111 protein-coding genes, 2 tRNA genes and 3 pseudogenes (1 of these 116 only partly in view) are annotated in these 109,954 nt (G+C 68.9%); 62 read left to right on the top strand and 54 right to left on the bottom strand.

Annotated elements, in window-relative coordinates:
* The 3 genes from FGL94_RS10685 to FGL94_RS10675 all read right to left on the bottom strand — a co-directional run.
* Positions 1-681: the 5' portion of a ribonuclease catalytic domain-containing protein gene (locus tag FGL94_RS10685; protein ID WP_144924646.1), read on the bottom strand. 621 nt of this gene lie to the left of the window's left edge; only the first 681 of its 1,302 coding nucleotides appear in the window; its start codon is at positions 679-681; its stop codon lies beyond the left edge, outside the window.
* Between the two features lie 91 nt (positions 682-772).
* Entirely contained in the window at positions 773-1,669 is an 897-nt protein-coding gene (locus FGL94_RS10680) for a hypothetical protein (protein ID WP_144924643.1), read from the bottom strand.
* Between the two features lie 46 nt (positions 1,670-1,715).
* The gene (locus FGL94_RS10675; protein ID WP_144924640.1) at positions 1,716-2,024 is read right to left on the bottom strand and encodes a DUF7562 family protein; all 309 of its coding nucleotides are present in this window, start codon (positions 2,022-2,024) and stop codon (positions 1,716-1,718) included.
* Between the two features lie 140 nt (positions 2,025-2,164).
* On the opposite strand from FGL94_RS10675, the gene FGL94_RS10670 reads away from it, so the two are divergent.
* Both FGL94_RS10670 and FGL94_RS10665 read left to right on the top strand, forming a co-directional pair.
* The gene (locus FGL94_RS10670) at positions 2,165-2,644 is read left to right on the top strand and encodes a cation:proton antiporter regulatory subunit (protein ID WP_144924637.1); all 480 of its coding nucleotides are present in this window, start codon (positions 2,165-2,167) and stop codon (positions 2,642-2,644) included.
* Positions 2,645-2,722: 78 nt separating this feature from the next.
* Positions 2,723-3,934 (top strand): cation:proton antiporter, encoded by a 1,212-nt coding sequence (locus FGL94_RS10665; RefSeq protein WP_144925052.1) that lies wholly within the window; start codon positions 2,723-2,725, stop codon positions 3,932-3,934.
* A gap of 264 nt (positions 3,935-4,198) precedes the next feature.
* On the opposite strand, the gene FGL94_RS10660 is transcribed toward FGL94_RS10665, so the two are convergent.
* Positions 4,199-4,495 carry a DUF5789 family protein gene (locus tag FGL94_RS10660; protein WP_144924634.1) on the bottom strand — a complete coding sequence of 99 codons (297 nt, stop codon included), beginning with the start codon at positions 4,493-4,495 and terminating at the stop codon, positions 4,199-4,201.
* A 243-nt stretch (positions 4,496-4,738) separates the two neighbouring features.
* Complete coding sequence (locus tag FGL94_RS10655) at positions 4,739-5,875, bottom strand: M24 family metallopeptidase (protein ID WP_144924631.1); 1,137 nt, start codon at positions 5,873-5,875, stop codon at positions 4,739-4,741.
* A 95-nt stretch (positions 5,876-5,970) separates the two neighbouring features.
* Here FGL94_RS10655 and FGL94_RS18325 point away from each other — a divergent pair, with 95 nt between their 5' ends.
* The 3 genes from FGL94_RS18325 to FGL94_RS10645 all read left to right on the top strand — a co-directional run bounded on the left by FGL94_RS18325 (position 5,971) and on the right by FGL94_RS10645 (position 7,830).
* Positions 5,971-6,114 carry a hypothetical protein gene (locus FGL94_RS18325; RefSeq protein ID WP_186313392.1) on the top strand — a complete coding sequence of 48 codons (144 nt, stop codon included), beginning with the start codon at positions 5,971-5,973 and terminating at the stop codon, positions 6,112-6,114.
* Between the two features lie 70 nt (positions 6,115-6,184).
* On the top strand, positions 6,185-6,415 hold the full coding sequence (locus FGL94_RS10650) for a DUF7543 family protein (RefSeq protein WP_144924628.1): 231 nt from the start codon (positions 6,185-6,187) through the stop codon (positions 6,413-6,415).
* 77 nt (positions 6,416-6,492) lie between these two features.
* A complete protein-coding gene (locus FGL94_RS10645) occupies positions 6,493-7,830 on the top strand; it encodes an outer membrane protein assembly factor BamB family protein (RefSeq protein ID WP_144924624.1) in 1,338 nt (445 codons plus the stop codon).
* Positions 7,831-7,874: 44 nt separating this feature from the next.
* Here FGL94_RS10645 and FGL94_RS10640 read toward each other — a convergent pair whose 3' ends face one another.
* Positions 7,875-9,323 carry a tRNA(Ile)(2)-agmatinylcytidine synthase gene (locus FGL94_RS10640; protein WP_144924621.1) on the bottom strand — a complete coding sequence of 483 codons (1,449 nt, stop codon included), beginning with the start codon at positions 9,321-9,323 and terminating at the stop codon, positions 7,875-7,877.
* Between the two features lie 187 nt (positions 9,324-9,510).
* Here FGL94_RS10640 and FGL94_RS10635 point away from each other — a divergent pair, with 187 nt between their 5' ends.
* Complete coding sequence (locus FGL94_RS10635; protein ID WP_144924617.1) at positions 9,511-10,482, top strand: transcriptional regulator; 972 nt, start codon at positions 9,511-9,513, stop codon at positions 10,480-10,482.
* Between the two features lie 60 nt (positions 10,483-10,542).
* Here FGL94_RS10635 and FGL94_RS10630 read toward each other — a convergent pair whose 3' ends face one another.
* Positions 10,543-12,114, bottom strand: a complete 1,572-nt coding sequence (locus FGL94_RS10630; RefSeq protein ID WP_144924614.1) for a nucleotide-binding protein — start codon at positions 12,112-12,114, stop codon at positions 10,543-10,545.
* 156 nt (positions 12,115-12,270) lie between these two features.
* On the opposite strand from FGL94_RS10630, the gene ahaH reads away from it, so the two are divergent.
* The 10 genes from ahaH (at position 12,271) to FGL94_RS10580 (ending at position 21,681) form a co-directional block, all read left to right on the top strand.
* The gene (gene ahaH / locus FGL94_RS10625) at positions 12,271-12,627 is read left to right on the top strand and encodes an ATP synthase archaeal subunit H (RefSeq protein WP_008005198.1); all 357 of its coding nucleotides are present in this window, start codon (positions 12,271-12,273) and stop codon (positions 12,625-12,627) included.
* A gap of 4 nt (positions 12,628-12,631) precedes the next feature.
* The gene (locus tag FGL94_RS10620) at positions 12,632-14,818 is read left to right on the top strand and encodes a V-type ATP synthase subunit I (RefSeq protein ID WP_144925049.1); all 2,187 of its coding nucleotides are present in this window, start codon (positions 12,632-12,634) and stop codon (positions 14,816-14,818) included.
* 180 nt (positions 14,819-14,998) lie between these two features.
* Positions 14,999-15,250, top strand: a complete 252-nt coding sequence (locus FGL94_RS10615; RefSeq protein ID WP_004049078.1) for a hypothetical protein — start codon at positions 14,999-15,001, stop codon at positions 15,248-15,250.
* A gap of 22 nt (positions 15,251-15,272) precedes the next feature.
* Entirely contained in the window at positions 15,273-15,848 is a 576-nt protein-coding gene (locus tag FGL94_RS10610) for a V-type ATP synthase subunit E (protein ID WP_144924611.1), read from the top strand.
* Entirely contained in the window at positions 15,845-16,891 is a 1,047-nt protein-coding gene (locus FGL94_RS10605; protein WP_144924608.1) for a V-type ATP synthase subunit C, read from the top strand. Before FGL94_RS10610 ends, FGL94_RS10605 begins: the two co-directional genes overlap by 4 nt.
* On the top strand, positions 16,888-17,217 hold the full coding sequence (locus tag FGL94_RS10600; protein ID WP_144924605.1) for a V-type ATP synthase subunit F: 330 nt from the start codon (positions 16,888-16,890) through the stop codon (positions 17,215-17,217). Before FGL94_RS10605 ends, FGL94_RS10600 begins: the two co-directional genes overlap by 4 nt.
* Position 17,218: 1 nt before the next feature.
* The gene (locus tag FGL94_RS10595; protein ID WP_144924602.1) at positions 17,219-18,997 is read left to right on the top strand and encodes an ATP synthase subunit A; all 1,779 of its coding nucleotides are present in this window, start codon (positions 17,219-17,221) and stop codon (positions 18,995-18,997) included.
* Between the two features lies 1 nt (position 18,998).
* A complete protein-coding gene (locus FGL94_RS10590) occupies positions 18,999-20,420 on the top strand; it encodes a V-type ATP synthase subunit B (RefSeq protein WP_144924599.1) in 1,422 nt (473 codons plus the stop codon).
* A 122-nt stretch (positions 20,421-20,542) separates the two neighbouring features.
* Positions 20,543-21,235 carry a V-type ATP synthase subunit D gene (locus FGL94_RS10585; RefSeq protein ID WP_144924596.1) on the top strand — a complete coding sequence of 231 codons (693 nt, stop codon included), beginning with the start codon at positions 20,543-20,545 and terminating at the stop codon, positions 21,233-21,235.
* Positions 21,236-21,285: 50 nt separating this feature from the next.
* A complete protein-coding gene (locus tag FGL94_RS10580; protein WP_144924593.1) occupies positions 21,286-21,681 on the top strand; it encodes a DUF6276 family protein in 396 nt (131 codons plus the stop codon).
* 36 nt (positions 21,682-21,717) lie between these two features.
* Here FGL94_RS10580 and FGL94_RS10575 read toward each other — a convergent pair whose 3' ends face one another.
* The gene (locus FGL94_RS10575; RefSeq protein ID WP_144924590.1) at positions 21,718-22,089 is read right to left on the bottom strand and encodes a PLD nuclease N-terminal domain-containing protein; all 372 of its coding nucleotides are present in this window, start codon (positions 22,087-22,089) and stop codon (positions 21,718-21,720) included.
* Between the two features lie 139 nt (positions 22,090-22,228).
* On the opposite strand from FGL94_RS10575, the gene ilvA (FGL94_RS10570) reads away from it, so the two are divergent.
* Complete coding sequence (gene ilvA / locus FGL94_RS10570) at positions 22,229-23,491, top strand: threonine ammonia-lyase (RefSeq protein ID WP_144924587.1); 1,263 nt, start codon at positions 22,229-22,231, stop codon at positions 23,489-23,491.
* A 157-nt stretch (positions 23,492-23,648) separates the two neighbouring features.
* Positions 23,649-26,567 carry a DEAD/DEAH box helicase gene (locus tag FGL94_RS10565; protein WP_186313391.1) on the top strand — a complete coding sequence of 973 codons (2,919 nt, stop codon included), beginning with the start codon at positions 23,649-23,651 and terminating at the stop codon, positions 26,565-26,567.
* A gap of 387 nt (positions 26,568-26,954) precedes the next feature.
* On the opposite strand, the gene FGL94_RS10560 is transcribed toward FGL94_RS10565, so the two are convergent.
* Genes FGL94_RS10560 through FGL94_RS10550 form a run of 3 tightly spaced genes read right to left on the bottom strand, consistent with a single transcriptional unit; the run spans position 26,955 to position 30,248 of the window.
* Complete coding sequence (locus FGL94_RS10560; RefSeq protein WP_144924584.1) at positions 26,955-27,599, bottom strand: dolichol kinase; 645 nt, start codon at positions 27,597-27,599, stop codon at positions 26,955-26,957.
* A gap of 3 nt (positions 27,600-27,602) precedes the next feature.
* A complete protein-coding gene (gene glyS, locus FGL94_RS10555; RefSeq protein ID WP_144924581.1) occupies positions 27,603-29,399 on the bottom strand; it encodes a glycine--tRNA ligase in 1,797 nt (598 codons plus the stop codon).
* Positions 29,400-30,248 (bottom strand): CBS domain-containing protein, encoded by an 849-nt coding sequence (locus FGL94_RS10550; RefSeq protein WP_144924578.1) that lies wholly within the window; start codon positions 30,246-30,248, stop codon positions 29,400-29,402. It abuts the gene before it with no gap.
* Between the two features lie 281 nt (positions 30,249-30,529).
* Here FGL94_RS10550 and FGL94_RS10545 point away from each other — a divergent pair, with 281 nt between their 5' ends.
* On the top strand, positions 30,530-30,751 hold the full coding sequence (locus FGL94_RS10545; RefSeq protein WP_099253767.1) for a DUF7556 family protein: 222 nt from the start codon (positions 30,530-30,532) through the stop codon (positions 30,749-30,751).
* Positions 30,752-30,798: 47 nt separating this feature from the next.
* Here the strand turns inward: FGL94_RS10545 and FGL94_RS10540 are convergent, their stop codons facing one another.
* The 3 genes from FGL94_RS10540 to FGL94_RS10530 all read right to left on the bottom strand — a co-directional run bounded on the left by FGL94_RS10540 (position 30,799) and on the right by FGL94_RS10530 (position 33,999).
* The gene (locus FGL94_RS10540) at positions 30,799-31,728 is read right to left on the bottom strand and encodes a ketopantoate reductase family protein (RefSeq protein ID WP_144924573.1); all 930 of its coding nucleotides are present in this window, start codon (positions 31,726-31,728) and stop codon (positions 30,799-30,801) included.
* A gap of 109 nt (positions 31,729-31,837) precedes the next feature.
* On the bottom strand, positions 31,838-33,043 hold the full coding sequence (locus FGL94_RS10535; protein WP_144924570.1) for a threonine synthase: 1,206 nt from the start codon (positions 33,041-33,043) through the stop codon (positions 31,838-31,840).
* A complete protein-coding gene (locus FGL94_RS10530; RefSeq protein ID WP_144924567.1) occupies positions 33,043-33,999 on the bottom strand; it encodes a succinylglutamate desuccinylase/aspartoacylase family protein in 957 nt (318 codons plus the stop codon). Before FGL94_RS10530 ends, FGL94_RS10535 begins: the two co-directional genes overlap by 1 nt.
* Before the next feature lie 166 nt (positions 34,000-34,165).
* Between FGL94_RS10530 and FGL94_RS10525 the strand changes: the two genes are divergently transcribed.
* Complete coding sequence (locus tag FGL94_RS10525; protein WP_144924564.1) at positions 34,166-36,319, top strand: caspase family protein; 2,154 nt, start codon at positions 34,166-34,168, stop codon at positions 36,317-36,319.
* Here FGL94_RS10525 and FGL94_RS18810 read toward each other — a convergent pair.
* Positions 36,302-36,433, bottom strand: a complete 132-nt coding sequence (locus tag FGL94_RS18810; protein ID WP_277752621.1) for a DUF7503 family protein — start codon at positions 36,431-36,433, stop codon at positions 36,302-36,304. The two genes, FGL94_RS10525 and FGL94_RS18810, sit on opposite strands and share 18 nt — an antisense overlap.
* A gap of 206 nt (positions 36,434-36,639) precedes the next feature.
* Here FGL94_RS18810 and FGL94_RS10520 point away from each other — a divergent pair, with 206 nt between their 5' ends.
* Positions 36,640-36,888: a hypothetical protein gene (locus FGL94_RS10520; RefSeq protein WP_144924561.1), complete on the top strand. Its 249-nt coding sequence runs from the start codon at positions 36,640-36,642 to the stop codon at positions 36,886-36,888.
* 125 nt (positions 36,889-37,013) lie between these two features.
* On the top strand, positions 37,014-37,811 hold the full coding sequence (locus tag FGL94_RS10515; protein ID WP_144924558.1) for a helix-turn-helix transcriptional regulator: 798 nt from the start codon (positions 37,014-37,016) through the stop codon (positions 37,809-37,811).
* A 5-nt stretch (positions 37,812-37,816) separates the two neighbouring features.
* Here the strand turns inward: FGL94_RS10515 and FGL94_RS18320 are convergent, their stop codons facing one another.
* Together FGL94_RS18320 and FGL94_RS10510 are read right to left on the bottom strand one after the other, a co-directional pair.
* A complete protein-coding gene (locus tag FGL94_RS18320) occupies positions 37,817-37,972 on the bottom strand; it encodes a hypothetical protein (protein ID WP_186313390.1) in 156 nt (51 codons plus the stop codon).
* A gap of 131 nt (positions 37,973-38,103) precedes the next feature.
* Positions 38,104-38,637, bottom strand: coding sequence for an inorganic diphosphatase (locus FGL94_RS10510; RefSeq protein WP_144924556.1), 534 nt, complete (start codon positions 38,635-38,637; stop codon positions 38,104-38,106).
* Between the two features lie 397 nt (positions 38,638-39,034).
* Between FGL94_RS10510 and FGL94_RS10505 the strand changes: the two genes are divergently transcribed.
* Positions 39,035-39,394: a PadR family transcriptional regulator gene (locus FGL94_RS10505; protein ID WP_144924553.1), complete on the top strand. Its 360-nt coding sequence runs from the start codon at positions 39,035-39,037 to the stop codon at positions 39,392-39,394.
* Between the two features lie 151 nt (positions 39,395-39,545).
* On the opposite strand, the gene FGL94_RS10500 is transcribed toward FGL94_RS10505, so the two are convergent.
* On the bottom strand, positions 39,546-40,238 hold the full coding sequence (locus tag FGL94_RS10500; protein ID WP_144924550.1) for a DUF7108 domain-containing protein: 693 nt from the start codon (positions 40,236-40,238) through the stop codon (positions 39,546-39,548).
* Complete coding sequence (gene rnhA, locus FGL94_RS10495) at positions 40,225-40,821, bottom strand: ribonuclease HI (RefSeq protein ID WP_144924547.1); 597 nt, start codon at positions 40,819-40,821, stop codon at positions 40,225-40,227. Before rnhA ends, FGL94_RS10500 begins: the two co-directional genes overlap by 14 nt.
* A gap of 196 nt (positions 40,822-41,017) precedes the next feature.
* Between rnhA and FGL94_RS10490 the strand changes: the two genes are divergently transcribed.
* From FGL94_RS10490 to FGL94_RS10480, 3 genes are all read left to right on the top strand, one after another.
* Positions 41,018-42,025 carry a transcription initiation factor IIB gene (locus FGL94_RS10490; RefSeq protein ID WP_144924544.1) on the top strand — a complete coding sequence of 336 codons (1,008 nt, stop codon included), beginning with the start codon at positions 41,018-41,020 and terminating at the stop codon, positions 42,023-42,025.
* Between the two features lie 129 nt (positions 42,026-42,154).
* The gene (gene nreA, locus FGL94_RS10485) at positions 42,155-43,480 is read left to right on the top strand and encodes a DNA repair protein NreA (protein ID WP_144924541.1); all 1,326 of its coding nucleotides are present in this window, start codon (positions 42,155-42,157) and stop codon (positions 43,478-43,480) included.
* A gap of 69 nt (positions 43,481-43,549) precedes the next feature.
* Positions 43,550-43,825 (top strand): preprotein translocase subunit TatA, encoded by a 276-nt coding sequence (locus tag FGL94_RS10480; protein ID WP_144924538.1) that lies wholly within the window; start codon positions 43,550-43,552, stop codon positions 43,823-43,825.
* A 74-nt stretch (positions 43,826-43,899) separates the two neighbouring features.
* Here the strand turns inward: FGL94_RS10480 and FGL94_RS10475 are convergent, their stop codons facing one another.
* Positions 43,900-44,196 (bottom strand): DUF7130 family rubredoxin-like protein, encoded by a 297-nt coding sequence (locus FGL94_RS10475; RefSeq protein WP_144924535.1) that lies wholly within the window; start codon positions 44,194-44,196, stop codon positions 43,900-43,902.
* 110 nt (positions 44,197-44,306) lie between these two features.
* On the bottom strand, positions 44,307-45,305 hold the full coding sequence (locus FGL94_RS10470; RefSeq protein ID WP_144924532.1) for a radical SAM protein: 999 nt from the start codon (positions 45,303-45,305) through the stop codon (positions 44,307-44,309).
* Positions 45,306-45,469: 164 nt separating this feature from the next.
* Between FGL94_RS10470 and FGL94_RS10465 the strand changes: the two genes are divergently transcribed.
* Complete coding sequence (locus tag FGL94_RS10465; RefSeq protein WP_144924529.1) at positions 45,470-46,180, top strand: DUF6517 family protein; 711 nt, start codon at positions 45,470-45,472, stop codon at positions 46,178-46,180.
* A 95-nt stretch (positions 46,181-46,275) separates the two neighbouring features.
* A complete protein-coding gene (locus FGL94_RS10460) occupies positions 46,276-47,385 on the top strand; it encodes a DUF373 family protein (RefSeq protein ID WP_144924526.1) in 1,110 nt (369 codons plus the stop codon).
* 32 nt (positions 47,386-47,417) lie between these two features.
* On the opposite strand, the gene FGL94_RS10455 is transcribed toward FGL94_RS10460, so the two are convergent.
* The 5 genes from FGL94_RS10455 to FGL94_RS10435 all read right to left on the bottom strand — a co-directional run bounded on the left by FGL94_RS10455 (position 47,418) and on the right by FGL94_RS10435 (position 54,157).
* A complete protein-coding gene (locus FGL94_RS10455; RefSeq protein ID WP_144924523.1) occupies positions 47,418-48,419 on the bottom strand; it encodes a DUF7139 domain-containing protein in 1,002 nt (333 codons plus the stop codon).
* Between the two features lie 99 nt (positions 48,420-48,518).
* Positions 48,519-49,580, bottom strand: a complete 1,062-nt coding sequence (locus FGL94_RS10450; RefSeq protein ID WP_144924520.1) for a phosphotransacetylase family protein — start codon at positions 49,578-49,580, stop codon at positions 48,519-48,521.
* Complete coding sequence (locus tag FGL94_RS10445) at positions 49,577-51,691, bottom strand: acetate--CoA ligase family protein (protein ID WP_144924517.1); 2,115 nt, start codon at positions 51,689-51,691, stop codon at positions 49,577-49,579. The genes FGL94_RS10450 and FGL94_RS10445 overlap by 4 nt, the downstream gene beginning before the upstream one ends.
* A 182-nt stretch (positions 51,692-51,873) precedes the next feature.
* Positions 51,874-53,646, bottom strand: coding sequence for a PAS domain-containing protein (locus FGL94_RS10440; RefSeq protein ID WP_144924514.1), 1,773 nt, complete (start codon positions 53,644-53,646; stop codon positions 51,874-51,876).
* 121 nt (positions 53,647-53,767) lie between these two features.
* On the bottom strand, positions 53,768-54,157 hold the full coding sequence (locus FGL94_RS10435; protein ID WP_144924511.1) for a winged helix-turn-helix domain-containing protein: 390 nt from the start codon (positions 54,155-54,157) through the stop codon (positions 53,768-53,770).
* A 183-nt stretch (positions 54,158-54,340) separates the two neighbouring features.
* On the opposite strand from FGL94_RS10435, the gene FGL94_RS10430 reads away from it, so the two are divergent.
* The 3 genes from FGL94_RS10430 (at position 54,341) to FGL94_RS10425 (ending at position 55,829) form a co-directional block, all read left to right on the top strand.
* Complete coding sequence (locus FGL94_RS10430) at positions 54,341-54,976, top strand: helix-turn-helix domain-containing protein (protein ID WP_144924508.1); 636 nt, start codon at positions 54,341-54,343, stop codon at positions 54,974-54,976.
* 107 nt (positions 54,977-55,083) lie between these two features.
* Positions 55,084-55,236, top strand: a complete 153-nt coding sequence (locus FGL94_RS18315; RefSeq protein WP_169332431.1) for a DUF7560 family zinc ribbon protein — start codon at positions 55,084-55,086, stop codon at positions 55,234-55,236.
* Positions 55,237-55,361: 125 nt separating this feature from the next.
* Positions 55,362-55,829, top strand: coding sequence for a pyridoxamine 5'-phosphate oxidase family protein (locus tag FGL94_RS10425; protein ID WP_144924504.1), 468 nt, complete (start codon positions 55,362-55,364; stop codon positions 55,827-55,829).
* A gap of 564 nt (positions 55,830-56,393) precedes the next feature.
* Here FGL94_RS10425 and FGL94_RS10420 read toward each other — a convergent pair.
* The 3 genes from FGL94_RS10420 to folP form a co-directional block, all read right to left on the bottom strand.
* Positions 56,394-57,464 carry an NAD(P)/FAD-dependent oxidoreductase gene (locus FGL94_RS10420; protein WP_144924501.1) on the bottom strand — a complete coding sequence of 357 codons (1,071 nt, stop codon included), beginning with the start codon at positions 57,462-57,464 and terminating at the stop codon, positions 56,394-56,396.
* Positions 57,465-57,631: 167 nt separating this feature from the next.
* A complete protein-coding gene (locus FGL94_RS10415; RefSeq protein ID WP_144924498.1) occupies positions 57,632-59,068 on the bottom strand; it encodes a DHH family phosphoesterase in 1,437 nt (478 codons plus the stop codon).
* A 36-nt stretch (positions 59,069-59,104) separates the two neighbouring features.
* A complete protein-coding gene (folP, locus tag FGL94_RS10410) occupies positions 59,105-61,750 on the bottom strand; it encodes a dihydropteroate synthase (protein WP_144924494.1) in 2,646 nt (881 codons plus the stop codon).
* 128 nt (positions 61,751-61,878) lie between these two features.
* On the opposite strand from folP, the gene FGL94_RS10405 reads away from it, so the two are divergent.
* The 3 genes from FGL94_RS10405 (at position 61,879) to FGL94_RS10395 (ending at position 64,000) form a co-directional block, all read left to right on the top strand.
* Positions 61,879-62,976, top strand: coding sequence for an ABC transporter ATP-binding protein (locus FGL94_RS10405; RefSeq protein WP_144924491.1), 1,098 nt, complete (start codon positions 61,879-61,881; stop codon positions 62,974-62,976).
* Positions 62,973-63,728 carry an ABC transporter permease gene (locus FGL94_RS10400; protein ID WP_144924461.1) on the top strand — a complete coding sequence of 252 codons (756 nt, stop codon included), beginning with the start codon at positions 62,973-62,975 and terminating at the stop codon, positions 63,726-63,728. Before FGL94_RS10405 ends, FGL94_RS10400 begins: the two co-directional genes overlap by 4 nt.
* 134 nt (positions 63,729-63,862) lie before the next feature.
* Positions 63,863-64,000 (top strand): DUF7560 family zinc ribbon protein, encoded by a 138-nt coding sequence (locus tag FGL94_RS10395; RefSeq protein WP_144924458.1) that lies wholly within the window; start codon positions 63,863-63,865, stop codon positions 63,998-64,000.
* Positions 64,001-64,208: 208 nt separating this feature from the next.
* Here the strand turns inward: FGL94_RS10395 and ilvA (FGL94_RS10390) are convergent, their stop codons facing one another.
* Together ilvA (FGL94_RS10390) and FGL94_RS10385 are read right to left on the bottom strand one after the other, a co-directional pair.
* Positions 64,209-65,420 (bottom strand): threonine ammonia-lyase, encoded by a 1,212-nt coding sequence (ilvA, locus tag FGL94_RS10390; protein ID WP_144924456.1) that lies wholly within the window; start codon positions 65,418-65,420, stop codon positions 64,209-64,211.
* A gap of 236 nt (positions 65,421-65,656) precedes the next feature.
* Positions 65,657-66,109, bottom strand: coding sequence for a gamma-glutamylcyclotransferase family protein (locus tag FGL94_RS10385; protein WP_144924454.1), 453 nt, complete (start codon positions 66,107-66,109; stop codon positions 65,657-65,659).
* A gap of 136 nt (positions 66,110-66,245) precedes the next feature.
* Here FGL94_RS10385 and FGL94_RS18310 point away from each other — a divergent pair, with 136 nt between their 5' ends.
* The 6 genes from FGL94_RS18310 to FGL94_RS10360 all read left to right on the top strand — a co-directional run bounded on the left by FGL94_RS18310 (position 66,246) and on the right by FGL94_RS10360 (position 70,703).
* Positions 66,246-66,392, top strand: coding sequence for a hypothetical protein (locus FGL94_RS18310; protein WP_186313398.1), 147 nt, complete (start codon positions 66,246-66,248; stop codon positions 66,390-66,392).
* Between the two features lie 25 nt (positions 66,393-66,417).
* On the top strand, positions 66,418-67,926 hold the full coding sequence (locus tag FGL94_RS10380; RefSeq protein WP_144924452.1) for a stage II sporulation protein M: 1,509 nt from the start codon (positions 66,418-66,420) through the stop codon (positions 67,924-67,926).
* Between the two features lie 95 nt (positions 67,927-68,021).
* A complete protein-coding gene (locus tag FGL94_RS10375) occupies positions 68,022-68,555 on the top strand; it encodes an Hsp20/alpha crystallin family protein (RefSeq protein WP_144924450.1) in 534 nt (177 codons plus the stop codon).
* 117 nt (positions 68,556-68,672) lie between these two features.
* A complete protein-coding gene (locus FGL94_RS10370) occupies positions 68,673-69,101 on the top strand; it encodes an Hsp20/alpha crystallin family protein (protein WP_144924448.1) in 429 nt (142 codons plus the stop codon).
* An 80-nt stretch (positions 69,102-69,181) separates the two neighbouring features.
* Complete coding sequence (locus FGL94_RS10365) at positions 69,182-69,814, top strand: protein-L-isoaspartate(D-aspartate) O-methyltransferase (protein ID WP_144924446.1); 633 nt, start codon at positions 69,182-69,184, stop codon at positions 69,812-69,814.
* Between the two features lie 85 nt (positions 69,815-69,899).
* Positions 69,900-70,703 (top strand): protein-L-isoaspartate O-methyltransferase family protein, encoded by an 804-nt coding sequence (locus tag FGL94_RS10360; RefSeq protein WP_144924444.1) that lies wholly within the window; start codon positions 69,900-69,902, stop codon positions 70,701-70,703.
* On the opposite strand, the gene FGL94_RS10355 is transcribed toward FGL94_RS10360, so the two are convergent.
* The gene (locus tag FGL94_RS10355; protein WP_144924442.1) at positions 70,704-71,180 is read right to left on the bottom strand and encodes a DUF7382 domain-containing protein; all 477 of its coding nucleotides are present in this window, start codon (positions 71,178-71,180) and stop codon (positions 70,704-70,706) included.
* Positions 71,181-71,282: 102 nt separating this feature from the next.
* Between FGL94_RS10355 and FGL94_RS10350 the strand changes: the two genes are divergently transcribed.
* From FGL94_RS10350 to FGL94_RS10330, 5 genes are all read left to right on the top strand, one after another.
* Positions 71,283-72,629 (top strand): FAD-dependent oxidoreductase, encoded by a 1,347-nt coding sequence (locus FGL94_RS10350; RefSeq protein WP_144924439.1) that lies wholly within the window; start codon positions 71,283-71,285, stop codon positions 72,627-72,629.
* A gap of 89 nt (positions 72,630-72,718) precedes the next feature.
* Positions 72,719-73,885: an ATP-binding protein gene (locus FGL94_RS10345; protein ID WP_144924436.1), complete on the top strand. Its 1,167-nt coding sequence runs from the start codon at positions 72,719-72,721 to the stop codon at positions 73,883-73,885.
* Positions 73,886-73,904: 19 nt separating this feature from the next.
* Positions 73,905-74,252, top strand: coding sequence for a fluoride efflux transporter FluC (locus tag FGL94_RS10340; RefSeq protein WP_144924433.1), 348 nt, complete (start codon positions 73,905-73,907; stop codon positions 74,250-74,252).
* Positions 74,249-74,605: a fluoride efflux transporter FluC gene (locus FGL94_RS10335; protein WP_144924430.1), complete on the top strand. Its 357-nt coding sequence runs from the start codon at positions 74,249-74,251 to the stop codon at positions 74,603-74,605. Before FGL94_RS10340 ends, FGL94_RS10335 begins: the two co-directional genes overlap by 4 nt.
* Before the next feature lie 52 nt (positions 74,606-74,657).
* The gene (locus FGL94_RS10330) at positions 74,658-74,972 is read left to right on the top strand and encodes a hypothetical protein (RefSeq protein WP_144924427.1); all 315 of its coding nucleotides are present in this window, start codon (positions 74,658-74,660) and stop codon (positions 74,970-74,972) included.
* Positions 74,973-75,009: 37 nt separating this feature from the next.
* Here the strand turns inward: FGL94_RS10330 and cca are convergent, their stop codons facing one another.
* Positions 75,010-76,398 carry a CCA tRNA nucleotidyltransferase gene (cca, locus tag FGL94_RS10325; protein WP_144924424.1) on the bottom strand — a complete coding sequence of 463 codons (1,389 nt, stop codon included), beginning with the start codon at positions 76,396-76,398 and terminating at the stop codon, positions 75,010-75,012.
* A 173-nt stretch (positions 76,399-76,571) separates the two neighbouring features.
* Here cca and FGL94_RS10320 point away from each other — a divergent pair.
* Both FGL94_RS10320 and FGL94_RS10315 read left to right on the top strand, forming a co-directional pair.
* Positions 76,572-76,681: transfer RNA gene (locus FGL94_RS10320), tRNA-Asn, on the top strand.
* Between the two features lie 139 nt (positions 76,682-76,820).
* Positions 76,821-76,896: transfer RNA gene (locus tag FGL94_RS10315), tRNA-Ile, on the top strand.
* A gap of 4 nt (positions 76,897-76,900) precedes the next feature.
* On the opposite strand, the gene FGL94_RS10310 is transcribed toward FGL94_RS10315, so the two are convergent.
* Positions 76,901-77,764, bottom strand: a complete 864-nt coding sequence (locus FGL94_RS10310) for a TIGR01548 family HAD-type hydrolase (RefSeq protein ID WP_144924421.1) — start codon at positions 77,762-77,764, stop codon at positions 76,901-76,903.
* Between the two features lie 74 nt (positions 77,765-77,838).
* Positions 77,839-78,339 carry a UPF0146 family protein gene (locus FGL94_RS10305; RefSeq protein WP_144924418.1) on the bottom strand — a complete coding sequence of 167 codons (501 nt, stop codon included), beginning with the start codon at positions 78,337-78,339 and terminating at the stop codon, positions 77,839-77,841.
* A 39-nt stretch (positions 78,340-78,378) separates the two neighbouring features.
* Between FGL94_RS10305 and FGL94_RS10300 the strand changes: the two genes are divergently transcribed.
* The 3 genes from FGL94_RS10300 (at position 78,379) to ygfZ (ending at position 80,527) form a co-directional block, all read left to right on the top strand.
* Positions 78,379-78,900, top strand: a complete 522-nt coding sequence (locus tag FGL94_RS10300) for an archaemetzincin family Zn-dependent metalloprotease (RefSeq protein ID WP_144924415.1) — start codon at positions 78,379-78,381, stop codon at positions 78,898-78,900.
* A gap of 70 nt (positions 78,901-78,970) precedes the next feature.
* Entirely contained in the window at positions 78,971-79,270 is a 300-nt protein-coding gene (locus tag FGL94_RS10295) for a DUF6432 family protein (protein ID WP_144924412.1), read from the top strand.
* A 96-nt stretch (positions 79,271-79,366) separates the two neighbouring features.
* Positions 79,367-80,527 carry a CAF17-like 4Fe-4S cluster assembly/insertion protein YgfZ gene (gene ygfZ / locus FGL94_RS10290; protein WP_144924407.1) on the top strand — a complete coding sequence of 387 codons (1,161 nt, stop codon included), beginning with the start codon at positions 79,367-79,369 and terminating at the stop codon, positions 80,525-80,527.
* 262 nt (positions 80,528-80,789) lie between these two features.
* Here the strand turns inward: ygfZ and FGL94_RS10285 are convergent, their stop codons facing one another.
* The 10 genes and pseudogenes from FGL94_RS10285 to FGL94_RS10255 form a co-directional block, all read right to left on the bottom strand.
* Positions 80,790-81,965, bottom strand: a complete 1,176-nt coding sequence (locus tag FGL94_RS10285; protein WP_144924404.1) for an inorganic phosphate transporter — start codon at positions 81,963-81,965, stop codon at positions 80,790-80,792.
* Between the two features lies 1 nt (position 81,966).
* Entirely contained in the window at positions 81,967-82,095 is a 129-nt protein-coding gene (locus FGL94_RS18805; RefSeq protein WP_277752620.1) for a DUF7859 family protein, read from the bottom strand.
* Between the two features lie 379 nt (positions 82,096-82,474).
* Positions 82,475-82,993, bottom strand: a complete 519-nt coding sequence (locus FGL94_RS10280; RefSeq protein WP_144924401.1) for a metallophosphoesterase — start codon at positions 82,991-82,993, stop codon at positions 82,475-82,477.
* A gap of 86 nt (positions 82,994-83,079) precedes the next feature.
* Positions 83,080-83,691, bottom strand: a pseudogene (locus FGL94_RS18580) (replication factor C small subunit); the annotation flags it as partial.
* A gap of 3 nt (positions 83,692-83,694) precedes the next feature.
* Positions 83,695-84,927, bottom strand: a pseudogene (locus tag FGL94_RS10275) (replication factor C small subunit); the annotation flags it as partial.
* Between the two features lie 69 nt (positions 84,928-84,996).
* Positions 84,997-85,368 (bottom strand): annotated as a pseudogene (locus FGL94_RS18880) (AAA family ATPase); the annotation flags it as partial.
* Between the two features lie 104 nt (positions 85,369-85,472).
* Entirely contained in the window at positions 85,473-85,727 is a 255-nt protein-coding gene (locus FGL94_RS10270; RefSeq protein WP_186313389.1) for a hypothetical protein, read from the bottom strand.
* Between the two features lie 95 nt (positions 85,728-85,822).
* Complete coding sequence (locus FGL94_RS10265; protein ID WP_144924396.1) at positions 85,823-86,770, bottom strand: electron transfer flavoprotein subunit alpha/FixB family protein; 948 nt, start codon at positions 86,768-86,770, stop codon at positions 85,823-85,825.
* Positions 86,770-87,558 carry an electron transfer flavoprotein subunit beta/FixA family protein gene (locus tag FGL94_RS10260; RefSeq protein WP_144924393.1) on the bottom strand — a complete coding sequence of 263 codons (789 nt, stop codon included), beginning with the start codon at positions 87,556-87,558 and terminating at the stop codon, positions 86,770-86,772. Before FGL94_RS10260 ends, FGL94_RS10265 begins: the two co-directional genes overlap by 1 nt.
* Positions 87,559-87,686: 128 nt before the next feature.
* Positions 87,687-88,943 carry a helix-turn-helix transcriptional regulator gene (locus tag FGL94_RS10255; protein WP_144924390.1) on the bottom strand — a complete coding sequence of 419 codons (1,257 nt, stop codon included), beginning with the start codon at positions 88,941-88,943 and terminating at the stop codon, positions 87,687-87,689.
* 154 nt (positions 88,944-89,097) lie between these two features.
* Between FGL94_RS10255 and FGL94_RS10250 the strand changes: the two genes are divergently transcribed.
* The gene (locus tag FGL94_RS10250; RefSeq protein WP_144924387.1) at positions 89,098-90,378 is read left to right on the top strand and encodes a DUF7094 domain-containing protein; all 1,281 of its coding nucleotides are present in this window, start codon (positions 89,098-89,100) and stop codon (positions 90,376-90,378) included.
* A 49-nt stretch (positions 90,379-90,427) separates the two neighbouring features.
* The gene (locus FGL94_RS10245) at positions 90,428-90,985 is read left to right on the top strand and encodes a type IV pilin N-terminal domain-containing protein (RefSeq protein ID WP_394348596.1); all 558 of its coding nucleotides are present in this window, start codon (positions 90,428-90,430) and stop codon (positions 90,983-90,985) included.
* A gap of 37 nt (positions 90,986-91,022) precedes the next feature.
* Here the strand turns inward: FGL94_RS10245 and FGL94_RS10240 are convergent, their stop codons facing one another.
* Complete coding sequence (locus FGL94_RS10240; protein WP_144924384.1) at positions 91,023-91,646, bottom strand: methyltransferase domain-containing protein; 624 nt, start codon at positions 91,644-91,646, stop codon at positions 91,023-91,025.
* A 123-nt stretch (positions 91,647-91,769) separates the two neighbouring features.
* Here FGL94_RS10240 and FGL94_RS10235 point away from each other — a divergent pair, with 123 nt between their 5' ends.
* On the top strand, positions 91,770-92,561 hold the full coding sequence (locus tag FGL94_RS10235) for a DUF6663 family protein (RefSeq protein ID WP_144924380.1): 792 nt from the start codon (positions 91,770-91,772) through the stop codon (positions 92,559-92,561).
* A gap of 24 nt (positions 92,562-92,585) precedes the next feature.
* On the opposite strand, the gene FGL94_RS10230 is transcribed toward FGL94_RS10235, so the two are convergent.
* On the bottom strand, positions 92,586-93,560 hold the full coding sequence (locus FGL94_RS10230; RefSeq protein WP_144924377.1) for a C-terminal binding protein: 975 nt from the start codon (positions 93,558-93,560) through the stop codon (positions 92,586-92,588).
* A 168-nt stretch (positions 93,561-93,728) separates the two neighbouring features.
* Between FGL94_RS10230 and FGL94_RS10225 the strand changes: the two genes are divergently transcribed.
* Positions 93,729-94,049: a DUF7536 family protein gene (locus FGL94_RS10225; protein WP_449405029.1), complete on the top strand. Its 321-nt coding sequence runs from the start codon at positions 93,729-93,731 to the stop codon at positions 94,047-94,049.
* Between the two features lie 20 nt (positions 94,050-94,069).
* Here the strand turns inward: FGL94_RS10225 and FGL94_RS10220 are convergent, their stop codons facing one another.
* A complete protein-coding gene (locus FGL94_RS10220) occupies positions 94,070-94,351 on the bottom strand; it encodes a MarR family transcriptional regulator (RefSeq protein ID WP_144924375.1) in 282 nt (93 codons plus the stop codon).
* Positions 94,352-94,712: 361 nt separating this feature from the next.
* Between FGL94_RS10220 and FGL94_RS10215 the strand changes: the two genes are divergently transcribed.
* The 3 genes from FGL94_RS10215 (at position 94,713) to FGL94_RS10205 (ending at position 97,203) form a co-directional block, all read left to right on the top strand.
* Positions 94,713-95,021 (top strand): EMC6-like membrane protein, encoded by a 309-nt coding sequence (locus tag FGL94_RS10215; RefSeq protein ID WP_144924372.1) that lies wholly within the window; start codon positions 94,713-94,715, stop codon positions 95,019-95,021.
* Between the two features lies 1 nt (position 95,022).
* The gene (locus FGL94_RS10210) at positions 95,023-96,843 is read left to right on the top strand and encodes a ribosome biogenesis/translation initiation ATPase RLI (protein ID WP_144924369.1); all 1,821 of its coding nucleotides are present in this window, start codon (positions 95,023-95,025) and stop codon (positions 96,841-96,843) included.
* Positions 96,844-96,936: 93 nt separating this feature from the next.
* Positions 96,937-97,203, top strand: coding sequence for an HAH_0734 family protein (locus tag FGL94_RS10205; RefSeq protein ID WP_004049300.1), 267 nt, complete (start codon positions 96,937-96,939; stop codon positions 97,201-97,203).
* Between the two features lie 33 nt (positions 97,204-97,236).
* On the opposite strand, the gene FGL94_RS10200 is transcribed toward FGL94_RS10205, so the two are convergent.
* From FGL94_RS10200 to FGL94_RS10190, 3 genes are all read right to left on the bottom strand, one after another.
* The gene (locus tag FGL94_RS10200) at positions 97,237-97,836 is read right to left on the bottom strand and encodes an L-threonylcarbamoyladenylate synthase (RefSeq protein ID WP_144924366.1); all 600 of its coding nucleotides are present in this window, start codon (positions 97,834-97,836) and stop codon (positions 97,237-97,239) included.
* An 88-nt stretch (positions 97,837-97,924) separates the two neighbouring features.
* Entirely contained in the window at positions 97,925-98,434 is a 510-nt protein-coding gene (locus FGL94_RS10195; protein ID WP_144924363.1) for a redoxin domain-containing protein, read from the bottom strand.
* A 1-nt stretch (position 98,435) separates the two neighbouring features.
* Positions 98,436-98,696, bottom strand: coding sequence for a glutathione S-transferase N-terminal domain-containing protein (locus tag FGL94_RS10190; RefSeq protein ID WP_144924361.1), 261 nt, complete (start codon positions 98,694-98,696; stop codon positions 98,436-98,438).
* A 188-nt stretch (positions 98,697-98,884) separates the two neighbouring features.
* On the opposite strand from FGL94_RS10190, the gene FGL94_RS10185 reads away from it, so the two are divergent.
* Positions 98,885-100,279: a hemolysin family protein gene (locus tag FGL94_RS10185; RefSeq protein ID WP_144924358.1), complete on the top strand. Its 1,395-nt coding sequence runs from the start codon at positions 98,885-98,887 to the stop codon at positions 100,277-100,279.
* Positions 100,280-100,712: 433 nt separating this feature from the next.
* Here FGL94_RS10185 and FGL94_RS10180 read toward each other — a convergent pair whose 3' ends face one another.
* Entirely contained in the window at positions 100,713-101,444 is a 732-nt protein-coding gene (locus tag FGL94_RS10180; RefSeq protein WP_144924356.1) for a DUF5781 family protein, read from the bottom strand.
* 81 nt (positions 101,445-101,525) lie between these two features.
* On the opposite strand from FGL94_RS10180, the gene FGL94_RS10175 reads away from it, so the two are divergent.
* The gene (locus tag FGL94_RS10175) at positions 101,526-102,557 is read left to right on the top strand and encodes a WD40/YVTN/BNR-like repeat-containing protein (RefSeq protein ID WP_144924353.1); all 1,032 of its coding nucleotides are present in this window, start codon (positions 101,526-101,528) and stop codon (positions 102,555-102,557) included.
* A gap of 35 nt (positions 102,558-102,592) precedes the next feature.
* Here FGL94_RS10175 and FGL94_RS10170 read toward each other — a convergent pair whose 3' ends face one another.
* Both FGL94_RS10170 and FGL94_RS10165 read right to left on the bottom strand, forming a co-directional pair.
* Entirely contained in the window at positions 102,593-103,315 is a 723-nt protein-coding gene (locus tag FGL94_RS10170) for a queuosine precursor transporter (protein WP_144924350.1), read from the bottom strand.
* Positions 103,308-103,532 (bottom strand): ribbon-helix-helix domain-containing protein, encoded by a 225-nt coding sequence (locus tag FGL94_RS10165; RefSeq protein ID WP_144924347.1) that lies wholly within the window; start codon positions 103,530-103,532, stop codon positions 103,308-103,310. Before FGL94_RS10165 ends, FGL94_RS10170 begins: the two co-directional genes overlap by 8 nt.
* Before the next feature lie 465 nt (positions 103,533-103,997).
* Between FGL94_RS10165 and FGL94_RS18800 the strand changes: the two genes are divergently transcribed.
* From FGL94_RS18800 to FGL94_RS18305, 3 genes are all read left to right on the top strand, one after another.
* On the top strand, positions 103,998-104,132 hold the full coding sequence (locus FGL94_RS18800) for a hypothetical protein (RefSeq protein WP_277752619.1): 135 nt from the start codon (positions 103,998-104,000) through the stop codon (positions 104,130-104,132).
* Positions 104,129-106,705 (top strand): BGTF surface domain-containing protein, encoded by a 2,577-nt coding sequence (locus tag FGL94_RS10160; RefSeq protein ID WP_144924343.1) that lies wholly within the window; start codon positions 104,129-104,131, stop codon positions 106,703-106,705. Before FGL94_RS18800 ends, FGL94_RS10160 begins: the two co-directional genes overlap by 4 nt.
* Positions 106,706-107,805: 1,100 nt before the next feature.
* Positions 107,806-109,954 (top strand): BGTF surface domain-containing protein (locus tag FGL94_RS18305; RefSeq protein WP_186313388.1); only part of this gene is annotated, 2,149 nt, incomplete at its 3' end.

The raw sequence follows: 109,954 nt of genomic DNA, 5'->3' as shown, positions 1-109,954 counted from the left end.
CTCCTTGCGCTGTTCGTGCATGCGGTCGGCGAGTTCGAACGCGAGCGCGTTCTCCTCGCCGAGGGGCAGGGAGGGGTCCTCCAGCCGCTCCTCGCACTCGTTGTAGGTGAGCCGCTCGTCGGAGTTGATGACGGACTTATAAATCTCGATGTCCTCGAACGAGAGCGTCTCGTCGTCGATCTCCATCTCGACGGTGTGCGCGAGCCGGTCCTCGTTCGGGACGAGCGAGCAGACGGTCTCCGCGAGCACCGGGGGAAGCATGTGGATCGTGTAGTCGGGCAGGTAGACGGTGTTGGCCCGCTCGACCGCCTCCTCCCACATCGCGGTGTCGGGGGTGACGTAGTGGGTCACGTCGGCGATGTGGACCCACAGCCGGTAGGCGCCCTCCTCCCGTTCGATCGAGATGGCGTCGTCGAAGTCCTGCGCGTCGACCGGGTCGGTGGTCCACGTCGTCAGGTCGCGGAGGTCCTCCCGCTCGTCGATCTCGGCCTCGATCTCCTCGTACACGTCCTCGGTCCGGGCCTCGGCCTCGCGGAGGACCTCGCTCGGGAACTCGTCGCGGATCTCGAACTCCTCGAACAGCTCCTCCCGCTTCTCGGCGAGGCGGTCGGCGAGCTCCGGCGTGATCGTCACGGGACCCTGGTCCTCCGCGGACCCCGGTTTCGGCTCGTCGTCTGACATACGGTGACCAACGCGTGTCCGTTAGAAAGGCCTGTCGGGGAGGGGAGACGACGTCAGTGCGGACCGCGCCGTCTCTCGTTCGGTCGATCGCTCACCCGCCGACCACACCGAGGACCGGCGAGAGCGCGAGCGCCGCGACCGTCAGGGAGACGAGCCCGAGGACGACCGGTACCGCCGACCGCCCCACCAGCCGGAGCGCGGTCCGGCGCGCGCCCGCGTCGCCGACGACGAACGGGGAGCCGCCGTCGATCCGCGCTTTCACCTCGCCGACCGGTGCGCCCGGGAAGGCGGTCGCGTCGCCGACGACCGTCACGTCGTCACCGGGGCGGAGGACCCGCTGGCGGTATCGGCGCTCGGGGTCGTTGCCGACGGTGAGCGGGCCGAGCGTCCACCCGGTCTCCGACTCGTCGACGGACTCCACCGCGTCCGTGAACCGGCGGACGCGCTCGGGCGGCGTCTCGTCGGCCGCGACCTCGACGTCCTCGTCGACGCCGAACGCGAAGTCGGCGGCCGCGGGGTCGACGCGGACGCCGACGCCGTCGGCGACGACGCGGAACGGGACCCCGGCCTCGCCGGAGTCGATCGACACCCACGACCGGCCCTTCCCCTGGCTGCGGTACTCCGACACGTCGTAGGTGCAACAGAGACAGTGCTCGTCGGTGAACGGGGCGGGGAGGGTCTCGGGGTCGTCGTTCTCCGCGTCACCGCCCTCCTCCCCGCCGTCTCCCCAGCCACCGGATTCCCCGTGAGCGTCCGGCGCGATCTCGGCGCGTCCGGTGATCCGGACCCGGCGATCGCCGGCCTGCAGCGATCGGGGATCGGTCGCGGTCGCGCGGGCGACGCGGAGCGCGTCGAGGGAGCCTCGCCCGCCGTGGACGAGGAACGCGAGGCCGACGAGCAGCGCGGCGACGCCGATCAGCGTCGGGAGGGGATCGATCGCGGTCTGGAGCGGAGCCGGATGGACGGCGGGCGTCGAGCGGAGGGGCATGCGTCACTCGGGTTTCGAACGCGGTGAGGAAGGCGTGTCGGTCGCGTTACCGGTCGCGTTCGGATCGCTCAGGCGATCCGCCGGCGTCGTCGACCGCGTCGGCGTAGCGGTCGAGGAACTCCTCGCGGGAGAGCCCGTCCGACTCGATCGAGAGGATCAGCGATTCGAGCCCGTCCCGCGGCTGGTGGCAGATCTCGTCGTCGCAGTCGGTACAGAGGTACTCGAACTCCTTGTCGCGCCGGTTCCAGCGGTCTCCCTCCTTGTCGTACTCGCGCGCGTCCTCGCGCAGCACGGAGTCGCCGCACGCGATGCAGATCACCGTCCGCCGGTCCCGGCTTTTCCGGGAGCGCCACATGTCCGACCCCTCGGACCGTGCGTACTTAGCGTTTGGTGCGCGGCAGACGCCCGTCGGACGGAGATTTGCGGGTCCGCCCGAACGCGATCGATCCGGGATCGAACTACACAACTATTAGCGTGGCCGCGTTTGCCTCCGGTATGCCGATCACGGAATCCGACCTCCCGGGCGTCGGGAAGAAGTTCGAGATCGAACTCGGCGACGGCGAGATGGTCGTCGTCATCCACAACACCGGGAAACGCGAGGTGTTCCGTCGACCCGACTCGGACGCCGACTCCGAGAAGGTGTTCGAGTTCGGCGACGACCTCGCCCGGAAGATCGGGTCGATCATCGAGGGGGCGTACTTCCAGCCGGTCGAGCCCGACACTCAAGAGACGACGCTTCCGGGCGGGATCCTCCTCGAGTGGTACGAGCTCCCTCCGGGGTCCCCACTCGTCGGCGAGACGCTCGAGAGCGCCGACATCGGGAACCGGACCGGCCTCGCGGTCGTCGCGATCCAGCGCGGCGAGGAGGTGATCGACAGCCCGGGCGCCGAGACCACCCTCCGCGAGGGCGACACGCTGATCGGGGTCGGGACGCCGGAGAACTGCGAGGCGTTCGAAGAGATCCTCACCGGATGAGCGGCCGACATGGCGTGAGTTCCTCGACCGGCGGCGAGGTGAGCGTCGGTGGCTGAGGCCCTCCTCGAACTGGGGATCATGTTCGCGGCGATCGCGGGCGTCGGCGCGCTCGCGGACCGGCTCGGCCAGTCGGTGATCCCCTTCTACATCGTGATCGGGATGGCGCTCGGCGAGTTCGTGCTCGGCCGGGTCGCGCTGCCGGTGCTCGGGACCGCGTACATCGCCGAGTCGGAGTTCATCGCGATCGGCGCGGAGCTCGGAATCGTCTTCCTCCTGTTTTTCCTCGGGTTGGAGTTCAACATCGACCGCCTGATCGCGCGGCGGCGCCAGATCGGAACGGCGGGGACGATCGACCTGGCGAACTTCGGAGTCGGGTTCGTCCTCGGCTGGCTCGTCTTCGGCGCGTTCCTGCCGGCGTTCCTGATCGCCGGTATCGTGTACATCTCCTCGTCGGCGGTGATCACGAAGTCGCTCATCGACCTCGGCTGGATCGCCAACGACGAGGCGGAGCCGATGCTCGGAACCCTCGTCTACGAGGACCTGTTCATCGCGGTGTATCTCGCGGTCGCGTCCGCGATCGCGCTCGGCGGCGGCGACGCCGGCGCGGCCGCCGTCGACATCGCGATCGCGATCGGGTTCATCCTCGGGCTCCTGGCCCTCGTCTGGTTCGGCACGCCCGCGTTCGCCAAGCTCGTCGAGACCGACAACCGGGAGTTCGTCGCGCTCCGTTCGATCGCGGCCGTGGTGTTAGTCGCGGGCGGGGCGCTCGCGCTCGGCGTCAGCGAGGCGGTCGCGGCCTTCTTCGTCGGGATGGCGTTCGCCTCGACGGAGTACGCCCACGAGATCGAGGCGCTGCTCGAACCCGTCCGCGACACGTTCGCGGCGGTGTTCTTCTTCTGGATCGGGCTCGTCACCGACCCGCTGCTGTTCGGCGGGGTGGCGGCGCTGGTCGCGCTCGCGGTGGTCGTGACGACCCCGACGAAGATCGTCACCGGCTTCCTCGCCGGGCGCGCGTTCGACCTGGACGCCCGTCGGTCGACGCGGGTCGCGCTCGGGATGACCACCCGCGGGGAGTTCTCGCTGATCATCGCGACGATCGCGGTGACCGCGGGCGAGGCCGGCGCGTTCGATCCGGCGCTCGCGGCGACGATCAACGCGTTCGCGGTCGGCTACGTGCTCGTGATGGCGATCCTCGGGACGACGCTGATGCAGTACTCCGGGCCGTTCGAGTCGATCGCGACCTCGTGGCTGGATCGAGACACGGGCGATGGCGGGGCCGATCGCTTATAAACCGCTGCCAGCAGATCGACGGCGGACACTTCCAAAGCCCCGGCCGTCGACGACTCGCGCGACTCGCTTCGCTCCTCACTCAGTCGCTAACGCCCCTTGCGGTGTCGCCGTCTCGGGGTGCAGGCGCCGAGGACGTCGTAGCGGTCGCGGCCCGCGTCGTCCGGACAACGGGCTCGCGACGGCAGCGAGGGGAACGGAGGAGAGAGGAACGGAAACGGAGGAGAGAGGAACGAAACCGAACCGACGGGAGCGAGAACCGGGCCGTTACTCGGTCGCGACCGGGCCGCGTCCGACGACCTCCTCGACCTCGGTCACGAACTCGCTCCGGCTCTCGAACAGCGGGACCTCCGACTCAGCGAGCACGTCGTCGAGGTCGCGGGGGCCCTCCGGGGTGCGGATCGTCGCGTCGCCCTCCTGGGCGCGCAGGTCGCTGCGCTTCGCGGGCCACGTGAGCCGGGACGCGACGCGGGCGATCGGCTCGCCCGCCACGTCCGGCCCCTCGCCCAGCTCGACGGCCGGCTCCTCCGCCTCCTCCGCCTCGGCCTCGTCGTTGTCGCTCATGCCCCGCGCTTTCGCACCGGCGACACTAATGGTTTCGATGCGAATCGGTGGCGTCGGGCCGAACCGGTGCCGTCCCACGGGGGGCGCCTCGTGCGAAGCGACCGGTGCACCCGAAATAATCCGGTGTTACGACTATACGCTCCGACAGCAAATCTCGGGTTGGGATCGCGCACACGACTCCCGCGACCGCGTGCCGGACCGGCGCGTGGGGTTCCCGCGTCGATTTTTCGAGGAGGTTCGTCTTCATCGCCAGCCGCGGTCGGTGTCGTTCAGCCGCTGGCACCCGTCTTCGGTGACGACGACGAGGTCCTCGATCCGACAGCCGAACCGCCCGTCGAGGTAGATCCCCGGCTCCACCGAGAAGGCCATCCCCGGCTCCAGCGCCCGGTCGTTGCCGGCCACGATATACGGCTCCTCGTGGACGTCGAGCCCGACCCCGTGACCGGTGCGGTGGACGAACGCCTCGCCGTACCCGGCGTCCTCGACGACCTCGCGGGCGGCCCGGTCGACCGCCTCGGCGGCGACGCCGGGTCCGACCGCCTCGACCGCGGCCGTCTGCGCCGCCCGGACCGTCTCGTGGACGCGCTCGTACTCGGCCGGCGGCTCGCCGTCGAAGACGAGCGTCCGCGTCTGGTCCGAGGGATAGCCGTCGACCCGGGTGCCGAAGTCGAGCACGACCGGCTCGCCCGCCCGGACCTCGCGGTCGCCGTGCCCGTGGTGGGGCTTCGCCCCGTTCGGGCCCGACCCGACGATCGTCTCGAAGGAGACGCCCTCTCCGCCGTGGGCGGCCAGCCGGTCGGCGATCCAGTCGGCGAGGTCGCGTTCGGTCGTCCCGACCGCGTCGGCGCCGAGGTCACGGAGGTCCCGGACCGTCTCGTCGGCGGCCGCCGCGGCCGCGCGCATCGCGTCCAGCTCGGCCTCGTCCTTCCGGACGCGGAGGTCGGCGAGCGCCTCGCTCGCGAGCCCCCACTCCGCGTCGGGCGCGGCGGCCCGGAGGTCCTGCGTGAACGTCGCCCACATCGTGTCGTCGACGAGGAGCCGCCCCCCGCGGAGCCCGAGGTCGCCGAGGAGGTCCCGGACGGCCGCGGTCGGGTCGTCGCCGTCGGCCCACGTCCGCACCGCGTCGACCGTGGTCTCCTCCCTGACCTGGGTCTCGTAGAGGGACGGCACGAGGAGGGTCGGTTCGGCGGCGGTGGCCCCGCCCGTGGGACGGTCGCCCGCCGGCACGACGAGCAGGAGGTGTCGCTCGCCCGGCTCCTCGGCGAAGCCGGTGAGGTACTGGAGGTTCCGACCGGGGAAACAGACGAGCCCGTCGGCGCCGGTCTCCCGGAGCCGCGCCGCCGCGCGCTCGCGCCGTTCCGCGTGGACGCCTTCGGTCACGGTCGGGCTCGGACCGCCGATCGCTTATAAGTAGGGATGCGTTGAGCGGGCCGCAAGCGGCGCATAACGATATGCGGAGCGTTCGCATGGCGCGTATGAGCATTCAGAAGGGGTCGACGTTCGACTGCCCCGAGTGCGGCGTGACCGCCCCCTCGGCGTCGGTGCCGTACGACGCCCTCGGCTACGCGGTCTGTCCGGTCTGTTCGCACGCGACGGCGCCGGTGAGCGGCGGGGACTGATCGGAACGGCTCTCCCCCGTCGCCGACCGCGAACCGCGCCGCTTTAGCCGCGCCGCGCGCGCTCTCCGGTATGCCCTGGTCACTGGGACGCGAGGACGACGTGATCACCGAGTGGGAGCGCTCCGACGGCTACGCGACGGTCCGGATCCGCGAGCGCGGCGACGGCGGGTTCGTCGCCCGCCTCGACGTGATGGAGCAGGCCGACGACGAGTCGGCCTACGAGCGCGAGCGGTTCGACGACCGCGAGGCCGCGCTCGACCGCGCGGCGACGTGGCGCGAGGAGCGCGACATCGACGACTGATCGCCGCCGCCGGACCGCCTCGCGAGCGTACGCCGAGGAGCGGGGCTTTTTATTCTCGCTGCGGGAAGGGGGCCACCATGACCGAACGAACGCGTCGCGACTGGCTGCGGGCCCTCGGTGCCGCGAGCACCGCGGGCGCCGCGGGACTGGCCGGATGCTCCGCCCTCGACTCCGGCGGGCCGGCCGGAGACGACACGCCCGAGAACGGGGGCTCCGGAGACGGGAGCGACGGCGGGAGCTCAGACGGGAGCGACCGTCCGACCGAAGCGCCCGACGACGGCGTGAAGACGCAGTTCCGGCAGGGGCTCCGGAACACCGGGTACATCGACGCGACGATACCCGAGACCGCCGAGACCGCGTGGGAGGTGCCGGCGAACCGCGGCGACCACTCGGCCTCGAAGGGGAGCCCGATAGCGGCCCCGAACGGGGCGATCGTCCTCGCCGACGACACGGGCCGGGTGCAGTCGATCGCGCCGGACGGGTCGGTGAACTGGGCGACCTCGATCAGCGACGACGACCGCGGGAGCCACGGGACCCCGGCGATCGCGGACGGGAGCCTGTACGTCGGCACCTACGACGGCGTGGTCTCGGCGCTGGCGCTCGACGACGGCGAGATCCTGTGGCAGAACACGGTCGGCGGTTCGGCCGCCGCCAGCCCGACCTACCTCGACGGGAAGCTCTACGTCGCGGTCGAGCACGCGCCCCCGGACGGGAGCGTCGTCAAGATGGACGCGGAGACCGGCGAGGTGGAGTGGCGCGACAGACGCCCCACGGACCATCCGCACTCGACGGTCGCGATCGACCGCGAGCACGGCCGCCTCATCTTCGGCTCCAACGACGGCCACTGCTACGCCTGGTCGTTCCCGGAGCTGGAGCGCGAGTGGGCCTACGACACCGGCGGGGAGGTGAAGGTCCCCCTCGCGATCAGCGAGGGGATCGCGGTCGTCCCCTCGTGGGCGGGGACCGTCACGGGGCTCGACATCGAGGACGGCTCCATGCTGTGGGAGTTCGAGACCGACGGCGGCGAGACGTCGAAGGACGACCCCAGCCCGGCTGACACGGGCGGCGTCATGTGCGCGCCTGCGGTCCACGACGGCGAGGTGTACGTCGGGAGCCACGACACAAACGCCTACGCGATCGACCTCCAAAGCGGCGAGAAGCTGTGGTCGACCGCGACGGGCGGCTGGATCACCGGGAGCGCGGTCGCCACGAACGACCACGTGCTCGTCGGCTCGTACGACGCGAAGCTGTACGCGCTCGACCGCGACGACGGCTCGGTCACCTGGGCCGCTCAGGGTCGCGGCGACGTGACCAGCGCGCCCACCGTCACCGACGACGGGATCTACTACGCGGAGCGCGCCCCGGAGAACTCCGACGAGGCCGGGATGTGCTACAAGCTGGTCGCGAGCGAGTAGCGGGGCCTCTCCCTGTTCGCTAAGCCGATCCGGCCGTCACCGACTCACCGCTCCGGGTGGATCGCCGCGTCGAACCCGCCGCGGACCAGCGGCTTCGCCACGTGTCGCCGGGCCCTCGGCGGGACCTCGTACCAGCCGACGTCCAGCCCCCTCTCGACCGGCTCCTCGACCTTCCCGGGCGCGTCGGTGCCGCAGTCGCGGCAGCGGTACCCCTGATTCCGCCCCGCCGAGGACATCGACCGCCCGCAGTCGGGGCAGATCGGCACGGCGGGCTCCGTCTCGACGAGGTCGCGCACGGCGAACTTCTCCAGTTTCAGGGTCGCCGTCGGCAGATCGCCGTCCGATCCGTCGCGGTCGGCGTCGCCCTCGACCGCCCGGACCTCGTGCTCGCCGCACACCGTCACCCGGTCGCCGGGACGGAGTGCGCGCACGCGGTCGCGGAACCGGCCGGTCGGCTTGAACGCGACGCACCGGAGGTGGGGAAGGGGATCATCGTCGGGGGACGCCACGTCGACGTGGACGTGTCCCCCGCGTCTCGTCTCCGGCTCGCTCGCGACGACGCCGGCGACGCGGTAGCCCGCGCCGTCGCGGAGGTCGCCGATCGCCCCGGGCGCGAGGTGCGCGTCGGTGCCCTGGTTCGTGACGAACGTCGCGGCGCGCTCGACCGGCTCGGAGGCGATCCCCTCGGCGACCTCGCGGCACGCGTCGGCGTCGTCGCCGCGGATCCCGTGGAGGATCGGGCCGGGGGCGTTCGGCACGCAGACCGCCTCGCCCGTTCCGCGGTCGACGGTGTCCCAGACGGTCGGGTACCCCCGATCGGCGGCCGCGAAGACGCTCTCGACGTCGACGTCGCGGGGCGTGCCGCAGCGGTCCAGCTCGCGGTAGGAGATGCGCTCGACGGTCCAGTCGTCGAACGCGGCGGGGGCGCCGACCGCCGCGAGCGCGCCGATCCGGCCGCGGCCGGCGACGGCGTCCGCCTCGGTCTCCCCGCCGGACCCGAACGCCGCGTGCCGGAAGCCGTGTTCGTCGGCGAGTTCGAGGGCCTCGTCGAGCGAGAGGCGGTGTCGGAGCGCGCGGCGGGCGAACTCGGTCACGTCGGGGGGAATCGTCGCCGCGCTCGGGGGTGACGGGCCGATCGCGCTCGCTCCGAGGGAGTCGCCGGCGTCGGCGGGGTCGGCCACGTCGATATCGGCCACGTCGACGTCGGCGACGACGACGCCGGGCGAGGTCCGGGGGTCGTCGGCCGCCGCGAACTCCCGGACGGTCGCCGCGGCGAGGTCGAAGGCCGCTTCGGCGTCGATAGCGGAGACGTGGAGCGCGACCGCGGCGTTCCCTCGCGTCTTGTGTTTCACGGCGGGGTTCAGCCGGACGAGGAGCCGGCGGCGGACCCGCCCGCCGGCCGATTCGAGCCGCTCGGCGAGCCGCGCGCCGACGTACGTCGTGCACATCCCGCGCTCGCGAGAGTCGGTGTCGTCGACGGCGACGATGGGCATACGCGCCCTTTCGCGTTCCCGGACAAACCGGTTTCGGGGCGGGATGAAGCGGACAGAGCGGGTCGGAGCCGACGAACGAGTATATAACTGCATCGCCGTCCCGATCGGCGAAATCGCAGGCGGGCGGCGATTTCGAGCGCGTGCGACTGACACAACGCATATATACGGCGAGCCGCTAATCTCGATTATGTCCCGGACTGCGCTGATCGAGAACGTCACCGCGATGCTGGAGGACGCGGGCTTCCTCGTCAGCGACCGGTGTGCGGTCCGGCCCAAGAGCTTCGACGTGGCGGCCCGGCGCGGCGAGGATCTCGTCCTCCTGAAGATCCTCGGCAACGTCGACGCGCTCGACGCGGAGACCGGCGCGGAGATGCGCCGGCTCGGCGAGTACCTGCAGGCGACCCCGATGGTGATCGGGGTCCGGACCCGCGACGAGGAGCTGAAGCCGGGGGTCGTCTACTTCCGGCACGGCGTCCCGGTGATCAACCCCGACACGGGGTACGACCTGTTCGTCGAGGGGATGCCCCCGCTCATCTACGCGGCGCCCGGCGGCCTCTACGTCAGCCTCGACGGCGACCTGCTGGCCGACGAGCGCGAGGAGCGCGGCTGGTCGCTCGGCCGCCTCGCCACCGAACTCGGCGTCTCCCGGCGCACCGTCTCGAAGTACGAAGACGGGATGAACGCCTCCATCGAGGTGGCGATCCAACTGGAGGAGCTGTTCAACGAGCCGTTCTCCAGTCCGGTCAACGTGCTCGAGGGCGCCGACGAGGTCCGCGACGCCGACCCCACTCCCTCGGCGCCCGAGACCGACCCCGACGACGAGCACGTCCTCCACGTGCTCACGAACGCGGGATTCACGGTTCACCCGACCGCCCGCGCGCCGTTTAAGGCCGTCTCCGAGGACGAAGGGAGCGCCGTGACGCGGGTGCTCACCGGCCACTCGACGTTCACTCCGGCCGCCGAGAAGCGCGCCCGGATCATGTCCTCGATCGGCGAGGTGGCGCAGACCCGCTCGGTGTACTTCACCGAGGAGGACGAAGAGCGCGAGTCGGTCGACGGCACCGCCCTCGTCTCCTGCGAGGAGCTCGCCGGCATCTCCGACCCCGAGGAGATCCGCGAACTCATCCGCGACCGGGCGAAGGCGCCGTCCGAAGCCTGATCGGCCCTCGACTCACCGTCCGTATCAACCGTCTACCTGACCGCCGAGAGCGACGCGGTCCTACCGACCGAGCAGTCGACTGAAGAAGCCGCCGCTCTCATCGCTATCGTCCTCGTCGTCGCCTTTCGCCTCTTCGGAGAGGGAGGTGCTCATCGTCCCGGTGTCGTCGTCCCGGAACGGAACGCTGCCGGCGAGCTCGTCGTCCGGATCGGGTTCTGTCTCCTCGCTCGGTTCCGCTCCCGGCGCGGGGTCCGGTTCTTCGTCTGATCCGGGGCCGTCGCCGCCGACCCCGACGTCTGCCGGCTCGTCGCTCGTCGACTGACCGTCCGCGGTCGACTCAGGAGTCTCGTCGTCCCCGTCGTCGAACGTCTCCGGTTCGAGGTCCTCTTCGATCATCTCTTCGAGGTCGTCCCCGTCGACGTGCCCCTCGCCCACGGTCTCCGTCTCGCCGTCGACGGCGTCGACCTCGGCCGCCGCCGGACCGCTCGCGACGTCGTCGGCGCTCTCGGAGGCCGCGTCCGTCGCCCCCGTCGCGTCTGCCGCGCCGTCCTCGGTGTCCTCCGCGTCTTCGACGTCCTCCGCGTCTTCGATGTCCTCGACGGGTGATTCCGCGGCGACGATGATATCCTCCTCGTCGCCCGGATCGCCGAGACCGGCCCGCTCGGAGTCGGCGACGATGATATCCTCCTCGTCCAGCGCAACGTCCGTCACTTCGGAACCGCCGGTCTCACCCGCGTCGTCCGGTTCGGCCCCCTCGTCTGGCCCTTCGGTGTCGGTCTCCGTCGGGTCGTCATCCTCGCCCGCGGCCGTCTCTTCGTCGGCCCCCGCGTCGCCGGGCACCGTCTCGTCGGGTTCGGTGTCGCCGTCCGCCGTCTCGTCGTCAACTGTCGCGTCGCCGGCGGCGAGCCCGGGACCGTCGATCGACGCGCCGGTCAGCGCCCGTGTCAGGTCCCGGTACGCGCGGGTCGCCGGGGCGTCCGAGGCGAAGACCGAGAGCGGCTTGGACGACTCCACCGCGCGCAACACCGCGTCGTCCTCGGGGATCCGTCCGATCACGGGGGCGTCGAGCGTTTGCTCGACCGCGTCGATCGGGTCGTCGCTCGCGGCGGTCGCGGGGTCGAGGCGGGTGATCGCGGCGCCCGCGACGGAGCCGCCGATCCGCTCGGTCACCTGGCGCGTCTTCTCGGTGTCGCCGAGGGCGCTCTGCTCCGCCGTGGAGACGAGCAGCGTCTCGTCGGCGAGCCCGAGCGGGAGCGTGGAGTCGTGCGAGAGCCCCGCGCCGGCGTCGACGAACACGTAGTCGGCGTCGTCGAAGGCGTCGACGACCCCCCGAAGCTCGGAGGGGTCGGCCGCCGCGTACGCGTCGAGATCCGCCGCACCCGGAACGACGCGGAGGCCGGCCGGCCCCTCGTGGACCGCGTCGTGGGGCTCGGCCGCGCCCGCCAACACGTCGTGGAGGGTGATCCCGCCGGGGGGCACACCCACGGCCGCCGCGAGGTTCGCCATGCCGAGGTCGGCGTCGATCGCGACGACGTCGGCGCCCGAGTCGGCCAGGAGCGTCGCCACCGCGGCGGTCGTGGTGGTCTTCCCGACCCCACCTTTCGCCGACGCGACCGCATACACCGTTGCCATACGGTGAGGGTCCGGCGACTGGTACTTAAATGTAGGCGGCGACGGAGCGATCGCGTCGGCGTTTCGGCGCGATCGACCGCCCGAGTTGCCGGAACCGTGCGCGCACTTTCGCAAACACCTTATACGTCGCTTGTGGAGTTTCAGGCGATTAGTAGCATGGCGAGACCAGAGGTGCTCGACCGGATCAAGGAGGCTGAAACGGAGGCGGACGAGATCATCGCGGAGGCGGAATCGGACGCCGACGAGCGCCTCGCCGAGGCTCGACAACGCGCGGAGGAGATCCGCGCGGAGGCCGAGGAAGAGGCGGACTCCGAGGCCGACGACCGGCTGGCGGCGGCCCGCGAGGAGATCGAGGAGCGCCGCGAGGAGATCCTCGAATCGGGTCGTGCCGACCGCGACGAGCTCGAACGCGAGGCCCGCGACCGCGTGGACTCGGCCGTCGACTACGCCGTCGAACGGTTCGAAGAAGCGGTGAACCAACAGGCCGAGGAGGCGGTGGATGCTCAGGCCTGAGCGGATGAGCAAGGTGTCGGTGACGGGTTCGAAGCGCGTCATCGACGACGTGATCGAGGCGACGTACGAACACCACTCCCTACACGTCACGGACTACGACGAGCGCTACGAGGGCTTCGCGCCCGGCGAATCGCTCGACGGCGCGGAGACCGTCAACGAGAAGCTCGTCACCGTGCGCTCGCTCGAGAGCATCCTCGATATCGAGGGCGACGAGGTCGACGGGGCCCGTCCGCTCGGCGACGAGGAGCTCGAGGCGGAGCTCGACGACGTGCGCGAGCGCGTCAACGAACTCAACGACCGGCGCGACGATCTGCAGGCCGAGATCCGCGACCGAGAGGAGGAGATCGATCGGATGGAGCCGTTCGCGGACCTGGGAATCGAGCTCGACCTGCTCGGCGGCTACGACTCGCTCGAAGTCGTCGTCGGCGAGGCGAAGCCGGACGCGGTCGAGGCGACGCTCGCCGACGCGGACGGGATAGACGCGTTCGAGGTGTTCGCCGGGAGCGACGTCGTCGCGATCTTCGCGCGTCCCGCCGACGGGGCCGAGGAGGGCGTCCTGCAGGACTCGCTCGTCGGCGTCGACATCGCGCTGCTCGAAGTGCCGGACGCGGACGCCAGCCCGAGCGAGTACGTCGCGGAGCTGGAACGCGAACGCGAAGAGCTTCGGAGCGACCTCGACGAGGTCGAAGCGGAACTCGCGGCGGTGAAAGAGGAGGAAGCCGGCTTCCTGCTGCGCGCCGAAGAGCAGCTCACCATCGAGGCCGAGAAGAAGCAGGCGCCGCTCTCCTTCGCGACCACCGAGAACGCCTTCATCGCCGAGGGATGGGTCCCGACAGAGACGTTCCCCGACCTGCAGGCGGCCATCGCCGACGCGGTCGGCGACCACGCCGAGGTCGAGGAGCTGGAGCGCGCGTCGTTCACCCCCGACGGAGACCACCACACTGAGGCGGTCGCTGACGGCGGTGCTGCGGACAGCGACGTGCGCGAGGCGGCCACGGACGGCGGCCACGCGACCCACGGCGGCGACGACCCGCCGGTCGTCCAGAACAACGGGAGCGCGGCCGGCCCCTTCGAGCTGCTCGTGCAGGGGTTCGGCCGGCCGAAGTACTCGGAGTTCGACCCGACGCTTCTCGTCTTCCTCACGTTCCCGCTCATGTTCGGCTTCATGATCGGCGACGTGGGGTACGGCGTGCTGTACGGCGCCATCGGCGCTTTCCTGTACAGCAGGTACGACGGGACGTTCCGCGAACTGGGCGCCGTCGCGCTGTGGGCCGGCGGCTTCACGATCCTGTTCGGGATCTACTTCGGGATCGACGTGTTCGGCTACCACGCCTACCAGCTGCTACCGGGCGAGGTCCACTGGCCCGTCGACGGGAAGGGCCTCTCGCCGGCCGACATCGACTGGGCGCTGTCGTTCCTGGTCGCCAGCGTGCTGTTCGGGCTCGTGCACCTGAACGTGGGGCACATCCTCTCGTTCGTGAGCAACTACCAGCAGCACGACCTGAAACACGCGCTGTACGAGGGCGGCTCGTGGCTGCTGATCCTCAACGGCGCGTGGATCTGGATCTTCAGCCAGCATCTCCCCGGTCCGAAGCCGGACTTCCTGTTCGACTCGTTCTCGATACTCACCTTCGGGGCGGTGTCGTTCGCCGGCTTCCCGGTCGCTGTCGGGTACGCCGCCATCGCGGCCATCCTGCTCGGGATCGTCCTGCTCGCGATCGGCGAGCCGCCGGAGCTCGCCGAGGTGCTCTCGCCGATCGTCAACGTCATCTCGTACGCCCGGATCATGGCGGTGCTGCTCGCGAAGGGCGGGATGGCGCTCGCCGTGAACCTGCTGGCGTTCGGGGCGTACATCGGCGAGGGCGGCGAGGGGAGCTTCCACTTCATCTTCTCCGCCGAGTACCTCGAATACATCCGGAACCACCCGGAGGAGTACGAGCTCGTCTTCGCCGGGATCACGACCGCGTTCGACCCGTCCTCGATCGGCGCGGTCGGCGTCCTCGCGCTCGTGGGCGGGATCGTCGTCGCGGTCGTCGGCCACATCGTCGTCCTCGCGCTCGGGGTCACTTCCGCCGGCATTCAGGCGGTGCGTCTCGAGTACGTGGAGTTCTTCGGGAACTTCTACGAGGGCGGCGGCGACAGCTACCTGCCGTTCGGGTACGACCGGCAGTACACCGCCGACGAGGAGTGACGGGCGCGGTCTGATCCGCGGCCCACCTCTCGGTCATCCCGCGGAGTCCGAAAATCGCCGTCGTTAGTCGTATTTTTTTCCCGTGTCAGGGGCGCTCTATTCGGTCGTTTTGGGAAGCTTTATGACCACTGTGGCGGCAACTAGCACCTGTTCGGAGACGAGCAACCGTAACTACTACCAATGCTTGAAGCTACCAACGAACTCGGGAACGTCGCACTGCAGGCCGGTGGAACGCTGACTGACGCCAACGCCGCGGCAGCACTCGCTGTCGGGCTGGCGGCGCTCGGCGCGGGATACGCCGAGCGGGGAATCGGTTCCGCGGCCGTCGGCGCGATGGCCGAAGACGACGATCTGTTCGTCAACGGGCTCATTCTGACGGTCCTCCCCGAGACGATTGTCATTCTCGCACTCGTCGTCGTCTTCATCGTCTGAGCGGCACCCCCTTTCCACACCAATGAGTTTGGACACTGTCGTTGAGGACGTTCGAGACGAAGCCCGCGCGCGTGCAGAGGAAATCCGTGAGGCGGCGGAGTCCGAGGCGGACGAGATCGTCGCCGAGGCGGAGGCCGATGCCGAGCGCATCCGCGAAGAGCGGCTCGCAGAGGTCGATCGACAGATCGATCAGGAGCGCGAGCAGACGCTCTCCTCGGCCAAACTCGAGGCCAAGCAGGAGCGGCTCGGCGCCCGTCGCGACGTCTTAGAGGACGTCTACGACGACGTCGAGGCCGCCATCGAGGGGCTCGACGGCGACCGACGCCGCGAGCTGACCGAGACGCTGCTCGACGCGACGCTCGCGGAGTTCGACGACGAGGAGGTCGCCGTCTACACCCGCGCAGAGGACGTCGACCTCGTCGAGGAGCTCGTCGAGGGCCGCAACGCCGAGGTCGACGGCGAAGTCGACTGTCTCGGCGGCGTCGTCGCGGAGAGCGACACCTCTCGCGTTCGCGTGAACAACACGTTCGACTCGATCCTGGAGTCCGTCTGGGACGACGAGTTGAAGAACATCTCGGAGCGACTGTTCGACCAATGAGCGCCGTCGGGAGCTCGAACCCAGAGTACGTCGTCGCGCGGGTTCGTGCCCGCCGCGGCAGCCTCTACGGCGACGAGGAGTACCGAAAGCTGACCCGGATGGGCCCGGCGGAGATCGCCCGGTTCATGGAGGAGTCGAGCTACGGCGCGGAGATCAACGCCCTCGGGAGTCGCCACGGCGGCGTGGACCTGATCGAGTACGCGTTGAACCGGAACCTCGCCGAGCAGTTCGACGACATCCTTGACTGGAGCGAGGGCGAGCTGTACGACCTGATCGCCCGATACCTTCGGAAGTTCGACGCGTGGAACGTAAAGACGGTTATCCGCGGCGCCTACACGGACGCGGACCAGTCGTCGATCGAGGTCGACCTGATCCGTGCCGGCGAGTTCGACGACCGCCGGATCCGACGGCTGCTCGAGGCCGACTCGATCGACGCGGTCGTCGAGGTGCTCGAAGACACCATCTACGGGGACCCGCTACGGGAGGCGTACGCCGAGTACGAGGAGACGGATACGCTCGTACCGCTGGAGAATGCCGTCGACCGCGCGTTCTACGAGCGGCTCCTGTCGGGGCTCGGCAACGACGAGCCGACCCAACAGTACGAGGCGTTCCTCAAGGCGGAGGTCGACTTTCGGAACGCGACGAACGCCCTCCGGCTCGCCCGGTCGGGCGCGGACATCGACCCCGCGGCGTACTTCATCGAGGGCGGCGAGCTGTTCACCCGCGGGTCGCTCGCGCGGCTCGCGCGGAACCTCGACGAACTCGTGGAGTACATTGCGGACAGCCAGTACGGCGACGAGCTCGGCCCGGCACTGCGCGAACTCGAAGAGGCGGACAGCCTCATCGCGTTCGAGCACGCGACCGACGCCGCGCTGTTGGCGTACGGCGACCGGCTCGGCACGATCCACCCGGTGTCGATCACCCCGATCATCTCCTACATCCTCGCGAAGGAGCGCGAGGTGGAGAACATCCGGGCGATCGCCCGCGGGAAGGAGGCCGGGCTGTCGGCCGACGAGATCGAATCGGAGCTGGTGATAACATGAGCCAGGAGATCGCCGTCGTCGGGAGCCCCGAGTTCACCACCGGATTCAGGCTCGCCGGCGTGCGGAAGTTCGAGAACGTACCGGACGACGAGAAGGACGAGCGGCTCGACGACGCCGTCGAACGGACCCTCGACGACGAGGACACCGGCATCATCGTGATGCACGACGACGACCTCGATCACCTCTCGCGGGGGACTCGCGAGACGGTTGAGGGGAGTATCGAGCCCGTGCTCGTGACCCTCGGCGGGTCCGGCGCCGGCAGCGGCGGGCTGCGCGACCAGATTAAACGAGCCATCGGGATCGACCTGATGGAGGAGGACGACTAACATGAGTAAAGCAGAATCCACGGAGACCACCATCAGCGAAGACGGTGTAATCCAAAGCGTGAGCGGTCCGGTCGTGAGCGCCCGCGACCTCGATGCCCGCATGAACGACGTCGTCTACGTCGGCGACGAAGGCCTCATGGGGGAAGTGATCGAGATCGAAGGCGACATCACGACCATTCAGGTGTACGAGGAGACCTCCGGGGTCGCCCCCGGCGAACCCGTCGAGAACACGGGCGAGCCGCTGTCGGTCGACCTTGGTCCGGGTATGCTGGACGCCATCTACGACGGCGTTCAGCGTCCCCTGGACGTGCTGGAGGGCAAGATGGGCAGTCCGTACCTCGATCGCGGGGTCGACGCGCCCGGCATCGACCTCGAGAAGGAGTGGGAGTTCGAACCCACCGTCGAGGTCGGCGACGAAGTCGGCCGCGGCGACGTGGTCGGCGTCGTCGAGGAGACGGTCACTATCGACCACAAGGTGATGGTACCCCCGGACGCCCTCGACGACGGTGAGACCACCGAGGTCACCGCCATCGAGTCGGGCTCGTTCGACGTCACCGAGACGGTGGCCGAGCTCGCCAACGGGACGGACGTCTCGATGCACCAGGAGTGGCCCGTCCGGGAGGCGCGCCCCTCCGAGAACAAGAAGACGCCCCGGACGCCGCTGGTGTCCGGGCAGCGTATCCTCGACGGTCTGTTCCCCATCGCGAAGGGCGGGACGGCCGCGATTCCGGGGCCGTTCGGCTCCGGGAAGACGGTCACGCAGCACCAGCTCGCGAAGTACGCCGACGCGGACATCATCGTCTACGTCGGCTGCGGCGAGCGCGGCAACGAGATGACCGAGGTCATCGAGGACTTCCCCGAGCTGGAGGACCCGGCCAACGGCAACCCGCTGATGGCCCGGACCTCGCTCATCGCGAACACCTCGAACATGCCCGTCGCGGCGCGTGAGTCCTGTATCTACACGGGAATCACGATCGCCGAGTACTACCGCGACATGGGGTACGACGTGGCGCTGATGGCCGACTCCACCTCGCGGTGGGCGGAGGCCATGCGCGAGATCTCCTCCCGGCTGGAGGAGATGCCCGGCGAGGAGGGGTACCCCGCGTACCTCGCCGCCCGGCTCGCGCAGTTCTACGAGCGCGCCGGCTACTTCGAGAACGTCAACGGGACGGAGGGGTCCGTCTCGGCGATCGGCGCGGTGTCGCCGCCCGGCGGCGACTTCTCCGAGCCGGTCACCCAGAACACGCTGCGCATCGTGAAGACGTTCTGGGCGCTCGACGCGGACCTGGCGGAGCGCCGCCACTTCCCGTCGATCAACTGGAACGAGTCGTACTCGCTGTACAAGGACCAGCTCGACCCGTGGTTCGAAGACGAGGTCGCCGACGACTGGGCGACGAAGCGCCAGTGGGCGGTCGACGTGCTCGACGAGGAGACGGAGCTGCAGGAGATCGTCCAGCTCGTCGGGAAGGACGCCCTGCCCGACGACCAGCAGCTCACCCTGGAGGTCGCCCGTTACCTGCGCGAGGCGTACCTCCAGCAGAACGCGTTCCACCCGGTGGACACGTTCTGTCCGCCGGAGAAGACGTACCTCATGCTGACGACGATCGAGACGTTCAACGACGAGGCGTTCAAGGCGCTCGAAGCGGGCGTCCCCGTCGAAGAGATCGTCGACACCGAGGCCGCTCCCCGGATCAACCGGATCGGCGTCCAGGAGGACTACGAGGAGTACGTCGAGGAGCTCAAAGCGGACATCACCGAGGAACTCCGGAGCCTCTACTAACATGAAAGAGTATCAGACCATCACCGAGATCAGCGGTCCCCTGGTGTACGCCGAGGTCGACGAGGCCATCGGCTACGACGAGATCGTCGAGATCGAGACGGCACAGGGGGAGACGCTGCGCGGACAGGTGCTCGAATCCTCGGAGGGCGTCGTCGCCATCCAGGTGTTCGAGGGCACCTCCGGTATCGACCAGAACGCGTCCGTCCGCTTCCTGGGCGAGACGATGAAGATGCCCGTCACCGAGGACCTGCTCGGGCGGGTCCTCGACGGCTCCGGCCGCCCGATCGACGACGGTCCGGAGATCGTCCCCGAGGAGCGACAGGACATCGTCGGCGCGGCGATCAACCCGTACTCCCGGGAGTACCCCGAGGAGTTCATCGAGACGGGCGTCTCCGCCATCGACGGGATGAACACGCTCGTCCGCGGCCAGAAGCTCCCGATCTTCTCCAGTTCCGGCCAGCCGCACAGCGAGCTGGCGATGCAGATCGCCCGCCAGGCCAGCGTGCCCGAAGAGGAGGAGGGCGACGACGAGGAGGGTTCCGAGTTCGCCGTCATCTTCGGCGCGATGGGGATCACCCAGGAGGAGGCCAACGAGTTCATGCAGGACTTCGAGCGCACCGGCGCGCTGGAGCGCTCCGTCGTCTTCATGAACCTCGCGGACGACCCCGCCGTCGAGCGGACGGTCACTCCGCGGATGGTGCTCACCACCGCCGAGTACCTTGCCTTCGAGAAGGATTACCACGTCCTCGTCATCCTGACGGACATGACCAACTACTGCGAGGCGCTCCGCGAGATCGGGGCGGCCCGCGAGGAGGTCCCGGGGCGACGCGGCTACCCCGGATACATGTACACCGACCTGGCGCAGCTGTACGAGCGAGCCGGGCGGATCCAGGGCCGTGAGGGCTCGGTCACGCAGATCCCGATCCTCACGATGCCGGGCGACGACGACACCCACCCGATCCCGGACCTGACCGGGTACATCACGGAGGGGCAGATCTACGTCGATCCCGACCTCAACAGTCAGGGTCTCCAGCCCCCGATCAACGTGCTCCCCAGCCTGTCGCGGCTGATGGACGACGGGATCGGCGAGGGGCTCACCCGCGAGGACCACGCCGACGTGAAAGACCAGATGTTCGCGGCGTACGCGGAGGGCGAGGACCTGCGCGACCTCGTGAACATCGTCGGTCGCGAGGCCCTGTCGGAGCTCGACAACAAGTACCTCGACTTCGCGGACGCGTTCGAGTCGGAGTTCGTCGACCAGGGCTTCGACCAGAACCGCGACATCGAGGAGACGCTGGAAATCGGCTGGGACCTGCTCTCGATGCTCCCGAAGGACGCCCTCAATCGGATCGACGAGGAGTTCATCGAGGAGTACTACCGCGAGGACGACTCCGAGCGCGAAGTCGTCGAAGCGGCCGACTGACGCAGCGTTTTCTTTCCACTCTTTCGCCCTCAAACAGCGGCTGCGCTGGCGGGCGCCGCTCGCGCGACACGTCACGACTGAAAAGAATTATCCGCCTCGGAGCGGAACCGTTTCCCAACAAGATGGCCAAGGACGTCAAACCGACACGCAAGAATCTGATGGCGATCGAGGACCGCATCGAGCTCTCCGAGCGCGGTCACGACACGCTCGAACAGAAGCGTGACGGCCTCATCATGGAGTTCATGGACATCCTCGATCAGGCGCAGGACGTCCGCTCGGACGTGTCCGAGAACTACGAGACGGCCCAGCGCAAGATCGACATGGCCCGCGCGATGGAGGGCGACGTCGCCGTCCGCGGCGCGGCCGCGGCGCTGAAAGAACACCCCGAGATCACGACCCAGTCGAAGAATATCATGGGCGTCGTGGTCCCGCAGATCGAGTCCTCGAAGGTGAAAAAGAGCATCGACGAGCGGGGCTACGGGCTGCTCGGCTCCTCCGCGCGGATCGACGAGGCCGCGGACGCCTACGAGGAGCTGTTGGAGAAGGTCATCCTCGCCGCCGAGGTCGAGACGGCGATGAAGAAGATGCTCACGGAGATCGAGACCACCAAGCGCCGCGTGAACGCGCTGGAGTTCACGCTCCTCCCGACCCTGTACGAGAATCAGGAGTACATCGAGCAGAAACTGGAGGAACAGGAGCGCGAGGAGATCTTCCGTCTGAAAAAGATCAAGGCCAAGAAGGAGGAAGAGGAGAAAGAGGCCGAGGCCGCCGCCGAGGCTGCCGCCGCGGCCGAAGAGCCGGAGCCCGCGGACTGACGTCTCGAAGCGCTCGTTCTCGAACCTGACAGCTCCATCGCTTCGTTTCCATGCCGTGTCCTCACTGCGACGCTACCGTCGTCGCGTTCGCCGTTCCGCCCGTGCTCCGTGAGCGCGCGCCGGACCCGCTGACCGCGATCTGTACCCGCTGCCTCCGGACGTTTCCGGCGGCCGAAGCCGATATCACGCCGGACGAGCGGACCACGGACGATGCCGACCTCTCCGCCGTCGATCCCGCGTTCCCCGACGGAGAGGCGGGCGTCGCCCTCGCGCTCGCCTGCGGCCAGTTGGAGTCGCTCGCGCTCAACCGGGCGTCGATCGAGGCGCTCGTCGAGCACGCGGAGCGGTCGGGGGCGGACGCCTTCGCCTTCTTCGAGCGGATCGACGCCCCAGACGCCGCGTTCGACCTCGAACGACGGCGGTCGGCGCTGCTCGACATGCTGTAAGCGAGTCCTGCGCTCGCCGTCTCAGCGCTCGCCGTCTCAGCGCTCGCCGTCGATGTCGACCCCGTCGGGATCGTTCCACTCGTCTTCCCTGTCCGCTTCGTCCCCGTCGTCGGCTTCGGTCCCGGCCGGACCGAGCCGCTTCTCCCCGCGCCGCCGCTCGTGGACGGCGAGGCCGGCCGTGCGTGCGTCGTTCCCCGCCGCGTAGGGATCCTCTGACGGGTCGTAGTCGCGCTCGCCGCGCTCGAACACGTACGCGAAGAAGCCGAAGAGCGGGACGAAGAAGGCGATGAGCGCCCACTTCTGCGGATCCATCCCGTGCTTCGGCGCGTCGAGGTACGCGTAGGCCGCAAAGCCGACGAGCCACGCGAGCGGGATGCCGACGAGGACGGCGGCGACGAGCGGCTGCATACGCCCACTTCGGTTCCGTGGGCATAAGCAATTGGGCGCTCGACGCCGTAGCGGCTGAAGCGGTTCCGGTCGCGGCGCGACCGATCAGACACCGTTTCGTAACCGAGTCCTTTTGTGAGTTCCCGAGAACACCGCGCCCATGTCTTCCGTCACGATAGCGGACGTCGAGGCCGCCGCCGACCGGCTCGAACCGGCGGCGATCGTCCAGCGCACGTCCGTCGAGCGGAGTCGGTCTCTGAGCGAGCGGTGCGGCGCAGACGTGCGCCTGAAGATGGAGCACCTCCAGCGCACCGGCTCGTTTAAAACGCGTGGCGCGTACAACGCGATCTCGCGGGCCGTCGACGGGTCCGGAGACGGGACCGACGAGTCCGAGATCGACCGGGTGGTGGCCGCGAGCGCGGGCAACCACGCGCAGGGGGTCGCGCTGGCGGCGTCGGGCGCGGGAATCGACGCGACGATCGTGATGCCGGAGTCGGCGCCGGCGGCGAAGATCGAGGCGACCCGCGGGTACGGCGCCGAGGTCGTGCTCCGCGGAAACGCGTTCCCGGAGGCGATGGCGCACGCGCAGACGCTTGTCGACGACCCCGGGACGCGGTTCGTCCACGCCTTCGACGACCCGGACGTGGTCGCCGGACAGGGGACGCTCGGGCTGGAGGTACTCGATCAGGTGCCCGACGTGGACACCGTGCTCGTCCCGGTGGGCGGCGGTGGGCTGGCGGGTGGGGTCGCGACCGCGATCAAGTCTCGATCGCCCGAGACGCGGGTGATCGGGGTCCAGACCGAGGGCGCCTCCACGCTCTCTGAGAGCCTGCGGGCGGGCGAACTCGTGACACGCGAGGAGCCGGACACCATCGCCGACGGGATCGCGACCGGCGGGCTGAGCGAGCTTACCTTCGGCCTCCTGAAAGAGCATCTCGACGACGTGGTCGTCGTGAGCGACGACGACGTGGCGAGTACGATCCTGCTGCTCTTGGAGCGCGCCAAGCAGATGGTCGAGGGCGCGGGCGCGACCGCCGCGGCTGCGCTCCTCAACGACGACGCACGCGACGAACTCGATCTGGCCGGCGAGACAGTGGTCCCGCTGCTCTGCGGCGGCAACATCGACGTCACGACGCTGAAGGAGGTGGTGACGCACGCCCTCGTGGACCGCGACCAACTGATCGAGCTGTCCGTCCGGATCGACGACACGCCCGGCACGATGGGGGAGATCAGCACTCTGATCGGCGCGGAGCGCGCGAACATCCGGACGGTGCGCCACGAGCGCAGTCGGCCGGACCTCCCGGTCGGCGACGCCGACCTCGTGTTCGAGGTCGAGACCAACGGCCCGGCCCACGTCGATCGGGTCCTGAAGGCGGTGCGCGAGGCGGGCTACGAAGTGGAGTGGACGGCACAGGAAGGGTGAGGCGCGGTGCCGTTCGGGGCGGGCCTTGGAAGTGCTCATCGCCGGTTCACCGACAGCAGTCGAGAATCGACCGGCGATCGCGCCACCCTATTTATAAGCAAACTTCGCACAGCGACGACCTTAATCGCCTGAGCGCCCAACGTTCGGCGATCACGTAATGCCGGAACCGTCGGGCATGGACGCGTTCGCGCACCTCGGGAGCGAACTCCGCGAGGCGCTCTCCGAGCAGGGGTTCTCGACGCCGACGGAGCCCCAACGTGAGGCGATCCCGCCGCTCGCCGACGGGGAGAACGCCCTCGTCCTCGCCCCGACGGGCACCGGGAAGACCGAGACCGCGATGCTTCCCGTCTTCGACGCCATCGTCGACGCCCGGGACTCACCCGGAGACCAGCCTCGCGAGGGAATCTCGGCCCTCTACATCACCCCGCTCCGCGCGCTCAACCGCGACATGATGGACAGACTGGAGTGGTGGGGCGACCGGCTCGGCGTCGAGGTCGCGGTGCGCCACGGCGACACCACGCAGTACGAGCGCAGTAAACAGGCCGACGACCCGCCGGACGTGTTGATCACGACGCCGGAGAGCCTCCAAGCGATCTTGACGGGCTCGAAGATGCGGCTCGCGCTCGAAGACGTCGAGCACGTCGTTATCGACGAGGTCCACGAACTCGCTTCCGCGAAGCGGGGCGCCCAGCTCACGGTCGGGCTCGAACGCCTCCGCCGGGTGGCGGGGCCGTTCCAGCGGGTCGGGCTCTCCGCGACCGTGGGCACTCCGGAAGAGGTCGGGCGGTTCCTCGTCGGCAGCGGGAAACGAGATTCCGACCGTCCCGGCGACCGCGAGTTCGAGATCGTCGAGGTCGCGGCCGGGACGCGAACCGACGTGCGGGTGCTCGATCCCGAGATTACGGACCGCGACGCGACGCTCGCCGGGGAGCTGGCGGTCGACGAGACGACCGCGAGCCACGTCCGGACGATCCGCGGGATCGTCGCCGACAACGAGTCGACCCTGATATTCGTCAACACGCGACAGACTGCGGAGGCGCTCGGGTCGCGGTTCAAGACGCTCGCGGAGCGGGAGGAGAAGGGTGAGGGGAGTACTGACCCCACCGAGATCGAGGTCCACCACGGCTCGCTCTCGAAGGACGTGCGGATCGACGTGGAGGACCGGTTCAAGTCGGGCGACCTCGACGGGCTCGTCTGCACCTCCTCGATGGAACTCGGGATCGACGTGGGCCGGGTCGACCACGTTGTCCAGTACGGGAGCCCCCGCGAGGTCGCTCGGCTGCTCCAGCGCGTCGGGCGCGCGGGGCACCGCCGCGACCTCGTGTCGGAGGGGACCGTCGTGACGCAGGGCGGCGACGACACCCTCGAAGCGCTGGCGATCGCCCGGCGCGCCGGCGCCGAACTCGTCGAGCCGGCCGCGATCCACCACGGGAGCCTCGATACGGTCGCGAACCAGATCGTCGGCGTCGTCATGGACGAGGGCGACGTACACGCCCGGGAGGCGTACGAGATCGTCACGAGCGCCTACCCGTTCGCTGACCTCTCCGAGCCCACGTTCCAGGAGATCGTGCGCGAACTCGACGGCAACCACCTGCTGTGGCTCGACGAGGAGTCGGACGCCTTAGAGAAGTCCGGCGGGACGTGGCAGTACTTCTACGCGAACCTCTCGATGATCCCCGACGAGTCCACTTACGAGGTGTACGACATGTCCTCGCGTCGCGGGATCGGTACCTTAGACGAGCGGTTCGTCGTCAACTTCGCCGGACCGGGCGAGACGTTCGTCCAGCGCGGCGAGATGTGGCGCATCACCGAGGTCGACGAGGAGGAGGAGCGCGTGAACGTCACGCCCATCGCCGACCCCGCGGGCGAGGTGCCCTCGTGGATCGGCCAGGAGATTCCGGTTCCCAAGCCCGTCGCCGAGGAGGTCGGGCGCATTCGCGGCGAGGCCGCGGCGGCGCTTTCGGCGGGCTCGACGCCCGAGGCGGTCGCGGGCGACCTCGCGGACCGATACCCCGCCGACGAGGGGACGATCGCGGCCGCCCTGAAACCGGTCGTCGACCACGTCGACGCCGGCCACCCCGTCCCCACGGACCGCCGGATCGTGATCGAGGGGAGCGCGCGCACCGTCGCGGTCAACGCCGCCTTCGGCCACGAAGTCAACGAGACGCTCGCACGCCTGCTCGCGGCGCTCGTGGGCCAGCGCGCCGGGTCGTCGGTCGGGATGGACGTGGACCCGTACCGGATCGAGTTCGAGGTGCCCCACGGAGTCGACCCCGGCACGTTCCGCGAGGTGTTGGAGTCGACCGACCCCGACCGACTGGAGGCGTACCTCGAACTCGCCTTAAAAAACTCCGACGCGCTCAAGTTCACGCTCGCGCAGGTCGCCGCGAAGTTCGGTTCGGTCAAGCGCTACCGCGAGGGACGAGGGCGGTTCGGGGGCGACCGGCTGCTCGCGGCGCTGGAGGGGACGCCGGTCTACGACGAGGCGCTCCGCGAGGTGTTCCACGCCGACCTCGCGGTCGGGGAGACCGCCGAGCTGCTGGAGGACGTGCGGGACGGTTCGATCGCCGTCGAGATCGCCCGCGAGCGCACCTCCCTCGGAACCGCCGGCCGATCCTCCGGCACGGAGTTCCTCGTCCCGGAGAACGCCGACGCCGACGTGATCGAGACGATCCGCGAGCGCATCCGGAACGACCGGGTGATCCTCTTCTGCCTCCACTGCGCGGACTGGCAACGGACGACGAAGGTGCGGCGCGTCCCCGACCAGCCGGAGTGTCCCGACTGCGGCTCGACGCGGATCGCCGCGCTGAACCCGTGGGACGAGGAGACGGTCGCGGCGGTGCGCGCGACCGAGAAGGACGACGAACAGGAGCGCCGCACCGAGCGCGCCCACCGCGCCGCGAGCCTCGTCCAGACGCACGGGAAGCGGGCCGTGATCGCGCTGGCGGCGCGCGGCGTCGGACCGCACAACGCCGCGCGGATCATCAACAAGCTTCGCGAGGACGAAGACGAGTTCTACCGCGACGTGCTCCGACAGGAGCGCGAGTACGCGCGAACGCAGTCGTTCTGGGACTAGATCGGTACGCGGACCGGTCGGTCGGTTGGTTGCGGGATCGCGGCGGGATCGGCTGTTTGTGGGCGATCACTGCCGACGACGCGGTGAGACGCCCCTCTGCCGCGTCATCCGTTTGTTTATAAGTGGTCGGACGCGGATCGGCGGTGAACGCCTCCAACGCCCCACACGCACGGTACGACACCGCAACCTCACGCCTCCCCAGCCTCGCCGGGGCGGCGCTCATGAGCGCCGCCCCGACTCCCTCGCACGCGCTGACTCGCGGCCGCCGAGGGCGGCCGCTCGGAGGGCGCGCCACCGCCGTCCGTTTATAAATAGCCCAGTACCGGACCCGCGTTTGCGTATCTCGCACCCGGTTCGGCCGCCTGTCGCTCGAGTTCGTTCCCCGCCCTACCCCAACACCGTGGCCGCGAGGAGCATCCCGCCGGCCGCGGCGGGCGGGATGGTGAGGTTGTCGTCGACGGCGACGCCGCGGATGATCGGCGGGAGGCCGTCGGCGACCGCGGCTGGGACCGCGCCGGCGAGGGCCACGGCGACGCCGGCGCCGGTCCCGAACGCCGGCACGGTGAAGGGGAGCGCGAGGGCGAGACTGACGAGGAACATCGCGATCCACGCGACGGGCCGCTTCGACTCGGTCGCGTCGTTGTCCCCGAGCGCGCCGCTGACGGGGTCGCCGAGCGACACCATCCAGATCGCGGGCACCGCGAGCGTCGGCGTCATGCCGGGGACGCCCAGTGCGGGGACCGCGGCGGCCGCGACCGTCGCGGTGCTGACCTGATACATCGCGTAGCCGGCGACGCTGTCGGACTCGTACTCCCGCGTGAGATGCCGGTAGACGGCGTGATCGAGCCCGACGACGAGCCGGAGGAACTCGAGCAGGGCGACGACGGCGACGCCGACGGCGAGGATCGCGGCCGTCTCGGTCCACGTGAGCCACCCGAGCAGGTACGGGACCGGAAAGAGGGTACCGCTGGCGTGGACCAGCCGCCGCTCGAACTCCACCTTCGCCCGCCACTCCGCCGCCGGAAGGGGCACGGGTCAGTTGGTCTCGACGTCGGTGGCGACGGTCTCGTAGCGGTCCACCAGCGCGTCGAACTCGCCGCCGGCGCGGAGCGCGGCCAGCTCCTCGGCCAGCTCCGCGGCCGGGACCCGGACCTGCGCCGCCGAGTCGCGCTCGCGGACGGTCACCGTCTCGGGGCCGTCGCCCTCGATCCCGTCGCGGTCGATCGTGACGCAGAACGGGGTGCCGATCTCGTCCTGTCGGCGATAGCGCCGCCCGATCGAGCCGGAGTCGTCGTACGCGACCGCCAGCCCCGCCTCGCGGAGGTCGGCGGCGACGCGGTCGGCCAGCTCGGTGAGCCGGTCGTCGTTTGTCACCAGCGGGAAGACTGCGGCGTCCTGCGGCGCGATCTCGGGCTCCAAGGAGAGGTACGTGCGCTCCTCGCCGTCGACCTCGTCCTCGCTGTAGGCGTGCGCCAGCAGCGTCTGGACCGTCCGGCCCACGCCGAAGGAGGGCTCGACGACGTGCGGGGTGAGGTGCTCGCCGTTCTCGGTCACCGTCTCGACCGAGAAGTTCGCCACGTCGGCGTCGACCTCGTGGGTCTCGGCGTCGCCACCCTCACCGACCTCGACCGTCACCGTCTCGCCGTCGAACGCGTCGGGGTCGCGCTCCGCGAGGGTCTCGAGCGCCTCGGCCACCGCGGCGGCGTCCCCGCCGAACTCGGGGCCGAGCACGGACATGTCGGGATCGACCGTCGCGCGCTCGACCGACTTCGGCTCGTCGTAGCGTTTGAACACGGTGAACGCGTCGTCGCCGTACTCGTCGTGTTTCGAGAGGTCGTAGTCGGCGCGGTACGAGAAGCCCGCGATCTCGATCCAGTCGCCGTCGACCTCGCTCTCCGCGTCCCAGCAGTCGGACGCGTAGTGGGCGCGCTCGCCCGCGAGGTGCTGACGGAACCGGAAGCGATCGAGGTCGACGCCGACCCGCTCGTACCACTGCTTCGCGACGCCGAGGTAGTAGCCGACCCACGGGGAGCCGATGATCCCCTCGTCGACCGCCTCGCCGACGGTGGTCTCGACGTACTCGCCGTCCTCGGCCTGCTGTTCCGTCGCGGGGTACAGCCGGACCTCGACGTCGCGCACGCGGTCCAGCGGCGGCTCGTCCGCTTCGGGGTCGATGAACTGCTCCAGTTCCGCCTGCGTGAACTCACGCAGCCGGAGGAGCCCGCCGCGCGGCGAGATCTCGTTGCGGTAGGCGGGGCCGATCTGGGTGATCCCGAACGGGAGGTTCCCCCGGGCGTACTCCTTCAGCCGCGGGAACTCCACGAAGATCCCCTGCGCCGTCTCCGGCCGCAGGTAGCCGGGCTGGGCGTCGCCGGGGCCGATGTCGGTCGCGAACATGAGGTTGAAGTCCTCGACGGTCACGCCCGCGAGCGCGGTGCCACAGGACGGGCAGGCGATGTCGTTGTCGGCGATGAGCTCCTCGACCTCCGAGCCGGGGAGCGCCTCGGCGTCCTCGATGTCCGTGACGGCCTCGACGAGGTGGTCGGCGCGGTGGGACTCGCCGCACTCCGGGCACTCGACGAGCATGTCGTCGAACGTGTCGAGGTGGCCGGACGCCTCGAAGACGGGCTCCGGCATGATCGTCGGCGCCTCGATCTCGCGGTTCCCCTCTCGGATGGTGAACCGGTCGCGCCACGCGTCCTCGACGTTCTTCTTCAGCGCCGCGCCCTGCGGGCCGAACGTGTAGAAGCCGGCGGTGCCGCCGTACGCGCCGTTCGAGCCGAAGAAGAACCCGCGTCGCTTCGCCAGCTCGACGATCTCCTCGGACGCCATTTATAAGCCCTCCAGCAAGTCCACGTCCCGCACGATGCCGTCGAGGTCGGTGCCGTTGACCAGCGGCACCTGCTCGATGTCGTTGCTGATGAGTTCCTGTGCGACTTGCTTCGCGGTCCGCGTGCCGCTGACCGTGACGAGGTCCGCGGTCATGAAGTGGCGGACCGCCCCCACGGGCAGCTCCACGTTCCGGGTCGGGAGGTAGCGGGCGCCGGTCGCCTTGATCCCCTCCCAGGACCACTCGGAGTCCTGCTCGGCGATGGAGTCGCCCGTGCTGGCCTCGCCCTCGACGACGCGGGCGACCTCCAGCACGTCGACCTCGGTGAGGATGCCGGCGATCCCGGCGTCGTCGTCGAGTACCACCGCGTAGGGGACGTTCGCCAGTCCGATCTCCCGTTCCGCGACCGGTAGCGGAGTCTCCGTGTGGGTCGCGTTGACCGCGCGAGTCGCGAGCCCGCCGACCTCGGTGTCGCCGTCGATCTCCCCGCGGGCGATGGCCCGCACCACGTCGGTGACCGTGAGGATACCGACGAGTCGGTCGCCGTCGACGACCGGGAGCCGGCGCGAGTTCTCGGCGACTATCGTGGCGGCGGCGTCGCCGATCGCGTCGTCGGCGTCCACCGTCGGCACCTCCCGCATCAGCAGCGCGAGCTGGTCCTCGTCCGGCTGCTCGATCAGGTCGTCGCGGGAGACGAGACCGCGGTACACCTCGTCGCCGTCGACGTCTTTCACGACCGGCACCGACGAGAAGCCGTACTCTTGGATATACTCCAACACGTCGTTCCGGCTCCCCGGGATCTCGACGACGACGAGATCCGACCGCGGCGTCATGGCGTCTGATACGTTCATGCACCGTCTTTCAGCGTGCCACCTCTTGTATACTGCGAAGGTGGTTCGCGAGCCGTTTCCGGTAAGACGACGAGAGAGCAGGATGACGAGAGAGCAGGATGACGAGAGATCTGACGACGAACCGATCTGTTCGTCGGATCGACGGTCTACTCCGACAATCACCCCGTGATCGACGACTGACAGGGGCTCTCGTCCCCGATCATCGCCTCGAAACGCCGATCCGCCGACGGCGGACGCTCTCGGTCCGGAACGCTTATACGTACTGTGAACAATTCACAATCATGTCACGGAGTTCCACTCCATGGGACGACCCGGACCCCGATCACCGCCGGACGGCGCTGCCGACGGATCCGGCGCTCGACGCCGACGACTCCCCGGACGTGATGGCGTCGATCGACTCGTCGGCGTCGCGACCGGAGCTCGTGATCGCGGACGTCTCACGGGAGAACGCGTGGGTCTCGGTCGACGAGACCGACGCCACCGTCCTCGAAGAGTGGTGTTGAACCCGCTCAATCAGGCGTAGGCCTCTCCGTTTTTTGCCCGTTCGAAGTCACTCCGTGCCAGCTTCGCTGGCGTCCGTCGCGGGCCGGACCCCGGTACCGACCTCCCACGCCCGGATCAGCGACGCGATCGTCCGGCACGTCGGCGCCGACACGCCGAACCGGTCGGCGCGCTCGGTCGCGGCGCCGTAGATCGCGTCGACCTCCGTGCGGCGGCCGGCGGCCACGTCCTCGCACATCGACGACCGGTTGGCGGCGGTGTCGGCGGCGACGCGCTCGACGGCCTCGACCGCCTCGTCGTCTCCGAGACCGATCCCGTCGGCCCGCGCGACCCGCGCGACTTCCCGCGCCGCCTCGCGGGCCGCCTCGCCTCCCGGCCCGTCGAGGGTCGCGCCGTTCGAGAGCCGCGCGAGCGCCGAGGGACCGTTGATCCCCGCGTTGACCGCGAGCTTCTCGTACCGCCGCCGGGGCATGTCCGCGGCGACGGTCGTCTCGATCCCGGCCTCGTCGAACGCGCTCCCGACGCGTTCCGCGAGGGGGTCGGTCCCCCCCGAAAGCGCCCCGACGACGACCTCGCCCACGCCGGTGCAGGTCACGCGCCCCGGCTCGGCGAACCGAGCGCCGTAGCTCGCGGTGCCCGCGAGCACGGTGGGGTCGAGCGCCGCGACCAGTCGCTCCTCCGTGAAGCCGTTCTGGAGCGAGCAGACGGCGTCGTACTCGCCGGTCGCGAGCGCCCGTGCGGCCGCGTCCGTGTCGTACGCCTTCGTCGTGACCACCGCGAGGTCGGCGGAGCGGTGCGTCCCGTCGGTGAGCGCCCGGGGGTGAACGCGGGCGTCGGCCTCGCCGTCGATCCGGAGCCCGTCCTCCCGGACCCGTCGCATGTGCGGGTCGCGCCCGACGAGCGTGACCTCGTGGGTCCGCGCCAGCAATCCCCCGACGAGACTCCCGAGCGCGCCCGCGCCGTAGACGAGGACCTCCATACGCCCTCTCACGGGGCGAGACTGAAAAGAGATGGCGGTGGAGGGACCGCTCGATCGCCGCGGTCAGCTTTCCTCGGCCGCCGCGGTCAGCTTTCCTCGGCCGCCGCGCTCAGCCCTTCAGTCCGCTCCCGGTCAGGGGGACGACCACGTCGTCGTCGGACGCGATGACGCCGCGCTCGCGAAGCTCGCGCAGGGCCGCCGGCGCGACGGCGCAGGTCGGCTCGGTGTAAAAGCCCGCGGCGTGCAGCCGGTCGAGTTCGCGCTCGGCCGCCGCCTGCGTGACCGCGAGCGCGTCGCCGTCGGTGTCGGCGATCGCGTCGAGTATCTGCCGCTTCCGGACCGGCTCGGCGATCTGGATCCCGTCGGCGGCCGCGTTGACGCGCCCCTCGGGGTCGGCCGCATCTGCGCCGTGGAGTTCGCGGACGATCGGCGCGACGCCGGCCGCCTGCGCGCCGAACAGGCGAGGGAGTTCGTCGATCCAGCCCGCGCGTTTCAGCCGGTGGAATCCCCGGTAGGCGCCGAGAAAGAGGGTGCCGTGTCCGAGCGGGGTCACGACTGCGTCGGGGGCCTCCCAGCCGCGTTGGAACGCGATCTCGTAGGCGACGGTGGCGGTCCCCTCGAAGAAGGCCGGGTTCCACGCGTGGCTGGCGTACCACGGGAAATCTCCGGTGTCGCCGTCGCTCCCGCTTTTCTCGCGCTCGTTTCCGCCGCCCTCCCCGAGCGCGGCCACGCACGCCTCGGTCACGTCTGCGCGCGAGCCCTCGATCCGGATCGGTTCGGCGCCGGCCCGCCGGATCGCGCGGAGCTTCGATTCCTTGACGTCGGCCGGGACGTACACCGCGGCGTCGATCCCGGCGCGCGCCGCGTACGTCGCGATCGCGGCGCCGGCGTTGCCGGAGGAGTCCTCGACGACGCGCTCGACGCCCAGCTCGCGGGCCCGCGTGAGCGTCGTCGTCGCGCCGCGGTCCTTGAACGAGCCGGTGGGGAAGACGTACTCCAGCTTGAACGCGGCGTTCCACCCGTCGGCGTCGGATGAGTCGCCCCCGTCCGCCCCCGCGTCCGCGTCGACCAGCGGCGTCATCCCCTCGCCGAGCGTCACCCGATCTCCGGCGTCGTCGCCGACGGCGAGGAACGGCTCGAACGCCCAGAGCCCGTCGCGGGCGTCTCTTTCCCGCGGAGTGGCCTCCTCCGGAATCGGCGGATCGGCGAACTCCAGCGGAGCGCCGCACTCGCAGCGCCACCGGTCTCTCACGGTCGCGCCGCACTCGGGACAGGTGAGGTCTCGGATCGAGCTCCGGTCGCGGTCGCCGGGCATCAGTACTTGTCGACGTTGGTGCCGACCGAGCAGACGTACTCGCCGGCGGCGACCTGCGGGAGCCGGCGCGTGCGCCAGAAGATCCCGTCGTCGTCGGCGGTCACCCGCCCTTTCAGCTCGCCGAACACGTCGGTCACCTCGTAGAGGGGGTCTCCGGTGGAGACGCGTTCGCCGAGCTCGCGCTCGAACCGAACCAGCCCGCCGGCCGGCGACCCGTACTGGTCGAAGCCGCGCGCCCTGACCTGCTGTTCGAGGTCGACGTCGCCGTCGAGGAAGCCGTAGTGGCGGAGCACGTTGAACACGCCCTCGACGCCGTACCGGACCGACTCCTCGTCCCAGCCGACGCAGCCGCCGAGCTCGGGATCGATGGTCGGGATGCCGTGTTCCGGGCCGACGCGCGCGAGCTGTCCGTCCGGTCCCTTGATGTCGAGGACGTGGCCGCAGCCGAAGACCTTCGCCAGCTCTAGACAGTCGCCGTGGAGGTGGTGGCGGATCCCGCAGCGGACCCGCGTCTCGTTTATCATCCGGCTGGTCGATCCCTGGTGGAGATCGAGGATGAGGTCCGCCCGCTTCGCGGCTTGGAACGTCGCGTGGGCGATCCGCTCGCTCGTCGTCCCCTTCTCGTCGCCGGGATATCCGCGGTTCATCTTCCGGTCGTCGATCGGGTTCCGGTGTTCGGCGACCTGGAATCCGAAGTAGTTGACGACGCCGACGACGAGGACCGCCCCCGACAGCTCCGCCGGATCGAGCCGGGGAACGACGCGGTTGACGACGCCGAGTCCGTTGAGTTCGTCGCCGTCACTGACCGCCTGCATGTACAGCGTCTCGCCGTCTTCCGCGCCGTTGATGACCGCCACCGGCAGTCGGACGGGACTCCCGTCCCGCGTCTCGCCGACCTCGAGACGGCCCGTGTCCGACTCCCCCGGCGAGGCGCGAGCCGTTCCAAGCGTGATCATTACGCGAACGTGGACCGGCCGCCCCTTTATCCGTTCGGTCCGCGGCGGTCCTCGACACAAGCTTTATCGCCGTATCGCTCCAGAAGTCGGTAACCACGGCCGCGTCTCGTCGCCGCCGCACCACTTCCGCGGCGATCCCCGCTGCCCACTGAACGCGGCCCCCCTCATGAGCATCGACATCGATCCGCTGTCCGGCGCGGCCGGGCTCACCGTCACCGATCACATCGAGAACACGCAGTTCGAGGTGTACACCGACCGGCCGGTCGAGCCGACCGCGAGTCCCGGGGACGATCACTACTTCCCGGTCGACGCGAGCGTGACCGTCGAGACCGGGTCCATCGAGATCCCCCGCGTCGCGGTCGTGGAAACCCGTTCCGGCGACGGGACGCTGCTCACCCGCGGCGACTCCTACGCGATGCCGGCGGGGACGTACCACGTGGGGATCGACCCCGCCCCGACGAAGCTGTACCTCGCGTTCGCGTCGCCGTTCTCCGTGTCGACGACGGAGCGGACGACCCGGATCGACCTCGACGCACCCGCCGAGGTCACGCTCGGGTTCCGATCGCTCCACCAGGTTCCCGCCGGGACGATCGAGACCCCGACCGACCCCGAGTCGCTGATGGACGCCGTGTCGCTGCTCGGCTCCGCGCTCCAGACGACCAGCCCGGAGCGGTCGTTCCCCACCCTTCGGGGGCACCCGCCGCTGATCGAACCGGGCGAGGAGTTCCGCGTTCCCGACCGCGTCGAGCCGGTCGACTCCGGCGTCCGGATCGTCGTCCCCCCGGAGTACCGCTACCTCTACCCGGTGGTCTCGCTGGCGTACTACCTCGCCGCCGACGTGGTCCCCGGCGACGCCCCCCGGATCGAGGGCGACGGCTGGATGCACCCCTTAGAGCCCGACTTCGAGCGGCGTACCGCCGAGGCCCTTCGACAGGCGTTCCACTTCGACTGTCTCGCGCGCACGGAGGGGTTCTACCCGGTCGATCTCCACGAGCGCGAGACCACCGACCTCGACCTCGACTGGGGCCGGCTGTACGACCTCCCGCTCGCGGAGCGACTCGGCGAGTACCTCGCCGTCCCCTTCGAACGCGTCGAGCCGGAGCTCCCCCAGTGGACGCTGACGACCGACGTCCGCCCCGACCCCGAGAACGTGGAGATGCTCCCGTTCGTGGCCGGCGAGCTGTCGATCGTCCGGTCGCCGGAGACGGTGACTCCCGCGACGGCCGGCGAGGGCGGCGGGCTCGGGTTCTTCCGCGGGCCGCGGGCCGGCGCCGGCCGCACTCCGACTGACGCCGCATCCCTCGGTCCCGACGAGTTCGTTCGCGGCGGCGCCGCCGGGACCGAACCCACTCGCGGCACCGACGCCTCGGCGGAGCGCGGCGCGGTGCCGACCGACGCCGACTTCGTGCGGCCCGAGCCCGTCGACACGGTCGAGCACGCGTGGGTCGGCGCCGGCGTCCCCCTCGACGCCAACAAGGCCACCCTCGACGCGTACCACCGGCGTCTGGAGGCCGGCGCGGTCGAGCAGTCGCGGATCTCCGTGCTCGTCGTCTGTAACGACGAGCAGATGCGCGAAGAGGGTGAGGTCGCGGACCTGTACGGGCTCCGCGATATGGTCCAGTTCGACATCGAGGTGCGCCACGACCTCACCCGCGAGGAGATGCGCGAGACCCTCCAGTCCGACGTCGACTTCCTCCACTACGTCGGCCACGTCGACGACCGCGGGATGCAGTGCACCGACGACTACCTCGATCTCACGGCCGAGGACCTCGATGTCGGCGTGAGCGCCTTCCTGCTCAACGCCTGCCAGTCGTACCAGCAGGGCGAGGCCCTCGTCCACCGCGGCTCCCGCGGCGGCATCGTCACCCTCTCCGACGTGGCGAACTCGCCGGCGACCCAGCTCGGCCGCATCATCGCCCGACTGATGAACAGCGGCTTCAACCTCCGCACCGCGCTCCACGTCGCCAAGCGAGAGCTGATCACCGGCCACCAGTACATCGTCGTCGGAGACGGCGGGACGACGATCTGTCAGAGTCGGAGTGGGATCGCGCCTGTTGTAGAACTAAAAGAGACGAACGCAGGACAATACAATGTTAGTATTGAAGCATTTCCGAATGGGCCATATGGTCTTGGAACCATGACTCTCGCTAATCTCTCTACTTCCGAATTAAATTATTACGTGCCAAAGGAAATTTTAATTGCTGATGTGTCTGGAGAGTCTGTGAAGAAATTTATTAATTTAGAAACACTACCAGTGTTTTTTCACGGTGAACTCCATTGGAGTGACCGGCTAGAACTTAAATCAAGGCCCAGGAGTTGACGCCATCGCGTTCGCCGATGCGGGCGCCGCCTGCGTCAGCAGGAGGAGCGCGGTGAACAGGACGCCGGCCATCTTCGGGTGCTCTGCCACGTAGTCTGCAACACTTTCGTGCATATTACACAGAATATCGCGTGATATTAACATCAAAACCGTTTTGCGGTAACTATTCTTAGATATTTGAATATAAATAGATAATAAATTAATGACACGCTCCGAGATGTCGACCCGTCCGTTCGATCGTACATCTGCGATCGGCGTCGACAAGGGAATTTCGGGGCTCGGCCCACCGTTTTTTCAGTCCTCCCGGCGGAGTTGGTACCATGACCGATGTCAACGCGGCCATCCGCGACGCGTTCGAGCACACCGACTACGACCTCGGCGACGTCGCCGTCAACCGGCGGCAGGTCCGGGTGCCGGTGCTCCAGCAGGGCGCCGACCCCGACGCGCTCACCGCGGTGATCGAGGAGGCGCTCGGCGCGGACGCTGTCGTCGCGGCGACCGTCACCACCGAGGCAATCGACGGCGAGGACACCATCGGTACCGTCGTCTCGTTCCGGTACCAGCCGTGAACGGGTCGCGGGACTGATCGACGCAGCGCCGGGCGACGCGGCTCGTTCCGAAGCGCTCGGAACGTCTCGCCGGGGCGTAACGCGGTACGATTAAGCGTTCGGTGTCCGTACACAAGGATCACACGATGACGGTCGACGACGGACACGACGGCGCACAGTACCTCGCCGGGTCCCCTGTCCGGGTCGCGATGCTCCGTGCGCTCCGAGATGAGCCGCGCCGCCCGGCGGGCCTCACGGATGCGGTCGACGCGACGCGGACGACGATCCAACGCATTCTCTCCGGATTCAGCGAGCGCGACTGGGTCGTCAAGCGCGATGCGGCCTACCACGTGACGCCGACCGGGGAACGGGTCCACGACGCGTACGAGGCGCTGCTCGACGAGGTCGAACTCGCGGACCGGTACGGGCGGCTCGCCGCCGACCTCGAACGCGTCGGCGCCGACTTCCCGCCCTCGGCGCTCGACGCCGGAGAGCTGACCGTCGCGGCCGACCGGAACCCCCTCGCCGCCGTCGACCGACTCACCGAACTCCTGCGCGAGGGGTGCGGCTCGGAGATCCGCGCGGTCTCGCCCATCGTCATCCAGCAGTTCAACGACGCGGCGGCGGAGGCGCTCGACGCGGGCGCCGAGGTCGAGCTCGTCATCGACCAAGACGTGGTCGCGGAGTCGATCGCGGAGTTCGGTCCGGCGACCGACCGAGCGATCCACGACGACGACGCGACGGTGTACGTCTCCCCCGAACCGATCGAGTACGGGATATTTCGGTGCGACGACCTCGCGTGCGTGACGGCCTACGACCGAAGAAACAACCCTCGATGCGTGCTCGAATCGACAGACTCAGCGGTTATCGAGTGGGTTGACGACCGATTCGAGTCGTTCGTCGACGAGGCCAGACGCCTCTCCGCGGTCGTCGAGAACGCCTGAAACGGTCACCGTTGCTCCCGTCCGTCGTCCGCCGGATTCGCCGACTCGTCGCCGTCGGCGTCGATGTCGTCCTCGGAATCGATGTCTTCCTCGGGATCGAAGTTGGCCGGGACGACCGTGGGATGGTCGATACCGACGGACGGTTGGCTGTGTGCGCTCATGGCTCTACCGACACGTAGACGATCCACCCTCTAAAAATTACCCATAGGCATAACGCATCCGCGATGAGGCCGGGTATGTCCAAGGGTTATTCATGCGACGAGACCGAAGCGTTTCGAGGTCTCAGTCGGACCTACTGGAAATTCTCGTCGTACAGGTCCTGTGCGTGTTCGATCGCGTCCTTCGCGGCCTGCTTGTCCTCCCACCCGAGGGTCTCGACCTCCTTGCCTGCTTCGAGGTTCTTGTACGTCGAGAAGAACTCGTCAATCTCGTCGAGCGTCTGCTGAGGGATGTCCGTCAGATTCTCGATGTGGTCGAACCGCGGGTCCTCAGTGGGCACCGCGATCACCTTGTCGTCTTGCTCGCCGTCGTCGTCCATCTTCATCAGCGCGACGGGACGGGCCTCGATCACGCAGCCGGGGAACGTCTGGTCCTCGACCAGCACCATCACGTCGAAGGGGTCCTCGTCGTCGTAGTACGACTGCGGGATGAAGCCGTAGTCGTACGGGTAGTGGACGTTCGAGTGAAGCACGCGGTCGAGGACGACGCCGGGGATGTCCTTGTCGTACTCGTACTTGTTCCGCTCGCCCTTGAGACACTCCACGACGGCGTAGATCTCGTCCGGCGCGTTCGGTCCCGTCTCGAGGTCTTCCCAGAGGTTTGCCATGTACGGGATACTCCGTCCATCGGTCGCAAAGTCCTTTCGGGTTTCCGCCGCGACCGACGTCGCCGACCTCTCTGTCTTCCGCCCGGGATGGCCTCTTCTCCGGTTCGATACCGCTTAGTGCACCTGTTTTCGGTTACTCTCGCGCCGTTGTTTCAGGCGAGATACACCGGTATATCGGATGACACATCTCGTCTAAACGCCCCAGTTTCGTCGATGAATTGTCGTGTATCCGCGCTTACAGTGGTTGATCATTCGATAACGAGAGATCGATGAATCGGAGCGCTCAAACCTGTTCTCACAGGTATCGGCACGAATAGCTGGTTTGAGGGCTGATGAAGTATTTAAACGTTCGTGAATCTTGAGAAAGGTTATAAGTTCGGGTTCCCTTCACCTAACTATGTCAGAGGCACAATCAGTCACTGATGACCCAACGACACGGACGGCGGCGGACCTGACCGCGTTCCAACAGAACATCCTCGCGATCCTCGCGGAGGAGCCCATGTACGGGCTCGCGATCAAACGCGAACTGGAGTCGTACTACGGCTCCGAGGTGAACCACGGGCGGCTCTACCCGAATCTCGACGACCTCGTCGAGGACGGGCTCGTCGAGAAGAGCGAACTCGACAAGCGGACCAACCAGTACGAGCTCACCGAGGCGGGCCACGACGCCGTCCTCGGTCAGCTGGAGTGGGTCCTCGACCGGTTCGTCACCGACGAGGAGCGCGCGGACGAGGTCCGCGCCCTGCTCGACGAGTAACGACGTCCGCGTCGCAGGCGTCCCGGGCGGCAACCAACATTTTGGCACACGCGCGCGGTGAAAGCCGCGCACGCTCGATCGCCGAGCGGCGGCTCTGTGGGCCTTCTGCGGACCTCCGCGGGCTGCTATCCACGTCTCCGCCGACCTCCGCTTACGACTCCTCGGGACCGTCCACGTCCGCCGCGACCGACTCGATCACGTCCAGCGACTCGTCGACGACCGCCAGCTGCTCGTCGGTCGGCCAGCCGTTCCGCGGGAAGTACTCCTCGCGGAACTCCTCGCGCACGTCGGGGGTCGCGTCGTCGACCGCGCGCACGTAGTGGTTGCTCATGAACGCCGCGAAGCTCCGGGCGGTGTCGGCGTGCGGCTCGCCGTGCGCGTCGGCGACCGCGTCGGCGACAGAGTCGTTGTACGCGGCGATCTCTCGATAGCGGTCGGCGTCGCCCGGCCCCGACAGCGACACCTCGACGGCACGGTCGGTGGTCTCGATCCGGTCGAGTCGGACCGTCCCGTCGTCCATCCACTCGTCGGGGTACAACACGAGCGTGTCGTCCTCGTCGCGCAGCCGCGGGACGTAGTCGTGCCCCTCGACCAGCCCGTCGCGGCGATCGCGGTAGAACGCGGCGGCCGCCTCGTCCTCGGTCTGCCGGGCGAGTCGGGTGAGCCGCTCCGCCTCGTCGACGACCTCGGCCGGCACGTCCGGGATGCGATCGGCGTCGTCGCCCCCTGCGCCCTCGCTGTCGGCTCCGTCCGCCTCCCCGTCCTCGTTCGGTTCCTCTGCAGCCATCACTTCGCGCGCTCGTTCCTTTGCCCACTCCGGGGGCTCGTCGTTAGTTCGCGTCATCGAGTGCCTCGTTCGCCAGATCGTCGGCGCGTTCGTTTATCTCTCGCGGAACGTGGCCGATCGACCACCGGTCGAACCGCTCTAACAGCTCCCGGACGCGGACTCGTCGCTCGCGGAGTTCCGGGTCGTTTGCGTTCCACTCGCCGCGCACCTGCTTGACGATCAGCTGGGAGTCGCCGCGGACGTCGATCTCGTCGAAACCGTACTCGTCGGCGGCCTCCAGCGCCCGGATCAGCGCGGCGTACTCGGCCTGATTGTTGGTGGCGCGACCGATCCGCTCGCCGCCCTCGGCGACGATCCCGTCCGCCGTGACCAGACACCAGCCGACCCCGGCCGGGCCGGGGTTCCCGCGGGAGGCGCCGTCGAAGTAGACGTGCGCGCGCCCGCCGCCCTCGTTCAGCAGGGCCGTCAGACGAGTCGGGTCGCTCCCCTGTACGACGACCTTGTCGTCGTACGCGACGGCGACGGCGCCCTCCCGCTCTGCGCGCCACCGCTCGTGGGCGGTGTTCCCCTCGTCGATCGGGACGCCGGCGTCCGTCAAGCGGGACCGCGCGGTCGCCGGATCGCAGTCGATCGTCGGCATTCGATCGGGTTCCGCGCTCGCGGGACAAAGGGCTGTCCGTCGGCCGCGCCGATCCGCAGTGCCGGCTAGATGGGGTAGTCGACAAGACGGGCGGGGCCGTCGTTCGAGCCGAGCGTTCGCCGCTACTGTTCCTGTGTGACACACCAACACCCTAACGAACTTTTAAGTCAATCCGTTTGGATACTATATAAATGCGATGACACGGCCAACCCGGCAACGGGATCACGACCGGCAGCGTGTGCGGGACGAGGACGCCGACGAGACTGAAACCGACGCCGAGGGGGTCGACGCGGCCGAGTTGGACCCCGACGAACTGGACCCAGAGGATTTCGATCCGGAGGAACTCACTCGGACGGCCGACGGAGAACTGATACACGAGGAGACGGGGATTATCATCGAGGAGGAGCAGATCGATCCCGGCCCGGAGTGGCGCGCGTTCAACCACTCCGAGCGACAGGAGAAGTCGCGCGTCGGCGCCCCGACGACGAAGACGATGCACGACAAGGGGCTGACGACGACGATCGACTGGAAGGACAAGGACGCGTACGGCCGCTCCATCTCCTCGAAGAAGCGGTCGCAGATGCACCGGCTGCGCAAGTGGCAGGAGCGGATTCGGACGAAGGACGCGGGCGAGCGCAACCTCCAGTTCGCGCTCTCGGAGATCGACCGCATGGCCAGCGCGCTGGGCGTCCCCCGCTCGGTACGCGAGGTGGCTTCAGTCATCTACCGACGCGCGCTCAACGAGGACCTGATCCGCGGGCGCTCGATCGAGGGCGTCTCCACCGCCGCCCTCTACGCCGCCTGTCGCAAGGAGGGGATCCCGCGCTCGCTCGAGGAGATCTCCGACGTGTCGCGGGTCGACCGCAAGGAGATCGGACGCACGTATCGCTACATCTCTCAGGAGCTCGGCTTGGAGATGCGACCCGTCGACCCGAAGAAGTACGTCCCCCGTTTCTCCTCCGAGCTCGAGCTGAGCGAGGAGGTCCAGTCGAAGGCCAACGAGATCATCGAGACCACGGCCGACCAGGGACTGCTCTCGGGGAAGTCCCCCACCGGATACGCGGCCGCCGCGATCTACGCCGCGTCGCTGCTGTGTAACGAGAAGAAGACGCAGCGCGAGGTCGCCGACGTCGCGCAGGTGACCGAGGTCACCATCCGCAACCGGTACCAAGAGCAGATCGAAGCGATGGGGATCCACAGCTAAGCGTCGTCGACGCGCTCTCTCTTCGCCTTTCCCACGCCGTTCCGTCACTTCCTCCCCGACTTCCGGCAAGGTTCCGCCTCCCCGACCTCCAGCAACGTTCAAGCCGCCGCGCCGCCAACGTCTCGCCGAATGCGGCTCGACGAGTTCATCGAGTTCGAGGCGAACGAGCGCGCCGAGCGGCGGCGCCTCGCCGCCGAGAAGGATTACGGAATCCTCGACCACCTCGACTCCTTCGAGCGGCGCTTCGACGAGCACGTCTCCGACGACGCCGTGGTCGGCAGCGTCTCCCCCTCCATCTTCGTCGGGCGCTCGAACTACCCGAACGTCTCGACCGGGCTGCTCTCGCCGGTCGGCCGCGAGGAGCATGCCGCGCGCTTCGAGACCTCCGCGGCGTGGTACGACGAGGGCGTCTCCATCAGCGACGTGTTCGACCGCCGGACGAGCCTGCTCAACTCGACGCGGGGGGTCGACGTCGGTGACGCCGGCGCGACCGGCGGGGTGAAGTCGGTCGGCGGTGGCGGCCCGGCCGAGAGCGTCCACGACGCGTGGAACGGGTGGCTCGGCGTTCAACGCGAGGTCGCGATCGCGGACCGCCCGGTCGACGTGGAGATCGGCCTCGACGGCGCCCCCGACCTCGACTTCGATATCGGGACAGAGGACATCAAGACGCCGACCGGCCCGCGCGCCGCGGCCCGGTCCGCCGATCTGGGCGAGAATCCGCACGTCCCGCGCCCGGTGAAGAAGACGCTCGAAGACGACGACTGGCGCGCCGAGGGCGCGATGACGTACCTCTACCGCCGCGGGTTCGACGTGTACGAGATCAACACGATCCTCTCCGCGGGCGCGCTCGGACGGGGGGAGAACCGCCGGCTCGTCCCGACGCGCTGGTCGATCACGGCCGTCGACGACACGGTCGGACAGTTCCTCCGCGGGTCGATCCGCGACAGTCCGACGGTCGACCGGATCGAGGTCCACCGCAACGAGTACTTGGGGAACGCCTTCTGGGTGATCTTGGTCCCCGGACAGTGGGAGTACGAGCTCGTCGAGATGAAGTCGCCCGGCTCGATCTGGAACCCCGATCCCGAGGCGGGGGTGTACCTCTCGGCCGCGAGCGAGGGGCGCGAGGGGCGGACCGGCTACGTCGAGGAGACCGCGGGCGCCTACTACGCGGCCCGGATCGGCGTCTTGGAGCACCTCGACGACCGCGGCCGACAGGCGAAGGCGCTCGTCCTTCGGCACGTCTCCGACGACTACTGGGGTCCGGTCGGCGTCTGGCAGGTGCGCGAGGCGGTCCGGAACGCCTTCGAGGGCGAGTTCGGGACCGCCGAGACGTTCGGCGAGGCGGTTCGGGGCGTCGCCGAACACCTCCCGGTGCCGCTGGGCCGCCTCCGGCGGAAGTCGACGATGGCGGCCGGGCTCCAGGCGAACCTCGGCGACTTCGTCGACGTCGGATGAGGACGGCTCGGCGAGGAGACCGCTCCTCGCGCCCGATCCGTTTTAGTTGCCCCGCCGAGTGGGTGGCGCATGGTCCCTCCGATTCCCGCGTTCGGCGGCATCCCCGCCGGTCCCGAACTCGTGATTATTTTGATAATCTTCGTGCTCCTCTTCGGCGTTCCCATCGTCCTCATCGCGGCGGGAGTGCTGTTCCTCAAACTGCGCTCCGAGAGCGAGGAGGCGGACGCCGACCGTCTCGCGGAGCTGGAGGCGGAGGTCGAACGGCTCCGCGAGAAGGTGGACGACGAGCCCGGCGAGCGCGACCCCGCCCGCGGCGGCGAGCGCGACGGCGACGATCGCTTATAAACGTACGAGGCGGTCGCCGTGCTCTCGATCGCTCGCAAAAAATTGACACACCGATCGACGTCGCTCGCTCCCCGTCAGTCCTCGGCCCAGTAGTACAGCTCCTCCCGCGGCGCGTCGCAGTTCGGGCAGTTCTCGGGGAGCTCTTTCCCGATCTCGCCCATCTCGCCGCACTCCCAACAGCGCCACATCACGTAGGCGGTGCCGAACACGTCGCGGGCGTCCGTGAGCGTCAGCGGCTCCGAGCCGGAGGGTGCCGAGACGTAGAAGCCGTCGTCGTCGACGCCGCGGACCGACCCGAGCTTCTCGCCCTCCTCGTCGTACACGGCTTGCCCGATACTCACGTCGGCGAATACGGGTTCTTCGGAGGCCATGTGCGGGGGGTACGCACCGATCCCTCATAAGTGTGGTATGTGAACTTGTAACACGACACCTGCGAATCGATTTGAGGCCACGGGGAGCGGCCCACACTCAGAAACCCCGTTCAGGCGACCGGGGTGCGCTCGACGACCGTACCGTTCACGGTCGGGTACTGCTCGACGATTTCGCCCTCCGCTAAGTCGCCGTCCTCGACCATCTCCTCGAGGAGCCACCACGCGACCTCGACGTGGTCGGACTTGACGGTGTAGAACTCCTCGGGGACGCCGAGCGCCTCGAAGCGGTCGGCGTCGGCAAATGCCTTCCCGTAGACGAGGGTGCCGTCGTCGGTCACCTCGTCGAACTCGCGCCGGATGTTCTTCGCCATCCGCTTCAGGCGGTTGCGGTGTTGGGCGGCGTCCTTGAAGACGGACGTACAGAAGTACACCTTCTCGTGGCTCGCCATCTCGGAGACGATCGCGTCGTCCTTCGACCCCTCGACGGCGGACATGTGGCCCTCTTGCAGCTCGAAGCCCTCCTCTTGCATCCGGCGGTAGTTCCCGTCGGACATCTCGAACTCGTTGATGTTGCAGAACTCGGCGGCGCCCTCGTCTAAGAACTCCAGGAACTCCGGCTCCGCGCGGATGCCGGGGATCTCGAAGGCGGGGGTGAGCCCTTCCTCGCGGGCGATGTGGAGGATCTCCTCCCACTCGGTGCCGTGCATGTCGCCCCACATCTCCAGCGGCGGGTGGAAGCGGATCTCGTCGAGGCCCGCCTCCGAGAGGCGACGCATGTTCTCGCGGCCGCCCGTGATCCCGGTGTAGAGGTGCGTGTGGTGGTCCTCGCCGAACTCGTCTTTCAGCAGTTCGAGGTACCGGGTCGTCTTCGCCATCGCCTCCTGCGGCTCGCCGCCGGTGATCGAGGTGCCGAGCGCGCTCATGCGCTTGGCCTCCGCGATCACGTCCTCGTCGGACTCGACCTTCCGCTCGTTGGCGTACACGTCGGTGACGTTCTTCCGGTTCTCTCCGAGGGGGCAGTAGAAGCAGTCCCGCTGGTCGCAGTAGCCGTAGACGAACAGCACCATCTTGCCGCCTTTGGCGCACTGTTCGCAGCCCTTGGAGATCATCTACCCCCTTCTACCGGCCGCGGCCTCAAAAAGCGTCCGAAAAGGGTCCGAACCGCGCGCTCCCGGGAGATCCGTTGTCACGGGGGCGTTCCGCAGATCCCCGCGTCGCTTCCGGTCTCCGAAACGAACACAAAGTATGTACCTCCGCCCGCGAGACGACGGGTATGACCAGAGAGCCGACCGCCGACGAGGCGACCGACACCGACGCGCTCACCCGCCGCCGCGCGCTCGCCGCCGCGGGCGGGGTCGCGCTCGCCGGGCTCGCCGGCTGCACCGCGCTCGACATCGCCACGGGCGAGCCGGCCGAGTTCTCGTCGGGCACCGCGACGGTCGCGGACGCGACGCTCGACGAAAGCGGGTACGAGCTCAACGAGGTCACCGAGAACACGCAGACTCGCGAGTTCGACGTGGCCGGATCGACCCGCGAAGTGCGGGTGACGAGTCGGATCGCCGAGTACGACAAGGCCGTCGAACTCTTCGGCGAGCGGTATCAGGCGGCGGTGTTCGCCGTGCTGGCGACCCCGCGCGTCGAGGTGCTCGGGCAGGCGTTCAACCCCGTCGGGGAGCTCGACGACGCCGAGCGCGCGCAGCTGATCGTTGACCGCTACGAGGGCGTCAGCGACCTCGAACGCGGCTCGGAGTACACGACTGACGTCCTCGGCACCGACGCGTCGGTGACGGTGTACACGGCCGAGGGGGAGATCGCTGGTACCGGCGTGAGCGTCGAGCTCGAGTTCCACGTCGCCGAGGCGGTCGAGGCCGGCGACGACTACGTCGTCCCGCTGGCCGCGTACCCGACCTCGTTCGGCGACGGCGAGAACGTCCGCCGGATGTTGAACGGGATCGAGCACGAGCCCGCGTCGGAAGACGACTGAGGAGACGCGATCGGGGAGCCGCGATTTAAAAACACCTCCGCGCGCCGCCGGCCCGAGCCGAAAACATATGCCGACCCCTCGCCTAGCGTCGCGTAATGCTACTCGTCCTCTGCGTCGACCTCGACGACGACCTCGGTCGGAAGACGGGGATCCCCACCCCCGTCATCGGCGCCGACGAGGTCACCGAGGCCGCGGTCGCGCTCGCGACCGCCGACCCGGAGGACTCCGACGTGAACGTCCTCTTTCAGGGCGTTAACGTCTACGACGAGCTGGCGGCCGGCGGCGAGGCGGTCGAAGTCGCGGCGGTCACCGGCGTCGACGGCTCCGACGTGCGGGCGAATCGCGCGGTGGGCCAAGAGGTCGACCGGGTGCTCGCGGAGCTGTCGACCGGAGAGGAGGTCTCCGCGGTCGTCATCACCGACGGCGCGCAGGACGAGTCGGTCCTCCCGGTGATCCGCTCACGGATGCCGATCGACGGGATGCGCCGGGTGGTCGTCCGGCAGGCCCAGGACCTCGAGTCGCTCTACTACACGATCAAGCAGGTGCTCGCGGACCCGGAGACCCGCGGTACGATCCTGGTGCCGCTCGGCGTGCTCCTCCTGATATACCCGCTCGTCGTCGTCGCCAACCTGTTCGACGTCGCGGGCGCGGCCGTCCTCGGGATCCTCTCCGGGCTCCTCGGGCTCTACTCGCTGTTCCGCGGGCTCGGCCTCGAAGACACGGTCGACGGCGCGGCCGCCTCCGTGCGCAACGTGCTCTACACGGGGCGGGTGACGCTCGTCACCTACGTCGTCGCGCTCGCGCTGATCGTCGTCGGCGGGGTACAGGGGATGGAGACGGTCGAAACCGTCCGCGGCGTCCGCGGGGGAGGCGTCACCGCCGGCGTCGCGCTCGCGGCGTTCGTCCACGGCTTCGTCCAGTGGCTCGCGGTCGCCGGGATCACCTCCAGCCTCGGCCAGATCACCGACGAGTACCTCGCGAGTCGGTTCCGGTGGCGGTACCTCAACGCGCCGTTCTACGTGCTCTCGATCGCCGTCGTGCTGTACGCCGTCTCCGGGTTCTTTCTGCCGGCGGCCCCGGGCGTGACCTCGCTCGGGCTCCCCGATCTCGCGATGGCGCTCGCGGCCGGGACGCTCACCGCCGTGTTGAGCACGCTCGCGTTCGCGGTCGCGGAGTCACAGCTCCCGTCGGCGGACCCGGCTTAAAAATAATAAGACAGCGCTCGTCCCCAACTCGCTCACCGCGGCGTCCACTCCTCGCAGGCGTCCATGTCGTCCATCAGCTCGTCGTGATGGCCGCAGTACGGCTGCATCCCCTGCTCCGTGCGGACGTAGTCGAACTGCGCGCAATTCCCGCAGTAGGTGTCTCCCGGGCCGTCGCGTGCGGCGGGCGAGGCGCCGGGAGCGACCGAGCCGCTCGGTCCGGACGGGCCGTCGGAGCCGTCATTGCCGTTCCCGTCGAGCGGAGAGCGGATGTCCGTCGCGCTCGCGCCGCCGTCGCTCACGCCGGCGGGCTTCGATCCGTCCGCCGACCCGGTCGGGAGAGACGATCCGGTCGAGCCGGGGGAGCCGGAGGTCCCGGACGAACCCGATCCGGAGCCCGAGGGGGAGCCGGACCCGGAGCCGCTCCCGTCGCGCCGGTTCGTCTGCGTCTCCACGTCGCCGTCGGGAGTGCCGCCGAGCAGGCCGACGCCGCCGCCGCGCTTGAGTTCGGCGCGGTCGACCTCGATCACCTTCGTCTCGCCCTTGTGAGTCACCTCCATCGTGACGGTCCCGCCGGGGTCGTTCCGGGTCTTGAAGTTGGCGACGCCGACGAACACGCTCCACAGCGTCGTCGCGGCGCCGACGAAGTACAGCCCCGCGGTCGGCAGCGTGAGATCCGTGAGTTCGGGGCGTGGCCCGCCGACCCAGTGGTTAGGATACGCGTACGCGAACAGCGCGACGCCGAGACACATCACGCCCGCCCCGACGACCGCGGCGACGCGGGTGTTGCGGTCCGCCGGGAGGACGGTCATCACGCCGAGCAACACGAGGGGGACGCCCACGCCGCCGAGCACGCCGCCGAGCTGCCGCGCCTCACCGGAGTTGTAGCCGCTCGGGAGGACGACCTCCGCGGCCACGAAGATTCCGGCGACGAGGAGCAGCGTCCCGGCGACGAACGAGCCCACGCCCAGGTACAGCCGTCGCGGGTCGACCTCGGAGCGTCCCCGTCCGCCGTACGCCTCCGAGAGACTGGTCATACGCGCCCTACGTCGTCCTCCCTGAAAACAGTATGTCAGACGTTCGCCCGCGGCGGGGGACGGAAGCGAGGCGGTTCCGGATTCACACCGTAATCCGCCTCAGACCAGCGCGTCCACGTCGACGTGCGCGTCGAGCAGCTCCGCCATCCTGTCGACGGTGCGCGCGTCGCGGGTGCGACCGCCGCGGACGATCCCCTCGGCGCGGTCGATCGCGGTGACCGTGTCGGTGTTCACCGCGAGGACGGGCTTACCGGCGTCGGCCGCCTTCCCGAGCACGGCGCCCGAGGGACGGTGACCGCCGGTCAACACGAGGCACGCCACGCCGGAGGCCTCGAGCGCCGCGGTCTGCACGTCGGCGCGGTCGCCGCCGGTGATGACGGCGGCGTCGCGGGCGCGCCGGAAGTAGCGGAGCGCCTCGTCGCCGCCCATCGCGCCCACGAGGAAGCGCTCGACGAAGCCGTCGGTCGGGGCGTCGGTGAGGAGCTCGGCGCCGAGCTCGTCCGCGAGCTCCCCGACGGTGACGCCGGCCAGCTCCTTCTCGGACGGGATGGCCCCGAACACGGTGATTCCCTTCGATTCGAGGAACGGGATCCCGTCCTGATCGAGCGACTCGAACGCGTCGTCGGACACCTTGTTGAACACGACGCCGGCGAGGCGGTCGCCGAACGCGTCGGCGGCCGCGAGCACGTCGTCGAGGTCGTTCGGGGAGTCGTAGCCGGCGACGAGCACGACCCGCGCGTCGAGCAGTTCCGCCACGTCCACGTCGGTGAGGTCGACGACGCCGCCGGTGGTCCAGCGGCCGCCCCCCTCGACGAACATGTGGTCGCGGTCGGCGGCGAGCTCTTCGTACTCCTCGCGGATCCGGTCGCGGAGCGCGTCGGCGTCCTCGGTGCCGCGGATCGCGCCCTCGACGAACGTCGGGGAGTAGACGACGGGCTCCATCTGGTGCATCTCGGCGTCCAGATCGAGCACCTCGCGGGCGAGCATCGGGTCCTGATCGAGCGTCTTGCCGACGTTCGACTGCAGCCGAGTCCCCTTCGGCTTCATGTAGCCGACGCTGCGGTCGCGGTCGGCGGCGAGCCGCGCGAGCGCGACGGTGATCGCTGTCTTTCCGGCGCCTTCTCCGGTCGCGGTGACGAGTGTCGTGGGTGTGTCTGTCATAGGTCGAGTTCCTCCGGGTCAACCGTAAGTCTCACGTCGACGGCGGCGGCGTTCGTGCCGCCGTCGGCGTCGGGCAGTGCGACGAGCGGGTTGATGTCGAGTTCGAGGATGGCCGGGAAGTCGGTGACCAGCTGCGAGAGCCGACCGATCGTCTCGATCACGGCGTCGACGTCGACCGGATCGCGCCCCCGAGCGCCGCGCAGCAGCGGCGCCGACTGGATCTCCTCGGTCATCTCGCGGGCCTCCGGCTCCGAGACGGGCGCGACGCGGAAGGTGGTGTCCTCCATCACCTCCACGAAGATACCGCCGAGCCCGAACATCAGCAGCGGACCGAACTGCGGGTCGCGGTTCATGCCGACGATCGTCTCGACGCCGTCGTCGAGATCGACCATCTCTTGCACCTGTACGCCGAGGACGGTCGCGTCCGGCTGGTAGTTGCGCGCGCGGGTGATCAGGTCCTCGTAGGTGTCCGCCACCTCGGCCTCCTCGACGCCGACGGCGACGCCGCCGATGTCGGACTTGTGGAGGATGTCGGGCGAGACGATCTTCATCACCACGTCGCCGTCGATGCCGGCGGCGACCTCGGCGGCGCGCTCGGGCGTGTCGACGATCTCGCCGTCGGGCGTGGGGATGCCGTACGCGTCGAGCAGTTCCATCGCCTCGACGCCGAGTCGGTTGTCGTCGCGGTCGCGGACCGTTCCGAGGATCTCGCGGGCGCGCTCGCGGTCGACGTCGAACGACATCGGGTCGGCGTACTCGCGCTCCTTGATGTCGCGGTACCGCGACAGCGTCGCGAGGCTCTCGATCCCGCGGGCGGGATCGAAGTAACAGGGGATCCCCTTCGCCTGCAGCTGCTGTTTCGGCCCGCGGGTCCGGTCGCCGCCCATCAGGCAGGCGGCGACGGGGGCGTCCATCTCGTCGCTCACGTCCGTGATCGCGTCCGCGAGTTCGTCGAAGTCGATCGTCGCGGTCGGCGCGGCCAGCACGAGGGCGGCCCCGACGTTGTCGTCGGCGACGGTGATCTCCAGCGCCTCGCGGAACCGCTCCACGTCGGCGTCGCCGATCACGTCGACCGGGTTGTGGATGTTCGCCTCGTCGGGCATCGATTCGGCGAGCGCATCGCTCGTCTCCCCGGTGAACGACGCCATGTCGAGGTCGGCGTCGCCGACGGCGTCGGTCGCCATCACGCCGGGGCCGCCGGCGTTGGTGACGATCGCGACGCTGTCGGTGTCGGGGAGCGGCTGGCTCCCGAGGATGCCGGCCGAGTCGAACAGCTCGTCGACGGACTCGGCGCGGATGACGCCCGCCTGGTCGAGGCCGGCCTCGTACGCCTTGTCGGAGCCGGCGAGGGTGCCGGTGTGCGAGGAGGCCGCCTGCGCGCCCGCGCTCGTCCGGCCGGATTTCACGGCGACGATCGGGGTGTCCTGGGTCGTCTCGCGGGCGGTATCGATGAACTTGCGGCCGTCCTCGATCCCCTCGAGGTAGCCGATGATCACGTCGGTCTCCTCGTCGTCTCCCCAGTGGTCGACGAAGTCGGTCTCGTCCAAGACCGCCTTGTTGCCGAGCGAGACCACGTCCTTGAAGCCGATCCCGTTGTCGTTGGCCCAGTCGAGGACCGCGGTGACGAACGCGCCGGACTGGCTCATGAAGGAGAGCCCGCCCGGGAGCGCGTTCTCCGGGCCGAACGTCGCGTTCATGCCCGAGGGCGTCGACATGATCCCCAGGCTGTTGGGGCCGACGAGGTTCAGGTCGTACTCGTCGGCTATCTCCGCGAGGCGCCGTTCCCTCGCCGCCCCGTCCTCTCCCGTCTCGCCGAACCCGGCGGTGATAACGACGACGTTCCGGACGCCCGCCTCGCCGCACGCCTCGATCGCGTCCAACACGATCGACGGCGGTACGACGACCACGGCGACGTCGGCGTCCGCGTCGGCCACCTCGTCGACGCAGGGCGTCCCGAGCACCTCGTCGTAGTTCGGGTTGACGGGAACGGTGTCGCCGTCGAAGTCGTCGAGCAGATTCGACGTGACGGCGCGACCGACGGCTCCCTCTCGGGAGGTCGCGCCGACGACGGCGACCCGGTCCGGGTCGAACATCTCGTTGAGCGTACCCATCGGTACGTGGCTATACGCACCGACGGCTTAAGATCGGCGGGAGCGTTCTCATTCCCTGAATATTAATGAACGATCGATCGTATCGATACCGTCTCGTTCGAGGACCGAGGAGGTGATGCCACGTTTGGTCCCGTAATTCGACGCTTCGGCTCTCGCCCCGCGGAGCGACTTGGTTCTCCCGTTCACTCCGCGTCGTCGCGACCTTCCCGGTCCGACCCGCAGTCTTCGGAGCCTGAAGGCGCGGACCCGTCCGTTCGCATCCGCGCGTCCGCTCCTCCAATCCCGGCGGTCGTCGGGCGGTTCGACGGGCTCGTCCCGAGGGAGTCCTCGTCGGTCGCGTCGCACTTCGCGTTCGGGACGGAGAGCGTCACGACGTTCCCGTCGGCGTGGGTGTCGAAGGTCACCCCGCCGCCAGACCGGTTGGCGACCCAGTACACGAGCCATAACCCCATTCCCCCGGTGTGACGGAGGTCGTCCATCTCCCACCGATCGGTGATGACGTACCGCTCCTCGACCGGGATCGGCGGGCAGTTGTCGCGGATCGACACCTCGACCGCATCGCCCGTCGCGCGCACGTCGATCCGGATTCGCGGCGTCGTCTCCGCGTGTTCGAGGGCGTTCTCGACCAGCTCCGCGATCGCGTAGTCGATCTCCGGGTGCGTGAACGCCCTCGCGTCCGGCGGGTACGAGACCGACACCCGCGGGAGCGTCGAGCCGTCGTCCCCTTTCGGCTCCCCGCTCGCCGTTCCCTCGTCGGTCAGCCAGCCTCCGTTCTCGGTCTCGTCTCCGTGCGCGCTCTCCGCCGGATCTCCGTCCTCGACGGGGTCGCGATAGGTGATGTCGATCGGCTCGTCGCAGTCGTCGACGACCATGCCGAGCGCCTCCTCGACCACGGGCGCGACCTCGACCGTCCGGGGCGACTCGCGCTGTCGCAGCAGGTCGATCACGCCGCGCTGTTTCTCCGCGGTCGTCAGCAGGTCGGAGGCGATCCGGCGGATCGTCTCCGCGTGCTCCCGTACGTCCGCGCCGAGTTCGGCGAGGGCGTCGGGATCGATCTGACCGCCGCCGTCCTCGCTCTCGCCGTCCGCGTCGTCGCCCCGCGCCTCCGGCTCGAACGCGTCCGACGCGGCGACGGAGTCGACGATGCGCTCCGCGGTCCCGTCGACGATGTTCATGTCGTTTCGGATCGTGTGTCGCAGGAGGTTGTCCATCACGGCGAGCTGTCGCTCGCGGCGGTACTCGTCGGTGACGTCGCGCGCGAACCCGGCGACTGCGACGACCTCACCGTTCTCGCTCACCGGCTCGCCGGGCACGCGGACCCACTTCGTGACCCCGTCGGCGGACCCGAGCCGGTAGTCGATCAGCGTCGACTCCCCGTTCGAGAGCCGCCCCATGGCCCGCTCGACGTACGGGCGATCGTCGGGGTGGACCGCGTCGAGGAACTTCGTGGGCCGGCGTTCGAGCGCGTCCGGCGACACGCCGAATATCTCCTCGGCGGCGTCGTTGACGAACAGGAGCTCGTCCCACTCGGCGGAGAACATCCAGAACACGTCGGACGACACCGACGCGATCGTCTCCAGCCGGCGCCGGGACTCGACCTCGGCCGTGATGTCCCGCGAAGTCACCACGTAGCCGTCGATCCCCGTCTGTCCGGGCGGATGGACCGTCGTCCGGAGCCACACCCACTCGTCGTCGGCGGTGCGGTACCGGTACTCCAGCGACTCGCTGACTGCCGACTCTTCGGCGACGATCCGCGCGAACGTGTTCCGGAGCCGCTCCTCGTCGTCGGGATGCGCTCGCGCGAGGGCGTCCGTCCCGACGAGTTCGTCCGATCGAAACCCGAGCAAGTCGGCGACGGACGCGTTGAGATGCCGGTAGATCCCGTCTTCGTCGAGAACGGCGATCTTGTCCCCCGCGAGATCCAGAAGAACGGCGGGATCCGGCGACTCGGCCATATGGTTACCGCTATCCGAGGCGGTTGATAAGGCTACTCGCCCGATTATCACGAGAGAAATCTCACGGCTACGCTCCCGGTCGGTCGTCGCAGACGGCGTAATCAGCGCCCGAGACGCGCGCTCAGTCGGCCGAGACGCCGGTGGTGTCGAACGCGGCGCTCACCGAGTCGGCCGCGGAGTCGTCGACGGTCAACGTGATACCGCCGTCACCGAGCTCGATGGTTGCGTCGGTCGCGCCCCGCGTGTACTCCGCCGCGTGGTCCCCGTCGGCGTCGAAGCGGACGCCTTCGACCAGTAGGGGAGTCTCGCTGAGTCGTTCGACCTTGCGGTAGGCGGTCGAGAGCGCGATGTCGCACGCGTCGGCCAGCTCGCTCGTCGTCATCGCCGTGTCGGCGGCCCCGAGGATCGCCCGGCAGTCGGGGTCGGCGAGCGCGTCGAACGTGTCATCGAGCGTTTCGTCGCCTTCCGTCGCGGTCGTCGGTCCGGTCGCCCGCGGCGCGTTTCGCTTCATGGATGTAGGTTGTGGCTCCGTCCACCCCAACACCGGCCCTACATATGGGGGGTGTTTTATAAGGGCGAACCGATTGGCGCCGCCGAGCAAGCGTCGACCAGCGAGCGCCAGCGAGCGGCGACGACGCGGACGCGCGGACGGCGTCAACGTTTTGCCCGGGGGCGGACACGAACGGACACGCAGATGGGATCCGGAATCAGAGCGGAGGTCTCGCTCCCGACGACGTCGCCGTCCCCGTTTGACGGCGTGGTCGACGGGTCGACACCGATCTACAACGTCGCGCGCAGCGCGTCGGACAGCGATCCGGGGACCGTCGTCTTCGAGTTCATCGCCGACGCGGACCTCCCGGCCCCTGAGGGAGTCGAGGTCGTGTTCGACTACGGCGCCAAGGCGGCCTACCGGTTCGAGACCCCCAGCGCCGAGGCGTCGCCGTTCGCGGTGCTCGACCGACACGGCGTCCCCACCTCGGAGACCACCATCCGAGACGGGCGGCTGGTCGTCACCTTTCACGCGACCGACCTGCCGACGCTCCGCTCCGTGCTCGACGAGTTCCGAGAGTCCTGCTCCGACATGCAGGTGTTGCGGTTACTCCAGTCGTCGTCGACGCCCGAGGAGTCGGACCTGGTCACCGTCGACCGGAGCGAACTGACCGAGCGCCAGCGCGAGGTGCTCACCGCCGCCTACGACGCGGGCTACTTCGACCACCCGAAGGGGGCCAACGCCGGCGAGGTCGCCGAGTCGCTCGGCATCGACCGGTCGACGTTCTCGGAGCACATGGCGGCCGCACAGCGGAAGCTGCTCTCGACGCTGCTCGACTGAACTCCCCTCCTCGTCGCTCGCGACCTTCGGGGGTCCCGGCCCGCCGGATTCCGAACCCTCAGGAATCCGATCCATCCTTCATGTGGATCCGTGTCGTACTCTTCACCATGAGCCCACGGACGCACACCTTCGTCTGTCCGGAGTGTCGCCGGTCGATCGAGGTGGACGACGCGATGCGGGCGACGCTGCTCGAAACGGGCTGTGTCGTCTGCGGCGCCCCCGTTACCGAGGGCGACATCGCGGACCCTCAGACCGCGTAGCGGTTGTCGTCTCCCTCGGTCCGCCCAATTCCCGGGTCCCGTCGCGGGCCTCCGCCACCGACAGCCGTCGGTTCCCCCTCGCTCAGTCTCGTGTCCTTTATCCCCTCGTACCCAGAGGATCGCGTATGGCGACGAGAAGCGAGGTCGAGATGTCCGACGCGGAGGTCGACGCGCTCCTGTCCCGGCACGAGACCGGGGTGCTGTCCCTCGCGCGCGACGAGACCCCGTACGCGATCCCGATCTCGTACGGATTCGACGAGGAGTCGCGGACCGCCTTCCTCCGGCTCGTGTCGACGCCCGACAGCGAGAAGCGAGAGTTCCTCGCGTCCGACCCGCAGGCCCGGATCGTGGTGTACGAGGAGGGCGGCGAGGGGAGCCGCGAGGAGTACGCGAGCGTCGTCGGCGTCGGCGCCCTCCATCGGGTCGATCTCGACGACCTCACGCCCGAGACGATCGCGCAGTACGGCAAGACGCAACGGCCCCTGTTCGAGATCTGGGCCGACGGGAAGAAAGACCTCGACATCGAGCTGTACCGGTTCGAGCCCGAGCGGCTCACCGGCCGTACGGTCGTCGTCGACCGCGACGATGAGTAGGAGTCGTCGACCGCTTATAAATAGCCGTTCGCAGATCGTCGATTAACGTTTGCACCGTCCTCGTTGCTGCTTACAACGATCGCGGCGATCCCGTGGTGAACACTTCCAAAGCCCAGCCGCTCGCTTATAAGTACCTGACGACAGATCGACAGGGAACACCGTCAAAGCCCCAGCCGGCGAGGCGGACGCACGCTCGCTGCGCGCTTCGGTCGCTCGTGCTGCTCGCTCCCTGCAGTGCTTACGTCACCTGCGCCCGCCTCGCCGGCCGCCCCTTTGAGTCCCACCCCGCACCGCACAGCAACCGCACCTCACACCTCCCCAACCTCGTCAGCCGTCCTCCGCTTCGCTCCGGACGACTGACTCCCTCGCACGCGCTCTCGCCGGCGGCTTCGCCGCCGGCTGTCAGAGGGACCTTCGGTCCCTCACTACTCGCGGTCGCCAGTGGCGACCGCTCGGAGGCGCGCGCCGACGGCAGATCGCTTTATAAACAGTCGATATCGCCGTCGCTCGGCGGCTCCGCCGCGGCGCGGTTACTTAAAAAGACGCTCGTCGTTCGGTCGCCGCTCAGTCGTCCGCGGCCGCCGCGTCGACTTCGGGCTCGTACAGCTCGCCGGCGCGCTCGCGCTCGGTGAGGTACTCGTCGACGTCGAGCGCGGCCTTCACGCCCATCCCGCTGGCCGTGGCCGCCTGCTGGTAGTGGAAGTCGACCACGTCGCCGGCGCCGAACAGCCCCTCGACGCCGGTCGCGGTCTGGTTCCCGCCGCGGCCGCCCTCGGTGATGAGGTAGCCGTCGTCGTCGGTCTCGATCCCGGTCCCCTCGAGGAAGTCCGTGTTCGGCGTGTGGCCGATGGCGAAGAAGACGGCGCCCACGTCGAAGTCGTACTCGTCGACCTCGTCGGCGGTCGCCGGGTCATCGAGCTTCTCCTTCGGGTGCCCGTCCGGGTGTTCGACCAGACTGACGTGGTCGATCCCGTCCTCGGGGGTGCCGTGGATCTCGGTGAGCTCGGTGTTGAGGAGGAGCTCGATCTCGCCGTCCTCCACCTTCTCCATCGTGCGCTCGATCCACACGTCCTCGGCGCGGAACTCCTCGCGGCGGTGGGCGATGTAGACGGTGTCCGCGAACTTCGTCAGGAAGTTCGCCTCTTCCATCGCGGCGTCGCCGCCGCCGACGACGAGCATGTCCTCGCCGCGGAAGAACGCGCCGTCGCAGGTCGCGCACGTCGAGAGCCCGTACCCCATCAGCTCGTCCTCGCCCGGGACGCCGAGCGTGCGGGCGCTGGCGCCAGAGGCGGCGATGAAGCCGTCGGCGGTGTACACGTCGCCGTCGGAGAGCTCGACGCGGAAGTGGCCCGCGGGCTCTTTGGAGACGTCCTCGATGACCCCGTTGCGGGTCTCGGCGCCGAACTTCGTCGCCTGCGCTTTCATGTCGTTGATCAGCTCCGGCCCGGAGATCCCCTCGGGGAAGCCGGGATAGTTCTCCACGTCGGTGGTGAGCGTGAGCTGGCCGCCCGGCTCGTCGCCCTCGATGAGCAGGGGATCGTTGTTCGAGCGCGCGGCGTAAATTCCCGCGGAGAGCCCCGCGATCCCGGTGCCGGCGATGATCAGTCGACGGTGTTCGACAATGTCGTCGGTCATACGTACCAGTTCGCCGTCGCGAAGTATGTAGGTTGCGCCCTCGGACGCGGATGGCGGGAGAGCGAGGGATGGGTGGCGGGACCGCGGAAAAATCCCGGGATCCGGGACCGCGAAAAATTCCGGGATCCGGGACCGCGGAAAGTTCCGGGAGCCGAGAGCGAACGCTCTCAGTCGGTCGGGAACTCCGGTACTCCCCCCGTCGGCGGTGAGGGGGCGTCGTCGAGCGCCTCGAAGAAGCGCCCGGCGACGAACGCCTCGACGACGTCTTCGAGCGACTCCTCGTCGGACACCTCTTGGAGGATTCCGAGCGGGACCTGCGCGCCGGCCATGGTCGCGTGCCCACCGGCGGAGCCGACCGGGTCCAGCGCGTCGCGGAGCAGTTCGCCCACGTCGAGGTCCGCGCCGCGGGCCCGCGCGGAGCCGTAGACGACTCCGTCCGTGTAGCCGAACACGAACGTCACCGCGATCCCGTCCAGATCGAGGAGGCGATCGGCCGCCTGCGCGAGGGCGTCGCGGTCGCCGATCTCGCCGACGCAGGAGGCGACGGTCGAACCGCGCACGTCCCGCCCCTCGATAGCGCGGGCGAGCACGCGGAGCGTCTCCGGGCTCACGCTCGGGCTCTCGACGCGTTCGAGCGTCGACTCGTCGGCGTAGGCCGACAGCGACGCGGCCGCCTCGAAGTCCGGGATCGAGGTGGACCGCGTGAAGTCCTTCGTGTCGATCCGGATCCCGTACAGGAGCGAGGTCGCGAGGGCCTGGTCCGGATCGATACCGAGCCGCGAGAGGTACTCCTCGATCAGCGTGCTCGTCGCCCCGGCGTCCGGGCGGATATCGACGAACTCCCCGGCGACGGGGCCCCGCGGCGGGTGGTGGTCGACGACGATCGTGACCGGATGTCCTTCCGGGAGGCTGTCGTTGATCCCGGCGCGCGAGTGGTCCACGAGCGCGATCCCGTCGTAGTCGTCGAGGTCGACCTCGTCGAAGGTCCGCAACGAGAGGTCCAACAGGTTCACCATCGCGCGGTTCTCTTGGTGGGCGATCTCGCCGCCGTAACAGGCGTCCGCGGCGACGCCGACCGACTCGGCGATCCGCTCCAGCCCGAGCGCGCTCGCGATGGCGTCGGGGTCGGGGTTGTCGTGCGCGACGACGAGCAGGGGTCCGGAGAGGTTCCGGAGGGCCCGCAACAGCCGGACCGGCTCCTCGTCGGCGTCGACGCCGACCGCCTCGCGGACCCGCGAGACGATGGCCTCGACGGGGTCGACGACGCGGTCGGCGACCGCCTCCACCGCGTCCTGCTGGGCCGCGGTCGGGTTCGTGCCGACGTGCGCGACGATCATCGCGTCCGGGTAGCGGCGCCGCGCGGCCTCCGCGGCGGCGACGTTCCGCTCCGGGTCGTCGCTCGCGACCAGCACGACCGCGGCGCTGTCGGGGTACGTCGTGGGATCGGTCGGATCGGCCTCCACGGTGGCGACGTTGCGGTCGCGCAGGGTCGAGGCCCATCCGGTGTCGTCGGTGATCGCGATGAGCTCGCCGCGCGACTCGCGGGTGTGCTCGACGAGCGTGTTCCCGACCGCGCTACAGCCGAGCAGCAGACGCCGGGCCATACCGGCGCGAGGGGGTCGCGACGCAAAACGCTGCCGTCATTCGTCGGGTTCGCTCCCCCCGGTGTCGTCGTCGGACTCCTCCACGCCCTCGCGAAGGGAGCCGTTCACCGCGGCGGCCACGTCGACCGCGGCGCGGTTCTCGGCGACGTCGTGGACTCGAACGATGTCGGCGCCGCGGTCGGCGGCGAGGGCGGTCGCGGCGACGGTGGCGTGCTCGCGGTCCTCCGGCCCCCGATCGACTGCGCCGTACATCGACTTGTGGGAGTGGCCGATCAGCACCGGGCAGTCGAGCGCGGCGAACTCTCCGGCGCGGTCGATCAGCTCGAACGCCTCGGCGGCCGACTTGCCGAAGCCGATCCCGGGGTCGACGATCACCTTCTCCCGGTCGATTCCGGCTGTCTCGGCCAGCGCGAGCCGCTCGCGGAGCGCCGCGATCACGTCGTCGACGGCGTCGTCGTACTCGGGATCGTTCGTCGGGTCGACGGGGGCGTCGAGGCTGTGCATCACCACGACCGGGCAGCCGGCGTCGGCGACGACCTCGCGCATCTCCGGGTCCGCCAGCCCGGTCACGTCGTTGATGACGTCCGCGCCGGCCTCCAGCGCCGCCTCCGCGACGGCCGGCTTCCGCGTGTCGACCGAGACCAGCACGTCGCCGTCGGCGACCGCGGACACCGACCGGATCGCTTCGATGGTCGGGACGACCCGATCGATCTCCTCGTCGACCGGTACGGGCTCGGCGCCCGGCCGGGTCGACTCCCCGCCCACGTCCACGATGTCGACGCCCGCATCGACCATCCGCTCGACGCCCGCGGCCGCGTCGTCGAGGGCCGCGTGTCGCCCCCCGTCGTGGAAGGAGTCCGGGGTGACGTTGAGCACGCCCATGACCGCGGTGCCGTCGGTCCAGGGGTAGTCGTCTGGGGCGGAGTCGGCAGGGGCAGAGTCGGCGGGAGCGGGGGAGTCCCGCGAACCCTCGTCGATCCCGAGCCGGTCGGCGATGTCGTCCGCGACCCCCGCGAACCCCGCGTCCTCGCGCTCGCGGAGCCGGGAGAGCAGCTCGCGGTACTCCGCCGCCGTCCCCGCGAGCGTGACGGGCACGCGCTCGCCGCCGGGGACGCGCCCCTCGCCGGCGCCGAGCCCGCCGATCGCGGCGTCGCCGCCGACCTCGCGGAGGGCGGCCGCGAGGCCTTCCGCCCGGTCGCCGCGGAGCCGGAGGGAGAGCACGCGGTGGTCGATCCCCTCGCGTCGGCGTCGGTCCGCGCCGGATTCGCCTCCTGGCGGAACTCCGCCGGCGTCGAGCGCGCGTGCCGCGTTCGCGGCCGGGTCGTTCCCGCCGCCGACCGACCGCGGCGTCACGGTCCGCATGCGCGCCGCGCGCGCCTCCGCGACCGCGAACAGCGAGCCGGCGAGCAGCACGCAGTCGTCGGGGTCGGCGCGCCCGATCGCGTCGTCGAGGGCGGCGGCCACGTCCTCGCCGGCGGTCACGTCGTCGACGCCCGCGTTCCGAAGCGCGGCGGCCAACACCTCCGGGTCCTCCGCGCGGTCGAGGTCCGGGCGACAGGTGACCGCCGAGGCGGTCGCGGGGAGCGCGCTCGCGGCACCCGCGTGGTCCTTGTCGTGCATGGCGCCGTACACGAGGTGGAGGTCGTCGTAGTCGTACTCGGCGAGCGTGCCGGCGAGCGTCCGACACGCCGCCGGGTTGTGCGCGCCGTCGAGCACCGTCAGCGGGGCGGTGTCGACCACCTCGAACCGGCCGGGCCACGTCGCCCGAGCGAGCCCGCCGCTGACCGCGGCGTCGGGGAGGGGATCGACGCCCACCGCCCTCGCGGTGCGCCGGGCGAGCGCCACCGCGATCCCCGCGTTCGTCGCCTGATGGTCGCCGACGAGGGGGATCCGGTAGCTCCCGGCCACCTCGCCGGATAGCGTCACCTCGGCGTCGGTCGGGCTGACGCGCCCCTCATAGGCGACGGAGAGGGCGTGGTCTCCGTCGGCGTTTTCCTCCTCGTCCCCGTCTCGCCCGGCCCCCGCGACCGTCGCGACCGGGGCGCCCGCGTCGTCGGCGACCTCGCGGACGACCGACAGGGCCTCGCCCTCGCAGGCGGTGACGAGGGGCGCGCCCCCGTCCGCGATTCGCGCTTTGGTGCGGGCGATCTCCTCGATCGTGTCGCCGAGGACCGCGGTGTGTTCGAGCGAGACGTTGGTGACCGCGGTCGCGACGGGGTCGACCGCGCTGGTGGCGTCGTACTCGCCGCCGAGCCCGACCTCCAAGACGGCCACGTCGACCTCGCGGCGCGCGAAGTCGTGGACCGCCATCGCCGTGACGACCTCGAAGAAGGTGAGCGGTTCGCCGGCGGCGGCGCGCTCGACGAGCCACGGCTTCACCTCCGCGACGAAGTCGGCGATCGCGTCCTCCGTCATCGCCAGCCCGTCGACCCGGACCCGCTCGGCGAGCGCGGAGAGGTGCGGGGAGGTGTAGAGGCCGACGGAAAGGCCGGCCTCGCGCAGGATCGACTCGGTCATGCGCGCGGTGCTCCCCTTCCCGTTCGAGCCGGCGACCTGCACGAACGACACGTCCTCCTCCGGATTCCCGAGGTGATCGAGGAGGGCCGCCACGCGCTCGGTCCCCGGCTTCACCGAGAAACGGCGGAGGTCGAAGAGGAACGCCGCCGCCTCGTGGTAGTGCATACGCCGTGGGTCGGCTCGCCGTCGCTTAGGCGTAACGGACCGGGAACGGTATCGGCCCTCTCTCGATTTCCCGTCCCGCCCCAGTCGGAAGAGCAACCCTTACGCGCGCGGCATCCCGACACGTTCACATGAACGAGACTGCGGCCGCGTCGGCGTCCGCGGCCGAGAACGGGGAGCCGGACCGCGGCGCCGCCGCCGGTGCCGACACCGCCACCGACCCGGTCGTCGTCGGCGAGGGCGTCCGCAAGTCGTACGGCGAGGTCGTCGCGCTCGACGGCGTCGACCTCCGGGTCGAGCCAGGCGAGGTGTTCGGGCTCATCGGCCCCAACGGCGCGGGGAAGACGACGCTCGTCCGCGCGCTGACGGGGACGACGGAGGCCGAGGGCGACCTGCGGGTGTTCGGCGCCCCGCCGCGCGAGGTCGACCCCCAGCGGATCGGGCTGCTCCCGCAGTCGTTCGACCCGCCGGAACGGCTCACGGCGTCGGAGCTGGTCGACTACTACGGCGGGCTGTACGACGCGGCGCGCGACACCGAGTCCGTCCTGCGGGACGTGGGGATGGCCGACGACGCGGACGCGTGGTACGAGAGGCTCTCGGGCGGCCAGAAGCGTCGGACCTGCGTCGCGACCGCCATCGTCAACGACCCCGACCTCCTCTTCCTCGACGAGCCGACCACGGGGATCGACCCGGCCGGCCGGCGCTCGATCCACCGCCTGATCGAGCGGCTCGCGGGCGACGGCACCACCGTCTTCCTCACGAGCCACGCGATGGACGAGGTCGAGCGCCTCGCCGACCGCGTCGCGCTCCTCCGGGACGGCGCGGTCGTCGCCGTCGGCGCCCCCGCCGAGCTCATCGCCGAGCACGGGGGCGAGCCGCGCTTGGACGTCGCACTCGACGGCCCGGCTGACGAGGCCGACGTCGAGGCGGTCCGGGAGGCGCTCCGAAGGAAGCTCACGGACGAGTCGGCGGGAGGGAGAGAGGAGGCGTCCGGGAACGAGGCCGCGCCCGCCGTCGAGTCCACCCGCAAAGGCCTCCGGATCGGAGGCGTTCGGCCGGAGGAGATCGGGGACGCCGTCGACGCGCTCGACGCGGCCGGGGTCGAATTCGAGTCGCTCGCGTGGTCGGAGCCGTCGCTGGAGGACGTGTACCTCCGGCTCACGGGAGAGGAGTACTCGCCGCGGTCGGGGACGGCCGATGCAGTCCCCTCCGACGGGGGTGACCGATGAGCCGGGTCGGGCGGATCGCGACGGAGGCGAGCGCGGCGGCGCGGTCGTTCCTCCGGCGGCGGACGGCGGTGTTCTTCACCTTCTTTTTCCCCGTGATCCTCGTGGTCATCTTCGGCGCGCTGGTCCAGACGCAGCCGACCGGCGGCGGGCTGTTCGCGGAGCCCGCCGGCTACTACATCCCCGGCTACCTCGCGGTCGTCGTCCTCTTTACGCCGCTGTCGCGGGTCGGATCCGAGATCGCTCGCCACCGCGACGGCGGCCGGTTCGAGAAGCTGGCGACGACGCCGCTCTCGCGGGGCGAGTGGCTGGTCGCGCACACGCTGGTCAACGTCGCGATCATCGGCGCGGCGAGCCTGCTCATCCTCGGGCTCGTACTGGCGGTGACCGACGCGGAGCCCGTCGTCTCGCCGGCGCTCGCGGCGCTTCCGGTCTTCATCGTCGTCGCCGTCGCGCTCTTCTGCGGGCTCGGGGCGCTGCTCGGCGCGCTCGCGGACTCGCAGGACGGCGTGATCGCGGCGAGCAACACGGTCGCGCTCCCCCTGCTGTTCCTCTCGGAGACGTTCGTCTCGCCCGAGCTGCTGCCCGAGTGGTTCCTCCCGGCGGTCGCGGCCTCGCCGCTGACGTACTTCGCGCGCGGGACGCGGTCGATCATCTACGAGCCCGGGCCGTGGGTCGGCGATCTGGCGGTGCTCTCGGTCCTCGCGCTCGCGTTCCTCGCGCTGGGGGCGTACGCGGTCCCGCGGACGGACTGAGGGGGCCGGTGGCGGGCGGTCTCCTGGAGGCGAACGCCGAGGTATTTCGGGATCCGGACGCCGGATTCCCGGGTCCCGAAACGGAAGCCGGTCATTTATATCGCCCGACGCCGTCTCCGACAACGAGAGAAAGCGTGCCCACCGTTCAATTCACCTGCTCGGACTGCACGCAGACGATCGAGGTCAACGACGAGATGCGGGAGACGATCCTCGACAGCGGCTGTCCGGTCTGTACGACCCCGGCCAGCGAGGAGGACTTCGACGACGAGTAGCGGCTTCACCGTCGATATGCGGGGGGGTTTTGCGTTCGGTTATTTATAAGCGATCGACGACCCTGCGGTGAAGGTCTCCAACGCCCCAGCCTCGTCGGAACGGCGCAGTCGAGTCGCTCCGACTCCCTCGCGCGTGTACCTCGCCCCTTATCAGGCCGCTCGGCGGCGCGCGCCGACCGCACATCTGCTTACAAGTACTCGTCTGCGTTCACGAGAGCACTTCGACCTCGTAGCCGTCGGCTTCGAGGGCGTCGATGATGTCGGCGGCGTGTTCGGCGTCGTCGGTCTCCAGTTCCAGTTCGAGTTCCGCGGCGTTGACGGCCACGTCCCGCGAGGTGCGGTCGTGGTGGACCGCGTACACGTTCGCGCCGGTGCGGGCGACGATGCTGGAGACGCGCTCCAGCTCTCCGGGCCGGTCCTTCAGGTCGATGGTGATCTTGAGGTATCGGCCCATCTGGACGAGTCCGCGCCGGACTACGGTGCCGAGGCGGTTGAGGTCGATGTTGCCGCCGCAGAGCGCGGCGACGATCGTCTCGTCCTCCTCGTACTCGAACGCCTCCGAGAGCACGGCCGCGAGCGCGACCGCGCCGGCCCCCTCGACGAGCGTCTTCGCGCGCTCCAAGAGGAGCGTGAGCGCGAGGGCGATCTCGCGGTCGTCGACCGTGACGACCTCGTCGACGTACGCCGACATCACGTCGAAGGTCTGCTCGCCGATCGACCGGGTGGCGATCCCGTCGGCGATCGTGTCGACGCTATCGATCTCGCGGACCTCGCCCGCCTGCAGCGACTTCGCGGCCGAGGCCGCGCCCTCGGCCTGCACGCCGACGACCCGCACGTCCGGGAGTTGCTCTTTGATCGCGACCGCGACGCCCGAGATGAGCCCGCCGCCGCCGATCGGGACGACGACCGTGTCGAGGTCGGGACAGTCGTCGACGATCTCCAGGCCGATCGTCCCCTGCCCGGCCATCACCACGGGGTCGTCGAACGCGTGGACGTAGGTCCGGCCCTCCTCCCGTTCCAGCTCGTGGGCGTACGCCTGCGCCTCGTCGTAGTCGACGCCCTGCAGCCGGACGCTGGCGCCGTACCCGCGGGTGGCCTTCACCTTCGAGACGGGCGCGAACTTCGGCATCACGACGGTGGCGTCGACGCCCGCGCGGTCGGCCGCCAGGGCGACCCCCTGCGCGTGGTTGCCCGCGCTCGCGGTGACCACGCCGGCCTCGCGCTCGGCGTCGGAGAGCGTGGCGATCCGGTTCATCGCCCCGCGGATCTTGAACGCACCGGTGCGCTGGAAGTTCTCCAGCTTGAGGTGGAGGTCCGCGCCGCTCATCTCGGAGAAGCTCCGCGACCGCTCTAAGGGCGTGTGCCGGGCGGCGGCGCCGACGCGCTCGCGCGCCTCGCGAACGTCGGAGAGGCTGATCATACGTGGGCGTCGCCGCGCCGGCCGCTAATCGGTTCCGGTCCGTTCCGCTTCGGCGTCGGACGAGGCGACCCGAGACCGCACAGAGACCGAGCCGCGGGCTCGCCGTTTTAAAGGGGGAATGCACGCGTGTGACGTGCGAGTGGATCGAAGCGTGCCGAATACAAAAAGGTGGGGCTAGCGGAGTGAAAGTGAAACCGCACGACTGGAGCGCCGTCATCCCTCCGTCAGACGGGATCTCAGGGGGTCAGGCGCACCCGGATATCCTCTCGTTCGAGGTATCGCTCGACCCGCTCGGCGAACCCCTGATCGCCGCCGTCGTGGTCTCCCTCGCCACCGCCGCTCTCGATCCCACCGCTGTCGCCCTCGTCTGACCACGTCGCGTCTGCCTCGAGCCGGTCGGGGTCCCCGACGTACACCGCCGCCTCATTCGGGTGGCCGTCGGGCGCGTCGAGCGGGACCGCCATCCGCCGGTACAGCCCCGAATCGACGTGCTCGTACTCGTCGAGCGTGTCCATCTCCTCGGTTCGAAGGAGCCGCCCGCCCGTCTCGCCGCCCGGCGCGAGCGTCGGATACCGCCCCTCGACGAGGTGGAGTCCGAACAGCGTCGCCGGCCCGACGTACACGTACGAGTCGAGCACCTCCGCGACTCGTTCCGGTTCGGTGAGCGTTCCGTACACGAAGACGTCCATGGTCTGTGTGTGTCGTTCACACGTTTCAACGTTCGGGCGGCGAGGGATCCCCGTCCGGGGCGGTGAACGATCCGCGACCGGCGGGTCACTCCGACCCCGATACGGTGAAATCCCGTCCGTTCCTCCGCGGTGACGCATGGACTCCTCGCGGCGGCGGCGCGTCTGGGCGCGCGTGTTCTCGCTCGCGTGGCCGGTCATGGCCGAGCAGACGTTCCGCACCGCGATGCGGACGATCCGACCGACCGCGGTTCGGAGTGAACGCCAAGACCGCTCTGGTTTTTAAGTGTGTGACGGTCGAACCGGTCCGCATGGACCTGTCATCCGCCGTCTCCGCCACCGCGTCGACCCTCCGGCGGCGCCCCGCCGACCTGCTCCCGTTTTACCTCCTCGGCACGGCCGTCCCCGTTATCGCCCGGATGGGCCTCTTCGTCGCGCTCGCCGGGACGTACCTCCACTACGAGCTGACCGGTCGGCTCGCCGACGCGCGCCGAGCGCTCGCCGAGCTGGACCTGACGCCGCCCGACGCGCAGGACCCCGAGGCCGTCCAGGCGTGGACCGAAAGCGTGGCTCCCGCGCTCGAACCACTCGCGTCGCCGACCGCGCTCCTCCTCCTGACCGTCGGCACGGCCGCGACGCTCCTCTTGGCGATTCTCACGTACGCCGCGGTCTCCGCCGGACAGATGTCGGCGGTCGCGGGCCGCGTTCGCGGCGGCCGCGGGCTCGCCGCCGGGATCGCCGGCGTGCGGGAGCGCTGGCTCACGTTCCTCGGGCTCTACGTCGCCGAGCTTCTGCTGTGGATCGGCGTGTCGCTGCTCGCCGGGCTCGCGATCGGCGGCGCGTTCCTGGTCAACCCCTTCCTCGGCGCGGCGGTCGCGCTCTTCGCGCTGCTCGTCGGGCTCGTCGTCCTGCTTCTCGTCCGCGCGGTGTTCGCGTTCGCGCCGGCCGCGGTCGTCGTCGACGAGACGGGCGTGGTCGGCGCCGTCGAGGGCGCCGGCGGGTTTATCCGGTCGAACCCGGTCGACGCACTCGCGTACCTCGTCGTCGCCGTCGGCGTGCTCGTGGCGATCTCCTCGGTCGCGTCCGCGCTCGCGTTCCTCGGGGGCGGAGCCGCCGTCGCGCTCGCCAGCGCGGTCGTCGCCGCCCCCGCGCTGGACCTACTGAAGACCGTCCTGTACGGCGACCACCGCGGCGCGGTCGCCCCCGTCGAGCCGGTCGACGCCCGCCTCCGCGACCAGTTCGTCGGGGGCGTCCGCCGCGGCTGGGGAGAGATGGTCGGGTTCGTCCGGCGAACTCCCGGCCTGCACGCGATCGCGATCCTCGTCGGCGTCGGGTTCGGCGCGGTCGGGTGGCTCGCCGTCGACCCCTTCGTCGGCGCGGTCACCACGTCTATCGAGTCGCGGCTGGTCGGTCACCTCCCGCCGGCGGCCGCACTCAACTTCTTCGGGAACAACTGGTCGGTCGCGATCGCGACCTCGTTCGGCGGCGTCGCGCTCGTGCTCCCCGCGATCTCGTCGATCGCGTTCAACGGGCTCGCGCTCGGCGCCACCGCGGCGTTAGAGGAGAACCTCGCCGCGCTGCTCGCGTTCGTCGTCCCGCACGGTATCCTCGAAATCCCCGCGCTGTTCATCTCCGGCGCGCTGGGGATCCACCTCGGGATCGTCTCGTGGCGGGCGTTCCGCGGCCGCCTGTCCCGCGAGGCGTTCGCCGACGCGCTCGAACGCGCGTTCTGGGTGCTGATGGGTCTCGGCGTGTTGATCGCGGTCGCCGCCGTCATCGAGGGTTTCGTGAGCCCGTACTACTGGCGGCCGTTCCTCTGAGATCCGCGCCTCTCGCGGTCATCCCTGTCGCTTTCTCCCCGCTCACCGACCGTCGCCCGTACGTTCAAGTCTCTCCGTCCCGAATCCTGACCTGTATGACGCGACGCGATCCCTTCACCGAGATAGAGGACCTGCTCGAACGGATGGGACAGGAGTTCGAGGAGCTCGGCGGCACGCTCGACGCGCCGGGGCCCGGCGTCCCCGGGTTCCCGGGCGCCCGCGACGTCGCCGTCGACGTGATCGAGGACGACGAGGCGATCACCGTACTCGCCGACCTCCCCGGGTTCGACCACGACGAGATCGAAGTGGAGCTTCACGACGACGCGCTCTCGATCGCGGCCACCCGCGAGGAGACGCGGGACGCGGAGGTGGCTGCTGACGACGACGACGACGCGGCTGGAGACGAGAGCGACGACACGGACGACGACGGCTCCGAGGTCGGCGACGACGCGGACGTTCGCTACCACCGCCGCGAGCGCCGTCGCCGCGCGGTGTCGCGCCGGATTCCGATCCCCGAACCGGTCGATCGCGCCGATGCGACCGCCTCGTACGACGACGGCGTGCTCACCGTCACGCTCCCCAAGCGGTCGTCGTCGGATTCCGCCGGCCACACCATCGACGTGAACTGACCGGCCGGCTATCGGGCTCTCTCTGCTCCGTTTCGCACCTCCCCAGCCGACTGACCCGAGCTATCAGCTATCCTGTCGTCTTTAATACCACAGAGAGCGTCCCTACGGGTGATCATCATGAACAGAACCAACCCCTTCGACGAGATCGAGCAGTTCCTCGGCCGCACCTCCTTCGGCGGCGACCGCGCGTGGGGGCGTGACCTGCGGACCACCGACATCGACGTGGCCGAGTACGACGACGAGTTCGTCGTCATGGCCGACCTCCCCGGATACGGCCGCGAGGACATCGACGTACGGGCGACGGAGGGGCGGCTCACCATCACCGCCGAGCGCGAGGCGGAACGCGAGGACGGGGAGCGAGAGGCCGCCGACCGACGGTACCTCCGACGCGAGCGGCGCCACGAGTCGATCACTCGCTCCGTCGATCTCCCGGGACGCGTCGTCGACGACGGCGCGAGCGCGACGTACCGTCACGGCGTGCTCACGGTCACGCTCCCGAAGGTCGTCGACGAGGCGGACCGCGGCCACCGGATCGACGTGGCATAGTCCCGATTTCGGTCTTTCACCCCCGGATCGTGTTCCTCCACGCCGACAGCTTCTCCACGCGACGCGTGCTAAGTCGACCCATGGACGACGCTGATCACGAGGCGGCACGCCGCGAGCTCGTCGCCGGCCTCCGTCGCCGGCTCGACGTCGACGAGCGGACGCTCGCGGCGATCGAGTCGGTGCCGCGACACGAGTTCGTCCCGGAGCGCCACGGGTCGCGCGCGTACGCCGACCGACCGCTCCCGATCGGCCACGATCAGACGATCAGCGCGCCGCACATGGTGGCGGTCATGACCGATCTACTCGACGTCGGACCCGGCGACAGGGTGTTCGAGGTCGGCACTGGGTGCGGCTACCACGCCGCCGTCGTCGCCGAGATCGTCGGTCCGGGAAACGTTTACAGCGTCGAGTACGTCCCGGAGCTGGCCGAGGCGGCCCGCGAGCGGCTCCAGCGGCTCGGATACGACGTGACCGTTCGGGCCGGTGACGGGCGAACGGCGTTCCCCGACGAGGCGCGCTTCGACGCCGCGTACCTGACCTGCGCGCCGGCTGACGGGATCCCCGATCAGATCGTCGACCGCGTGCGGTCGGGCGGTCGAGTTGTCGGACCGGTCGGTCGCGCCGGCACACAGCGGCTCGTCCGCCTGACGGTCGGAGAGGAGAGCGTCGACCGGGAGGACCACGGCGGCGTCCGGTTCGTTCCGATGCAATGAGGGGCGGTGCGGTGGTGACCGACGCGATGATGAACAGTGCGACGACGAGCGAGCGCTTTTAGAGGACCGAGCACCGAGTCCGGTTATGGACGAGGCGTCGCTTCGGGCCGACATGATCGAGGGGCTCGAACACCAGATCGGCGAGACGCTGGACGAGCCCGTACTGGCGGCGCTCCAGCGCGTCTCCCGGGACCCGTTCGTTGACGATGCCTCGACGGCCGTGGACGAGACCGGGTGGAGGGGCGGGAGCGGCGGGAACGGGGACCGGTCGCTCGCGCCCGCGACCGTCGTGCGGCTGATCTCCGCACTCGACGCCGGCGAGGGCGACGAGGTGCTCGTGGTGGGCGCGGGCGTCGGCTACTCGGTCGCGCTGCTCGCCGAGATCGCGGGGGCGCGGCACGTCCACGCGGTCGACATCGACCGCGAGGCGGTCGCGATCGCCCGATCGAACCTCTCGACGGCCGGATACGACGCCGTCCTCGTCGACCGGCGCGACGGGGCGAACGGGCTCCCCGAGTACGCCCCGTACGATCGGGTCCTCCTCGAAGCCGGGGTCGTCGAGCCGCCCCGCGCGCTCCGCGAGCAGCTCGCTGACGACGGCCGTATCGTCTACCCTCGCGGGACGGCGGTCCAGACGATCGCCGCGATCGAGCCCGACCCGTCGGGGAACGCGTCCGACGACGCAACGGACGACGATACCGCCCCGACGGGATTCCGGACGGTCGAGACGGCCGGCCCGGCGCGGCTCCAGCCGATGCTCGCCGACGGCGAGCAGCGCGGCGTCGAGCGGAACCGCACGCGCCGCGAGGACGCCGAGCGCGCCGAGCAAGGACACTTCGCGCGCCACGGCTGGGAGCAGAACTGGATCGATTGGGACGACCGGCTCTGATCACTCCGCAACCACCAGCACTTCGGTGTTTCCGCGCTCGTCGACGTAGTCACCTTCCGCCGGCGGTTTCACCTCGACGGTGAGCGTCCCGTCCGGCTGGTTCGGCCCGAGCTCCGGGTCGACATCGACGGTCGCAGTTCCGTCGGCATCGGTCGTTCCGGTTGCGACACCGTCTATTTGCGCCGATCCGCTCCGGACGATCACCGTCGCATCCGCGACGCGAGAGCCGTCCGGATCGACGACGGCGACGTCGAGCGACTGCTCGCCCGGCGTGGTCACCTCCGGCTGCGGCTGCGCGTCGACCTCCGTCGCGGCCAGTCCGTCGATGTCGCCGATCATCCCCATCATCACGCTGAGGCTCGCGACGCCGACGACGAGCGCGATGACCAGCCTGACCGGAAGCCCCTCGATCGCCCGGCGGTCCGAGCGAAACGATCGGTCGTTCGCGGTGCGTCCGTCCCGTTTCGAGTGCGGCATATAGCCGGTGGCCGCGGTATCACTGATAAAGGGTCGGACTCCGGAGCCGGACCGACCCTAACGTACAAAACGCCTTGTCTCACACACACGACGTGACCGGAGATGGTACTCGAGTCAACCGCTGAGTACGCCGAAACAGCGGTCGGTACTGTCGGTTCACACGCCGTCGTTGTCGGGGGGAGCATGGCCGGGTTGTTGGCCGCGCGTGTGCTCGCCGACGGGTACGATCGGGTCACGCTCGTCGAACGAGATCCGATACCGGACGGTTCCGTCGTACGCCGAGGCGTCCCGCAGGCGAATCACGTCCACGTGATGCTTGAGCCGGCCCGTGTGATTCTCGAAGATTTGTTCGACGGCTACCAGTCAGCGCTGAAGGCCGCGGGCGGGCTCGTTATCGACGCCTGTCGCGAGTTGGATTACTACGACAACGGCGGCGTGCTGGCGCCCGCGGAGCCCGAGATGCTGATGCCCTGTGCGAGCCGGCCGCTGTTCGAGCGGATCGCCCGGCAGCAGGTCGCCGCGACGACCGGGATCACGGTCCGCGACGAGTGTCACGCCACGGGGTACGAGACGAGCGCCGACGCGGACGCGGTCGAGGGGCTCTCCATCAGGCGGGCGGACGGAGGCGAGGAGACGCTCGAAGCCGACCTCGTCGTCGACGCGACGGGGCGCGCGTCCAAGACGCCGAGGTGGCTCTCGGAGCACGGGTACCGAAAGCCGCGAACGGAACGCGTCGAGGTCGATCTCGCGTACGGAACGGTGACTATCGACCGGCCGAGCGAGGATACGTCGGCGTATCTGTGTGCCCCGTCCGCGCCGGACACGCGCGGCGGGACGGCGATCCCGATAGAGGGTGATCGCTGGCTGGTAACCCTGTTCGGCATGCACGGTGACCATCCGCCGACCGACCGGCCGGGGTTTCTCGCGTTCGCCGACTCGCTGCCGTTCGATCGCCTCGCGGGTCTGCTCCGGGAGCGAGCGTGGACGAGCGACGAGATCGAGCGGTATCCGTTCGCGGCGAGTCAGTGGCGCCGGTACGACGAGCTCGACCGGTTTCCCGACGGGTTGGTCGTGACCGGCGACGCGATCGCGAGTTTCAACCCGATCTACGGCCAGGGAATGTCCGCCGCCGCGCTCGACGCGTTACAGCTTCACCACACCATCGCGAACGGGACGGAGGACATCGGATCACGGTTCTTTCATCGGGCGGTCGATCACCTCGACGTCGTGTGGCAGACGGCGGTGGGCGCCGACTTCGAGTTCGAGGAGACGACGGGAACGAAGCCGACCGGAGCCGGACTGTTCAACCGCTACGTGGATCGAGTGACCGAGACGGCACACACCGACGCCACCGTCGCCGAGGCGTTCTACCGGGTCCTTCGACTCGAACGCGAGCCGACCAGCCTGTTCCGTCCGCGGATCGCCGCCCGCGTCCTCTGGCCGTCGTGACTCTCCGTCGCGTTCCGGCAAGGGGCAGCGGGACGAGCGCCTCCGCGCCCGCCCCGCCCCTTTTGTGTGATACCGCGGCCACCGCGGCTATGCACGTGCTCGGACGCGACTCCGATTCTGACGACGAGGCTACTTCCGGCGGGGACGCCTCCCCCCGCGCGAACGACGAGACCGACGGCGAACGCCCCCCGACCGTCCGGGTCGGAGCGTTCCTCGCGCGCGACGGCAGCGCCGGCGCTCCGGTCGGCGTGGACGCCGACGGCCCGCACGCCGGCGTCGTCTTCGGCAAGCGCGGGACCGGGAAGTCGTACACGCTCGGTGTCCTCGCGGAGGGACTCGCAGAGGCACGCGGCGTCGCGCCGGTCGTGGTCGACCCGATGGGCGTCTTCGGCGGACTCCGGGCGGGCGGCGGACGGGTGGTCGAACCGCGGGTCCGCCCGGCGGCGATCCCGCCGGAGGCGTGGCCGGACCTGCTCGATCTCGATCCGGCGAGCGGCCCGGGGAGCCTGCTGTGGCGCGTCGTCGCCGACGCCCTTGACGCCGCCGGAGAGGAGTCGGGAAGCGCTGACGAATCGCTCTCTCTCGCGGCGCTCCGCGACCGCGTCGACGCCGCGGACGCGCCCGCTGCGGACCGTCGCGCGGTCGCGAACCACCTGCGTCTCGCCGAGTCGTGGGGCGTGTTCGACGCGGACGCGCCGTCGGTCATCCGGCTCGTCGGCGATGGGGCCCCAACCGTTCTCGATCTCGCCGGCGCTCCTGAGGCGGCCGCGGCCGCGGTCGTCAGGGCGGTCGCCCGCGGGCTCTACGACGCCCGGATCGACGGCGACCTCGACCGGCTCCCGTGGCTGCTGGTCGACGAGGCGCACGCCTTCTTCGGCGGCGTCGCCGAGCCCGCGCTCCGGACGCTGCTGACGCGCGGCCGCGCGCCCGGCGTCTCGCTGGTCTGTGCGACGCAGCGCCCCGGCGCGCTGCCGAGCGTCGCCGTCTCCCAGTCGGACCTGATCGTCGCCCATCGACTCACCGCCGAACGCGATCTCGACCGGCTCGCCGAGGCGGAGGCGACCTACCTCGCCGGCGACCTCGCCTCGCGACTCCCGACCGGGACCGGCGAGGCGCTCGTCGTCGACGACGCGACGGAGACGGCCCACACCGTCCGAGTCCGTGAGCGCCGAACCCCGCACGGCGGCGGGAGCCCACGTGCGAGCGGGACGGAAGCAGCCACCGGAGCCGCTGCGGAGACCGAAGACCCAAGATGAGCGCCGGCGACGCCTCGGTATGGAACGGACGCCGTTGGGGTTCCTCCTCATCGCGCTCGGCGGGTTCGCGGGCGCCGTCGCCAGACACGGGGTCGACGTCGCCGTCGGCGACGCGACCGGCGTCGGCACGCTCCTCGTAAACGTTCTCGGCTCCTTCGCGCTCGGCGTGTTGCTCACGCGCGCCGCGAGCCACCGGACGCGACTGTTCGTCGGCACCGGCGCGCTCTCCTCGTTCACCACCTACAGCACCTTCGTCGGCGACGCTGTGACACTCGGAACGGCGGCTGGTGCCGCGTACGTCGCCGCGAGCTACGCCGCCGGGTTCGCGGCCGCCGCGGCCGGGCTGTCCGTCGGGGGGCGGCTGTGACCGATCCCCTGATCGCGGCCGTCCTCGTGGGTCTCGGCGGCTCTGCCGGTGCCGTGGGTCGCCATGCGGTCGGCCTCAAGGTCGAGGGTCGCCGTTCGGTCGTGGTCGTCAACGCGCTCGGAAGCCTCGCGCTGGGCGCGCTCCTCGCCGCACCGATCGGTTCGGGGGCGACCCTCTTCGGCGCCGTCGGATTCTGCGGCGCATTCACGACGTTCTCCTCGTTCGCCGTCGAGACGGTCTCGACCGCGACGGATGGTGAGGAGAGAATCGCCACCGAGTTCGCAGCCGCGAATTTGGCGGCCGCGCTGCCCGCGTTCCTCGTCGGTGCGGCGCTCGGCGGCGCGCTCGCCTGATCGCGGCTCGGAGAACGACAGGTACAGGCGGGTCCGGATCGTACCGCCTCGCGTGACCGACGACGCCTCGCGCGGCGACGTTGCATCCGAGGGTCCTACCGCTCCCGACGACCCCGACGACTCCGACGACTCCGACGCGCCGGTCGACTTCGGCGCCCTCTCGCTTCCGCAGCGCGCGTTCGTCGCGGCCGTCCAGAACCCGACTCGCGGGATCGTGATCGTCGGCCTGCTCGCGTTCGCGTTCTCGTTTTACGTCGCCTTCTGGCTGGTCTTCCCGCGGACCGCGGCGTTCCTGTCGGCGATCGGCGCCGTCCTGCTCGGGATCGTCGCGCTCGTGTACCTCGTCTCGGACCGGCTCTCGCGGTAGCTCGGTCCCTTGACCTCGGCTCTCCCGTCCCCCCGACTCACGGATGCGGCTCGTAGAACTCCTTGAGTGGCACTCCGAACGCGGGCGCGAGCGTCGCCACCGCATCGCCGACCAACACGTCGCGCTCGGCGAACTCTCGCTCCACCTGCGCGCCGAGCGCCACGTCGCCCGCCGCGTCGCTCTCGAGGTACTCGCGGACCGTCGTGAACTCCCGCTCTCGCTCGACGACGTACCGATCGTCGTCGATGAACGGGCCGTAGGTCTCCGGGTCCACGTCGTTGGCGTACGACTCGTAGAAGCTCGCGGCGTGTTTCCGCACCGCGACCGGCGGCCCCTCGTGGCGCACCACGGCCGGCCGCTTTGCGACCTCCAGTTCGGCGTACAGCGCGGCGCGCTTGGCGCCGTCGCTAGCTGCTTCCGGACCGTTCCCGTCCGTCATGGCGCGCGCGCGAAGTACGTCGAACCCGCGGTCGTTCAGCCCCCGAACGATCCCGTCGAGCGACCGCCGGAGCTGCGGCCACAGCTGGTCGTCGACCACGTCGGGCGCGTCGAACACGACGGCCACCGGGGTCGTTTCCCGTCGGTCGAGGTGGTCGCGGACGCCGGCGGAGTCGAGGGAAGTCGGCTCCGTCGGCTCGAACAGCCCCTCGCTCGGCGCCGCGAGCAGCTCGCGGGCGTAGTGTTGGAACCGCGCGAGGTTCGCGGCCGAGAGGACGGCCGCGACGTTCCGCGTCGGGTCAGTCGGATCGACCACGACGAGAGAGTCATCGAAGGTCCGCTCGGCGTGCCCCTCGGGATCGAACTCCACGGGCGGGTGCCAGCTCCGCGCGGACTCCACCAGGGGGACGAACCCGCCGAGCTCCAAGACGAGCAGCTCGGTCAGGTACCCCGAGAACCCCTCGGTGCGGAGGTCGCTGCCGTACGCGCCGATCCCCTTCAGAAACGCCTTCGCGAGCACCACGTCGTCGGCGAGGTCGTCGTCCAGCCGCTCGGAGAGGTACGCGTCGTGGAACGGGGTCCGGTCGACGGCGGAGACCAGGTCGCCGGCGGTCTCCACGTCGTGACAGGGCACCAGGTCCACGTCGAACCCCTCGTACGAGCCTTTCACGTACGGGTGTTCGGCGTACTCCTCGTGGCCGCCCGGGAGGACGGCGTGGCCGATGGCGAGCCCGTATTCCTCCAACTGTTCGCGGTCGAGGTCGGCGTCGAACCGCACGAACAGATCGATGTCGCGGTCGCCGGAGACCCACGTTCCGCGGGCGGTCGACCCCACTTGGACCACGTCTGCGTCGACAGGGAGGTCGGCGATCGCCTCGCGCGTCCGGTCGGCGAGGGTCGCGGCGGCCGCCCGCAGGTGCTCGCGTTCAGCGGATTCGGGTATCACCCGGTCGCGAACGCGCGACAGCACCTCCTCGAGATCGTCCATGGAGTCGGCTTCTCGCGGTCCGGCCGAAAACGTGTCGGTCACGGGGCGAACGGCGTGCTCCGGGAGACGATCGAGTAACGGCGCTCCGGCGATGTCGTGACGCGGTAACCGATAGCACCCGAGTCGGGCGGAAACGAAAGCCCTATCAAAACGAGTCGAGTATCGGAAGATGAGCCGAAGTAGCTCAGTTGGTAGAGCGCCTCGCTGTTACGACGCTCGGCGGATTTCTCCCCCGAACGTCACAGTCACGAGGCGGTCCCAGGTTCGAGTCCTGGCTTCGGCGCCTCTCCGTTTCTACACTTCGTAGCGTTAGGCGTCGCTTCTGTGCTGTCGTCGATCGTCCCACCGCAGTGTCACGGTTCTGTCCGACGATCGCGCCGATTCGGTACGCTAAAGGGTTCGTCCCGTTTACCCCGAATTACGGGCCTTTAGCTTAGTCTGGCTCAAAGCCCTCCGCTCATAACGGAGTGATCGCCGGTTCAAATCCGGCAAGGCCCATCTTCTACTCCAACAGTTCGACCAGTTCGTTCACGTCCTCGACGACCGCGTCCGCCCCGATCTCGGTGTACTTCCGGCGGCCCTCGTCGCCGGTCAGGCCGCCGGTGAGGACGCCGATTCCGTAGTAAACGCGGCTCGCGTCCTCGTCGTCTGCGTTGCGCGCGGTTCGCACGTCGTCGAGGGTGTCGCCGGCGAAGGCGACGCGGTCGGCGTCGAACCGCTCCGCGAGGTCGACGAGCGCCCGCGGGTGCGGCTTCCCCTCCTCCCAGTCGTCCATCGTGAACCGGCGGTCTTCGGGCACGTCGAGGCCGACGCGCTCCAGAGCGATCTCCGCCTCGGCGGCGGGCCGCCCCGTCAACACGCCAACGTCGAACCGCTCGGTGAGGTCGGCGATCGTCTCCGGCTCGACTAAGGTCGGCTCGTCGTGGATGTATCCCGGAGCCGACAGCGGCGGCTCGCCGCCCTCCAGCTCGCGGTACAGCTCCGCGCCGAGGTACAGCGCCTGAAACGTCTCGCGGAGGCGGTCGGTGTCCCACTGGTCGCGGACTCGCGCCTGCGCGACGCGCGGGAGGGCGCCGACGACCTCCTTCGCGGCGTCGAGCCCGCCGCCGCCCTCGGCGACCCGGTCCGTGAACGTCTCCACGTCCATCCCGAGCCCCTCGCGGCGGGCCAGCACGTAGAGGGCGGCCGCGTTCGTCAGCTCCCAGTCGTTGTTGAACCCGCCGGCGTCCTTGAACGACTGGACCGCGTCGCGATCGATCGTCTTGTCACACACCCGTTCGACGGACTCGATGATCGCCCGCCGGTAGGAGTCCGCCACGTCGACCAACACCCCGTCGATGTCGAGGACGACTGCGTCGACCTGCATACCCGTACGCCGACAGGAACGGGAAAGAACGTTCGGGTTTCCGTCGGTTCGGTCGCCGTTCCGACTCTCACGCTTCACTCGGGGCCGGGCGACCGCTCCCCGCGCTCATCGTCCCGAGCGACGTACAACGAGGCCCCTTCGACGGAGCGCCGCCGGACCGGGACGACCGGCTCCTCGAACCCGAGGGTAGTGAACACGCAGACGGCGTCGAGGCGGTCGGCGAGCGCGACGGTCGGCCGCTGGAGTTCGGCCGGGAGGTTACACGCGTACACCGCGTCGATCGCGTCCCGTTCGTCAGCGTCGGCGAGCGGTCTGGTCCCGCTGTCGCCCGTCCCCTTCGCGAGGGCGAGCACGTCCCCCCGCCGGACGCGGAGCGAGCCCTCGACTCCCTCGTTTTCGACCTCGCGTGCGGCCGCCAGCGTCCGATCTCCGGGATCGATGTCGACGGCGACGACGCGGCACCCCCGCTCCGCGAGCGCTCGTGCCACCGCCGGTCGGTCGCCGACGCCGAGTTCGACGAGGCGGTCGTGTTCCGCGAGTTCGTCGACCAGCGCGAGACGGATGGGTGAGACCACGGCGCGGGCTTTATGATTGCGGCGGTCATAAGCGGTTCCATGCTCGTGGACATCGTCCCAGTCGGGGAGGTCACCCCCCGCGTGAAACGCGAGGCCTCCGCCGCGCTCCGTTCGGTATACGACTGCGACGTGACCGTCCACGACGACCAGCCGATCCCCGGGGCGGCCTACGACGAGAGCCGCGAACAGTACCGGGCCGAGGACCTCATCGAGACCGTCGGCCGCGTCGGCAGCGGCGAGAAGAACATCGGGATCACTCCGCGCGATCTCTACTACCGCCGTCGAAACTACGTGTTCGGGCTCGCGTACCTCAACGGCAACGGCTCCGTCATCTCGACGCACCGGCTCCGCACCTCCTCGGACGGAGGCGTCTCCACCAAACCCGCTGTCGACGTGTTCGCCGACCGCGTCCGCAAGGAGGTCGTCCACGAGATCGGTCACACGCTCGGATTAGAGCACTGCGACAACAGCAAGTGCGTCATGTCCTTCTCGCCGACCGTCCGCGAGGTCGACGTGAAAGAGGAGAACCTCTGTGGCTCCTGTTCGCGGCTCGTTCGGTAGGGGTGCCGTCGGTCGGCGCGACCCGTTTCTCGCCGGTAGACGTAAACCGCATCCTGTCCAACTACTGCGCATGGCCGCAAAGCCGGAGTACCGCGACCGGCCGGACGTCGAGGTCGCGCTGTTGGACGCGCTCGTCGACCGCGGCGACGAGGGGATGACGGTGCTGGAGTTGCGCGCGGCCGTCGACGCCGACATCGACGCCGTCGAGGAGGCGCTGTCGGCGCTGAAGGAGGACTCGCTCATCACCGTCGAGAGCGAGGAGCGGGTGCGCGTGTACCCGCACGACCGCGTCGTCCCCGATCCCGAAGACCAGATGGAGGACGGCTCGGGAACCCTCGTCGACGCCGTCCGGGACCGGCTCGGACTGTAGCGATCCGACACGGTGCGCGTGCGAGAGGAGAGGACTCGACCGTTCGCGTCCGCCGAAGCCAGCGGCCTTTTGCCGCTCCCCCGACTCCCTACAGATATGACTCTCGTCTCCGACACCCACGGCGCCCACGGTGCGGTGTACCGCGACCGCGGCGGCCGTCAGGTGGTCGACCACTACAGGAAACCCGAGCGCGTCGGCAAGGCGGTCCGCAACGTCGTCGGCGCGATCGAGATGGGGTACGGGGTGCTCGCCGTCACGGGCGAGGACCGCGTCGAGTTCGTCGACAACGCCGTCTCCAACCGGGTCCCGGACGAGGACGGTCAGGGCGTGTACGCGCTCCTGCTCGACCCCCAAGGCGGCATCGAGACGGACATGTACGTGTACAACGCCGACGAGCGACTGCTCGTCTTCCTCCCGCCGGAGCGCGCCGAGGCGGTCGCCGAGGACTGGGCGGGAAAGGTGTTCATCCAGGACGTGGCGATCGACGACATCTCCGACGAGCTCGGCGTCTTCGGGGTCCACGGTCCCAAGTCGACGGAGAAGATCGCCTCGGTGCTGGGCGGACCGGGTGCGCCCGAGGAGCCGCTCTCGTTCGTCCGCGGATCGATGGTCGACGCCGGCGTCACCGTGATCGCGACCGACGCGCCCCTCGGTGAGGAGGGGTACGAGGTCGTCTGCGCGGCCGAGGACTCGGAGGCGGTGCTCGACACCCTGCTCAACCGCGGACTCAACGCGGCCCCGTTCGGCTACCGGACGTGGGACGCGCTCTCCGCGGAGGCCGGCACCCCGCTCTTCGAGTACGAACTGGAGGGAACGGTGCCGAACGTCCTCGGGCTCCGAAACGCCCTGGACTTCGACAAGGGGTGTTACGTCGGCCAGGAGGTCGTCTCCCGCGTCGAGAACCAGGGGCGACCGAGCCGCCGACTCGTCGGACTCGACCTCGACGGCCTCGCAGACGCGACCGCCGAGATCGACGGCGACGCAGATCCGGAGGGGTACGACGAGGTCCTCCCGTCTCCCGGTGCGGCCGTCTTCGCGGGCGACGAGGCGGTCGGCGAGGTGACCCGCGCGGCGGTCGGTCCCGCCGCCGGCGACCCGATCGCGTTGGCGTTCGTCCGGTTCGACGCCGACCTCGCCGACCCCACCGTGCGCGTCGACGGGGAGGAGGTCGCGGCGACGCGTGCTGACCTCCCGTTCCCGTCGGTCAAGGGCAGCGCGCAGTCCGCACGGCTGCCGACGTACCCGAGCGACGAGTAGTCCGTTTCGCTGCGGTCGCTGTTGCGGTCGGCGCGTGCCGCCGAGCGACCGACGGGAGCGAGCGGGAGCACGGAAGTCGCAGCCCGCGCAGCGAAGCGAGCAGGAACGTCTTCCGGCGGTGCTGTGAGGGGTGGGACTCAAAGCCCCAGCCGTGCTTCGTCCTCACGGCTGGGGCTTTGGAGGTCCTCGTCGCCGATCTACCAGCATCAACCATTTATAAACGAACACCGAAATTCACCGGTCTACCCGTTCGTCACACTACCTAGAGCACGAACTGCACGGCGGTGTACACGCCGAACCCGAGCGCCAGCGACCCGACGAGCGACGCGATCCACGCGAACACCGTGTATCCCATCTTCGACCGGCTCACGCCGGCGTCGCCCGCGGCGTAGCCGGCGCCGACGATGGCGGAGACGATGATCTCGTTGAAGGAGACGGGGATCCCGAACGCGACCGCGATCTGCGCGATCGCGAACGACGGGATGAGCGCCGAGATCGACCGGCGCGGCCCCATCGAGGCGTAGTCCTGCGAGATCGCCTTGATCATCCGCGGCGCACCGGTCCACGACCCGACGAGCAGCCCCGCGCCGCCGCCGACGAGCAGCGCCCACAGCGGGACCCCGACGTCGCTGAAGATCGGCACGAGCGGACCGATCGCGAGCCCCACCTGCGAGCCACCGGCCGAGAACGCGACGAGCCCGCCCATCGCGAGGAGGAACCGCCGCTGAGCGCCCTCGCGGTCGCGACCGATGTCGGCGTACACCCCGACCGCGACGACCGTGGCGACCGCGACCGTGACCAGGGGCGTGCCGATCGCGCCGATCCCGAGTTCGGGGCCGGCAGCCTCCGACAGCGAGGCCTGCTCGCCCGCCGGTCCGAGCAGCGCGAACCCGACGTTCGCGACGATCGCGCCGACGAGGCCGGCGAGCACGGCGGTGAGTGGTCGTTCCGGGAGCGTCTCACCGATGAGGAGCCGCGCGACGGCGTAGGCGACGCCGCCGCCGACGAACGGGGTGAGCACCCACAGCGTGAGGATCTCGGAGTACTTCGGCCACGCCGGGTCCCCGCCCATCGCGAGACCGACGCCGACGACCGCGCCGGTGACGGTGAACGCGGTTGCGATGGGGTAGCCGGCGAACACGCCGATCGCGACGAGCGCGGCCGCGGTGAGCAGCGCGACGATGGCCGCGCCGGCGGTGAGGGTGACGCCGCCGATCAGCTCCGTCCCCACCGCCTCCGTCACGTTCGCGCCCTGCAGGATCGCGCCCATCAGGCCCAACACCCCGACGACGAGCCCCGCTCGCATCACCGAGATGGCGTTGGCGCCGACCGCCGGGGCGAACGGGGTCGATCCGGAGGAGCCGGCGCCGATCGACCACGCCATGAAGAGACTGGCGGCGGCGGCGACGCCGAGTGTGGCGACGGTTACGACGACCATGTTACCGCTGTCCGTCGTCGTACCCTTCGCGGAGCCCCGTCAGGGTGCGCCGGACCAGCAGGAACGCGAAGAAGAAGAACCCGAGCAGGGCGACGAGGATCACGACGAACAACGGTTCGACCGGGAGCATACACTCGAATCCGTCGGCACGGTGTTATGCGTTTCGGCAGCCCGGTCGTGGGCCGGTTCCGGTCCTCGCCTCCGACAATCGCCGACCGATGACTAAAACGCGCTTTTGTCCATAAGCTAGCTATAAGCTATTACCGGCGCAAGGTGTCGATGCGACCCCCGCTTCGGCCCTCACCCCCACGATCGGTCATCGACCGGCGAGCCGTGACGGTAGACGACACCCGACAGATCGGGTCTCTCCCTCACAACTTCCCTCTCCTCCCCTCCCTCTCCCGGTGTGACCGACAGGCGGGGCGTCGCGTTCGCCCGCCGGTACTTCCCCCCTTCGGCGGGCGTCACTTCTCCGGCGATCGACCGCAGCGGTCCAGCCGGCACGCCGACTACGGCGCGATCCGGAACTCCTCGAAGACTTCGCCGGCCGGCGTGACGAGCCGTCCGTTCAGCGCACCCTCGTCCTCGCCGACCGGCTCGAGCTCCGCGTGTGCTGGCCGGTTTCCGCGCGGCTGCGCGTGACTTCCGGGGTTCAGTATCGGGAGCGCGCCGCTGTCGTCGAACCGGGGGCGGTGGCTGTGTCCGCAGATCACGGCGTCGGCGTCGCGCTCTCGGCCGAGCATCACGAGCCCGGTGTCGCCGCTGCGGTGTCGGTGCGTGACGGTGAACCGAACGCCCGCGTACTCCGCGGTCAGCACTTCGGGCAGCCGGTCGCGGATCGCCGCGTCGGCGTTGTTGCCGTAGACGGCCCGGAGGGTCCGGGCGGTCGACTCGAACGCGTCGAGTACCGGCTCGCGGTAGAAGTCGCCGGCGTGGACGACGAGGTCGGCCTCGCGGACCGCCTCCGCCGTCCGGCCCTGCAGCTTCGTCTCCTCGCGCGAGTGGGTGTCTGAGACGACGACGAGCATACTCGCCGTCGGTACGCACACGGCTTAAAAAGCGCGCCACGGGACGGCCGCTCCCTCGATCCGACCGAAACCCGGGGGGCGGACGATTACTCCTCCAAGGACAGCGACGCGAGCAGCGACTCCAACTGCACCTGCTCGTTAGCGCCCTCGGCGATCCGGTAGTCGGCCTCCCCGATCCGCTCCATCAGCGCGACCGCCTCGCGCTCGCTCAGGTCGAACTCCCAGACGGAACGGTGGAGCTGGTCGATCACGTCGCCGCCGGCCATCCCCGTCTCCGTGAGGAGCTGATCGAGCGTCGCCCGCGCCCGCGAGAAGTCGCCCTCCAGCGCGTTCGTCACCATCGACTCGATCTCCTCGGGCCGCGCGGTCGCCGTGATCGCGTACACCGCCTCCTCGTCGACCACGTCGCCGGTCGTCGCGGCCGCCTGCAGGGAGTTGATCGCGCGGCGCATGTCGCCGTCGGCGGCGTACACGAGGGCGTCGACCCCCGCGTCGGTCACCTCGATCCCCTCCGCGGCCGCGATCTCGCGGGTCTGCGCGGCGACGGCCTCGTCCGAGAGCGGCGAGAAACGGAAGACGGCGCAGCGCGACTGGATCGGGTCGATGATCTTCGACGAGTAGTTACACGAGAGGATGAAGCGGGTGTTGTCGGAGAACTGCTCCATCGTACGGCGGAGTGCTGACTGAGCGTCATCAGTGTTATGCGTCAACACCCCGTTCGCGAGCATGAAGTTGGGAGTCCCCTCCATGCTGATGTTGTACGCCTTGCCGCGATGGCTGTACTCGATACTGTCGATAGCGACCGTCTGAACGCTCTGCAGTCCGCCGTCCGTGACGACCGCCGGTTCGAACTCCTCTTTCTCGTAGTGCTCGTGGTGAGGCATGGCGCCGTCTCCGACCACGACGTAGGTGTACTCGTCTCCATACGTTTCGAGGAACTCCTCGACTTTCTCGGTCTGTCCCCACAGCTCGGCTACGCCTTTGACCTCGATCACCGTGTCTCCGAGTAGGAAATCGGGATGATACACGGAATCAGACAGCTCGAACGCCGGTTCGTACTCGTACTCGATGCCTGCCTCCTGCAGCGCCTTTGCGACGTCGTACTCCCAGTCGGATCGAACGAGGTGTCCGAGTTCGTCGCTGTGTCTGATGTTGCCACCGGTCGGTTCGTGACCTTTTAGCGCTTCGGACACTTTCTGTGCGACTTCCGGATCACGCATCGGATTATTGTCGCCGCTGATGTCGCAAACGGGGTAGTCACAGTTCTCGACGCTCTTTTCGATTACCGCTTGTCTCTCGTCCTCGTCTAGGCTCGCCCACCACTCGGCCGACGCCGTTCCGATATCGTCTTTCACTTCCTCGGGATCGGCGTCGACGACCCACTCCTCCCACGACGTTCCCGACCGCATCTCGCTGATCGTCTCGCGGAATTGTTCGACCGTCTCTTCGTCCATCTCCATGACGTGGATCCCGTGGAAATCCCCGCCGTAGTTCGGGTTGTTACTTCCGGCAAAGCGACCGTCAGAGAGTTTTTCGACGATCTTTTCGCGCCGCTCGTCGGACCATTCGGTCCCGTGCATCGGATTCCCCTCCCCGCGCGTCTCTTGGCTGTGGCCCTCATTTTTGCACTCGATGGAACAGAACCGTCCCGCCGTCCACGACTCACAGATCTCGCACTGAGACACTCCGATCTCGTCCTTGAAGTCCGCAATTTCGTCTCCCGCCGATAGTTCTCTGAGTTCCTTCTCTACGAGTCTCCCGTCTTCGCCGACCACGAAGAACGGGTGAGTTGGACTCGCGGTCGTGGTTCGACCGTCCTCCAGCTCCACTTCGAGGAAATCCGCGGTACCGGAGTCGACGAGTTTCCCTTTGTCGGACTGTATCTCGTTGGTCTCGAAATCGACGGACGGGATCGGTTCGCCCTCCGCGCTCACCTCCTCGATCGGTTTTATCTCGGGCTTCGACGGATATCCCGTCACAACCTCGGTTCCCGGTGGAACGCACAACGAGTCCGCCTCATCAAGGAACACGATCCGGAAGTCGCCGCCGAACGACGAGCGCGCGAACCCCTTGATCCGGTCGCGCACCACGTCGATGCCGCGCTGGTCGGAGGCGTTCAGTTCGAGGAAGTTCCCCCGCCAGTTGTCCTCGCCGTACACCTGTCGAGCGATGGCGGTGGCCGCGGTGGTCTTCCCGACGCCCGCCGGGCCGCTGAAGAGCAGGTGGGGGATGTCGTCCTGCTCGATGTAGCTCTGGAGCCGCTCGACGATCTCCTCCTGTCCGTGGATGTCATCGAGCGACTGCGGCCGGTACTTCTCGATCCAGATCTCCCGGCCGGTCGCGGTCGCAGCCGTCTGCTCGTCGGCCTCGCTCATGACGGATCGGAGGATCGGCGGGGTGATAAACGCCCCGAGACCCGGCCGCGTCGGCGAGCGGAGGCGAGCAGAAGCGAGCAGGTTCGCGCCCCGGCTCTCGGGCGTCAGTCGCTCCGCGAGAGCCGCTGGAGCTCGTAGGCGAACACCCAGATGCCCATCAGCACGCCGACGGGCACGACGACCTCGGCGACCTCCCGTGAGACCGGCAGCTCCGCGACGTCGATCAGCAGATGCGTCGTGGTCGCGGCGACCTGCGCGAACAGCTCGTACTCCTCGCGGATCGTGTTCGTCAACATCGACCCGACCACGAGGGTCACCATCGAGGCGACGCCGTGGACCGTCCCCCGAATATGTGGCATAATCGTCACATCCGTGACGATCTTAAAAGGTGTTTCTCCCGCGGCGTCTCGCTTCTTCGGCTCTGGTCTCTCCTCTCGCTCCCCCTACTTCTCCCCTACGCGAACTCGTCGATGAGTTCGGGCACCACGTCGAACAGGTCGCCGACGATCCCGTAGTCGGCGATGTCGAAGATGGGCGCGTTCGGGTCGGTGTTGATCGCGACGATCGTGTCCGACCCCTTCATCCCGGCGACGTGCTGGACCGCGCCGGAGATGCCGACCGCGATGTACACGTCCGGCGTGACGACCTTTCCGCTCTGTCCGACCTGCCGGTTCTTCGGGAGCCAGCCGTTGTCGACGATCGGCCGCGACGCGGAGAGCGTCGCGCCGAGCGCGTCGGCGAGCTCCTCGACGAGCTCCAGGTTCTCTTCATCCTCGATACCGCGGCCGACGGAGACGAGCACGTCGGCGTCCGCGATGTCGACGTCGCCGCCGCCGACCTCCTCGAAGCCCGTGACGCGCGCGCCCGACTCCGGATGGTCGACCTCGAGGGACTCGACCGGCGCGTCGCCGACGCCCTCCGCGGGCGCCCACTCGCCGCCGCGGACCGTGAGCACGTGGCGGTCGCCGTCGACGTCGACGGTCGTCTCCACCTTCGAGCCGTACATCTCGCGGGTGACGGTCAGCCCGTCGTCGTACGCGAAGCCGATCGCGTCCGTCACCAGCGGGAGGCCGTGCGCCTCGGCGACCGCGGGCGCGTAGTCCAGCCCGTTGACCGAGTTCGGGATCACGACGGTCCCGGCGTCGGTCTGCTCGAGCAGCGCCCCGACCGCCGACTGGTAGACGTTGTGATCGAACTCCTCGCCGTTCGAGACCGCGTGGACCGCGTCGACGCCCTCGCGGTTCAGATCGTCTGCGAACTGATCGATGTCGCCGCTGATCGCCGCAACGTGGAGGTCGCCTCCCTGCGCGTCGGCGAGTTCGCGTCCGGCCGTGATCGCCTCGTAGGAAACGTCTCGAAGCCCTCCGCGTCGGTGTTCCGAGACGACGAGCACGTCGGACATCACGCGCCCACCCCCTTCTCGCGGAGGACTTCGGCCAGGCGCGACGCGCTCTCCCCCGCGTCGCCCTCGATGATCTCGGCGTCGGACTCGCTCTCCGGCTCGTACATCGAGGTGATCGCCAGCGCGCTCTCGACGTCGGCCGCCGACAGCCCGAGGTCGGCCAGGTCCTTCGCGTCGATCTCCTTCCGCTGCGCCTGCCGGATGCCTCGGAGGCTCGCGTACCGCGGCTCGTTGAGCCCGGTCTGGACCGTCAGTACGGCGGGGAGATCCACGTCGGTCAGCTCTTCGATACCGCCCTCCAGCTCGCGGTGGGCGTGTGCGACGCCCGCGTCGGCATCGACCTCGAGGTCGTTGACGACGGCGGCGTGCTCGAAGCCGATCCGCTCGGCGAGCGCGACGCCCGTCGCGCCGAACCCGGTGTCCGCGGCCTGTACGCCGCCGAGTACGAGGTCGGGCTCCTCCGCCTCGACGACCGCCTCGAACGTCGTGACCTTCGCGGCCACGTCGGCGAAGCCCGCTTCGAGGGCGTCGTCCCACACCCGCACGGCGCGGTCGGCGCCCTTCGCGAGCGCCATCCGAATCGTCTCCTCGGCGCGCTCCGGCCCGATGGTGACGGCGACGACCTCGTCCGCGATCCCCGCCTCGGCCAGCTGCACCGCCGCCTCGACCGCGTAGTCGTCCCACTCGTTGAGGTCGTACTCGAGGTCGGACGCCGCGATGTCGGTGCCCTCGATCGCGAATTCGTCGTCCGGCTCCGCGACCTCCTTGACTGTCACCAGAACTTTCATGATCGATACTCCGTCGTTCGACCTGTAAGAGCTTTCGGAACACCTCACCGCGGACTCGCGGTTTCCGCTCCGTCCCGACCTCTCGGCGTCGGCCTCCCGCTTCGCCTCCCGATATCCCGCCGCCGGTCTCAGGTCTCGGAGCCGTCGTCGCCGTCGTCGCCATCGCCCTCGTCGTCCGGGATCGAGATCAGGTTCTCGCGCCCCAGCCGGAGCTTCTCCACGCGCCCCGACTCGGCCATCGCGGAGAGCAGCTGTGACACCTTCGCGTCTGACCACCCGGTCTCCGCGACGATGTCGGCCTGTCGCATCCGCCCGCCGTTGTTCTCCAGGAGGCGCTCTACGCGCTCCTCGTCGGACAGCAGCGAGAGGTCCTCGTTTTTCTCTTCCCCGGCCGCCGCGGCGTCGCCTTCCGTTCCGTCGCTCTCCGAGTCCGGATCGCCGGAGGCGCCGGACGCGGCGTCGCGTCCTCCGTGCCCGACCGGTTCCCCTCCGTCGCTATCGACTGCTCCCTCGCCGGCGCTCTCGCCCGCCTCGGTGGGGGAATCTCCGTCCATTCGCCGATAGCCGGCGATACTCCCGGCGATGAGCACCGCGGCGACGACGATCGCGGCGGCGAGCATCGCCCAGGGGGGTGCGGCTGTGCCGGCGGGCGTGTACACGACCGCGAACCGCTCGTCCTCGCCGAAGGTGCGCGGTCCCTCGACGATCACGGCGTTATCGCGCAGCGGGACCGTGGCGCCCGGGGTTCCGGTGACGGTGTACCCCTCCGGCGTCTCCACTTCGAGCGTCTGTCCCTCCTCCAGCGAGAACAGCCATGTCCCGCCGTTCGGCGTGGTCAGCGCGTCGCCCAACCGCAGATTCTCGCCGTCCTCTTCGAGGAACGCGGTCCAGACGAACGTCAGCCGGAACTCGCCGACTGCCGTCGTCTCGCCGGTGGCCACGTCGAACGACGAGGGGTTGTCGTGGACGATCACCTCGCGGTCCACGTCTTCGATCCGCATCGTTCGGTCGACGTTCCGGTTGGCCTCGCGGGCGAACCCCTCGAACAGCGTCGCCTCGGGCCCGACCTCGCCGTCGAGGAACCTGTCGCCGGTCGCGTCGAACGCCGCGCGGTCGGCCTCGTCGGCGAGCGCGTACCTGACCGACACGGTCCACCGGGCGTCGCGGTCCGGTGTCGGTTCGATCAGGATCCGTGTCGCCGTGTCCGGGTCGAACGGTTCGTTGATCTGTTCGACGGCGGAGGGGTCAACGGCGGACGGGCCGGCCTCGAGGGAGGACGAAGACGAGGGCGAGGGCGCGTCTCCCGCCACGGGCACGGCGCCGCTCACGACGAGTGCGACGGTCACTAGCCCGACGAGGAGAGCGCGAGACGGGGCGTTCCGCATACAGATCACCGCACTCAGGCGTCGGGCAAAACGCTTTCCATCGCTCGTTTCGGCCGCTGATGGAGCCGTAACAACCGAGTCGATCGCGGACCCCGACGGATCGCGCCGGCTCGTTGAGGTGGATTTTTTATATCCTGACGCGAACCGGGGTAATATGAGAGCCCTCCCGATCTCCCTCGCGGTGCTGCTTCTGCTCGCGCCGATCGCCGGCGCGGTGTCGCCGGCGGCGGCCGCGGGGGCGCCCCCCCACCCGGCCGCCGAGAGCGCTATCGGGGCGCTCGACGGCGTCGACGAGGATCGTGACCGCCCGCAGGTCGACACGGGGAACCTCACCTTCCGGACGCTGTCCACGCCGGTCGACGTCGACACGCGTTTCGGGTCCGAGAGACGCGGCGCAGACCTCGGCTCGTCGATCGGGTTCGCTGTCGACGAGACCGACTCGGCCATGGAGACCGCGGCGGTCATCGAGCGGATCGAGGGCGCCGAGACGAGCGCGGAACGGCAGCGCCGGATCCTCTCTGCGATCAACCGCGTCGAGCGCGCCGAGGTGACGCTCAACAGTCGACAGGCGGAGGCGTTCAACGCTCACGCTACCGGCAACCTCTCCAACCGAGCGCTCCTCGACGAGCTCGTCCGCATCGCTGCGACCGCCCGCGAGTACGACGAGCGGCTCGACGAAATCGACGCCCTCGCTGAGGAAACGGACGGGTTCAGCTCCCCGACCCGACTCGACGAGCTTCAGGTCGCGCTACAGGTGTACGAGGGTCCCGTCCGGGACTACGCGCTCTCGGCTGCGCGCGGCGCGACGCCCGCCACCAGCGTGTACGTCGAGTCGAGCGAGCGGTCGATCGTGTTAGCGACGATCGTCGACGGGGAGTACGTCCGCGAGGTCTTCCGGCTCGACCGCTGGGACCGCGGGGGCGGCTCGATCAGCAACACCGAGGCGATCAATGCCACCTCCGAAGCCTACCCTGAAACGGTGTCGCTCCGCGAGCCCGACGCGTTCGGCGCCGGCTCGGTCCAGCGGATAACCGTTCCCCACGAGTTCGGGCTCCTCCGTACCTTCGTCAGCGGCGGCACGGAACAGGTGTTCGTGGAGCACCAGCGGATTGCGCTTGGCGCGTTCCCCGACACCGAGTCCGTCTCCGAGAGCGGAGACGGATTCAACGTCACCGTCGACCGCAGCTACGCCGGCGGCCCGGTAACGGTAACCGTCCGCGACGACGAGACGGGCGAGCCCGTCCGCGACGTTACCGTCACGAAAAGCGTCGGCGACGGCGACAGCCGGACGATCGGCACCACCGACGCGGACGGTGCGGTCCGGACGCTCTCGCCGGCGGAGTCCTACCGGGTCACCGTCGTCGACGAGCCCCGCGCTCTCTTCATCGACAACCTCGACCCCATCGCGACACCGCGTCCGATCGACGGCGAGTAGCGTCGCCGCTGGCCCCGACGCTTATTACGGATCCCGCGGCAGCCCCTCCGTGCCCACCGACACTGACGCCGATTCGTCGCGGGATCCGGCCGCTGGCTGCGGATCGCCGACTGAGACCCGACCGACAGAGCCGCGATCGACTGCGGATCGGTCTGCCCGCGCGTTCACGCCGATCGCCGGTGTCCTGCTGCTCGCTATCACGGTCGTGCTAGCGGGCGGCGTCGTGACCGCGGCGATCGGCGCCCCGCCCGAGCCGGCGCCGACGGCCTCGCTGTCGCTGTCGGCGACCGACGATCGGATCACGGTTACACACCGCGGTGGCGACGCGCTCAACGCGACCGAGCTAGAGGTCCGGGTACGCGTCGACGGCGAGCCGCTCGCCCGTCAGCCGCCGGTCCCGTTCTTCTCGGCGGCGGGGTTCCATCCCGGACCGACGGGCGCGTTCAACGCCGCGACTGACGAGGACTTGCGCGTCGGCGGGTCAGCGTCGTTCCGGGTCGCGGGCACGAACGCTCCGGCCCTCGAACCCGGTCGGACGGTCACCGTCGACGTCTCGGTCGATGGCCTGCCCGTCGCGACGCTAGAGACGGTCGTCGAGTCGGGGTAGGGGACGGGATGAGAAAGAACCGCTCGAGCGCTGCCCGCTACTCCTCGGAGACCCGCGCGACCGTCGTGATCGCGCGCGGGCTTTGTGGGCTCGCCCGCTGGATGTGGTGCTCGTACGTCTCGTAGCCGGCCGCCTCGAACATCCGGTCGGCCTCCTCCTCGTCGTAGAACAGCATGATCGCGTCGGCGACCCGCTGGAGGACGGGGTTGTGCGGGTAGTCGGGGCCGACGACGAGTACCTGACCGCCCGGCTTCGCGACGCGGCGAAGCTCTCGGAGCCCCTCGATCGGGTTCGGCCAGTACTCGATCGATCCGGAGGACCAGACGATATCGAACGTGTCGTCGCGGAACGGGAGCCGCTCGGCGTCGCCGCGGTAGAAGTTCACGCGGTCGTGTTTCCCGAACTTCTCGAACGCCTTCTCCATCTGGTGGACGCTCTGGTCGAGGCCGTGAACGTCGTCGGCGTGTTCGAGCAGTCCCTCGGTACCGAACCCGGTGCCACAGCCCACGTCGAGGACTTTCGGATCGTCGAGGAACTCCAGCCACGAGAGCGCCTCCGTGCGCATCTCCTCGGTCCAGGTGAACCGGTTGACCCGGTCGTACACCTTCGAGAGGTACTTGTAGAACAGGCGGGCGTTCGACTTGTCCTCGAGGATCCCCATTTACCGCTCGGTTGGGTCGCCCGCCCCATAACGACACGGATCCTGAGCGGTCGATGTCCGCTGTCCCCTCTGTGGGCTCCCCTGTTCCGACCGGCTTTTCCGCCCGCCGCTCGACCGTCGGGTATGGAACCGACGACGAGCGGCCGCTTCCGCGTCCACGACCGCCGCCCCCGTCCCGACATCGACGGGACCGGCCCGTCCGACCCCCCCGAGGAGTTCGTCCTCGTCGAGCACCCGGAGAGACCGATCGACCCGACCGATCCGGACGCAGAGGACCGGTTCGACCCGATGTACGCCGCCGCCGAGGGGTACGAGGGAGACCTCGCCGACCGGATCGCGTCGCTGGAGCCGGGGTTCGTCGTCGACGCGACGCTGGCGTGGACCGACGGCTCGGCCCGCCTCGTCGACGTCGAGACCGTCCGCGAGACCCGCTTCCGCTTCGCGGACGACGTGGAGGGGATGTTCGAGGCCGCCGTCGACGCGTGGGACCAGATCCGCTCCGCGGGCGAGGCGGTCGGCTCGATCACGACCCGGTCGAACGACGGCGAGCCGAACGGCGCGCTGTACCTGTTCGCGGACGCGCCGGGAAGCGACGCCTTCGCCGACCTCCGGGCGGGTCGGCTCCCGATCGAACCCCTCGTCGCGCGCGTCAACGAGTCGCGCGAGGACGACGACCCCCGGGAGGTGTTCGTCCTCCGACCGGCCGCGCACGAGTTCGTCGCCGTCTACGTCGTCTTCGACCGCGACGGCGTGCTGGCCCAGACGGTCCGCGACACCTACGACCTCGGTCCCGGACTGGCGGCGGGTCTCGACGACGGCGCGCTCGATGCGGCCAAGGCGGGATCGGACGGCGACGGAGACGGGTCGGGCGATGCCGGCGACGAGGACGGATTCGACGCGCTCGACCGACTGTAAGCCGGCGCGCACGGTCTCGTCCGCTCAGAGCCAGTCGGCGTCCGGATCGACCCGGCCGTCGGGCGTCTCGCCGTTGAGCACGGCGGCCACGTCGGCGGCGCCGCTCCGATTCAGACCCTCGCGGGCCTCCTCGCTGTACCACGCCGCGTGCGGCGTGACGACCGTGTCGTCGCGGCCGACGAGCGGGTCGTTCTCGGGGGGTTCCTCGGCGAGCACGTCGAGGCCCGCGCTCTTGATCGCTCCCGTCTCCAGCGCGTCGAGCAGCGCGTCGGCGTCGACGACCGGTCCGCGACTCACGTTGACGACCACGGAGTCCTCGTCGAGGCGACCGAGGGCGTCGGCGTCGACCATTCCCCGGGTCGCGTCCGTCAGTGGGGCGTAGACGCCGACGTGGTCGGAGCGGTCGAACAGCTCATCGAACGCCGCCTTCTCGACGTCGTACTCCGCCATCTCCTCGGCCTCTACGAACGGGTCGTAGGCGACGAGGTCGGCGTCGAACCCGGCGAGCTGTTCGGCCGCACGCCGCGCGATCGGACCGAACGAGACGAACCCGATCGTCGACGCGCTCACGCGGCGGATCGGCCGCCCGGCCTCCCAGCTCCAGCCGCCGCCGGCGACCCCGTCGTCGTACACCTTCAGCGAGCGGAGACAGGCGAGAAGCAGCGAGACGGAGTGTGTCGCCACCTCGTCGGTGCAGTAATCCGGGACCCGGGTGACGGTGACGCCGCGCTCGGCGGCGGCCTCGACGTCGACGTTGTTCACGCCGACCGCCGACCGGACCACCGCCCGGAGGTCCAACGCGTCGAGCGCCTCGGCGGTGACCGGCGTGTCGATATCGGTCACCACCGCGTCGGCCCCGTCGGCCGCCGCGATCAGGTCCTCGGTCGATCCCAACTCGGCGACCTCGATCTCGACGGGCTCGTCGGCCGCGTCGTCGAGGACCTCGCGGTACGTTTCCGGGTCGATCATCGGGTACGCCGACAGCACGACTCTGGCCATATGTGAACGTTTATCCCGCCACACTTGACGGCTTTCTTGTGTTTTCAGCTTCTGAGACACCGATTTTCGATCGTGATCGTCTGTTCCCGCTCCGGCTTCGCTCCGTCTCTCGTTCGATTCGCGTCCGACTTTCGATGCCTCTTTGCGCGCGCGCCCGTAATGGCGCTCGTGAGCGACGACAGTCCGGGTGATCGCTCGACCAAACCGCCGATGCTCGTCCTTTTAGAGTCGCTTGCGTTCTACCGAAACGCCCGCGTCGGGCTCGTCGTCGGCACGGTTCTCGCGGTCCTCCTGTACGCGGTCCGGTTTCTGGAGCTGCTCGGTCCGGTGATCGACACCCGTGACTACCCGCTGTTCGGTCCGGACGTGTGGTTCGTGTTGCTGGCATTCGTGCTGGCGGCGACGTTCGCGCTGCTCGTCGCTGTCGCGCTTACCGTCGCCGAGGCCGCACGGGGAGCGCGAGACGTGTCCAAAGAGAGCGGCCGGTAGAAGACCGGGAGACGCGACGGTCAGTCGGCGGTACAGGAAGCGTCGCTCTCGTCGCCGGTGAGTTCCTGTGCCGGTTCGGTGAGCTTGTAGAGGTTCTGACGGGCGTCCGCGAAGTACACGTCCTCGTCGACGACGCCGATCCCCTCCAACCGTTCGAGCGCGTAGCGGACGGTTCGAGCCGACAGCATCGACTCTTGGACGATGCCCTTCTGAGTCAGCGGCCCGTTGTACTCGAGCACCTTGAAGACGAGCTTGGCGCTCGGCGGGAGGTCGTCGAGCCCCTCCGTTTGGGTTCCTTCCATCGTTACGAATCGAAACCGCACATCATGATAAATGTTGATGCGTCACCGCGGTCGATCGGGCGTTTTATCGCAGTATGCGGGGCTTTTTGCCTGTTTATGGGGCAAATACCGGCAATATAACCCGATAACTCGGCTGTAGACTGACCAGTCAGTCAGCGATGGCGCTCGCGCGCGCTTCGCGGCCGACCATCTTCGGAGTTCAATCTCGAGGGCGACCCGGACCCTCGGCGGGCTCTCGGGCGCTCGACGCGACTCGGGCGCTCGACGCGAGTCGGACCGTCCGTCTCGGTGAGTGCCGTTCCGAAGAAGGGACGCCGGGCGGAACGAACGGCTTTTCACGTGCGCTCGCGGATCGACTGGTATGAGCGACGACTCGGGGATAACGGGCCATACCCGAAGCGTGGTCGTCACGACGATCTGCTGTCTCGCGGGGATCGCCGCCGGTGTCGTCTCGGCCGCGTACGTCGGGACGGATCCGGTCGACGCCGCTAGCACCACCCTCGTGCTGGTGATGGGGGCGTTCGTACTCGCCCAGTACCCGCTGTACAAGGCGATCGGCGTCGGCGACTTCGGGGTCAAGGACAACCTCTACGTGGCGTTTCTGACGTTCACGCTGTGGTTCATCAGCTACACCGTGCTTGCGACGTCCGGCGTCCAACTGGTGGCCTGAGATGGCGGACGACAGCATCGCCGTCGTCGACCTCGATCGGTGCCAGCCCGACCGGTGTAACTACGAGTGTATGAACTACTGCCCGCCCAACCGGACGGGCAAGGAGTGCATCACGAAGCGCGGCGAGGACGCCGCCGAGGGCGACCCGGACCAGATCCACATCTCCGAGGAGATCTGCCTCGGCGAGACCTGCGGGATCTGCGTCGAGAAGTGCCCGTTCGACGCGATCGAGATCATCAACCTCCCCTCCGAACTCGACGAGGAGCCGGTCCACCGCTACGGCGACAACGCCTTCTCGCTGTACGGGCTCCCGACCCCGGAGCCGGGCAACGTCACCGGTATCCTCGGTCCGAACGGGATCGGGAAGTCGACGGCGGTCCACGGGCTCGCCGGCGAGATGGTCCCGAACCTCGGCGACCACGAGGCCGACGGCGACTGGGAGCGCGTGCTCGACAGATTCCGCGGCACCGGCCTGCAGAACTACCTGGAATCGCTGAAGGAGGGCGACGTGACGGTCGCGCGCAAGCCGCAGTACGTCGACCAGATTCCGAACCAGTTCGACGGTAACACCCGCGAGCTGCTGGAGCGCACCGACGAGCGCGGCGCGCTCGACTCCCTCATCGACCGGCTCAACATCGCGCCGGTGATGGACCAGCCGATCGACTCCATCTCCGGCGGCGAGCTCCAGCGCGTCGCCATCGCGGCGTGTCTCGCCCGCGACGCCGATTTCTACTTCCTCGACGAGATCACGCCGTACCTCGACATCGGCCAGCGGATGGTCGTCGCCCGGCTCATCCGCGAGCTCGCGGACGACGACGCCGCCGAGCGCTCGATGCTCGTCGTCGAACACGACCTCGCCATCCTCGACCTCCTCGCCGACACCCTCCACGTCGCGTACGGGGAGCCGGGGGCGTACGGGGTCATCACCGACCCCAAATCGGTCCGCAACGGGATCAACGAGTACCTGAAGGGGTACCTCGACAACGAGAACATGCGGATCCGCCCGTCGGCGATCACCTTCGAGGAACACGCCCCGCGGGTCGCCTCGCGCAGCGAGACGCTGATCGAGTACCCCGAGCTCACGAAGTCGTACGGCGAGGGCGAGTTCGAACTTCACGTCGAGGGCGGCGAGATCAACCGCTCCGAGGTGCTCGGCGTCGTCGGCCCGAACGGGATCGGGAAGTCGACGCTCGCGAAGCTGTTCGCGGGCTCGCTGGAGCCGGACGAGGGAGAACTCGACTTCGCGCTCGACATCGCGTACAAGCCGCAGTACATCGAGATCGATCAGCCGATGCGCGTCGACGCGTTCCTCTCCTCGATCACCGACGACTTCGGGAGTTCCTACTGGAACACGGAGATCGCCCAGCCGCTCCAGCTCGACCGCGTGATGGAGCAGAACCTCTCGGACCTGTCGGGCGGGGAGCGCCAGCGCGTCGCCATCGCGGCGTGTCTCTCCGAGGACGCCGACCTCTACCTCCTCGACGAACCCTCCGCGCACCTCGACGTGGAACAGCGCGTGCGCGCGACGACGGCGATCCGCCGGTACGCGGAGAACCACGACGCGACCGTGATGGTGATCGACCACGACATCTACATGATCGACCTCCTCGCCGACCGCCTGATGGTGTTCGACGGCGAGCCGGCCGAGCGCGGGCACGCGACTCCGCCCCAGGAGATGCGCGACGGGATGAACGAGTTCCTCGCCGACCTCGACATCACCTTCCGGCGCGACGAGCGGACGGGCCGCCCCCGGATCAACAAGCCGGGCTCGCAGCTCGATAGCCAGCAGAAGCGCGACGGCGAGTACTACTACTCGACCTAACGCTGTCCGTCCTTCCGACCAGCCGTCCCCTTTTCGCACCGACCGATCGGCGGTATCGAAGCGATTAAGCACGGAAGCCGCAAACGACGGAGTATGCAACACCTCATCATTCGCGGCGACCCCGGGATCCGGCGGGACGCGGTGATCGAGTACGAGGGCGAGGAGCTGGTGTGTTTCGGGATTAACGTCCAGGGCGGCTGGCACGGCCCGGACGAGCCCCAGCTCTGGTGTACCGTCGGCACCGAAGACGAGCGCGAGGCCTACGACAAGCGCGAGTACGTCCCGCACTGGCTCGACGTCGACACGATCGACGCCGAGGAGCTCGACGTGATCAAAGCGAAAGGCGAGCTGTCGGTCTAACGGCGCCGTTCTTTTGCGGTTTCGGCTCGGCTCTCACACCGGTGGGTCGTCCAGCCACGCCTCGATCGCGCCGGCCATCGCGCCGCGCCGGTGAATCGTCCTCGTGTCGGGGTCGACCACGGTGCTCTCCGTGCCGGGCGTTTCGCCGTCGTCGACGACGGTCGCGACTCCCTCGCGGATCCGGTCGTCGAGGTCGTCGGGATGCGTGACGCTTCCGCGCCCGGAGACGTTCGCGCTCGTCGCGGTGAGCGGTCCCGTCTCTCGGAGCAGGTCGCGGGCGACCGGGTGGTCCGGCACGCGGATCCCCACCCGGTCGCGCCCGGCGGTGAGCGCGTCCGGGACCGCGTCGCCGCGCTCGACGACCACGGTCACGGGCCCGGGGAGGAACGCCCGGGCGAACGCGACCGCGAACTCGGTGGGCTCGGTGTAGCGGAGCGCGGCGTCGACACTCGGGACCCCGAGCGAGAGCGGGTTCGAGCGCTCCCGGCCCTTCAGCTCGAACACCCGTTCGACGGCGGCGGGATCGAGGGCGTCGCCGCCGAGCCCGTACACCGTCTCAGTCGGGTAGACCACGAGGTCGCCGTCGGCGACCGCCTCGGCCGCTCGTCGGAGGGCGTCGCTGTCCTGTGTCACGACTCCCCGTTCGGCGCGGTCGCGAAAAAGGGTGACGAGTGGGGGCAACGCGTGCGGACGACCGGGAGCGCCAACTGCCGCCTCGGAGTCAGTCGACGAGCCGGTCGATCGCGTCGTCGATGGCCTCGGCGTCGGGGAACTCGGGATGTTCGGTCGCCACCCACGCGTATTCGACGGTGCGGTCCCCGTCGAGAAGGAAGGCGGCCGGCCGCGACTCGGTGATCCCGGTCATTCCGTCGATGTCGTGTGCGAGGCCGTACTCCTCGATCACGTCCGCACCGGGATCGGAGAAGATCCGGACGCCGTCGCCGCGCTCGGCGAGCAGGCGCTTGTGGGCGTACGGCGTCGAGATCGAGACGCCGAGAACCTCGAGGTCGTCGGCCCAGCCGTGGTCGTCGACGGTGTTGTAGAGGTACGTCCCCTGAAAGGCGCCGTCCATCGGGTGGAACAACAGGAGGGTCGGCCCGTCGACGGCCTCGCCGAGTGCGCGGTCCTCCCAGTACTCCTCGCCGACGAGCGGCCGGGTGAAGTCGGGCGCCGTGTCGCCCTCGGCGACGTGGTCCGTCTCGGGCAGGGAGACGACGTCGAAGTCGGGCATCTCAGGCACCTCCCTCGCCGTAGGTTCCCTTCAGGTACTCCACGATGTTCGCGCTCTCGGACATCGTCACGCCCGTCTCGCGGTCGACGATCGCCGGCACGCTGCGGGCGCCGGAGACGCGCTTGACGACGTTGCGCTCGGAGTGCATCGGCTCGACGTACCGCGAGCGGTACTCCAGATCGAGTTCGTTCAGGGTGCGGACGACGCGCTCGCAGAAGGGGCACGCCTGCAGCCGGTACAGGGTGATCGGTGGGTCGCTCATGTCCCGCCGTTCGCCGGCGAGACGGGTAATCGTGTCGACGGCGGTACTCCGGGGAGGCGACGCCTCGAACCGTTCGTTTCGATGTCCGTCGATCGCCGGAGGGCGCCCGAGAGTACCCGATGCTCGGCCCGCACAGAGGGTACCCGAAGGGAACGCTTTAATCGCGGGGCAACAGAAAACAAACGAATATGGGCTTGTCGTCTAGCGTGCCGGTGGCCGACCTCCTCCAGATACCGATGCCGGGAAACGGCGTCGTGACTGCCTTCGGCGTCGCCGCGATTCTCATCTTGGTCGGGCTGTCGGCGTTCTTCTCTTCGTCGGAGATCGCGATGTTCTCCCTGCCGCAACACCGCGTCGACAGCCTCGTCGACGAGGGGGTAACGGGAGCGGAGACGATCCGCGGCATGAAACAGAACCCCCATCGCCTGTTGGTTACGATCCTCGTCGGCAACAACATCGTCAACGTGGCGATGACCTCCATCGCGACCGCGCTGTTCGGGATCTACCTCTCTCGGGGGGAGTCGGTGCTGGCGACGACGTTCGGGATCACGACGCTCGTGTTGATCTTCGGCGAGAGCGCGCCGAAGTCGTACGCCGTCGAGAATACCGAGTCGTGGGCGCTCCGGATCGCCCGCCCGCTGAAGCTCTCGGAGTACGCGCTGTACCCGCTCGTCGTCCTCTTCGACTACATCGTGAAGGGGGTCAACAAGGTCATCGGTGGCTCGTCCGCCATCGAGTCGACGTACGTCACCCGTGACGAGATCCAGGACATCATCGAGACGGGCGAGCGCGAGGGGGTCATCGAGGAGGAGGAGCGCGAGATGCTCGACCGCATCTTCCGGTTTAACAACACCATCGCCAAGGAGGTGATGACGCCCCGTCTCGACGTCACCGCGGTCGCGAAGGAGTCCTCCGTCGAGGAGGCGATCGAGAAGTGCATCCAGGCCGACCACGAGCGCGTCCCCGTCTACGAGGGGAACCTCGACAACATCATCGGCGTCGTGACCGTCCGTGACCTGGTGCGTGAGCTGCGCTACTCCGAGGGTGAGCCCTCGCTGGAGCGCGTCGTGAAGCCGACGCTGCACGTCCCCGAGTCGAAGAACGCCGACGAGCTGCTCGCGGAGATGCAGGAGAACCGCCTCCAGATGGTCACCGTCATCGACGAGTTCGGGACCACCGAGGGGATCATCACCTTAGAGGACATGGTCGAGGAGATCGTCGGCGAGATCCTGGAGGGCGACGAGGAGGCTCCGGTGGAGTTCTTAGAGGACAACGTCGCCGTCGTGCAAGGGGAGGTGAACATCGACGAGGTCAACGAGATGCTCGGGATCGACCTCCCCGAGGGCGAGGAGTTCGAGACGCTCGCCGGCTTCGTGTTCAACCGCGCCGGGCGCCTCGTCGAGGAGGGTGAGGAGATCGAGTTCGACGGGATCCGGATCCGGATCGAACGCGTGGACAACACCCGGATCATGTCCGCACGGGTCACCGTCCTCGACGCCGAAGAAGTGGCCAAGTCGATCGAGGAGAGCGAGTTGGCGGAGTCGGATGGGGAGCCCGAAGCGGCCCCGAACGACGCGGAGTAAGAGACGGGTGCGATTTGTGGCTTGAGAGCGGACGGTTTCGCGGTTCGGTTAGTTGCTTATAAGTGATTGATCGCGGATCGGCGGTGAACGCCTCCAACGCCCCAGCCGCGAGGGCGAAGCGCTCGCTTGCAGCCGGCGGCACAGCCGCCGGCGACTGCCCCGTTGAGTCTCCCCCCGCACAGCACCGCCCCGCCCCTCACGCCTCCCCAGCCTCGTCACCGGACTGCGTCCGGTTGCAAGCGAGAGCTCCGCTCTCGCCCTGTCGCTGGCGCCGACGGCGCCAGCGATTCCCTCGCGCGTGCTCCTCGTGGCCTATCGGCCACTCGAAGGCACGCGCCACCGCACGGTTCGTTTATAAGCGATCGTCGCGGTCTGTCGGCTCCGTCGCCCATCAAGCCCGATCCGAAAACAGGCTCTCGGCGCGGCTTATCCTTTAAACGGCGTACGCCCGAGCGGCCGCGACCAGCGCCTTCCGGTAGTCGCTCTCGGAGGGGTCGGGGCCGAGTTCGAGGAACCGGCGCTTGAACGCGTCGACGTCGACGGCGTCGGTGTCGCTGGCGGCCGCGCGCGCGAGGTCGTAGATGCGGTGGTCCGTGCCGGCGATGTCGTGGCGCTCGACTAAGGCGAGCGCGAACGCGGCGTTGACCGCGGTGATCTCCGGGTCCGCGCCGCCCGTGACCGGTGGGGAGCCGTCCCGCGAGACGTCGGGGCGGTCGGCGACGGCGGCCGCGAGAGTCGATTCGAGGAAGCCGAGGAGCTTGTCCGCGGGCGCGACCGAGAGCGTGATGTCGTCGGCGTAGATGTCCTTCATGTGGTTCGCGATCTGGTAGCAGTGCGCGAGCTTTCGACGCTCCACCTGCTCGCCGGCGAGCCCCAGATACAGCGCTTCCTCGGTCGACTGGACGTGGGAGGCGTGGCCCTCCTCGTAGCGGGCCATGTGCGAGAGCTCGTGGACGGCCAGCTCGCGGGCCATCGCGCTGGTGGCGGCGCGCTTCGAGACGTTCAGGACGTGGTAGCCGTCGTAGTGGCCGGCCCACGTCCGCTCGTCGGGGTCCTCGCGCACCTTCACGTGGACCGGGTCGTCGAGGGAACACTCGGTCTCGAACAGGTCGGCGGCACCGAGAAACGGGTCGGGGGGGATATCCCCCTGTACGCGGAGGTCCATGCGTACATTTCACACGGGAGCGCCGGGTAAGTCTCTTGCGCCCGTCGAAGGCTTTTGCCGCCACGCGTCGAACCTCGGACCATGGACACGCGCGTCTACGCGGGCTACGACGACGGGCTCCGGATCGTCGACCCGGAGACGGGATCGGTCTCGCTCCGACTCGCGGACCGCGCGGTCGAGTGTCTCTCGGTCGTTTCGGGCGGGGAGGGACCTCCCTCCGCGGACCTCACCGACACCCGAGTGCTCGCCGGGACGTTCGACGCGGGGCTGTTCCGCTCGACCGACGGCGGAGAGACCTTCGAGCGCGTCGCCGCCGAGACGCTCGGTCCCGGCGGATCCGGCCCCGAGGCGGTCACCGCGGTCGCGACGAGCCCGCACGATCCCGCGACCGTCTGGGTCGGTACCGAGCCGTCCCGGGCGTATCGATCGGCGGACGGCGGCGAGACCGTCGGACGGGTCGGCGGGCTGACCGGGGTCCCATCCGCGTCCGAGTGGTCGTTCCCGCCTCGACCCGACACCCACCACGTCCGATGGATCGAGCCGTCTCCGGCCGACCCGGAGCGCTGGTTCGTCGGCGTGGAGGCCGGGGCGCTGGTCGTCACGCCGGACGGCGGTGAGACGTGGGTCGACCGGCCCGAGGGCTCCCGGCGCGACAACCACGCGCTCGCGACGCATCCGGACGCGCCGGACCGGGTGTACGCGGCCGCGGGCGACGGGTTCGCGGAGAGCGACGACCGCGGCGACTCGTGGCGGATCGTCGACCGGGGGCTCGATCACGGGTACGTCTGGGGGCTGACGGTGGATCCGGGCGACCCGGAGACGGCGATCGTGAGTGCGGCCTCGGGGGCGGGGGCGGCGCACCGACGCGGCGAGGCGTACCTCTACCGGCGGTCGGCGTCCGACTCCGGCCCCCGCTTCGAGCGCCTCGACGACCGGGGGATTCCGGCCGGCGAGGGGACCTACCGAGCGGTCCTCGCGAGCGGGCGGGCGGACGGAACGATCTGGGCGGTGCACAACGAGGGGCTCTACCGGACCCGCGACGCTGGCGAGTCGTTCGAGCGAGTTCCCGCGGACCTTCCGGCGTCGCCCGCGCGGGCGCTCGCTGTGAAGTGAAGTAAGGGATGGGACGGAGCGCCTCGGCTCCGAAGCTACTCTCGGACGACGCCGACGACGAGGTAGACGATCGGCGTATCGAGGACGGCGATCGCGAGCTTGAGGAGGTACTGACCGAGCCCGAGCGCGAGGAGGATGCTCGGATCGAGGGGATCCCCGGAGCCGAGGACGAGAGGGGCGGCGTAGAAGGCGACCCCGACGAAGATCGCGGTGTCGATGGCCTGGCTGCTGGCGGTCGACGCGATGTTGCGCAGCCACAGCATGCCCCGACCGGTGCGGTCGCGGATCGCGTGGAAGACGAACACGTCCCAGTTCTGGCTCACGACGTACGCGAGCAGGCTCCCGGCGACGACGTTGGCCGCGGGGCCGAGAGCCGTGTCGAAGGCGGCGGCGATCTCGGGATTCACGCCCGGAGCGGCGAGGGTGGACCAGACCAGCGCGAGCACGAGGAAGTTCGCGAGGAAGGCGACGTTGACGACCACCTGCGTCGCGCGACGCCCGTACAGCTCGGCGTAGCAGTCGGACGCGAGGAACGTCAACGCGTACGCGAGCGCGGCGCCCGGCAGCGTGATCTCCGGGCCCACAACCGGGAGCGCGAACGGGAGCGGGAGCGCGAGCACCTTCGCGGCGGTGAGCTGCGCGGTGGCCAAGGCGACGACGAACAGCGTGATCAGCGAGACGGCGGCCACCGCGGAGCGGTCCAGCGGATCGGCCGCGAACGGCCCCTCCCCTCCCGCCTGCGTCGCCGCCTCACTCATCGTCGCCTCCGGTGGACTCGTCGGAGTCGGCAACGCCCCGGCCCGACTCGTCATCGAGCCGATCGTGGCGGGCGTCGATCTCGTCGAGCACGTCGAGCGTCTTGCGGATCGACGCGCGGACGGCGTCGCTGCGATTCACGAACTTCCCGTCGTCGCCGACGTGGCCGTCGAGGTCGTCGAGCAACTCACCCGGGATCTCCACGCTTATCTTGGGCATACCGCGTCGATCATCTCGGAGCGATAAGAGCATTATTATCCTGGGGTTCTCTTGAGAATATCTATTATAGATTGGATCCGGACGACCCCTGCGATCGACCTGTCTCACGCGGGCCGCGTGGAATCGCACATCGTCGACGGGCTGTCCGTTGAGTGAGACCGTTCTGCTCGACCGACACCCGATGAGTCTTCCGTTCCCAGTAGACGACCGGATCGCTTCTGTACCACGTTCCCCATACGATACTACTTCGCCGCAAAATATGTCGCGCACGGGCGACCGAGAACCGTACTCATCCCACCCACCTCGGGATATCTAAACTTTTACTGCCGTTGTCGACGATTCCTTTCGCCCATAGATCGGGCGTCTTAGGCGCTTACGAGTGTGTGTTAATTGAATCTGCCTGTTCTATATCCCACAAAGCATTTATAGCTGATAGTTCATTCTCTGATTGCGACCCCTACCCAAATGGCTGCAGTACTGAGTACCGAGAGTCGAGTCCGGCCGCACCTCCACGACCACGTTGGCGACGACGAGCGGGCGTCCCTCGAAGACGACGGGAAAGCTGCTGTGGTCGACACAGAACACAACTACAAACAATGACAAACGACAATACTACACGCAAGAAGGCCGGTGCGGTCTTCTTCAGCGTGATTATGGTTGTTTCCATGGCTGCTGTCGGCTTTGCCGGCGCTGCCGCCGCCCAAACACCAGGAAACGACCCCACTGACGTCGACTTTGTCGTCGACGGAGAGACGGATCCGGGTATCGTGTATGAAGGACAGGACGTTACCGCCACGGGGCTGAACGACGACACGAACTACGTGCTCCGGTCGGTAGATGAATTCGACGGTGACGACATCACGGAAAGTACGTTCGAGGCGGAGTACGAAACGGATAGTGATGGAAACCTCACGATCGACACGAGTGGTCTCGAGGCCAACGACTACTACCTCCGCGGGCCTGAACTGGACGAGACTCGAGATAACACCTTCGAGCTGAGTGTTCAGGATATCAGCATCGATTGGGAAGAGGCGACCTACGACACCGGCGAAGAGGAAGCCGAGCTCAACGTCGAGTCCCGCCGGAACAGCTACAACATGAACGTCAGTGCTGACGGCCTCGACTACGACGAGCTTGAGGCGCTGTTCGAAACGGACACCGATAACGATCCGGTCGGTGACATCGCGCAGGACGCCGCGGAAGATGACGACGAGATCATCGTTCGCGGCTTCCGTGACGACGCGCTGATCGCCAACTTCAGCAACACCGACATCGATCCCGGTGAGTACGAGTTCACGGCCGAAGTGACGGACACGGAAGCCGAAGACACCGCATCGGTAACGCTCGAAGAGGAAGACATCGAGGCCAGCTTCGGCGAGTCGATCACCACCGCTGCGGCCGGTGATGTCGTCAACGTGTCGGTCGAACTCGAAGACTCCGACAGCACCTTCGTCAGCATCGGCGGCGAGGACGTCGGCTTCTTCGACGTCGTCGAAGTGGAAGACGACGACGACGACGACGAAGTGACCTTCCAGGTCAACACGCGCGTCCTCGGCACCAACCAGTCCGGTGACGCCTACCAGTCGGACGACGACATCGTCGACCGGAACCCGTCCGACGCCTCGTACGAGGACGAGGACGGTGACCCGGTCGATAACCTTACCGACTTCCGGATGAACCAACTCGAGCACGACGAACTGGTTCGCCCGGCCCAGCCCGGTGAATACGACCTGATCGCGAGCGGTGACGGTGTGTTCGCCGTCGACGAAGACGGAGACCTCACCGTTGACGACGAGCAGGACATCGCGACGCTCGACCTCACCGAGCCGACGATCGACGGCGTGACGATCCACACGGCTCCGGCTGACAACACTGACGAAGCCGACAACGTCGAGGAACTCCTCGAGGATGTCACCGCGAGCGAGAACATCGCCTTGGACGACCGCATGGTCATCCAGGTCGAAGCCGACGGTGTCGAGGGCTTCGTCGCGCAGTCCACCAGTGCGAACCTCAACGACCTCAACGAGGGCGTTGACGGCAGTGGCCTCACCGACCTCGTCGAGAACGATGAAGAAGGCGTGACCTTCGAGGTCGAGTCCACGTCGGCGACTGCGAACCAGGACCCGGCCGACCTCGACTTCTCGGAGACGACCGTCTACTTCGCTGACGGTCAGTTCTTCGTGGTCGCCGACACGAGCAACGACGACACGTTCGACGGCTCCGTCTCCGACGGTGACGACTTCGAAGTCACCTACGAGTACGAGACCGACGAGGACGAACGCTACAGCTTCGCTACCGCCGGCGGCGACTACAACGACGGCGAGATCGAGGACGCGTTCCCGTACTTCGCGCCCGAGACGAGCGCGTCCGCGGAGGCTACCTTCACGCTGGAGGAGCGCTCGGCGTCCTTCGACAACGAGAACGCTGACGACCAGATCGAGGTCCCCGTCGGGGAAGAAGCGTCCATCTCGGGCACGACGAACGTCGCCCCGGGCTCGGACGTGAGCGTCCGCCTGCGCTCGGCGTCTGACGTCTCCCCCGGATTCATCCTGACGGACGACGACGCGGAGATCGCCGAGGACGGCACGTTCAACGCGAGCCTCGACACGACCGAGGGTGAAGTCGACGACGAGGGAACGATCCGCTTCCGCGTCGGCAGCTCCAACGTCGAAGAAATGGACGCCATCCTCGTTGAGGGTGTCGAGGAAACCGCGACCTTCGAGGTCTCGGACCTGAGCCCCGAAGAGGCGACCGCCACCGCCGGTGACTCGGTCGACGTGTCGGCGACGATCGAGAACACCGGTAACGGCGAAGGCACCCAGAGTGTCGCGCTCACGCTTGACGGCGACGAGCTCGACAGTCAGGACGTCACACTCGGTGCCGGTAACAGCACCACGGTCGAGTTCACCGCGGACACGTCCGGACTCGACGCCGGTGACTACACGCACGGCGTTGCCACCGACGACGACGAGCAGACCGGCACGCTGACCATCGAGGCAGCGGAAGACGGCGAGGACGGCGAAGACGGTGAAGACGGTACGGACGGCAACGAGACCGACGGTGAGGACGGCGGAGACGGTGAAACCGACGACGGGACGCCCGGCTTCGGTGCCATCGTGGCGCTCGTCGCCCTCATCGCGGCTGCGCTCCTCGCGACGCGGCGGAACGAGTAACGCAGCAGCGACACTCGCAACTACCGGCCCTCGCGGGCCGACTCCCTCGCGGTATTTCTTTATCGGACTACGCGTCCAGCGACAGCGCTCGGGCCTCTCGTCGGTGGCCCTGTGTCCGCGTGACGGTCAGTCGCCACTCGCACGCCCTCCGTGATCGGGTGAGAGCGGTAGGGACAGTACGTCGGCCCGCCGACCCTCATGCGGCACCGATACGACGGTTTCGACGACGCTGTCGTCGGCCGTTGTCCCTCCGATTCGTTTCGAGGTATCCACTTCCACCGAGTCGCCTCTCTCGTTGCGGTGGGGCTCCCACGCCCGCTTGCGCTCGGCTCCGTCGGATTCTCCCGTCTCACTCTGCCGTCGTGCGTCTCGTTCGCGATCTCGCGGAGTGGAGCCCGCGCTCGAGGTCGGACGTGTTCGGCGTGGTGCGGACGTGGTGCCGAGCAGCTCGGGCACGACGGGCGCCGTCACACATACAGCGGGACAAGGAGGAAGCCAACGGCTTCAGCCGTGGGAGGTATCCGACAGCGACGTCCGGAGGAAGCACACGGCTTCAGTGGGGGCATCCGACACGCGACGCGTCGTATCGCCCTCGATCAGCGGACCGCTCACAGTGAAAAACGATGGGGACGCGAAACGAGATTCCCTACCCAAAGAGAACACGTTCGCCGCCCTTTTGGGGACCATTTAGTCCAGTTATACTGATGTTAATAACCGTTGCGATTAGTGCATCAGATCTCATGACGGTCGAAAAACATCTCTGAATAACACGTTTTGGATTATTTCAGCCTAAATAGGCGTATGACGGGCTGTAGCGGTATTTGGTATGGAATAACACACAGAAACATAGACACAAAGTATTTATCAGGACCGCCATGTGTTAGACGTGGAGTACCCCATAAGCCTGGGAGTAACTATCCGAGACCGGGTTTGGTTGCGACCTCGACGAGGTTGTCGGTGCGATGCGGAACGGGGGACCACGGTCAACGAGAAAGCTGCCAACGCGATGCAGACAACACACAACACAAATGACAAACGACAATAATACAACACGCAAGAAGGCCGGTGCGGTCTTCTTCAGCGTAATCATGGTCCTTTCCATGACTGCTGTCGGCTTTGCCGGCTTCGCCGGTTCTGCTGCAGCCGCAACAGGGAATGATAACGTCGACTTCGAAGTCGGCGACAACACAAATCCGAGTATCGTCTATCAGGGACAGGATGTTAATGCGACAGGTGATGGTATCACTGATGGCGAGACCTACGTGCTCAGAACGGTAGATGAGTACGACGGAGATAACATCACTGAGAGTACATTCGAGGCAGAGTACGATGCAGAAGGCAATAATGTCTCGATTGATACCGAAAATCTCGAATCTGGCGAGTACTTCCTGCGTGGGCCTAACGGCAAGGACGGGCAGCTCGATGAGGTTCGAGACAATACCTTCGAGCTGACTGTTCAAGATATCAGCATCGATTGGGAAGAGGCAAGCTACGACACCGGTGAGGAGTCGGCCGAGCTCAACGTTGACTCTCGCCGGAACAACTACGCTATGAACATCAGTGCTGACGGCCTCGACTACGAGGAACTCGAAGCACTGTTCGGTAACAGCACAAACAACCCGAGTGACGACACTATCGACCAATCCGCTGCGAGTGACGACGATGAGTACATCGTTAGCGGCTACCGTGACGACGCGCTGATCGCCAACTTCAGCAACACCTCGATCGACGCCGGCGAGTACGAGTTCACGGCTGAAGTGTACGACACGGAAGCGTCCGACACTGCCTCGGTGACCCTCGAGGAAGAGGACACGGACGCGAGCTTCTCTGACTCCGTCGTCACCGACGCGGCCGGTGACGTCGTGAACATGAGTGTCGAACTCGAGGACTCCGACAGCACCTTCGTCAGCATCGGCGGAGAGGACGTCGGCTTCTTCGACGTCGTCTACGTTGAGGACGACGACGACGACGACGAAGTGACCTTCCAGGTTAACACGCGTACGCTCGGCACGAACAACTCGAGCAACGCCTACCAGTCGGCAGATGATATCGTCAAGACAGATGCGGCAAACGAGGGCGCCACCTTCACCGATGAAGATGGCGACTCCATCACTGCTGGTGATACCACCGCTGAAGACTTCCGTACGAATGAGAGCGGACTCGACCAGAGTGAGCTGGTGCGGCCGGCTCAGGCTGGCGAGTACGACCTGATCGCGAGCGGTAACGGCGCGTACACCGTCAACAGCGACGGTGACCTCGTCGTCGAGGACGAACTCGACATCTCGACGCTCGACCTCGTCGAGCCGACGATCGACGGCGTCACGACGCACACGGCTCCGTCTGACGACACTGACGCGTCTGACGACGTCAGCGCGCTGCTCGAAGACGTTACTGCGAGCGAAGACATCGCTCTGGACGACCGTCTGGTCATCCAGGTCGAAGCCGACGGTATCGAAGGCGACATCGCTCAGCGGTCCGGTGTCCCGCTTAACGAACTCAACGAGGGCGTCGAAGGTGACTACCTCACTGAACTCGTTGATGACGACTCCCAGGGCGTGAACTTCAACGTCGAAGCGACGTCGGCGACTGCGAACCAGGACCCGGCCGAGCTCGACTTCGACCAGACGACCGTCTACTTCGGTGACGGTCAGTTCTTCGTCGTCGCCGACACGAGCGACGACAGCACGTTCGACTCGGTGTCGGACGGTGACTCCTTCGATGTCACGTACGAATACGTGACCGACGAGGACGACCGCTACAGCTTCGGTACGGGCGACGGCGTGACCCCCAACTGGGACGACGCCGCAGGTACGCGCGACACGTTCCCGTACTACGCGGCTGGTAACGAAGCGTCTGCCGAGGCCACCTTCACGATGGAGGAGCGCTCGGCGACCTTCGACAACGAGAACGCTGACGACTTCGTCGAAGTCGGTGTGAACGAGGAATCCTCGATCACCGGTACGACGAACGTCGCTCCGGGCTCGGAGATCAGCGTCCGCCTGCGCTCGGCTTCGGGCGTCTCTCCGCAGTTCATCCTGACGGATGACGACGCGGAGATCTCCGAGGACGGCACGTTCAACGCGACTCTCGACACGACCGAGGGTGAAGTCGACAACGAAGGGACGCTCCGCTTCCGCGTCGGCAGCACCAACGTCGAAGAAGTCGACGCCATCCTCGTCGAGCAGGTTGAGGATGAGACGGACGAGACGGACGAGACGGACGAGACGGACGAGACGGACGAGACGGACG

The organism is Halorubrum salsamenti, from assembly GCF_007671685.1.
Classification (GTDB): domain Archaea; phylum Halobacteriota; class Halobacteria; order Halobacteriales; family Haloferacaceae; genus Halorubrum; species Halorubrum salsamenti.
The sequence above is the reverse complement of the archived record's forward strand: the minus strand, read 5'-3'. Positions and strand labels throughout refer to the sequence as shown.

Coding starts and splice junctions, on each gene's coding strand:
- FGL94_RS10680 (WP_144924643.1), bottom strand. CDS start 1,669: ATGCCCCTCCGCTCGACGCCCGCCGTCCATCCGGCTCCGCTCCAGACC.
- FGL94_RS10675 (WP_144924640.1), bottom strand. CDS start 2,024: ATGTGGCGCTCCCGGAAAAGCCGGGACCGGCGGACGGTGATCTGCATC.
- FGL94_RS10670 (WP_144924637.1), top strand. CDS start 2,165: ATGCCGATCACGGAATCCGACCTCCCGGGCGTCGGGAAGAAGTTCGAG.
- FGL94_RS10665 (WP_144925052.1), top strand. CDS start 2,723: ATGTTCGCGGCGATCGCGGGCGTCGGCGCGCTCGCGGACCGGCTCGGC.
- FGL94_RS10660 (WP_144924634.1), bottom strand. CDS start 4,495: ATGAGCGACAACGACGAGGCCGAGGCGGAGGAGGCGGAGGAGCCGGCC.
- FGL94_RS18325 (WP_186313392.1), top strand. CDS start 5,971: ATGAGCATTCAGAAGGGGTCGACGTTCGACTGCCCCGAGTGCGGCGTG.
- FGL94_RS10650 (WP_144924628.1), top strand. CDS start 6,185: ATGCCCTGGTCACTGGGACGCGAGGACGACGTGATCACCGAGTGGGAG.
- FGL94_RS10645 (WP_144924624.1), top strand. CDS start 6,493: ATGACCGAACGAACGCGTCGCGACTGGCTGCGGGCCCTCGGTGCCGCG.
- FGL94_RS10640 (WP_144924621.1), bottom strand. CDS start 9,323: ATGCCCATCGTCGCCGTCGACGACACCGACTCTCGCGAGCGCGGGATG.
- FGL94_RS10635 (WP_144924617.1), top strand. CDS start 9,511: ATGTCCCGGACTGCGCTGATCGAGAACGTCACCGCGATGCTGGAGGAC.
- FGL94_RS10630 (WP_144924614.1), bottom strand. CDS start 12,114: ATGGCAACGGTGTATGCGGTCGCGTCGGCGAAAGGTGGGGTCGGGAAG.
- ahaH (WP_008005198.1), top strand. CDS start 12,271: ATGGCGAGACCAGAGGTGCTCGACCGGATCAAGGAGGCTGAAACGGAG.
- FGL94_RS10620 (WP_144925049.1), top strand. CDS start 12,632: ATGAGCAAGGTGTCGGTGACGGGTTCGAAGCGCGTCATCGACGACGTG.
- FGL94_RS10615 (WP_004049078.1), top strand. CDS start 14,999: ATGCTTGAAGCTACCAACGAACTCGGGAACGTCGCACTGCAGGCCGGT.
- FGL94_RS10610 (WP_144924611.1), top strand. CDS start 15,273: ATGAGTTTGGACACTGTCGTTGAGGACGTTCGAGACGAAGCCCGCGCG.
- FGL94_RS10605 (WP_144924608.1), top strand. CDS start 15,845: ATGAGCGCCGTCGGGAGCTCGAACCCAGAGTACGTCGTCGCGCGGGTT.
- FGL94_RS10600 (WP_144924605.1), top strand. CDS start 16,888: ATGAGCCAGGAGATCGCCGTCGTCGGGAGCCCCGAGTTCACCACCGGA.
- FGL94_RS10595 (WP_144924602.1), top strand. CDS start 17,219: ATGAGTAAAGCAGAATCCACGGAGACCACCATCAGCGAAGACGGTGTA.
- FGL94_RS10590 (WP_144924599.1), top strand. CDS start 18,999: ATGAAAGAGTATCAGACCATCACCGAGATCAGCGGTCCCCTGGTGTAC.
- FGL94_RS10585 (WP_144924596.1), top strand. CDS start 20,543: ATGGCCAAGGACGTCAAACCGACACGCAAGAATCTGATGGCGATCGAG.
- FGL94_RS10580 (WP_144924593.1), top strand. CDS start 21,286: ATGCCGTGTCCTCACTGCGACGCTACCGTCGTCGCGTTCGCCGTTCCG.
- FGL94_RS10575 (WP_144924590.1), bottom strand. CDS start 22,089: ATGCAGCCGCTCGTCGCCGCCGTCCTCGTCGGCATCCCGCTCGCGTGG.
- ilvA (WP_144924587.1), top strand. CDS start 22,229: ATGTCTTCCGTCACGATAGCGGACGTCGAGGCCGCCGCCGACCGGCTC.
- FGL94_RS10565 (WP_186313391.1), top strand. CDS start 23,649: ATGCCGGAACCGTCGGGCATGGACGCGTTCGCGCACCTCGGGAGCGAA.
- glyS (WP_144924581.1), bottom strand. CDS start 29,399: ATGGCGTCCGAGGAGATCGTCGAGCTGGCGAAGCGACGCGGGTTCTTC.
- FGL94_RS10550 (WP_144924578.1), bottom strand. CDS start 30,248: ATGAACGTATCAGACGCCATGACGCCGCGGTCGGATCTCGTCGTCGTC.
- FGL94_RS10545 (WP_099253767.1), top strand. CDS start 30,530: ATGTCACGGAGTTCCACTCCATGGGACGACCCGGACCCCGATCACCGC.
- FGL94_RS10540 (WP_144924573.1), bottom strand. CDS start 31,728: ATGGAGGTCCTCGTCTACGGCGCGGGCGCGCTCGGGAGTCTCGTCGGG.
- FGL94_RS10535 (WP_144924570.1), bottom strand. CDS start 33,043: ATGCCCGGCGACCGCGACCGGAGCTCGATCCGAGACCTCACCTGTCCC.
- FGL94_RS10530 (WP_144924567.1), bottom strand. CDS start 33,999: ATGATCACGCTTGGAACGGCTCGCGCCTCGCCGGGGGAGTCGGACACG.
- FGL94_RS10525 (WP_144924564.1), top strand. CDS start 34,166: ATGAGCATCGACATCGATCCGCTGTCCGGCGCGGCCGGGCTCACCGTC.
- FGL94_RS18810 (WP_277752621.1), bottom strand. CDS start 36,433: ATGCACGAAAGTGTTGCAGACTACGTGGCAGAGCACCCGAAGATGGCC.
- FGL94_RS10520 (WP_144924561.1), top strand. CDS start 36,640: ATGACCGATGTCAACGCGGCCATCCGCGACGCGTTCGAGCACACCGAC.
- FGL94_RS10515 (WP_144924558.1), top strand. CDS start 37,014: ATGACGGTCGACGACGGACACGACGGCGCACAGTACCTCGCCGGGTCC.
- FGL94_RS18320 (WP_186313390.1), bottom strand. CDS start 37,972: ATGAGCGCACACAGCCAACCGTCCGTCGGTATCGACCATCCCACGGTC.
- FGL94_RS10510 (WP_144924556.1), bottom strand. CDS start 38,637: ATGGCAAACCTCTGGGAAGACCTCGAGACGGGACCGAACGCGCCGGAC.
- FGL94_RS10505 (WP_144924553.1), top strand. CDS start 39,035: ATGTCAGAGGCACAATCAGTCACTGATGACCCAACGACACGGACGGCG.
- FGL94_RS10500 (WP_144924550.1), bottom strand. CDS start 40,238: ATGACGCGAACTAACGACGAGCCCCCGGAGTGGGCAAAGGAACGAGCG.
- rnhA (WP_144924547.1), bottom strand. CDS start 40,821: ATGCCGACGATCGACTGCGATCCGGCGACCGCGCGGTCCCGCTTGACG.
- FGL94_RS10490 (WP_144924544.1), top strand. CDS start 41,018: ATGACACGGCCAACCCGGCAACGGGATCACGACCGGCAGCGTGTGCGG.
- nreA (WP_144924541.1), top strand. CDS start 42,155: ATGCGGCTCGACGAGTTCATCGAGTTCGAGGCGAACGAGCGCGCCGAG.
- FGL94_RS10480 (WP_144924538.1), top strand. CDS start 43,550: ATGGTCCCTCCGATTCCCGCGTTCGGCGGCATCCCCGCCGGTCCCGAA.
- FGL94_RS10475 (WP_144924535.1), bottom strand. CDS start 44,196: ATGGCCTCCGAAGAACCCGTATTCGCCGACGTGAGTATCGGGCAAGCC.
- FGL94_RS10470 (WP_144924532.1), bottom strand. CDS start 45,305: ATGATCTCCAAGGGCTGCGAACAGTGCGCCAAAGGCGGCAAGATGGTG.
- FGL94_RS10465 (WP_144924529.1), top strand. CDS start 45,470: ATGACCAGAGAGCCGACCGCCGACGAGGCGACCGACACCGACGCGCTC.
- FGL94_RS10460 (WP_144924526.1), top strand. CDS start 46,276: ATGCTACTCGTCCTCTGCGTCGACCTCGACGACGACCTCGGTCGGAAG.
- FGL94_RS10455 (WP_144924523.1), bottom strand. CDS start 48,419: ATGACCAGTCTCTCGGAGGCGTACGGCGGACGGGGACGCTCCGAGGTC.
- FGL94_RS10450 (WP_144924520.1), bottom strand. CDS start 49,580: ATGACAGACACACCCACGACACTCGTCACCGCGACCGGAGAAGGCGCC.
- FGL94_RS10445 (WP_144924517.1), bottom strand. CDS start 51,691: ATGGGTACGCTCAACGAGATGTTCGACCCGGACCGGGTCGCCGTCGTC.
- FGL94_RS10440 (WP_144924514.1), bottom strand. CDS start 53,646: ATGGCCGAGTCGCCGGATCCCGCCGTTCTTCTGGATCTCGCGGGGGAC.
- FGL94_RS10435 (WP_144924511.1), bottom strand. CDS start 54,157: ATGAAGCGAAACGCGCCGCGGGCGACCGGACCGACGACCGCGACGGAA.
- FGL94_RS10430 (WP_144924508.1), top strand. CDS start 54,341: ATGGGATCCGGAATCAGAGCGGAGGTCTCGCTCCCGACGACGTCGCCG.
- FGL94_RS18315 (WP_169332431.1), top strand. CDS start 55,084: ATGAGCCCACGGACGCACACCTTCGTCTGTCCGGAGTGTCGCCGGTCG.
- FGL94_RS10425 (WP_144924504.1), top strand. CDS start 55,362: ATGGCGACGAGAAGCGAGGTCGAGATGTCCGACGCGGAGGTCGACGCG.
- FGL94_RS10420 (WP_144924501.1), bottom strand. CDS start 57,464: ATGACCGACGACATTGTCGAACACCGTCGACTGATCATCGCCGGCACC.
- FGL94_RS10415 (WP_144924498.1), bottom strand. CDS start 59,068: ATGGCCCGGCGTCTGCTGCTCGGCTGTAGCGCGGTCGGGAACACGCTC.
- folP (WP_144924494.1), bottom strand. CDS start 61,750: ATGCACTACCACGAGGCGGCGGCGTTCCTCTTCGACCTCCGCCGTTTC.
- FGL94_RS10405 (WP_144924491.1), top strand. CDS start 61,879: ATGAACGAGACTGCGGCCGCGTCGGCGTCCGCGGCCGAGAACGGGGAG.
- FGL94_RS10400 (WP_144924461.1), top strand. CDS start 62,973: ATGAGCCGGGTCGGGCGGATCGCGACGGAGGCGAGCGCGGCGGCGCGG.
- ilvA (WP_144924456.1), bottom strand. CDS start 65,420: ATGATCAGCCTCTCCGACGTTCGCGAGGCGCGCGAGCGCGTCGGCGCC.
- FGL94_RS10385 (WP_144924454.1), bottom strand. CDS start 66,109: ATGGACGTCTTCGTGTACGGAACGCTCACCGAACCGGAACGAGTCGCG.
- FGL94_RS18310 (WP_186313398.1), top strand. CDS start 66,246: ATGGACTCCTCGCGGCGGCGGCGCGTCTGGGCGCGCGTGTTCTCGCTC.
- FGL94_RS10380 (WP_144924452.1), top strand. CDS start 66,418: ATGGACCTGTCATCCGCCGTCTCCGCCACCGCGTCGACCCTCCGGCGG.
- FGL94_RS10375 (WP_144924450.1), top strand. CDS start 68,022: ATGACGCGACGCGATCCCTTCACCGAGATAGAGGACCTGCTCGAACGG.
- FGL94_RS10370 (WP_144924448.1), top strand. CDS start 68,673: ATGAACAGAACCAACCCCTTCGACGAGATCGAGCAGTTCCTCGGCCGC.
- FGL94_RS10365 (WP_144924446.1), top strand. CDS start 69,182: ATGGACGACGCTGATCACGAGGCGGCACGCCGCGAGCTCGTCGCCGGC.
- FGL94_RS10360 (WP_144924444.1), top strand. CDS start 69,900: ATGGACGAGGCGTCGCTTCGGGCCGACATGATCGAGGGGCTCGAACAC.
- FGL94_RS10355 (WP_144924442.1), bottom strand. CDS start 71,180: ATGCCGCACTCGAAACGGGACGGACGCACCGCGAACGACCGATCGTTT.
- FGL94_RS10350 (WP_144924439.1), top strand. CDS start 71,283: ATGGTACTCGAGTCAACCGCTGAGTACGCCGAAACAGCGGTCGGTACT.
- FGL94_RS10345 (WP_144924436.1), top strand. CDS start 72,719: ATGCACGTGCTCGGACGCGACTCCGATTCTGACGACGAGGCTACTTCC.
- FGL94_RS10340 (WP_144924433.1), top strand. CDS start 73,905: ATGGAACGGACGCCGTTGGGGTTCCTCCTCATCGCGCTCGGCGGGTTC.
- cca (WP_144924424.1), bottom strand. CDS start 76,398: ATGGACGATCTCGAGGAGGTGCTGTCGCGCGTTCGCGACCGGGTGATA.
- FGL94_RS10310 (WP_144924421.1), bottom strand. CDS start 77,764: ATGCAGGTCGACGCAGTCGTCCTCGACATCGACGGGGTGTTGGTCGAC.
- FGL94_RS10300 (WP_144924415.1), top strand. CDS start 78,379: ATGCTCGTGGACATCGTCCCAGTCGGGGAGGTCACCCCCCGCGTGAAA.
- FGL94_RS10295 (WP_144924412.1), top strand. CDS start 78,971: ATGGCCGCAAAGCCGGAGTACCGCGACCGGCCGGACGTCGAGGTCGCG.
- ygfZ (WP_144924407.1), top strand. CDS start 79,367: ATGACTCTCGTCTCCGACACCCACGGCGCCCACGGTGCGGTGTACCGC.
- FGL94_RS10285 (WP_144924404.1), bottom strand. CDS start 81,965: ATGGTCGTCGTAACCGTCGCCACACTCGGCGTCGCCGCCGCCGCCAGT.
- FGL94_RS18805 (WP_277752620.1), bottom strand. CDS start 82,095: ATGCTCCCGGTCGAACCGTTGTTCGTCGTGATCCTCGTCGCCCTGCTC.
- FGL94_RS10280 (WP_144924401.1), bottom strand. CDS start 82,993: ATGCTCGTCGTCGTCTCAGACACCCACTCGCGCGAGGAGACGAAGCTG.
- FGL94_RS10270 (WP_186313389.1), bottom strand. CDS start 85,727: ATGCCACATATTCGGGGGACGGTCCACGGCGTCGCCTCGATGGTGACC.
- FGL94_RS10265 (WP_144924396.1), bottom strand. CDS start 86,770: ATGTCCGACGTGCTCGTCGTCTCGGAACACCGACGCGGAGGGCTTCGA.
- FGL94_RS10260 (WP_144924393.1), bottom strand. CDS start 87,558: ATGAAAGTTCTGGTGACAGTCAAGGAGGTCGCGGAGCCGGACGACGAA.
- FGL94_RS10255 (WP_144924390.1), bottom strand. CDS start 88,943: ATGCGGAACGCCCCGTCTCGCGCTCTCCTCGTCGGGCTAGTGACCGTC.
- FGL94_RS10250 (WP_144924387.1), top strand. CDS start 89,098: ATGAGAGCCCTCCCGATCTCCCTCGCGGTGCTGCTTCTGCTCGCGCCG.
- FGL94_RS10240 (WP_144924384.1), bottom strand. CDS start 91,646: ATGGGGATCCTCGAGGACAAGTCGAACGCCCGCCTGTTCTACAAGTAC.
- FGL94_RS10235 (WP_144924380.1), top strand. CDS start 91,770: ATGGAACCGACGACGAGCGGCCGCTTCCGCGTCCACGACCGCCGCCCC.
- FGL94_RS10230 (WP_144924377.1), bottom strand. CDS start 93,560: ATGGCCAGAGTCGTGCTGTCGGCGTACCCGATGATCGACCCGGAAACG.
- FGL94_RS10220 (WP_144924375.1), bottom strand. CDS start 94,351: ATGGAAGGAACCCAAACGGAGGGGCTCGACGACCTCCCGCCGAGCGCC.
- FGL94_RS10215 (WP_144924372.1), top strand. CDS start 94,713: ATGAGCGACGACTCGGGGATAACGGGCCATACCCGAAGCGTGGTCGTC.
- FGL94_RS10210 (WP_144924369.1), top strand. CDS start 95,023: ATGGCGGACGACAGCATCGCCGTCGTCGACCTCGATCGGTGCCAGCCC.
- FGL94_RS10205 (WP_004049300.1), top strand. CDS start 96,937: ATGCAACACCTCATCATTCGCGGCGACCCCGGGATCCGGCGGGACGCG.
- FGL94_RS10195 (WP_144924363.1), bottom strand. CDS start 98,434: ATGCCCGACTTCGACGTCGTCTCCCTGCCCGAGACGGACCACGTCGCC.
- FGL94_RS10190 (WP_144924361.1), bottom strand. CDS start 98,696: ATGAGCGACCCACCGATCACCCTGTACCGGCTGCAGGCGTGCCCCTTC.
- FGL94_RS10185 (WP_144924358.1), top strand. CDS start 98,885: ATGGGCTTGTCGTCTAGCGTGCCGGTGGCCGACCTCCTCCAGATACCG.
- FGL94_RS10180 (WP_144924356.1), bottom strand. CDS start 101,444: ATGGACCTCCGCGTACAGGGGGATATCCCCCCCGACCCGTTTCTCGGT.
- FGL94_RS10175 (WP_144924353.1), top strand. CDS start 101,526: ATGGACACGCGCGTCTACGCGGGCTACGACGACGGGCTCCGGATCGTC.
- FGL94_RS10170 (WP_144924350.1), bottom strand. CDS start 103,315: ATGAGTGAGGCGGCGACGCAGGCGGGAGGGGAGGGGCCGTTCGCGGCC.
- FGL94_RS10165 (WP_144924347.1), bottom strand. CDS start 103,532: ATGCCCAAGATAAGCGTGGAGATCCCGGGTGAGTTGCTCGACGACCTC.
- FGL94_RS18800 (WP_277752619.1), top strand. CDS start 103,998: ATGGCTGCAGTACTGAGTACCGAGAGTCGAGTCCGGCCGCACCTCCAC.
- FGL94_RS10160 (WP_144924343.1), top strand. CDS start 104,129: ATGACAAACGACAATACTACACGCAAGAAGGCCGGTGCGGTCTTCTTC.